The sequence below is a fragment of the Streptomyces spiralis genome (assembly GCF_014654675.1).
Classification (GTDB): domain Bacteria; phylum Actinomycetota; class Actinomycetes; order Streptomycetales; family Streptomycetaceae; genus Streptomyces; species Streptomyces spiralis.
Genome location: NZ_BNBC01000010.1, coordinates 57,672 through 171,681, shown reverse-complemented (window position 1 = coordinate 171,681; position 114,010 = coordinate 57,672). Strand labels below are relative to the sequence as shown.

The 114,010-nt window shown below is 71.2% G+C and carries 102 protein-coding genes and 5 pseudogenes (2 of these 107 only partly in view); 41 read left to right on the top strand and 66 right to left on the bottom strand.

What is annotated here, in order from left to right; genetic code table 11:
• The 3 genes from IE318_RS13570 to IE318_RS13560 form a co-directional block, all read left to right on the top strand.
• Positions 1-128: the 3' end of a bifunctional phosphatase PAP2/diacylglycerol kinase family protein gene (locus tag IE318_RS13570; protein ID WP_189900026.1), read on the top strand. The gene continues 1,366 nt to the left of window position 1, outside the view; only the last 128 of its 1,494 coding nucleotides appear in the window; its start codon lies beyond the left edge, outside the window; it ends in the stop codon at positions 126-128.
• Between the two features lie 132 nt (positions 129-260).
• Positions 261-1,088, top strand: coding sequence for a class I SAM-dependent methyltransferase (locus IE318_RS13565; protein WP_189900024.1), 828 nt, complete (start codon positions 261-263; stop codon positions 1,086-1,088).
• 59 nt (positions 1,089-1,147) lie between these two features.
• On the top strand, positions 1,148-1,318 hold the full coding sequence (locus tag IE318_RS13560; RefSeq protein WP_189900022.1) for a hydrophobic protein: 171 nt from the start codon (positions 1,148-1,150) through the stop codon (positions 1,316-1,318).
• Positions 1,319-1,370: 52 nt separating this feature from the next.
• Here the strand turns inward: IE318_RS13560 and IE318_RS13555 are convergent, their stop codons facing one another.
• Genes IE318_RS13555 through IE318_RS13495 form a run of 13 tightly spaced genes read right to left on the bottom strand, consistent with a single transcriptional unit; the run spans position 1,371 to position 11,427 of the window.
• Positions 1,371-1,652: a gas vesicle protein K gene (locus tag IE318_RS13555; protein WP_030170699.1), complete on the bottom strand. Its 282-nt coding sequence runs from the start codon at positions 1,650-1,652 to the stop codon at positions 1,371-1,373.
• Positions 1,649-1,846, bottom strand: a complete 198-nt coding sequence (locus IE318_RS13550) for a gas vesicle protein (RefSeq protein WP_030170696.1) — start codon at positions 1,844-1,846, stop codon at positions 1,649-1,651. The genes IE318_RS13555 and IE318_RS13550 overlap by 4 nt, the downstream gene beginning before the upstream one ends.
• Positions 1,843-2,619 carry a GvpL/GvpF family gas vesicle protein gene (locus tag IE318_RS13545; protein ID WP_189900020.1) on the bottom strand — a complete coding sequence of 259 codons (777 nt, stop codon included), beginning with the start codon at positions 2,617-2,619 and terminating at the stop codon, positions 1,843-1,845. Before IE318_RS13545 ends, IE318_RS13550 begins: the two co-directional genes overlap by 4 nt.
• Positions 2,616-2,972 (bottom strand): gas vesicle protein, encoded by a 357-nt coding sequence (locus IE318_RS13540; RefSeq protein ID WP_030170690.1) that lies wholly within the window; start codon positions 2,970-2,972, stop codon positions 2,616-2,618. Before IE318_RS13540 ends, IE318_RS13545 begins: the two co-directional genes overlap by 4 nt.
• On the bottom strand, positions 2,969-4,138 hold the full coding sequence (locus IE318_RS13535; RefSeq protein WP_189900018.1) for an SRPBCC family protein: 1,170 nt from the start codon (positions 4,136-4,138) through the stop codon (positions 2,969-2,971). The genes IE318_RS13540 and IE318_RS13535 overlap by 4 nt, the downstream gene beginning before the upstream one ends.
• Complete coding sequence (locus tag IE318_RS13530; protein WP_189900016.1) at positions 4,135-4,917, bottom strand: PE-PGRS family protein; 783 nt, start codon at positions 4,915-4,917, stop codon at positions 4,135-4,137. Before IE318_RS13530 ends, IE318_RS13535 begins: the two co-directional genes overlap by 4 nt.
• Positions 4,914-5,177 (bottom strand): gas vesicle protein GvpG, encoded by a 264-nt coding sequence (locus IE318_RS13525; protein ID WP_189900014.1) that lies wholly within the window; start codon positions 5,175-5,177, stop codon positions 4,914-4,916. The genes IE318_RS13530 and IE318_RS13525 overlap by 4 nt, the downstream gene beginning before the upstream one ends.
• A 4-nt stretch (positions 5,178-5,181) precedes the next feature.
• Entirely contained in the window at positions 5,182-5,952 is a 771-nt protein-coding gene (locus tag IE318_RS13520) for a GvpL/GvpF family gas vesicle protein (protein ID WP_189900012.1), read from the bottom strand.
• Positions 5,949-6,380, bottom strand: a complete 432-nt coding sequence (locus tag IE318_RS13515; protein WP_030170676.1) for a gas vesicle structural protein GvpA — start codon at positions 6,378-6,380, stop codon at positions 5,949-5,951. Before IE318_RS13515 ends, IE318_RS13520 begins: the two co-directional genes overlap by 4 nt.
• A gap of 59 nt (positions 6,381-6,439) precedes the next feature.
• Entirely contained in the window at positions 6,440-6,886 is a 447-nt protein-coding gene (locus tag IE318_RS13510) for a gas vesicle protein GvpO (RefSeq protein ID WP_189900010.1), read from the bottom strand.
• Positions 6,887-6,938: 52 nt separating this feature from the next.
• On the bottom strand, positions 6,939-7,910 hold the full coding sequence (gene ligD, locus IE318_RS13505) for a non-homologous end-joining DNA ligase (protein ID WP_189900007.1): 972 nt from the start codon (positions 7,908-7,910) through the stop codon (positions 6,939-6,941).
• The gene (locus IE318_RS13500) at positions 7,907-9,754 is read right to left on the bottom strand and encodes a transketolase (protein ID WP_189900005.1); all 1,848 of its coding nucleotides are present in this window, start codon (positions 9,752-9,754) and stop codon (positions 7,907-7,909) included. Before IE318_RS13500 ends, ligD begins: the two co-directional genes overlap by 4 nt.
• A complete protein-coding gene (locus IE318_RS13495; RefSeq protein WP_189900109.1) occupies positions 9,751-11,427 on the bottom strand; it encodes an NAD(P)/FAD-dependent oxidoreductase in 1,677 nt (558 codons plus the stop codon). The genes IE318_RS13500 and IE318_RS13495 overlap by 4 nt, the downstream gene beginning before the upstream one ends.
• Before the next feature lie 264 nt (positions 11,428-11,691).
• Here IE318_RS13495 and IE318_RS13490 point away from each other — a divergent pair, with 264 nt between their 5' ends.
• Together IE318_RS13490 and IE318_RS13485 are read left to right on the top strand one after the other, a co-directional pair.
• Entirely contained in the window at positions 11,692-12,648 is a 957-nt protein-coding gene (locus IE318_RS13490) for an LLM class F420-dependent oxidoreductase (RefSeq protein WP_189900003.1), read from the top strand.
• A gap of 25 nt (positions 12,649-12,673) precedes the next feature.
• Complete coding sequence (locus IE318_RS13485; RefSeq protein WP_189900001.1) at positions 12,674-13,021, top strand: VOC family protein; 348 nt, start codon at positions 12,674-12,676, stop codon at positions 13,019-13,021.
• A 22-nt stretch (positions 13,022-13,043) separates the two neighbouring features.
• Here the strand turns inward: IE318_RS13485 and IE318_RS13480 are convergent, their stop codons facing one another.
• Positions 13,044-15,008 carry a DUF5107 domain-containing protein gene (locus IE318_RS13480; protein ID WP_189899999.1) on the bottom strand — a complete coding sequence of 655 codons (1,965 nt, stop codon included), beginning with the start codon at positions 15,006-15,008 and terminating at the stop codon, positions 13,044-13,046.
• Positions 15,009-15,192: 184 nt separating this feature from the next.
• Here IE318_RS13480 and IE318_RS13475 point away from each other — a divergent pair, with 184 nt between their 5' ends.
• On the top strand, positions 15,193-15,540 hold the full coding sequence (locus IE318_RS13475; protein WP_030170653.1) for a DUF6204 family protein: 348 nt from the start codon (positions 15,193-15,195) through the stop codon (positions 15,538-15,540).
• On the opposite strand, the gene IE318_RS13470 is transcribed toward IE318_RS13475, so the two are convergent.
• The 16 genes from IE318_RS13470 to IE318_RS13395 form a co-directional block, all read right to left on the bottom strand.
• Entirely contained in the window at positions 15,512-16,063 is a 552-nt protein-coding gene (locus IE318_RS13470) for a GNAT family N-acetyltransferase (RefSeq protein WP_030170651.1), read from the bottom strand. The genes IE318_RS13475 and IE318_RS13470 overlap by 29 nt on opposite strands.
• Before the next feature lie 34 nt (positions 16,064-16,097).
• Positions 16,098-17,867: a CocE/NonD family hydrolase gene (locus IE318_RS13465; protein WP_229903501.1), complete on the bottom strand. Its 1,770-nt coding sequence runs from the start codon at positions 17,865-17,867 to the stop codon at positions 16,098-16,100.
• A gap of 215 nt (positions 17,868-18,082) precedes the next feature.
• The gene (locus tag IE318_RS13460) at positions 18,083-19,006 is read right to left on the bottom strand and encodes a S66 peptidase family protein (RefSeq protein WP_189899995.1); all 924 of its coding nucleotides are present in this window, start codon (positions 19,004-19,006) and stop codon (positions 18,083-18,085) included.
• Positions 19,003-21,036 (bottom strand): prolyl oligopeptidase family serine peptidase, encoded by a 2,034-nt coding sequence (locus tag IE318_RS13455; protein ID WP_189899993.1) that lies wholly within the window; start codon positions 21,034-21,036, stop codon positions 19,003-19,005. The genes IE318_RS13460 and IE318_RS13455 overlap by 4 nt, the downstream gene beginning before the upstream one ends.
• 4 nt (positions 21,037-21,040) lie before the next feature.
• Entirely contained in the window at positions 21,041-22,345 is a 1,305-nt protein-coding gene (locus IE318_RS13450; protein ID WP_189899991.1) for a M20/M25/M40 family metallo-hydrolase, read from the bottom strand.
• Positions 22,338-23,171, bottom strand: coding sequence for a M55 family metallopeptidase (locus IE318_RS13445; RefSeq protein ID WP_189899988.1), 834 nt, complete (start codon positions 23,169-23,171; stop codon positions 22,338-22,340). The genes IE318_RS13450 and IE318_RS13445 overlap by 8 nt, the downstream gene beginning before the upstream one ends.
• 164 nt (positions 23,172-23,335) lie before the next feature.
• Complete coding sequence (locus IE318_RS13440) at positions 23,336-23,518, bottom strand: hypothetical protein (RefSeq protein ID WP_189900111.1); 183 nt, start codon at positions 23,516-23,518, stop codon at positions 23,336-23,338.
• A gap of 82 nt (positions 23,519-23,600) precedes the next feature.
• Entirely contained in the window at positions 23,601-24,014 is a 414-nt protein-coding gene (locus tag IE318_RS13435) for a VOC family protein (RefSeq protein ID WP_189899986.1), read from the bottom strand.
• Between the two features lie 49 nt (positions 24,015-24,063).
• Positions 24,064-24,933 (bottom strand): class II glutamine amidotransferase, encoded by an 870-nt coding sequence (locus IE318_RS13430; RefSeq protein WP_189899984.1) that lies wholly within the window; start codon positions 24,931-24,933, stop codon positions 24,064-24,066.
• A gap of 15 nt (positions 24,934-24,948) precedes the next feature.
• On the bottom strand, positions 24,949-26,379 hold the full coding sequence (gad, locus tag IE318_RS13425; RefSeq protein WP_189899982.1) for a glutamate decarboxylase: 1,431 nt from the start codon (positions 26,377-26,379) through the stop codon (positions 24,949-24,951).
• An 82-nt stretch (positions 26,380-26,461) separates the two neighbouring features.
• Positions 26,462-27,592 (bottom strand): glycosyltransferase, encoded by a 1,131-nt coding sequence (locus IE318_RS13420; RefSeq protein WP_030170623.1) that lies wholly within the window; start codon positions 27,590-27,592, stop codon positions 26,462-26,464.
• Positions 27,589-30,465, bottom strand: a complete 2,877-nt coding sequence (locus tag IE318_RS13415; RefSeq protein ID WP_229903500.1) for a bifunctional glycosyltransferase/CDP-glycerol:glycerophosphate glycerophosphotransferase — start codon at positions 30,463-30,465, stop codon at positions 27,589-27,591. Before IE318_RS13415 ends, IE318_RS13420 begins: the two co-directional genes overlap by 4 nt.
• Before the next feature lie 149 nt (positions 30,466-30,614).
• A complete protein-coding gene (locus IE318_RS13410; RefSeq protein WP_189899978.1) occupies positions 30,615-31,340 on the bottom strand; it encodes a class I SAM-dependent methyltransferase in 726 nt (241 codons plus the stop codon).
• Positions 31,341-31,608: 268 nt separating this feature from the next.
• Positions 31,609-34,101 carry an ATP-binding SpoIIE family protein phosphatase gene (locus IE318_RS13405; RefSeq protein WP_189899976.1) on the bottom strand — a complete coding sequence of 831 codons (2,493 nt, stop codon included), beginning with the start codon at positions 34,099-34,101 and terminating at the stop codon, positions 31,609-31,611.
• A gap of 1,089 nt (positions 34,102-35,190) precedes the next feature.
• The gene (locus tag IE318_RS13400) at positions 35,191-37,650 is read right to left on the bottom strand and encodes an MFS transporter (protein ID WP_189899974.1); all 2,460 of its coding nucleotides are present in this window, start codon (positions 37,648-37,650) and stop codon (positions 35,191-35,193) included.
• A 160-nt stretch (positions 37,651-37,810) separates the two neighbouring features.
• Complete coding sequence (locus IE318_RS13395; protein WP_189899972.1) at positions 37,811-38,254, bottom strand: SRPBCC family protein; 444 nt, start codon at positions 38,252-38,254, stop codon at positions 37,811-37,813.
• A 198-nt stretch (positions 38,255-38,452) separates the two neighbouring features.
• Between IE318_RS13395 and IE318_RS13390 the strand changes: the two genes are divergently transcribed.
• From IE318_RS13390 to IE318_RS13380, 3 genes are all read left to right on the top strand, one after another.
• Complete coding sequence (locus tag IE318_RS13390) at positions 38,453-39,523, top strand: Rv2578c family radical SAM protein (RefSeq protein WP_189899970.1); 1,071 nt, start codon at positions 38,453-38,455, stop codon at positions 39,521-39,523.
• 135 nt (positions 39,524-39,658) lie between these two features.
• Positions 39,659-41,251 (top strand): alpha/beta hydrolase, encoded by a 1,593-nt coding sequence (locus IE318_RS13385; RefSeq protein ID WP_189899968.1) that lies wholly within the window; start codon positions 39,659-39,661, stop codon positions 41,249-41,251.
• A 61-nt stretch (positions 41,252-41,312) separates the two neighbouring features.
• The gene (locus IE318_RS13380; protein ID WP_189899965.1) at positions 41,313-41,711 is read left to right on the top strand and encodes a RidA family protein; all 399 of its coding nucleotides are present in this window, start codon (positions 41,313-41,315) and stop codon (positions 41,709-41,711) included.
• Between the two features lie 76 nt (positions 41,712-41,787).
• Here IE318_RS13380 and IE318_RS13375 read toward each other — a convergent pair whose 3' ends face one another.
• On the bottom strand, positions 41,788-42,363 hold the full coding sequence (locus IE318_RS13375; protein ID WP_030170606.1) for an adenylosuccinate lyase: 576 nt from the start codon (positions 42,361-42,363) through the stop codon (positions 41,788-41,790).
• 375 nt (positions 42,364-42,738) lie between these two features.
• On the opposite strand from IE318_RS13375, the gene IE318_RS13370 reads away from it, so the two are divergent.
• From IE318_RS13370 to pssA, 9 genes are all read left to right on the top strand, one after another.
• Complete coding sequence (locus IE318_RS13370; protein ID WP_189899963.1) at positions 42,739-44,544, top strand: 3-hydroxyacyl-CoA dehydrogenase family protein; 1,806 nt, start codon at positions 42,739-42,741, stop codon at positions 44,542-44,544.
• A 136-nt stretch (positions 44,545-44,680) separates the two neighbouring features.
• Positions 44,681-45,499, top strand: a complete 819-nt coding sequence (locus tag IE318_RS13365) for a TetR family transcriptional regulator (protein ID WP_030170603.1) — start codon at positions 44,681-44,683, stop codon at positions 45,497-45,499.
• Positions 45,500-45,895: 396 nt separating this feature from the next.
• Complete coding sequence (gene ccrA, locus IE318_RS13360) at positions 45,896-47,233, top strand: crotonyl-CoA carboxylase/reductase (protein WP_189900107.1); 1,338 nt, start codon at positions 45,896-45,898, stop codon at positions 47,231-47,233.
• Between the two features lie 18 nt (positions 47,234-47,251).
• Complete coding sequence (locus tag IE318_RS13355; protein WP_189899959.1) at positions 47,252-49,279, top strand: ethylmalonyl-CoA mutase; 2,028 nt, start codon at positions 47,252-47,254, stop codon at positions 49,277-49,279.
• Positions 49,276-50,241: an HpcH/HpaI aldolase/citrate lyase family protein gene (locus tag IE318_RS13350; RefSeq protein WP_189899957.1), complete on the top strand. Its 966-nt coding sequence runs from the start codon at positions 49,276-49,278 to the stop codon at positions 50,239-50,241. The genes IE318_RS13355 and IE318_RS13350 overlap by 4 nt, the downstream gene beginning before the upstream one ends.
• A 5-nt stretch (positions 50,242-50,246) precedes the next feature.
• On the top strand, positions 50,247-50,759 hold the full coding sequence (locus IE318_RS13345; protein WP_030170591.1) for a MaoC family dehydratase: 513 nt from the start codon (positions 50,247-50,249) through the stop codon (positions 50,757-50,759).
• A 4-nt stretch (positions 50,760-50,763) separates the two neighbouring features.
• Positions 50,764-51,969, top strand: a complete 1,206-nt coding sequence (locus IE318_RS13340) for an acyl-CoA dehydrogenase family protein (RefSeq protein ID WP_189899955.1) — start codon at positions 50,764-50,766, stop codon at positions 51,967-51,969.
• Positions 51,970-52,138: 169 nt separating this feature from the next.
• Positions 52,139-52,795, top strand: a complete 657-nt coding sequence (locus tag IE318_RS13335) for a phosphatidylserine decarboxylase (protein WP_030170583.1) — start codon at positions 52,139-52,141, stop codon at positions 52,793-52,795.
• A 22-nt stretch (positions 52,796-52,817) separates the two neighbouring features.
• The gene (gene pssA / locus IE318_RS13330) at positions 52,818-53,636 is read left to right on the top strand and encodes a CDP-diacylglycerol--serine O-phosphatidyltransferase (protein ID WP_030170580.1); all 819 of its coding nucleotides are present in this window, start codon (positions 52,818-52,820) and stop codon (positions 53,634-53,636) included.
• A gap of 40 nt (positions 53,637-53,676) precedes the next feature.
• Here pssA and IE318_RS13325 read toward each other — a convergent pair whose 3' ends face one another.
• A complete protein-coding gene (locus IE318_RS13325; protein WP_189899954.1) occupies positions 53,677-54,606 on the bottom strand; it encodes a helix-turn-helix domain-containing protein in 930 nt (309 codons plus the stop codon).
• A gap of 140 nt (positions 54,607-54,746) precedes the next feature.
• Here IE318_RS13325 and IE318_RS13320 point away from each other — a divergent pair, with 140 nt between their 5' ends.
• Positions 54,747-55,613, top strand: a complete 867-nt coding sequence (locus IE318_RS13320; RefSeq protein WP_189899952.1) for an oxidoreductase — start codon at positions 54,747-54,749, stop codon at positions 55,611-55,613.
• Positions 55,614-55,902: 289 nt separating this feature from the next.
• Here the strand turns inward: IE318_RS13320 and IE318_RS13315 are convergent, their stop codons facing one another.
• Complete coding sequence (locus IE318_RS13315; protein ID WP_189899949.1) at positions 55,903-57,054, bottom strand: glycerate kinase; 1,152 nt, start codon at positions 57,052-57,054, stop codon at positions 55,903-55,905.
• A gap of 170 nt (positions 57,055-57,224) precedes the next feature.
• Here IE318_RS13315 and IE318_RS13310 point away from each other — a divergent pair, with 170 nt between their 5' ends.
• Both IE318_RS13310 and IE318_RS13305 read left to right on the top strand, forming a co-directional pair.
• Positions 57,225-58,388, top strand: a complete 1,164-nt coding sequence (locus tag IE318_RS13310) for an ADP-ribosylglycohydrolase family protein (RefSeq protein ID WP_268256739.1) — start codon at positions 57,225-57,227, stop codon at positions 58,386-58,388.
• Positions 58,385-58,885 carry an NUDIX domain-containing protein gene (locus IE318_RS13305; protein ID WP_030170563.1) on the top strand — a complete coding sequence of 167 codons (501 nt, stop codon included), beginning with the start codon at positions 58,385-58,387 and terminating at the stop codon, positions 58,883-58,885. The genes IE318_RS13310 and IE318_RS13305 overlap by 4 nt, the downstream gene beginning before the upstream one ends.
• 18 nt (positions 58,886-58,903) lie before the next feature.
• Here IE318_RS13305 and IE318_RS13300 read toward each other — a convergent pair whose 3' ends face one another.
• Positions 58,904-59,104, bottom strand: a complete 201-nt coding sequence (locus IE318_RS13300) for a type II toxin-antitoxin system VapB family antitoxin (protein WP_189899947.1) — start codon at positions 59,102-59,104, stop codon at positions 58,904-58,906.
• 82 nt (positions 59,105-59,186) lie between these two features.
• On the opposite strand from IE318_RS13300, the gene IE318_RS13295 reads away from it, so the two are divergent.
• Complete coding sequence (locus IE318_RS13295; RefSeq protein ID WP_229903499.1) at positions 59,187-59,978, top strand: SIR2 family NAD-dependent protein deacylase; 792 nt, start codon at positions 59,187-59,189, stop codon at positions 59,976-59,978.
• Here the strand turns inward: IE318_RS13295 and IE318_RS13290 are convergent.
• Together IE318_RS13290 and IE318_RS13285 are read right to left on the bottom strand one after the other, a co-directional pair.
• Complete coding sequence (locus tag IE318_RS13290; RefSeq protein WP_189899945.1) at positions 59,963-61,342, bottom strand: FAD-binding oxidoreductase; 1,380 nt, start codon at positions 61,340-61,342, stop codon at positions 59,963-59,965. The genes IE318_RS13295 and IE318_RS13290 overlap by 16 nt on opposite strands.
• 39 nt (positions 61,343-61,381) lie before the next feature.
• Positions 61,382-62,302, bottom strand: coding sequence for an antibiotic biosynthesis monooxygenase (locus IE318_RS13285; protein ID WP_189899943.1), 921 nt, complete (start codon positions 62,300-62,302; stop codon positions 61,382-61,384).
• A gap of 110 nt (positions 62,303-62,412) precedes the next feature.
• Here IE318_RS13285 and IE318_RS13280 point away from each other — a divergent pair, with 110 nt between their 5' ends.
• Complete coding sequence (locus tag IE318_RS13280) at positions 62,413-62,979, top strand: nucleoside deaminase (RefSeq protein ID WP_189899941.1); 567 nt, start codon at positions 62,413-62,415, stop codon at positions 62,977-62,979.
• A gap of 147 nt (positions 62,980-63,126) precedes the next feature.
• On the opposite strand, the gene IE318_RS13275 is transcribed toward IE318_RS13280, so the two are convergent.
• Positions 63,127-63,618 (bottom strand): methylated-DNA--[protein]-cysteine S-methyltransferase, encoded by a 492-nt coding sequence (locus tag IE318_RS13275; RefSeq protein ID WP_189899939.1) that lies wholly within the window; start codon positions 63,616-63,618, stop codon positions 63,127-63,129.
• An 11-nt stretch (positions 63,619-63,629) separates the two neighbouring features.
• Entirely contained in the window at positions 63,630-65,150 is a 1,521-nt protein-coding gene (locus IE318_RS13270) for an AlkA N-terminal domain-containing protein (RefSeq protein WP_308438568.1), read from the bottom strand.
• A gap of 271 nt (positions 65,151-65,421) precedes the next feature.
• On the opposite strand from IE318_RS13270, the gene IE318_RS13265 reads away from it, so the two are divergent.
• The 6 genes and pseudogenes from IE318_RS13265 to IE318_RS13255 all read left to right on the top strand — a co-directional run.
• The gene (locus IE318_RS13265; RefSeq protein WP_030170533.1) at positions 65,422-66,486 is read left to right on the top strand and encodes an alpha/beta hydrolase; all 1,065 of its coding nucleotides are present in this window, start codon (positions 65,422-65,424) and stop codon (positions 66,484-66,486) included.
• A 26-nt stretch (positions 66,487-66,512) separates the two neighbouring features.
• Positions 66,513-66,788 carry an SDR family NAD(P)-dependent oxidoreductase gene (locus tag IE318_RS44860; RefSeq protein ID WP_229903498.1) on the top strand — a complete coding sequence of 92 codons (276 nt, stop codon included), beginning with the start codon at positions 66,513-66,515 and terminating at the stop codon, positions 66,786-66,788.
• A pseudogene (locus tag IE318_RS46510) lies at positions 66,776-66,823 on the top strand (hypothetical protein); the annotation flags it as partial. The gene IE318_RS44860 and the pseudogene IE318_RS46510, both read left to right, overlap by 13 nt.
• Positions 66,824-66,931: 108 nt before the next feature.
• Positions 66,932-67,153 (top strand): hypothetical protein, encoded by a 222-nt coding sequence (locus IE318_RS44855; protein WP_229903497.1) that lies wholly within the window; start codon positions 66,932-66,934, stop codon positions 67,151-67,153.
• A gap of 39 nt (positions 67,154-67,192) precedes the next feature.
• Positions 67,193-67,399, top strand: a pseudogene (locus IE318_RS46505) (TetR/AcrR family transcriptional regulator C-terminal domain-containing protein); the annotation flags it as partial.
• Positions 67,400-67,420: 21 nt separating this feature from the next.
• Positions 67,421-67,903 (top strand): annotated as a pseudogene (locus IE318_RS13255) (MBL fold metallo-hydrolase); the annotation flags it as partial.
• A gap of 171 nt (positions 67,904-68,074) precedes the next feature.
• Here IE318_RS13255 and IE318_RS46500 read toward each other — a convergent pair.
• The 3 genes and pseudogenes from IE318_RS46500 to IE318_RS13245 all read right to left on the bottom strand — a co-directional run.
• A pseudogene (locus IE318_RS46500) lies at positions 68,075-68,311 on the bottom strand (hypothetical protein); the annotation flags it as partial.
• Positions 68,312-68,417: 106 nt separating this feature from the next.
• Positions 68,418-69,218 (bottom strand): hypothetical protein, encoded by an 801-nt coding sequence (locus IE318_RS13250; RefSeq protein WP_189899935.1) that lies wholly within the window; start codon positions 69,216-69,218, stop codon positions 68,418-68,420.
• Positions 69,219-69,591: 373 nt separating this feature from the next.
• Entirely contained in the window at positions 69,592-70,137 is a 546-nt protein-coding gene (locus tag IE318_RS13245) for a TetR/AcrR family transcriptional regulator (RefSeq protein ID WP_189899933.1), read from the bottom strand.
• On the opposite strand from IE318_RS13245, the gene IE318_RS46120 reads away from it, so the two are divergent.
• Positions 70,056-70,388 (top strand): nuclear transport factor 2 family protein, encoded by a 333-nt coding sequence (locus IE318_RS46120; RefSeq protein WP_189899931.1) that lies wholly within the window; start codon positions 70,056-70,058, stop codon positions 70,386-70,388. The genes IE318_RS13245 and IE318_RS46120 overlap by 82 nt on opposite strands.
• Positions 70,389-70,608: 220 nt before the next feature.
• Entirely contained in the window at positions 70,609-71,403 is a 795-nt protein-coding gene (locus tag IE318_RS13235) for an SDR family oxidoreductase (protein WP_189899929.1), read from the top strand.
• 278 nt (positions 71,404-71,681) lie between these two features.
• Here the strand turns inward: IE318_RS13235 and IE318_RS13230 are convergent, their stop codons facing one another.
• The 9 genes from IE318_RS13230 to IE318_RS13190 all read right to left on the bottom strand — a co-directional run bounded on the left by IE318_RS13230 (position 71,682) and on the right by IE318_RS13190 (position 83,544).
• Complete coding sequence (locus tag IE318_RS13230) at positions 71,682-72,194, bottom strand: O-acetyl-ADP-ribose deacetylase (RefSeq protein ID WP_189899927.1); 513 nt, start codon at positions 72,192-72,194, stop codon at positions 71,682-71,684.
• On the bottom strand, positions 72,191-73,600 hold the full coding sequence (locus IE318_RS13225) for a phytoene desaturase family protein (RefSeq protein ID WP_189899925.1): 1,410 nt from the start codon (positions 73,598-73,600) through the stop codon (positions 72,191-72,193). Before IE318_RS13225 ends, IE318_RS13230 begins: the two co-directional genes overlap by 4 nt.
• A gap of 178 nt (positions 73,601-73,778) precedes the next feature.
• Complete coding sequence (locus tag IE318_RS13220; RefSeq protein WP_373311161.1) at positions 73,779-74,651, bottom strand: inositol monophosphatase family protein; 873 nt, start codon at positions 74,649-74,651, stop codon at positions 73,779-73,781.
• Positions 74,652-74,745: 94 nt separating this feature from the next.
• Entirely contained in the window at positions 74,746-76,575 is a 1,830-nt protein-coding gene (locus IE318_RS13215) for a gamma-glutamyltransferase family protein (RefSeq protein ID WP_189899923.1), read from the bottom strand.
• 71 nt (positions 76,576-76,646) lie between these two features.
• Complete coding sequence (locus IE318_RS13210; protein WP_189900093.1) at positions 76,647-79,103, bottom strand: CBM35 domain-containing protein; 2,457 nt, start codon at positions 79,101-79,103, stop codon at positions 76,647-76,649.
• 115 nt (positions 79,104-79,218) lie between these two features.
• Complete coding sequence (locus tag IE318_RS13205; RefSeq protein WP_189900091.1) at positions 79,219-80,064, bottom strand: carbohydrate ABC transporter permease; 846 nt, start codon at positions 80,062-80,064, stop codon at positions 79,219-79,221.
• A 14-nt stretch (positions 80,065-80,078) separates the two neighbouring features.
• Positions 80,079-81,008 carry a carbohydrate ABC transporter permease gene (locus IE318_RS13200; RefSeq protein ID WP_189899921.1) on the bottom strand — a complete coding sequence of 310 codons (930 nt, stop codon included), beginning with the start codon at positions 81,006-81,008 and terminating at the stop codon, positions 80,079-80,081.
• Positions 81,009-81,061: 53 nt separating this feature from the next.
• Positions 81,062-82,390, bottom strand: coding sequence for an ABC transporter substrate-binding protein (locus IE318_RS13195; RefSeq protein ID WP_189899919.1), 1,329 nt, complete (start codon positions 82,388-82,390; stop codon positions 81,062-81,064).
• 116 nt (positions 82,391-82,506) lie between these two features.
• The gene (locus tag IE318_RS13190; protein ID WP_189899917.1) at positions 82,507-83,544 is read right to left on the bottom strand and encodes a LacI family DNA-binding transcriptional regulator; all 1,038 of its coding nucleotides are present in this window, start codon (positions 83,542-83,544) and stop codon (positions 82,507-82,509) included.
• A gap of 79 nt (positions 83,545-83,623) precedes the next feature.
• Here IE318_RS13190 and IE318_RS13185 point away from each other — a divergent pair, with 79 nt between their 5' ends.
• Together IE318_RS13185 and IE318_RS13180 are read left to right on the top strand one after the other, a co-directional pair.
• Positions 83,624-85,756, top strand: coding sequence for a glycoside hydrolase family 36 protein (locus IE318_RS13185; RefSeq protein ID WP_189899914.1), 2,133 nt, complete (start codon positions 83,624-83,626; stop codon positions 85,754-85,756).
• Positions 85,757-85,776: 20 nt separating this feature from the next.
• Complete coding sequence (locus IE318_RS13180) at positions 85,777-86,079, top strand: DUF1264 domain-containing protein (RefSeq protein WP_229903493.1); 303 nt, start codon at positions 85,777-85,779, stop codon at positions 86,077-86,079.
• 68 nt (positions 86,080-86,147) lie between these two features.
• Here the strand turns inward: IE318_RS13180 and IE318_RS13175 are convergent, their stop codons facing one another.
• The 11 genes from IE318_RS13175 to IE318_RS13125 all read right to left on the bottom strand — a co-directional run bounded on the left by IE318_RS13175 (position 86,148) and on the right by IE318_RS13125 (position 101,709).
• Entirely contained in the window at positions 86,148-88,694 is a 2,547-nt protein-coding gene (locus IE318_RS13175) for an ATP-binding protein (protein WP_189899912.1), read from the bottom strand.
• 95 nt (positions 88,695-88,789) lie between these two features.
• Positions 88,790-89,422, bottom strand: coding sequence for a potassium-transporting ATPase subunit C (locus IE318_RS13170; RefSeq protein WP_189899910.1), 633 nt, complete (start codon positions 89,420-89,422; stop codon positions 88,790-88,792).
• A gap of 24 nt (positions 89,423-89,446) precedes the next feature.
• Positions 89,447-91,591, bottom strand: a complete 2,145-nt coding sequence (gene kdpB, locus IE318_RS13165; protein WP_189899908.1) for a potassium-transporting ATPase subunit KdpB — start codon at positions 91,589-91,591, stop codon at positions 89,447-89,449.
• The gene (kdpA, locus tag IE318_RS13160; protein WP_189899906.1) at positions 91,591-93,252 is read right to left on the bottom strand and encodes a potassium-transporting ATPase subunit KdpA; all 1,662 of its coding nucleotides are present in this window, start codon (positions 93,250-93,252) and stop codon (positions 91,591-91,593) included. Before kdpA ends, kdpB begins: the two co-directional genes overlap by 1 nt.
• Positions 93,253-93,260: 8 nt before the next feature.
• Positions 93,261-93,350 carry a K(+)-transporting ATPase subunit F gene (gene kdpF, locus IE318_RS13155; RefSeq protein WP_009326374.1) on the bottom strand — a complete coding sequence of 30 codons (90 nt, stop codon included), beginning with the start codon at positions 93,348-93,350 and terminating at the stop codon, positions 93,261-93,263.
• A 321-nt stretch (positions 93,351-93,671) separates the two neighbouring features.
• Positions 93,672-93,893 (bottom strand): ferredoxin, encoded by a 222-nt coding sequence (locus IE318_RS13150; protein WP_189899904.1) that lies wholly within the window; start codon positions 93,891-93,893, stop codon positions 93,672-93,674.
• Entirely contained in the window at positions 93,890-95,092 is a 1,203-nt protein-coding gene (locus IE318_RS13145) for a cytochrome P450 (protein WP_189899901.1), read from the bottom strand. Before IE318_RS13145 ends, IE318_RS13150 begins: the two co-directional genes overlap by 4 nt.
• 334 nt (positions 95,093-95,426) lie before the next feature.
• Complete coding sequence (locus tag IE318_RS13140; RefSeq protein WP_189899899.1) at positions 95,427-97,085, bottom strand: glycoside hydrolase family 183 protein; 1,659 nt, start codon at positions 97,083-97,085, stop codon at positions 95,427-95,429.
• Between the two features lie 57 nt (positions 97,086-97,142).
• A complete protein-coding gene (locus IE318_RS13135; protein ID WP_189899897.1) occupies positions 97,143-98,252 on the bottom strand; it encodes a DUF4185 domain-containing protein in 1,110 nt (369 codons plus the stop codon).
• A 197-nt stretch (positions 98,253-98,449) separates the two neighbouring features.
• Positions 98,450-100,090, bottom strand: coding sequence for a fucose isomerase (locus IE318_RS13130; protein WP_189899895.1), 1,641 nt, complete (start codon positions 100,088-100,090; stop codon positions 98,450-98,452).
• A 140-nt stretch (positions 100,091-100,230) separates the two neighbouring features.
• Positions 100,231-101,709 (bottom strand): FGGY-family carbohydrate kinase, encoded by a 1,479-nt coding sequence (locus tag IE318_RS13125; protein WP_189899893.1) that lies wholly within the window; start codon positions 101,707-101,709, stop codon positions 100,231-100,233.
• Between the two features lie 324 nt (positions 101,710-102,033).
• Here IE318_RS13125 and IE318_RS13120 point away from each other — a divergent pair, with 324 nt between their 5' ends.
• The 4 genes from IE318_RS13120 (at position 102,034) to IE318_RS13105 (ending at position 106,454) form a co-directional block, all read left to right on the top strand.
• On the top strand, positions 102,034-103,080 hold the full coding sequence (locus tag IE318_RS13120) for a glycoside hydrolase family 172 protein (RefSeq protein ID WP_229903492.1): 1,047 nt from the start codon (positions 102,034-102,036) through the stop codon (positions 103,078-103,080).
• A 131-nt stretch (positions 103,081-103,211) separates the two neighbouring features.
• Positions 103,212-104,621 (top strand): ABC transporter substrate-binding protein, encoded by a 1,410-nt coding sequence (locus tag IE318_RS13115; protein WP_189899888.1) that lies wholly within the window; start codon positions 103,212-103,214, stop codon positions 104,619-104,621.
• Positions 104,618-105,595: a carbohydrate ABC transporter permease gene (locus IE318_RS13110; RefSeq protein WP_189899886.1), complete on the top strand. Its 978-nt coding sequence runs from the start codon at positions 104,618-104,620 to the stop codon at positions 105,593-105,595. Before IE318_RS13115 ends, IE318_RS13110 begins: the two co-directional genes overlap by 4 nt.
• Positions 105,585-106,454 carry a carbohydrate ABC transporter permease gene (locus tag IE318_RS13105; RefSeq protein WP_189899884.1) on the top strand — a complete coding sequence of 290 codons (870 nt, stop codon included), beginning with the start codon at positions 105,585-105,587 and terminating at the stop codon, positions 106,452-106,454. Before IE318_RS13110 ends, IE318_RS13105 begins: the two co-directional genes overlap by 11 nt.
• Before the next feature lie 76 nt (positions 106,455-106,530).
• On the opposite strand, the gene IE318_RS13100 is transcribed toward IE318_RS13105, so the two are convergent.
• On the bottom strand, positions 106,531-107,541 hold the full coding sequence (locus IE318_RS13100) for a LacI family DNA-binding transcriptional regulator (RefSeq protein WP_229903491.1): 1,011 nt from the start codon (positions 107,539-107,541) through the stop codon (positions 106,531-106,533).
• Between the two features lie 193 nt (positions 107,542-107,734).
• On the opposite strand from IE318_RS13100, the gene IE318_RS13095 reads away from it, so the two are divergent.
• Complete coding sequence (locus tag IE318_RS13095) at positions 107,735-108,385, top strand: DedA family protein (protein ID WP_189899882.1); 651 nt, start codon at positions 107,735-107,737, stop codon at positions 108,383-108,385.
• 81 nt (positions 108,386-108,466) lie between these two features.
• Here IE318_RS13095 and IE318_RS13090 read toward each other — a convergent pair whose 3' ends face one another.
• Positions 108,467-108,745: a YciI family protein gene (locus tag IE318_RS13090; RefSeq protein WP_229903490.1), complete on the bottom strand. Its 279-nt coding sequence runs from the start codon at positions 108,743-108,745 to the stop codon at positions 108,467-108,469.
• A gap of 638 nt (positions 108,746-109,383) precedes the next feature.
• Here IE318_RS13090 and IE318_RS13085 point away from each other — a divergent pair.
• A complete protein-coding gene (locus tag IE318_RS13085) occupies positions 109,384-109,665 on the top strand; it encodes a hypothetical protein (RefSeq protein ID WP_189899877.1) in 282 nt (93 codons plus the stop codon).
• 33 nt (positions 109,666-109,698) lie between these two features.
• Here IE318_RS13085 and IE318_RS13080 read toward each other — a convergent pair.
• Positions 109,699-109,868 (bottom strand): annotated as a pseudogene (locus tag IE318_RS13080) (transposase); the annotation flags it as partial.
• A 308-nt stretch (positions 109,869-110,176) separates the two neighbouring features.
• Here IE318_RS13080 and lplAB point away from each other — a divergent pair.
• Together lplAB and IE318_RS13070 are read left to right on the top strand one after the other, a co-directional pair.
• A complete protein-coding gene (gene lplAB / locus IE318_RS13075) occupies positions 110,177-111,241 on the top strand; it encodes a lipoate-protein ligase LplAB (protein ID WP_189899875.1) in 1,065 nt (354 codons plus the stop codon).
• A gap of 158 nt (positions 111,242-111,399) precedes the next feature.
• Positions 111,400-112,113, top strand: a complete 714-nt coding sequence (locus IE318_RS13070; RefSeq protein WP_189899873.1) for a hypothetical protein — start codon at positions 111,400-111,402, stop codon at positions 112,111-112,113.
• A 57-nt stretch (positions 112,114-112,170) separates the two neighbouring features.
• Here IE318_RS13070 and IE318_RS13065 read toward each other — a convergent pair whose 3' ends face one another.
• Both IE318_RS13065 and IE318_RS13060 read right to left on the bottom strand, forming a co-directional pair.
• Entirely contained in the window at positions 112,171-113,703 is a 1,533-nt protein-coding gene (locus tag IE318_RS13065) for an NCS1 family nucleobase:cation symporter-1 (RefSeq protein ID WP_189899871.1), read from the bottom strand.
• Positions 113,704-113,729: 26 nt separating this feature from the next.
• A protein-coding gene (locus IE318_RS13060; protein ID WP_189899869.1) for a TIGR03842 family LLM class F420-dependent oxidoreductase crosses the window boundary here: on the bottom strand, positions 113,730-114,010 show its final stretch. 745 nt of this gene lie beyond the right edge of the window; the window shows 281 of its 1,026 coding nt (coding positions 746-1,026); its start codon lies beyond the right edge, outside the window; it ends in the stop codon at positions 113,730-113,732.

The window sequence follows — 114,010 nt, the reverse complement described above, 5'->3', positions numbered from 1 at the left end:
GACTGACCGGCCTGGCGCCCGGCACCCTCCTCGCCTACGACGGCGAGGTCACGGAGGTCGAGGGCGAGGTCCGGCTGGAGAAGCTGCCGGAGGCGCTGACGGTGTACCGGCCGCTGCGGGCCCGCTGATCGTCCGTGACCAACCGTCAGTCCACATTACGAAACGCGGGTCTCAACATTCGGCATACGCGCTTACCGTGATCCGTACCGCCCCGGGGCCGCGGGCCCGTGCGGGGCCAGGTGACGAGAAGGGGTACAGCCATGCCGAAACCGCGGGAGACGGCCGTCTACACGCACGGCCACCACGAGTCCGTGCTGCGCTCGCACACCTGGCGCACCGCCGCCAACTCGGCGGCCTACCTGCTCGGCTCGCTGAAGCCCCACATGAAGATCCTGGACATCGGCTGCGGGCCGGGCACCATCACCGCGGACCTGGCGGAACTGGTGCCCGACGGGCATGTCACGGGTGTCGACCGGGCGCCCGGCATCCTGGAGCAGGCCCGCGCCACGGCCGCCGGACGCGGGCTGGGCAACGTCGACTTCGCGGTCGCGGACGTGCACGCCCTGGACTACGCGGACGACACGTTCTGCGTGGTCCACGCCCACCAGGTGCTGCAGCACGTGGGCGACCCCGTGCAGGCGCTGCGCGAGATGCGGCGGGTGACGAAGCCGGGCGGGTTCGTCGCCGTACGGGACGCGGACTACGCGGCGATGACCTGGTATCCCGAGGCGCCGGGCCTGGACGCCTGGCTGGACCTGTACGAGCGGGTGGCCCGCGCCAACGGCGGCGAGCCCGACGCGGGGCGCCGGCTGCGCTCCTGGGCGCTGGCCGCCGGCTTCACGGAAGCCGCCGTCACGGCCACGTCCAGCACCTGGACGTACGCGACCCCGGCCGAGCGCGAGTGGTGGAGCGGCCTGTGGGCCGACCGCACCCTGGCGTCGGCCTACGCCGAGCGCGCCACCGGGGGCGGCCACGCGACCGAGGAGGAGCTGCGAGTCGTGTCACGGGCGTGGCGGGAGTGGGGCGAGCGGGAGGACGGCTGGTTCGCCGTACTGCATGGGGAAATTCTGTGCCGCAAGGACGGCTGACGTCCGGCCCACCGGAATGATGTGCCGCTTTCGGGACACCCGGAGAGCAGGAGGTCATCATGGTTCCCATCCTGCTCGTACTGCTTCTGGCACTGGTTCTCTTCGGGGCCGGATTCGCGGTGGAGGTGCTCTGGTGGATCGCGTTGGCGGTGCTCGTCGTCTGGCTGCTGGGCTTCCTGATCCATGGGACGGCCGCAGGCGGAGGCCGGGCTCGCTGGTACAGGTGGTAACCCGGCGGTAAGGGTGATGGCCCGGCGCACGTCATCTCCGGGGAGACACGCGTCACTCCCGGGGAAGCAGCGGTCCCAGCGGCCCGAGGTCCAGATTGAGGTCCTCGGGCCGCAGCCCGTAGCGGTCGCGCAGCTCGGCCATGCGGTCCTCCAGGAGCATCAACGTCAGCCCGATCCGCTCCTCCTGCTCCTCGGTCAGATCGCCCTCGTCGAAACGGCGCAGCGCCTGGCGCTCCATGAGCTGGCGCAGCAGTTCCACGACGGTCAGGACGAGCTTGACGAGGTCGCGCTCCACCGTGTCGGGTTCCAGGTCCAGACGCCTGCGAGGGGTCAAGACAGCACCTCCGGGATCTCGAAGGGGGACGGCACCTGCCGGTTCACCGAGCTGATCAAGGCGTTCAGGTCGATCCGCACCAGGTCCACGTCCGCGATGCGCAGGGTGATGTCCCCGGTGATGACGACCCCGCCGGCCAACAGCCGGTCGAGCAGGTCGACCAGGGCGATCTCCCGGCGTTCGACGACCGTCATGCCCCCTCCTGCGGCAGCTCCCCCGCGAAGGAGTACGCCGCCCAGGGCCCGGTGAGCTCCACGCGCAGCCCCGGCGCGTCGTCCTTCGTCCGGTCCACGACTTCCACGAACTCCTCGGAATGGGCGCGCGGCACGAGATAGGCGGCGTTGAGCACGTTCCGTCCGGCGGTGCCGGAAAGAGCGGCGTTCTGCGGTGCGTGCAACCGGGAGTCCTCGGCGAACGCGGAGAGCTTCTCGTGCAGCCGGGTCGCGAACGCCTCGGCCTTCTCCCACACGTCCTCGCGGGCCATCGTCTGCTGGCGCCGCCGGCGCAGATAGTCCCGGCCGGACGCGGCCCTCGGCTCGGGCTCCGCGACCGTCGCCTCCTGCGGCTGCTCGGCCTCCAGATAGATCTTGACCCCCCACTCCACACGTCCCTGGAGCCGCTCCAGGGTGGCACGGAAGTGCTCCTCACAGGACTCGATCATGGTGCGCACCCCGCTGTCGTCCCGGAAGACGGTGGCCATCCGCAACGGCAGCGGGGTGGTGACGACGGTGAGCGCGTCGACCACGCCCTGGTGGGCGCGGGCGGTGGCGGAGAGCCAGTCCAGGTCCTCCAGATGGGCGCGCAGCGGCTCCTCGGCGAAGTCCCGTTCCGGTACCTCGCTGACGACGGCGATGAGGCCGTGGTGGGGCAGCTGCTTGACCGGCGCGCCGACGACGCCGGTCAGCTGTGCCTGGAGGGGCGCGCCGAGGGGGCGGCAGACGGCGTAGACGTACCGCAGTCCGGTCATGATGCCTCCTTCGGATGGGTACGGCCGCGGGTACGGCCGGTGCCCTGCTCCAGTTCCTCGAGCCGGGCCAGGCGCTCGCGCAACTCGGCGTTCTCCCGGGCGAGTTCGTCACGACGGGCCCGGGAGGAGAGCGCCGGGTCGCTCTCCCACCAGTCGATGCCCATCTCCTTGGCCTTGTCGACCGAGGCGACGATGAGCCGGAGCTTGACGGTGAGCAGTTCGATGTCGAGCAGGTTGATCCGGATGTCGCCCGCGATGACGATTCCCTTGTCGAGCACCCGTTCGAGGATGTCGGCGAGGTTGGCGCCACTGCTCGGGCCGTACGGTTCGGGCAGCCGGCTCGGCGTCGTCATCGGCGGCTCCCGCCCTCGGCGTACTCCTCTTCCTCGTACTCCTCGTCGCCCTCGCCGTCGTCCTCGGGATACTCGTCGTCCGCGGACGTCCCGCGGCCCTTGGCCTCCTCCTGCTCGTCGTCCTCTTCGTCCTCTTCGTCCTCGTCGCCTTCGTCCTCTTCTTCCTCGTCCTCGTCGTCTTCCTCGTACTCGTCGTCTTCCCGGTCCTCTTCCCGGCCTTCTTCCCGGTCCTCTTCCCGGTCCTCTTCCCGGCCTTCTTCCTCGTTCTCCCGCTCCTCCTCGGCGACCGCGTCCTCGTGGCTGCGGACGACCTCGCCGTCGCGGATCTCCCCGCGCCAGCTGTCCTCCGCCTCTCCCTTGAGGGTGATGAAGCGGGCGAAGTGCTTCAGGTCGAGCCGGACCCGACGCCCCTGGGCGCGCCAGATGTTGCCGGTCTTCTCGAAGAAGCCGCTCGGGTAGTACTCCATGACCAGCAGGACGCGGGTGAGGTTCTCCTCCAGCCGGTGGAAGGAGACGACGCCCTTCGTGCTGCCCTTCGCACCCTCCGACGTCCACTGGATGCGGTAGTCCGGTATCTGCTCGGTGGTCGTGGCCTTCCAACTGCGGCTGGACCACCAGATCTTCGCCTGCCAGTCGGACGTGGTGTCGTCGGCGCGGCTCGCGCTCTTGACACCCTTGGCGAAGGTGCTGAAGTCCTGGAACTGGGTCCACTGGTCGTATGCGGTACGCAGCGGCACACCGACATCGATGTACTCCATGATGACGGTGGGCTTGTTGCCTCCGCGGCCCTTGCGCTTGCCCTTGCCGCCGCCGAGGCCTTTCAGCGCGCCCATGACGTTGTCCTTGGCACGCGAGGCGCCGAGCTCCAGCACGGAGCGCACCGGACCCTTGCCCTCGGCGAACTTGCGGCCGGCGTCGAGGGCGAGCTTGGCGAAGCCCGGGCTGTTGCCCTCGGCGATGTCGCTCAGTTTGCCGGTGGCATCGCCGAGCTTGTGGCCGAAGCCGGCCAGCAGCCGCTCGGCCTGGGCGGCGACGTACTCCTGCGCCTCCGCCTTGAGCCGGTCGGCGGCCTCGCTGTGGGCCAGGGCGGCCAGCGGGGTCTCCTTGGTCGCCGCGCCGGCCGCACGGCCGGTGGCGTTCTTCGCGGAACCGAGGATCTCGGTCATCGGTCACCGCCACCTTTCGGGTTCCGGGAGCGCGCGGAGCGGCTCGCGCCGCCGGCCGCGGCCGTCTCCTTCGCGGCCGGCTTCTTCCCGGCCGTCCCGCGGGCCGGGGCCTTCTTCGCCGCGTTCGCCGCCTTCTCGCCGGGGGCCTTCTTCGCCGGCTTCCTGCCCGGCGCGCGGGCCCGGGCCTTCTGGGCGGTCTCCTTCGCCGGCGCGTTCCGCGAGCGCTGCCGCCGCGGCCCGCCGGACTCGTCGTCCTCGCCGGACTCCCCGGACTCGCCGGTGGCCTCCGATTCCCCGTCGGCCTCGCGGCCCTCCCGGTCGTCGTAGTCGTCGTCGTACTCGTCGTCGTGCTCCGCCTCGTACCCTTCCTCGTGCTCGTCCTCGGGAGGCTCGTCCTCGCGCCCGCGGTCCCGGGTCGCCCGCTCACCGCCGCGCCGCTTCCCACCGCCGGTGTCGGGCACGGCGCCGGCCAGCTGGTCGCGGACCTGTGCGGTACGGCCGTGCAGCCGGTCGGCGAGCGTGGTCATCTGCCGTTCGACCATGGCGCCGGAGGCTGCCTTGCCGACGCCCCGCAGATCGTGCCGCAGCTGGTCGCCGATCTCCTTGAACTGCGGGTTGTCCTTGAGCTGCTGGTTCACCAGGTCCGCCACCGCGCGCGGGCCGAGGTTCAGCTTCTTGCCCGCCGCCAGGCTGCCCACGGCGACGGCCAGCTTCAGTTTCCTCGTACGTCCCAACAGGTATCCGGCCCCTACCGCGAGGCCGAGTCCCATCCTGTTCATAGTGCCGTCCCCTCGCCTGTCCCCGGTCCCCCGCGCATGCCGACCGCCAGCCGGTCCAGAAGCTCGTCCTCCTGACGGTCGAACTCCTCCTCGGTGATCTCGCCCGCTTCCAGCCGCTGTGCCAGCCGTCCGAGTTCGGCCTGGACGGTGGCCGGGTCGTAGTAGACGCGCTCCGCCTCGCGCAGCACCTGCTTGATCGCCCAGCCGCTGCAGCGTGCGGGGGCGAACGGCAGCAGCAGCACTTCCGTGATCAGTCCCATGGCGTCATCCCGTTCCCACGTCGGCCCCCGCCGTACTGGCCGCCGGCTCGGACGGGCCGGGCTCGACGAAGCTGTAGGGCGGCAGCGGACCGTTCACCCGCAGTTCCAAATGGGGCATGTCCCTGCGGACCTGTTCGGCGGCGTCCAGGAACCGCGCCGCCGCCTCCCGGTCCACCAGGAACGACGCGTTGACCAGCCATCCGGTGGACTCAGGACCCGCGCTGACCGCGGCGGCCTCGGGTGTCAGCGCGCGCACCACCGCGGCGCCGTCCTCGGCCTCGCGGGCCTTGACCGCGCCGGCGACCATCTCGCCGAGCCGGAGCCTGTCGTCGTAACTGCCGCCGCCCGCCCGCCGATTGGCCTCGGCCTGCGCCCTGATGTCCGGGTTCTCGGACATCACGCGATGCAGTACGGCCTCCTCGACATGGCCGGCCTTGATGTTGTACTCGACCTTGCCGTCCAGCGCCCGCAGGCGCTCGGTGTAGTGCTCGGCGCGTTCGGTCAGCACCCCGGTGACGGTGGCGTCGTCCGGGGCGACGCTGCCGAACCGCATGGGCAGCACACAGCCCGCGGCACCGGCCTCACTGAGCACGTTCTGGTGGGCGAGCAGGTCCCTGCGCTTGGGCCGCAGCTCCTCGGGGGCGTCACTGACGACGGCCGCCAGTTCGCCCGCCTTCAGTACGCGGACCGGCCGCGGCGGATCGCCGACACCGGCCATGCCCTCCGGCGGCGAAGGGTGCGAGGCTGCCATGATCCCGTAGACGTACGTGCTCACTCCTGCTCCTCCCTCCTGCGCGACGACGTGGCCTTACGGGGTCGCGGCCGCGCCTCGCCCTCCTCGGAGTGCTCCGACCGACCTTGTTTGAAGGCCTCGGAAATGGTCTCGGCGGCGCCGGAAAGCGCCCCCTTGGACTTGCCGCGCGCACCGGACTCGGTGACCTCGCCGACGATCTCGGGCAGGCCCGGGCTCTTGCGGGGGCCCGCCTCCAGGTCGAGCCGGTTGCACGCCTCCGCGAAGCGCAGATACGTGTCCACGCTGGCCACGACGACCCGTACGTCGATCTTCAGGATCTCGATGCCGACCAAGGACACCCTCACGAACGCGTCGATCACCAGTCCCCTGTCGAGGACGAGTTCCAGTACGTCGTAGAGGCCACTGGTGCCGCCTCCACCGCCGGAGGTCTCTGCCGGGACAACGGTCATGCCGACCGTGCCTCCTTCTCTGAGTGTGGGATGGGTGATGTCGTCGCGTGCGGGCGGGCCTAGCGGCCGCCGGACCGGTGCGCCTCGGACCGGCCGCGTTCGTAGCGGCGCGCGCGCCGGTAGCCGGTGAGCTGACCCTCGGTGTCGAGTTCGACCTGGTAGCTCGCCATCAGGCTCATGGTGTCGGGCACACGGGCGAGTTCCAGGACCTCGACCTCCAGCGACCAGCCGTCCTCGGTCTGCACGAAGGTCGTCACGGACTCGGCCGTCATGCCGGTCAGCTCCTCGAACTGGGCTCGTGCCTCGCGCAGCACCTCCATGGGCCGAGGCCGGTGCGGGGCCGCACCGTGGTCGTTCGCACGCGTGTCGTTCTCGGAATTGGTGCGTGGCTCCTGGGGTTCTTGTGATTCTTGTGGTTGTTGTGTTTTCTGCGAATGCTTCGGCTTTGCGGTGTCATGCGCTGACTCGTGCGCCGGGTCGTGCGCTGTGTCGTCCTTGTTCGCCATGGCCACCTCTCCCCCTCCGTGTGGCCGCAGCTTCCTCGGCCAAACCTGCCCATCAGCCGCGCAGTGCGTCGAGGCGCCGCCGTGCCGGACCCAGGGCACGGCCGCGGGCGGGCAGTCCGGCCCAGGGGCGGGTCCGGGCCTGGTCGACCGCGTCGGCGACGGTCCAGCGCCGCGGGCCGAGATCCGGGGCGTCGAGCTGGTCCCAGGAGAGAGGTACGGCGACGGGCGCGCCGGGCCGGGCGCGGACCGTGTAGGGGGCGACCGCGGTCTGGGCGTAGGCGTTGCGCTGCACGTCGAGGTAGAGGCGGTCGCCACGGTCCTTCTTGCGGGCGGCCGTGGTGAGCCGGCCGGGATGACCGGCGACCATCAGCTCGGCGACGTCCCGGGCGAACTCCCGCACCTCGTCGAAGCCGTGGCGGCCGTCGAGGGGCACGACCACGTGCAGTCCGCGCGAGCCGGTCGTCATCGGCGCCGAGGGCAGCTTCAGTGTGTCGAGCAGCTCGCCCAGCAGCCGGGCCGCCTCCCGCACCGGCTCGAAGTCGTCGTCGGAAGGGTCGAGGTCGAAGACCATCCGGTCCGGCCGGTCGGGGTGCCCCGCGCGGGACAGCCAGCGGTGCAGGGTCAGACAGGCCTGGTCCGCGAGGTACACGAGGGTGGCGGTGTCGTCGCAGACGGTGTGCGTGACCGTGCCGCCCTCCTTGGCGACCTCGGCCCGGGTGATCCAGTCGGGGTAGTGCTCCGGGGTGTTCTTCTGCATGAACACCGGCCCGTCCAGCCCGTCCGGGTGCCGCTCCAGCATCAGCGGGCGGCCGCGCAGGTGCGGCAGCAGATACGGCGCGACCGACCGGTAGTAGTCGACGAGGTCGCCCTTCGTGTACTCCTTCGCGTGCTCCCCCTCCTTGCCGTCTCCCTCGCCGTCCTCACCGCCGTCGCCGCCGTCACCGCCCGGGAAGAGGACCTTGTCCGGCCGGTGCACCTCCACGGTGCGCCGGCCGGCCCGTACCGTGCGGGCATCGCCGCTCACGGCACCACCGCCTCCTCCACCAGCAGCCGGGCGGAGGCCGCGATCGACTCGGCGTCGATGCCGGCCGCGTGCAGCTGCTCGCCCGGCGAGGCCGAGCCGGGCATCGTACGGACGGCGAGCCGGACCAGGCGCGGCACCGGGCGCCCGTCGAGGAATGCCTCGAGGACCGCGTCGCCGAGGCCGCCCGCCTCGCGGTGGTCCTCGACCGTGAGCAGGCAGCCGGTGTCCTGGGCGGCCTGCCGCAGGGTGGCCCGGTCGGCGGGCTTGACGGAGTACAGGTCGATCACGCGGACCGCGATGCCCTCCCCGTCCAGGGCGTCGGCGGCGGCCAGCGCCTCGTGCAGGGTGACACCGGCGGCGACGATCGTCAGCCGGTCGGCGTCGGAGGAGCGCAGCACCTTGCTGCCGCCGACGGGGAACTCCTCGTCCGGACCGTAGATCACCGGGCTCTGCCCGCGCGAGGTGCGCAGATAGCGGATGCCGTCCAGGCCGGCCATCTCGGCGACGAGTTTCGCGGCCTGGTTGGCGTCGCTCGGGTACAGCACGGTCGAGCCGTGCACGGCCCGCATCATCGCCAGGTCCTCCAGGCCCATCTGGCTGGGCCCGTCCTGCCCGATCGCCACGCCCGCGTGGGAGCCGTTGAGGTTGATGCCGGATCCGCTGACGGAGGCCATCCGTACGAAGTCGTAGGCCCGGGTGAGGAAGGCGGCGAAGGTGGAGGCGTACGGCACCCAGCCGCGCCGGGCGAAGCCGACCGCCGTCGCGATCATCTGCTGTTCGGCGATGTAGCACTCGAAGTAGCGGTCGGGGTGTTCCTTGTGGAAGAGCTCCGAGCGGGTGGAGTCGCCGACCTCGCCGTCGAGGGCCACCACGTCGCCGCGCGCGGTGCCGAGCGCGGCGAGCGCCTGGCCGTAGGCGTCCCGGGTGGCGACCTCGTCTCCCTTGTCCCAGCGGGGCAGTTCGAGGCTGCCGTTCCCGACGGCGTGCAGCGAGCGGACGGACGGCGGCTCGTGCACGCGGACCCGGATGTCGCGGACGCCGCCGAGTTCCTCGATCGCCTCGTCGGCGTGCTTGAGCGGCTTGCCGTGCAGCCCCTCGCGGTCCTCGGACTCCTTCACGCCCTTGCCCTTGAGCGTGCGGGCGATGATCGCGGTGGGCTGTCCCTTCGTGGAGATCGCCTCGCCGTAGGCGCGGTCGACGGCGTCCACGTCGTGGCCGTCGATCTCGGCGGTGTGCCAGTCGAAGGCGCGGAAGCGGCGGGCGTAGGCGTCCAGGTCGTGGCCGTGCCGGGTGGGGCCGCGCTGGCCGAGCCGGTTGACGTCGACGATCAGGATCAGGTTGTCCAGGTGCTCGTACCCGGCGGTCTCGGCGGCCTCCCAGATCGACCCCTCGGCCATCTCGCTGTCCCCGCACAGCACCCACACCCGGTAGTCGGCGTGGTCGAGCCGCTTGCCGGCGAGGGCGATGCCGACGCCGATCGGCAGGCCCTGCCCCAGGGATCCGGTGGCGGTCTCCACCCACGGCAGCCGCTGCGGTGTGGGGTGCCCCTCCAGGCGGCTGCCCAGCTTGCGGAAGCCGAGCAGTTCGTCGTCGTCGATCGCGCCGGCCGCCTTGTAGGCGGAGTACAGCAGGGGGGAGGCGTGGCCCTTGGACAGCACGAACCGGTCGTTGCCGGGATGCTCCGGCCGGTCGAAGTCGTAGCGGAGGTGGTTCGCCAGGAGCACGGCCATCAGATCGGCGGCGGACATGGAGGACGTCGGGTGCCCGGAGCCCGCCGCCGCCGAGGCCCGCACGCTGTCGACACGCAACTGCTGTCCGAGGTCGACGAGTTCGGCGGTGTTCATGAGTCTCCTTCCGCAGGGATGTCGTCACGCTTGACCGGGCCGGGGGCGGGATGGTGTTCGTGATGTCCGGGACCGGGTTGCTTCCTGGCGGGCTCCGGGCTCGGCCGGCTCTCGGCGGGCTCGGGACCCGGCTGCTTCTTCGCGGGCTCCCCGCCCGGCTGCTTCTTCGCGGGCTCCCCGCCCGGCTGGTTCCTCGCGGGCTCCCCGCCCGGCTGGTTCTTCGCGGGCTCGGCGCCCGCCGCCTGGGCCTTCTCGGTGTTCTCGATGATCTCGGTGGCCTCCGTCCCCTCGGGTGCGCCGGACCCCCGGGAGCCGGTGCCCGGGGCGTCCGTCGCCTCCGGACCCGTTCCGGCCCCCACCTGGGCTCCCGCCCGCGGCCGCTCCGGCCCGCCGGCCACCCGGGCCAGCTCCGGGGAGGCGGACTCCAGCGGCACCGACCAGGACCGTACGAGCCCCAACTGGACGGCCTGGCGCGGCAGTACGGCGTTGAGCAGCCAGTCCGCCGCCACTCGCACCCGGTTGCCCGGCATCGCCGCGAGGTGGTACCCGCGGGTGACGGCGCCGGCCACCGGACCGGAGAGCGGGACGCCGAGCGGGTTGGCGGCGGCCTGGGTGCCGCCGAGGTCCACGACGAAGCCCAGGTCGCGGTGGCGGTAGGGGCGCCGCGCGCAGGCGCCGAGCGAGGCGGCGACGTTGATGGCGGCGGTCCTGCCCTGCCGCCAGGCGTGCTGGGCGGTCATCGGGGTGCACGCGCCGGGCTTGTTCGCATCGGGTACGGCAGCGGCGTCGCCCGCCGCGAACACCTCGGGCCGCCCCGGCACCTGGAGATAGGGGTCCACGACGAGCCGCCCGCGCTCCAGCGGGTGCCCGGTGTTCTCCACGAGCGGGTCGGGCCGTACGCCGACGCACCACACCAGCGTGCGGGTCGGGACGAACTCGCCGTCCGTCAGGAGCACACCGTCGTGCGTGGCCTCCTTCACGGAGGTGCCCATCCGGACGTCGACGCCCCGTTCCCGCAGTACCCGGTCCGCGGTGCGCGAGAGCCGCTCGTCCAGTTCGGGCAGGACACGCTCGGCGATGTCCAGGAGCATCCAGCGCGGCCGCATACCCTGCCGCAGCGGGTGCCGGCGCACCTGGGAGTCGGTGTACGTCTTGCCGTGCGCGGCGACCTCCGTGCCGGTGTAGCCGGCCCCGACGACGACGAAGGTGCAGCGGGCGGCACAGCTGTCGCGGTCGGCGGCGGCAGCGGCGAGCTCCACCTGGCGGGTCACGTGGTCGCGCAGGTAGAGCGCCTCGGGCAGCCCGCGGAAGCCGTGCGCGTGCTCGGCGACCCCGGGGATCGGCAGCAGCTTGTTGACGCTGCCGACGGCCAGCACCAGCCGGTCGTAGTCCAGCGTCCCGCCGACGCCCTCGGGGTCGGTGTAGTGCACGGTGCGCGCGTCCATGTCGACGGCGTCGGCCTCGCCGAGGACCAGGCGTACGCCCGGCAGGGTGCCGGAGAGGGAGACGGCGACCCGGCGCGGCTCCAGGATGCCCGCGGCCACCTGGGGCAGCAGCGGCACGTACAGGAAGTAGTCGGTCGGGTTCAGCAGGGTGACGTCGGCCTTGCTCCGGGACATCCGGGACAGGGTCCGGGCCGCACGGTAACCGGCGAAACCGGCACCGACGATCACGATGCGGGGTCGAGTCACGGGTTCGCCTCCGGCACTGTCGCGTGCTCGTACGGAACTAGGGCCTCTCGTTCGGATCACGCCGGGCTCGCGGGCCCTGGCACCGCGCGATCCGGCCTGATCCGAACGAGAGGCCCTAACCGCGTCCCCCCGGCCGCCCCACCCAAACGTCACGGCCGCGGCCGGGGAGGCACGGCGCCGGTTTCCGTCGGTGGGGCCGGGTACTCGGGAGCGCGATGTGACCCGCCCCCGTCGTGGAGGAGCCTCATGCCCGAGTACGGCTACCACCTGTCGTGCGAGCAGTACGGCCCGGCGGAACTCGTCGAGCAGGCGCGGATGGCCGAGCAGGCCGGGTTCCAGGCGCTGTGGATCTCGGACCACTACCACCCCTGGAACGACGCGCAGGGCCAGAGCCCGTTCGTGTGGTCGGTGATCGGGGCGCTGTCCGAGGCGGTGTCCCTGCCCGTGGAGACCGCCGTGACCTGTCCGACCGTGCGGATCCACCCGGCCGTGGTGGCGCAGGCCGCCGCGACCAGCGCGGTGATGACCGAGGGCCGGTTCAGGCTCGGCGTCGGCACCGGCGAGGCGCTCAACGAGCACATCCTCGGCGACCGGTGGCCGCCCGCGCAGGTGCGGATGGAGATGCTGGAGGAGTCGGTGCAGGTGATGCGCCGGCTGCTGACCGGGGAGGAGGTCAGCCACCACGGCACGTACTACACGGTGGAGAACGCCCGTCTGTACACCGTTCCCAGCGAACCCGTGCCGATCGACATCTCCGGCTTCGGCCCGAAGGCGACCTCGCTCGCGGCGCGGGTGGCCGACGGCTACATCACGATGATGCCGGACGAGGAGATGGTCACCCGGTACCGCAAGGGCGGCGGGGGCACCAAGCTTGTCAGCGGCGGCACGAAGGTGTGCTTCGGCCACGACCGCGACGAGTGCGTCCGTACCGTGCACGACCTGTGGTACAACGAGCAACTCCCAGGCGAGATGGGCCAGGTGCTGCCGACTCCCCGTCACTTCGAGCAGCTCAAGCCGCTGGTCACCGAGGACACGGTCCGCGAGAACGTGGTGTGCGGCGACGACGTGGACCAGCACGTGGCCGCGCTGAAGGCCTTCGCCGACGCGGGCTTCGACCGGGTCTACGTCAACCAGATCGGCGCCGACCAGCGCGGCTTCTTCGACTTCTACCGCACGAAGGTGCTGCCGCAGCTCCCGCACTGACAGGGCCCCAACTAGGCTCGCCCGCATGGAGATTCTGGGAGCCAGCCTGCGCGTCTGCGTCGACGACCTGGAGACCGCCGTCCCCTTCTACGAACGCCTGGCGGGCGGCAGAGCCCTCCGTTTCGAACGCGGCGGCGTCCAGGTGGCGGCCGTGGGCTGCTTCCTGCTGATGAGCGGCCCCGAGTCGCAGCTGGAGGTGCTGCGCAAGGTGGCGGCGACGATCGCCGTCGAGGACGTCGACGAGGCCCACCGGGTCCTGACCGAACTCGGCGCCCGCATCGTGGCAGGCCCGGTCCCGAGCCCGGTGGGCCGCAATCTGATCGCCGTGCACCCGGACGGCGCGGTGTACGAGTACGTGGACCGCCGCGGATGAGCCGCGGCGGCCCCGTGACGCCTCACGACGAGGACGGGCGCATCCGGAAGTCGTAGGCGTGCGGCAGCTCCTCGCCGCCGATCCGGTCCCACACCCGGCCGAGCCGCTCGTCGCCCTCGCGCAGGTCGGCGACCTCGAAGCCCTCGTCGAAGACGGCCCGCGCCTCGGCCCGCCGCCCCTCGGCGAGCAGCAGCTCGGCCTCCAGCAGCCGGAACCGGCCGCGCTCCCGGGTCGCCGGATGCAGCCGCCCCCACACCGAGCGCGCGTCCGCGGGGCGGCCTACCCGTAGCAGCGCCTCGATCGCCTCCCGGCCGAGCGCGGCGGTGGCGGCGGTCCAGGTCTCGCCGGGGTCGCGCCGCTCGTGGCACAGGTCGTCGAAGGCCTCGGCGTAACGGTCGGCGGCCCGCTCGTGGTGGCCGGCCTCCTGGTCGGCGACGGCCAGGCAGCGCAGCAACGGCCAGACGGACGGCGCCAGTTCCAGCGCCCGTTCCCAGCTGCGCACCGCCTGCGCCCGGTCACCGGCGTGCCACTGGGCGACGCCGAGGTGGTACTCGGTGAGCGGTCCTGCCGGGGCCGTCTCCAGCAGGTCCCGCCAGTGCGGGGCGACCAGCGACTCGCCGGGCGGCCGGACCCGGCGCGGTTCCGGGAAGGAGCCGGAGTGCAGCAGTTCCCGCCAGGGCTCCTGTGCCTCGTCGAGGGTGGACTCGGGGAAGGGCGTGCCCGGCAGCTTCCAGCCGGAGCGCAGCACTTCGAGCGCGCCCCAGCCGGATCCGGTGCCGAGGATCTCGCCCGGTTCGGCGTCGGCGTACGGCTTCCAGGCGGCGTAGGCGGCCTCGACGTCGGCGCGGGGCAGGACGGCCTCGAGCCGTTCCTCGGTCCGGCGGACGGCGGTGTCCCACTCCCCCGCCGGCGGCGGCGCGTCCAGCGGGCCGTACGACTCCAGCCACGCCACCTCGCTCTCCGCCTCCAGCCGTACGTGTTCGAGCTGCGTGCGGGCGAGACCGGCCTGGATCTCGCAGTAGCCGCCGGTGCCGGGTTCGGTCAGCCACTGCTGCCAGCGGCGCCCGCCGGGGCCCGCGCCCCAGACGAACAGCTTGCGGCCGCGCAGCACGTCGGTGGAGGTCTGCACCAGTCCGCCGCCGGACTCGTCGAGGGCGGCGATCCAGCGGCGCCGTCCGTCGGGCACCTCGTAGAAGTAGTCGGCGGCGTAGGTGCTGTTGAGGGGGTACGTCCGGTCGACGCCGTCGTACGCCGGGACGGGGACCCGGCGCAGCCGGCGCTCGTAGCCGAAGTACCAGGCCTCCTCGGCGGGGGCGAGCACCCGGCGCTCCTCGGGGACGGCGATGTTGGACCACCAGTAGGTCGGCGCCGGCCGCTCGTGCGGGTTGCGGATGCGCACGCCGACGTGCAGGAAGTCGGAGCCGTCCGGCAGCCACAGGTCGACCTGGAAGGGCAGGTCGCGCAGTCGTTCCCACTCCCACAGGCGCAGCATCTGGCCGCCGTCGGGGGCGGCCACGCGGGCGGCGTGCAGCGGCGCGCAGGAGAGGGTGGTGTGGCCGGTGGCGCCGATGTTCCACTCGATGCCGCCGGAGTACCAGGCGCCGTTGAGGGCGAAGTTGGCGGGCTGCAACACCGGGTTGCGGTAGAGGAGTTCCCGGCCCGTGGGCTTGTGCACGAGCGAGGCGACGCGGCCGCCGAGGCCGGGGAGCACGGTGGCGCGCAGCCGGTCGTTCTCGAGGACGAGCGCGTCGATCCGGCGCGGCTCGCGCGCTCTGCCGTAGCCGTCACGGACCCGGACCGGCAGCAGGCTGTGCAGCGGGGCGTAGCCGACCTGCCGCGCCATGTCGTGCGGCAGTTCGTTCCGGTCGCGGTCCTCGATGTGGTGGACCTCGTCGAGCGGGCGCAGCGCGGGCAGCGGGTTGTCCGGCCCGAGCGGCGCGGCGGGCAGCGTCAGTACCTCACGTCGGATCGTCGTCACAACGACCATGGAACCCGGTCGCCGGTGACCTGACCAGGGGCGGGTCCGGTCAGGATTGCGCAAAGGCGCCGGGTCGAAAACCTGTGTGCGGGCCACCGCCGGGCGACGTACTGTCGGTCGTTCGGCACCGCGGTCGCGCGGGTGGCGAGGAGTGCGCCGCACGCCGCCGGACAGCGAGGAGTACGGAAGACCGATGAGCGAACGGCACACCTACCGGGTGATCGTCCGGGGTACCTGGGACGGGCTGACCGATCAGGCGCGGGAGCGGCTGCTCGCCGAGGCGGCCGACCACGGGATGACGAGCATGCGGTTCACGGAGGAGGGCTCACTGTCGTACGAGCCGTCGCCGCTCAAGCACTTCTCGATGCGGTATGTGGTGGTCAGCGACGCGGAGGACGGCGAGGAGATGGCCGCCGCCATCGCGGAGGACCGCGCCGAGACGGCTCTGCGCGGCCTCGGCTACAGCTTCCGCGGACTAAGGTCGACCGTCACGGACCTGGACACCATGAAGATCAACCACAAGCCCGCATCTCGGCGGTGATCGCCCACCGTTCGTGGTCCCGCCAGGCTCCGTCGATGTAGAGCATGTCCGGCGAGTAGCCCTCCAGGCGGAAGCCGCAGGAGCGGGCGAGGGCGATGGAGGCGGTGTTGCCCGGCTGGGCGTTGATCTCCAGCCGGTGCAGGCCCATGGGTCCGAAGGCGTGGTCGACGACGAGGTTCAAGGCCTCCTTCATCAGCCCGCGCCCGACGGCGTGCGCGAAGGCGCCGTAGCCGAGGGCGCCGGACTGGAAGGCGCCCTCGACGATGTTGTTGATGTTGATGTATCCGGCGATGCGGCCGGAGTCCTTCTCGCAGACCAGGAAGCCGGCCCGCGCCGGATCGTCGATCAGCCGTCCCGCGTACGCGGTGTAGGCGTCGGCCGTGGCCGGCGGGTAGAGCCATGGGCGGTGCAGTTCCTGGCTCTCCCTGACGCGGGCCGTGAACTCCTCGGCGTCGTCCTGCGTGAAGTGGCGGATGCCGACGCGGGGTCCCTCGGCGAGGTAGCGGGATGCGGTGTGCTGCATCCCGCCACTCTATTCGGGCCCGTGCGCCCGCGACTCAGCCGGCCACGACCGGCAGCCGGAGCACTCCGGTGCCCCCCGGGGAGGCGGCCACCGTGACCGGCTTGACGCCCCGGTTCCCGAAGTAGGCGTCGTCGCTCGCCGCGATCACGAACCGCAGCCGGTGGCCCTGCTCGTATCGGTGCACGATGCCCGGCAGGGTCACCGTGAAGGACCGGGTCACGTCGGGCACGCGGACCGGTGCGACCAGCCGGTGCACCAGCGTCCGGGTGCCGTCGGGTGCCACGTCGTACAGCTTGGCGAACAGGACGAGCTTGTCGGCGGCGTCGGACGAGCGCTGGGTGCGCTCCGCCGCCGGCGAGTTCACCTTGAGCGTGGCCTGCGGAGCGCCGACCACGTCGACGGCGTGCGTCAGCGGCTCGCTGGTCCAGGCGAGATAGGTGCCCGGGGTGTCGTAGGGCGCGGGGTCGGGCAGGCCCAGGGCCCCGGCGAGGGAGCTCTCCGAATGGCTCGTGGGGATCGGCCAGTTGGTATAGGTACGGCTGCCGCGCGCGACCTCGTCGCGGTTGCCGACGAGTTTTCCGTCGCCCGAGAGGTACAGCCGCCGGGAGAGGGCGGGGACGTGGCCGGCCGTGGCGTAGGTGTGGTCGGGGTCGGTGATCCAGTCCCGGTAGTAGGCGAAGTCGGGGCCGGTGTCGGTGTCCCGGTTCCGGTGCAGGTAGCGGTCGAACCAGGCGAGGACCCGCCGGCCCACGTAGCTGGTCTCCAGGTTCCCCTGGGTCAGGTTCAGTTCGCCGGCGGCCGGGTCGGTGAGGCCTCCGCTGTGGCCCCAGGACTGCCAGATCATCTTGGTCTCGGTGCCCCGGGCCTTGAGGGTCCGGTAGGTGGCGGTGGCCTCGTTGAGATTGAACAGGCTGTCGGCCTGGCCCTGGATCAGCAGGGTGGGCGCCTCGACCCGGTCGAGGTAGGACACCGGGGAGACGCTGCGGGCGTAGGAGAGCAGCTGTCGTGTGCGGTCGGCGGGGTAGCTGCCGGAGTTGAGGGTGCGGATGGTGTCGCAGGCCCGGGTGACGAAGTGCAGGCAGGTGAGGGAGTTGACGCGGGAGGGGTCCAGGGCGGGCTGGGTCAGCGGCTGGCTCTCGCCCATGAGGTAGAAGCCGTTGGTCCACTGCCACTTGAAGGCGCCGGGCACAGCGGTGGCGCCGGCGGCGTTGTTCGGGTCGAGGGAGTAGGCCAGGTCGTTCCAGGTGATCAGCGGGATCAGGGCGTCGACGCGATGGTCCACGGCCGCCGTGGCGAGCTGGATCGCGCCGCCGTAGGAGCCGCCGATCATGCCGACGCGCGGGTCGCCGGTGCCGTCGAGGGTGACGTAGTCGGCGCGGGTGCCGTCGTCGGCACTCCGGCTGCCGGCGAGGAAGTCGACCAGCCCGGAGGCGGCCCGGCCGTCGATGCCGGGGTCGTCGAGGGAGATCAGACAGCCGGATCTGCCGAAGCCGAGGCCGGAGTAGACGAGGGCGACGTATCCGCGCCGGGCGAAGGCCTTGCCGATGGCGTCCGTCGAGCCGTCGTCCTTGCTGCCGCCGAACCCGTTGGTGGCGAGGACGGCGGGCGCCGGGTGGGCGCGGTCCACGTCGGCGGGCCGGTACAGGTCGGCGTCGACGGTGCAGGTGCGCTCGCCGGCGCGGACGGTGAACTTCAGCGGGGTCACGCCGTACTGACCGTCGGCGGACGCGGGGGTGGTGAGCGTGAGGGGTGCGGTGAGCGCGGCCGAGAGAGCGAGGACGAGGGCGGCGCGGGATCTGGGCACACGACGGGACACAAGGCCTCCACACTGAGGGCAACCCGACTTACCGACCGGTAAGTACCGGCCGGAATCATGCTGTGACACGTGTCAGACCGCGTCAATCGCTCAAACGGAGGTTTCTTGACGGAGATTCAGTGGAGCTCGAACGGCCGGCGCGATGGCCCTCGGCCGGCGGTACGTCATCCGGACGCCCTGGAGACGCGCCGCTGCCCTCACGGTCAGCGCAGCGCGGGCGCGTCCAGCGTCAACGTGCCCGCGTCCGCGTCGAGTTCGGCCGCCACCCCGAAGGGGATCGTCGACGCCCCTTCGCAGTGGCCGAACCCGAACTCCTCCGCGACGGGCACCCCGAGCCCGCCGAGCCGGTCGGCGAACAGGGCCCGCACCCGGTCGGGGCCGTCGCAGTCCTTCCACGATCCGAGGAGCACCCCGCGCATCCCGTCCACCCATCCGGCGCGCAGCAGCTGGGTGAGATAGCGGTCCAGGCGGTAGGTCTCCTCGCCCACGTCCTCCAGGCACAGCAGGCCACCGGCCGCCGAGGGCCGCGCGGACGGGGTGCCGAGGTCGGCGGCGAGCAGCGCCAGGCAGCCGCCGAGGGTGACGCCCCGGGCCCGCCCGGGAACCAGGGCGGTTCCGTCGGAGGCGATGGTGCGGACCGTCTCGGGCTCGAACAGGGTCGCCTTCAGATGCTCCTGTGCCCGGGCGTTCTTGACGAAGTCGACGCCGGCCGCCATCGGCCCGTGCAGGGTGACCAGGCCCAGGCGGGTGGCGAAGGCCTCGTGCAGCGCGGTGATGTCGCTGAAACCGACGAACACCTTCGGTCCCGCCGCCCGCATCGCGTCCCAGTCGAGCAGGTCGACCATCCGCTGCACCCCGTAGCCGCCCCGGGCGCACAGCACCGCGTCCACCTCCGGATCGCACCACGCGCGCTGGAGGTCGGCGGCGCGGTCGGCGTCGGTGCCGGCCAGGTAGTCGAACGTGCCGTGCCGGTCCAGCACATGGGAGGCCACCACCGGCTCCAGGTCCCAGCCGCGCAGCACGTCGAGACCGGCCTGCAGCCGTTCCTCGGGCACCGGCCCGCTGGGCGCGACGACGGCCACCCGAGCGCCGGGGGCGAGCCGCGCGGGGCGCAGCAGTTCCTTCATGTGTCGAGCTCCAGGGTCGGGATGCCTGCCGGGGCCAGGCCGAACACCTGAGCGTACAGCGACAGCTCCGCCTCCAGCGCCCGCACCATGGTCCCGGCCCGCCGGAACCCGTGCCCCTCGCCCTCGAACGTGAGGTACGCGTGCGGCACTCCCCGTCCCTTGAGCCGGGAGAGGAACCGCTCGCACTGCACCGGCGGGCAGATCACGTCGTCCAGGCCCTGGAGCAGTAGGAAGGGGGCCGTGATCCGGTCTGCGTGCTCGGCGGGCGAGCGTTCGGCGTACCTTTCCGGCACCTCGGCCAGCGGTCCGACCAGGCTCTCCAGGTACTGCGACTCGAAGTCGTGCGTCTCCCCCGTGCCCCAGCCGGTCAGGTCGAGGATCGGGTAGATGATCGTGCCGCAGGCGTAGACGTCGGTGGCGGCCAGGGAGGCTGCGGCGGTCCAGCCGCCCGCGCTGCCGCCCCGGATCGCGAGCCGCGCGCGGTCGGCGGTGCCCTCCTCGGCGAGCGCGAGGGCGACGGCCGCGCAGTCCTCGACGTCGACGACACCCCACTGCTCGCGCAGCCGGTTGCGGTACTCCCGGCCGTGCCCGGTCGAGCCACCGTAGTTGACCTCGGCGACGCCGATGCCCCGCGAGGTGAAGTAGGCGATCTCCAGGTCGAGTACGAGCGGGGCCCGGCTGGTGGGTCCGCCGTGCGCCCACACGACGTAGGGCGGCAGCTCACCGTCGGGCGCCCGGCACCCGGGGTTGCGGGGCGGGTAGATATGGGCGTGGACGTCGCGGCCGCCTGGTCCGGAGAACGTGCGGATCAGCGGCTCGGGACAGTACGCGGGGTCGACCGCGTCCTCGTGGGCCGCGCCGATCACCCGGGTGCGCCCGGTGCGGGTGTCCAGCTCCACGACTTCGTAGGCGCTGCTCGGACCGGCCCCGACCGCCACCACCCGCTCGCCGTGCGCCGCGAGCGTGGCGTCGAACTCGCTCCAGGGTCCCACCGCATCGACGACCTCGCCGGTCTCCGGGTCGAGTATGCCGAGAGCGGCGGCGCCCCGCCCGTGGAGGACGGCGATCAGCCCACTGTCCAGCGGCGCGAACCAGCGCTGGCCGACCTTCCACAGCGGCCCGCCGAACTCCTCCTCGCGGGGGCACAACGGCCGCGAGCCGCGGTGGGGATCGGCCTGGTACAGGTTCCACCAGCCGCTGCGGTCGCTGACGTACAGCAGCGAACCGTCGGCGGCCCACTCGGCCTGGGGAATGGACTCCTCGGGACCGCCGCCGCAGGTCCAGCTCTCACCGAAGGTGCCGTCCCCGGCGACCTCGGCCATCACCAGCTCCGTGCCGTCCCACGGCATCCGGGGGTGGTCCCAGGCCAGCCACACCGCCCGACGCCCGTCGGGCGAGAGACGCGGGCCGGTCACGAACCGGTGCCGTTCGCCGGTGAGTTCGCGCACCGCGCCGCGGTCCTCGGCCGCCGAGCCGTCCAGGGGTACGGCGGCCAGGACGCGCCGTACGTCGCTGGGCCCGTCACCGGTGAACTCCTCCAGCACGCACCAGACTTCGCCCCGCTCCGGGACCAGCTGCGGGTCCGCCCAGCGCAGTCCGCCACCGAGGGTCGAGACCGGCGTGAGCGGGCGCGGCTCGCCGCCGGGCTCGTACCGGTAGAGCCGCTGGTCGGCGAAGTTCACGAACACCACCAGCGGCGCGCCGTCCTGGACCGTCCCGGCCCACGGCCGGCCGCCGTACTCGATGACCCGGCTGCGCACGTTCCACGGCGCGTCCAGGACCGACTCCTCCGTCCCGCCCGCCCGTCGCCCGCCACCGCCCTTCAAAGGAGGGGCTTCGCCCCGCACATCCTCATTGCGCCGCCGCACCAGCGTCCGCCGGCCGCCCTCGGTGGGCCGTGGCTCGGTCCACCACACCTCGTCGCCGACGAAGCCCACGAACTCCGGCCTGCCATCGTGCGCGGCGGCGAGGGCCGCGTCGATCGGCGACGGCCAGGAACCGTACGGCAGGGTCTGCACGTTCTCCCCCATGTGGTCAGGCGGTCCGCAGGAAGCGGTCCAGGACACGGACACCGAAGTGCAGCGCCTCGACGGGAACCCGTTCGTCGACGCCGTGGAAGAGGGCGTTGTAGTCGAAGCCCTCGGGCAGCTTCAGCGGCGAGAAGCCGTAGCCGGTGATGCCGAGCCGCGAGAACTGCTTGGCGTCGGTGCCGCCCGCCATGCAGTACGGCACCACGTGCCCCTCGGGCGCGAACTCCTCGACGGCGGCGCGCATCGCCCGATAGGTCGACGAGTCGACCGGTGCCTGGAGGGCCACCTCCCGGTGGTGGAACTCCCAGTCCACGTCCGGTCCGGTCAGCTGGTCGAGGGTGGCGCGGAACTCCTCCTCGCCGCCGGGCAGATAGCGCCCGTCGACATGGGCGACGGCCTCCCCCGGAATCACGTTGATCTTGTAACCGGCCTCGAACATGGTGGGGTTGGCGCTGTTGCGCAGGGTGGCCTCGACGAGCCGGGCGGCCGGGCCGAGCTTCTCCAGCAGCGCGTCCACGTTCCGCAGGTCGGCCTCCACGCCGTACAGGGCGGCGAGTTCGGCGAGGGCCGCGCGGACGGTCGGGGTGAGGCGCAGCGGCCACTCGTGGGCGCCGATCCGGGCGACGGCGGCGGCGAGCCGGGTCACCGCGTTCTCCTTGTTGACCTTGGAGCCGTGGCCCGCGCGACCGCGCGCGGTCAGCTTCAGCCAGGCGGTGCCGCGCTCTCCGGCCGCGATGGGATAGATCTGCCGTCCGGCGCCGTCGTGGAAGGTGTAGGCCCCGGACTCGCTGACGCCCTCGGTGCAGCCCTCGAACAACTCCGGGTGCTCGTCGGCCAGGAAGCCGGAGCCGTCCTCGGCGCTGGCCTCCTCGTCCGCCGTGAACGCGATCACCACGTCGCGGCGGGGCCGCACACCCAGCCGGGCCCAGGAGCGGACCACGGCGAGGATCATCGCGTCCATGTTCTTCATGTCCACCGCGCCCCGGCCCCACACGACGCCGTCGCGGATCTCACCGGAGAACGGGTGCACGCTCCAGTCCGCGGCCTGAGCGGGCACCACGTCCAGGTGGCCGTGGACGAGCAGCGCGGGCGCCGACGGGTCGGTGCCCTCTACCCGGGCGACGACGTTGGTCCGGCCCGGGGTGCGTTCCAGCAGCAGCGGCTCCAGGCCGGCACCGGAGAGCTGTTCGGCGGCGTACTCGGCGGCCGGGCGCTCCCGGCAGTCGCCGCCGCCCCGGTTGGTGGTGTCGATGCGGATCAGGTCGGACGTGAACCGGACGACCTCGTCCAGCGCCGGCGCGTCAGCCATACTGCTCCTCCACCGCGGACGAGGCGATCGTGGTGACCGCCTTGAAGGTCCGGATTCCCTCGAACATGGTGTCGCTGGTGTAGGCCACCTTGCGCTCGCCGACGCGGGCCACGCCGGGGACGACGGTGGCGGCCATGGCGAGGTGCTCGGCGTCGAACTCCAGCGCGATCGTGAACGGCCCGCCGGTCACCGGCTCGTGACGGACCGCCAGGGACGCCGCCTCCTTGGCCGCCGCGCGGATGTCGGCGGCGGTGCGGGCCGGCGTACGGCACACGGCCGCGTACCGCGACACATGGTCCTTCACCGCGACCTTCAGCGCCTCGGGGGCGTACCCGAGCGCGTCCTCGCAGGCCAGGTCGTCGCCGGTGACCAGGACGACCGGCACACCGTACTCGGCGACCACGTGCGCGTTGAGCAGGCCCTCGCTGGCCCGTACGTCGTTCAGCCACACCCCGGTGATGGAGTTGGCCAGGTAGGTGTGGGCGAGCACGCCCTCCATGCCGGCGCCCGCGTGGTAGCCGATGAAGGCGATCCCGTCCACGTCGCCGTGCTGCACGCCCTCCACCATGGACAGCGACTTGTGCCGCCCGGTGAGCATCTGGGCCCGCTCGTCCAGCCGTTCGAGCAGCAGATTGCGCATGGACCAGTGGGCCTCGTTGATGAGGACCTCGTCGGCGCCGCCGTCGAAGAAGCCCAGCACGGCTGCGTTGACATCGGAGGTGAACATCGACCGGCACCGCTCCCACTGCGGTGTCCCCGGCAGCACGTCGGCGGGCCAGGTCACCCCGGTGGCGCCTTCCATGTCGGCGCTGATGAGGATCTTCATGCGAATGACGCTACATGCCGCCGAACATGCTGGCCAGGAGCCACACAACTACCACAGGTCCATACCGCTGACGTCAGTCACCGAGGGAAAGTCCGGCCCCTTGACCGGCTTTCCGCGGATCACCGCCCCGCCTGCTCGCCGACCGCGCCGTGTCGAGCGACCCGCTACGCCTGTGCCCGCCCGCCCGGTGCGGTCGTCACCGTCGGGGACATGGCCGCAGGGGCGGTGAACAGCGCGCGGACGGCGGCGCGGAAGGCGCCGCCGACGAGGCCGCGGACGTATTCCGAGATGGCGGTGGTCGCGCTGACCCGTTCCTCGCTGTTCGGATCGCAGGGCTCCCGATCCATCGTTGGCGCACCCACCACCGCACGCAACCTGCACGCACGGGCCGCACGAACTGAGCGTCACGTCACGCGTCGGGCGGCACGGCTACTGGTCGCGCTTGGGCCAGATGGGGCCCTGGTCGGTCCAGATGACACCCTTGTTGCGGCAGAGGCAGAAGGGGTGGCCGACGGGATCGGCGTAGACGCGGAAACCGTAGCCGTCGGGGCCGGTGCAGTCCCGCTGCAGGGTCGCGCCGAGGGCCAGGACTCGGCGCTGTTCGGCCTCGATGTCGTCGACCTCGAAGTCGAGGTGGAACTGCTTGGGGTGCTCGCTGTCGGGCCACTGCGGGGCGCGGTAGTCCTCCACCTGGGTGAAGGCCAGTTCGATCTCGCCGAACCGGATACCGGCCCAGTTCTCGTCGCTGCCCTCCTTGACCGGGAGCCCCGTCACCTCGGAGTAGAAGGCTGCCAGCTTCATCGTGTCCGGGCAGTCGATGATGAAGTCGGTGAGTCGTAGCATCCCGCGATCTTGCCACAAGATCAAATGACCCGGACTTCGAGACAGGCCCTTAGGCGGCCTGCTGGGAGGCGGCCGCGGCGGGGCGCAGGTCGTCCAGGGTGAGCGGGTGCGCCGGCGGGCCGGGCAGGACGACACGGCGGGTGGTGTGCAGGTCGGCGCCCACCTGGAGCAGTTCGCCCGGCTCCATCAGGCGCCAGTCGGGGTTGTCGTCCATGCGTTCGCTGGCGACGACCACGGCGGGACGGTCGGCCAGCGGGGCGGCGTGGACCCGCATCCGACCGTGGCTGCCGCTGTGGTCCAGGTGCCGCGAGCCGTACGGGCCGCCCGCCGGGCGCTGAAGGACGTACAGCTCGTGCGTGGCGGGGTAGCGCAGCGCCCACAGCCGGTCGGGGGTGATGAGGACGAGGTTGAGGGCGAAGACGGGCAGGTTCCGGGCGATCCAGCGGGTGGCCTGCTCGATGCCGGCGGCGACGTCACCGCCGTGGCGCCGGGTCTCCCGGGTGATGAGGGCGAAGAACCGCTCGGAGTCGGTGTCCCCGCGGACCAGGGCCCGGTCCTCGCCCAGGTGGTCGTCGAGCCGGTCGAGTCCCTCGATGACCCCGTTGTGCGCGAAAAGCCGCCCGTCCTGCTCGAAGGGGTGGGTGTTGCGGGCGTCCAGGCTGCCGGTGGAGGCGTAGCGCACATGGGCGAGGAAGGTGGCGGACTCCACCTGCCGGGCGTCCTCGGCGAAGGCGCGGTCGGCGTAGGCCGCGATCGGCGCCTTGTCGACGTGCGGGGTGCCGTCGGCGGAGAAGTAGCCGAGACCGGTGCCGTCGGGGTCGCGGTGGCTCTGCAGGCTGAGGCTGTCCGGGGCGTCGAGGAGCCAGAACGTGGCGTGCGTGCGCCGCGGGGCGCTGCTGAGGCCGAACAGGCGGCACATCGGGTACCTCCTCGGTCAGTGGCGCCCGGGGCGGCGTACGTTCTTCGTCTCCGCGCCATGAGCGAAGTTGCTGGTGTCGTCGGCGCTGCGATGCGGCTCCGGCTGCTTCTCCAGCCGGGTCAGGACGCGGCGCAGGTCCTCCAGGAGCAGGTCGGCCAGGTCGTGGCTGAAGCCGTTGCGGACCACGATGCGCAGCACGGCGAGGTCGGTCCGGTCCTTCGGGAAGGTGTACGCGGGCACCAGCCAGCCGCGTTCCCGGAGTGCGGCGGAGACGTCGAAGACGCTGAAGTTGCCGATGTCCTCGCGCACCCGGAAGGCGAAGACGGGGATCTCGTCGCCGTGAGTGATCAGTTCGAACGGGCCGAGATCCGCGATCTCGGCGGCCAGCCGGGTGGCGACGTCACGGCAGGTCTGCTGCACCCTCCGGTAGCCGTCGAAGCCCAGCCGCAGGAACGTGTAGTACTGGGCGACGACCTGGGCGCCCGGCCGGGAGAAGTTCAGCGCGAAGGTCGGCATGTCGCCGCCGAGGTAGTTGACGTGGAAGACCAGGTCGTCGGGGAGGGCGTCCCGGTCGCGCCACAGGGCCCAGCCGACTCCGGGCATGACCAGGCCGTACTTGTGGCCGGAGGTGTTGATGGAGGCGACCCTCGGCAGCCGGAAGTCCCACACCAGGTCCGGGTCGAGGAAGGGGGCGATCATCCCTCCGGACGCGGCGTCGACGTGGACGGGGATGTCCAGGCCGGTACGGGACTGAAGATCGTCCAGGGCGGCCGCGATGCCGGCGACCGGTTCGTAGCTGCCGTCGAAGGTGGAGCCGAGCACGGCGACGACCCCGATGGTGTTCTCGTCGCAGAGCTCGACGGCCTTCTCGGGCGTGAGGTGGAACCGGTCCCCCTCCATCGGCACATAGCGCGGCTCGACCTCGAAGTAGTCGGCGAACTTGTCCCAGCAGATCTGCACGTTGATGCCCATGACGAGGTTGGGCCGCTCGGTGGACTTTCCCTCGGCGCGGCGCCGGTGCTGCCAGCGCCGCTTGAGGGCCAGTCCGCCGAGCATCGCCGCCTCGCTCGATCCGGTCGTCGAGCACCCGATCGCGTGCCGCGGGTCCTCGGCGTGCCACAGCCGGGCGAGCATGTGGACGCACCGCAGTTCGAGCTCCGCGGTCTGCGGATACTCGTCCTTGTCGATCATGTTCTTCTGGGCACACTCGGCCATCAGCCGCAGGGCCTGCGGTTCGGCCCAGGTGGAGACGAACGTCGCCAGGTTCTGCCGGGCGTTGCCGTCGAGCATCAGCTCGTCGTGCACCACCTGGTAGGCGGTGTCCGGATCCATCTGCCCCTGCGGCAGCGCGTAGCGCGGCACCCGCAGGGGCTCCCGGCTGAAGAGCGGATTGACCGCCAGGTCCCGGCTCTCACCGCGGTGGCCAGGGGAATGCCTCACCGTCATGCCCGCTCCGTCCTCCATGCGTCGTCGGTGTCGCCGATGGATCTTCGCGTGTGTGAGTGCCCGGACCGTCCAGGCGGTCGGTTCAGCGCTCCAGGAAGTCGAAGAGCTCTTCCCAGCGGTCGGTGATCGTCTCCGGGTCGAACCGTCGTGCGCTGCGCAGCGCCTGCTCACCCATGGAGTCGCGCAGCTGCTCGTCGGACATCAACCGGACCAGATGGCGGGCGAGTTCGAAGGTGTTGCCGGGCCGGGCCAGCAGCCCGTCCTCCTCGTGGCCGACGATCTCTCGCACCCCGGGCGCACAGTCGAACGCCACACACGGCACGCCGCACGCCATCGCCTCGAGCAGCACCAGCGGGAACCCCTCGCCGCGCGAGGACTGCACGAACACCGAGGAGGCGCGCAGCGCCCCGGGCACGTCGTCGGTCTGCCCGGCGAAGTCCACCGAGTCCTCCAGCCCGAGGTCGGCGCACCGCTGCCGCAGCTCCGCCTCGGCCTCTCCCTTGCCGTAGATGCGCAGGGTCCAGCCGGGCTGCCGCTGCGCGGCCTCGGCCCAGGCGTCCAGGAGCAGGTCGACGCCCTTCTCGTGGGAGAGCCGGCCGATGCTCGCGACCACCTTCTCGGTGCGCTGCGACGGGGTGTCGGGCACGATCGGCAGCGGGTTCGGCATGAAGCCGAGGTTGTTCAGTCCCTCGCCGACCCAGCGGTCCGCGTCCTCCTGGGTGAGGGCCAGCAGCCGGTCGACGTCCTTGAAGTACTTCTTCACCCGTGCGAACCGGGAACTCTTGCGGCAGGTCTCGAAGGACTCGTGGGTCATGCCGATGACGCGGTGTCCGGCGGTGTCCGCGAGCGCCACCCACTCCATCGCCCACACCTGCGCGACGATGATGACCGCGCCGGGCCGGGCGGCTCGGAACAGCGTCGTGAGCCGGGCGGCGGCGGTGCGCATATGGGCCTCGTGCCGACGGACGGCCGGGTCGGCGGGGCCCAGCAGGCGGCGTGCCCGGGGGCGGCCGGGCGGCCGGCGGGCGTACAGCGTCTCCGTCCGGAACGGGGGCTCGCCGAGGTCCATCGGATGGTGGGCGGGGGCGATGCCGACGACGGTGACCCGGTGGCCCCGGTCGGCCAGCAGCCGGGCCATCTGGGTCTGCCAGCGGCCCACGCCGCCGAGTTCGTTGACCTCGTTGGCCACGAAGAAGATGTCGCGCTGGGTCATCGGGCCTCTCCCGCGGGGCCGAAGAAACGGTCCACGATCTGCGCCGCGGCGTCCCCGCGGTCGTACTCACCGTACTTGTCCACGAACTCCTTCAGCCGCGCCTCGTGGACGGCGCCCACGGTGCCCAGGTCGCCGAGCACGTCGAAGAGTTCCTCGGCGGTGCGCGGTACGGGGCCCGGCGCCTCGGACAGCAGGTCGAAGTAGGTGCCCCGGGTGTCCTGGGCGTACTCCTCCCAGTCGTGGACGTAGAACACGATGGGCCGCTGGAGCAGGGCGTAGTCGAACATCACCGAGGAGTAGTCGGTGATCAGGGCGTCGGCGAGCAGCATCAGCGGGGTGATGTCCGGCTCGGCGCTGACGTCGATCACACTGCCGGCCACCGACGGGGGCAGGGTGAGACGGTTGAGGTAGTGCGCCCGCACCAGCAGGGTGCAGTCGTCGCCGAAGCGGGCGGCGAAGTCCTCCACGTCGAACGGGAACTCGAAGTCCTTCACACGGCCGTCGGAACCGGCGCGGAACGTGGGCGCGTACAGCAGCACCCGCCGGTCGGGGTCGATGCCGAGGCGTTCGGCCAGCCGCTGCGCCTCGGGGTTGGACGCGGCGCCCTGCCGGGCCCGCACCAGGGCGTCGTTGCGCGGGTAGCCGGTGCGCAGCAGCTTGTGCTCGGGGATGCGGTAGGCGCGGGCCAGGGTGCGTACGTCGTGCTCGCTGCGCACCACGAAGTGGTCGAAGCGGTCCAGGGCCTGCTGGTAGGAGCGCTGTTCCGGCTCGGACAGCATCCTCAGGCCCGGCTCGTCGAAGCCCATCCGCTTGAGCGCGGAACCGTGCCAGGTCTGGATGTACGTCGTCTCCGGGCGCTTGGTCAGGCGCAGCGGGAAGCCCTGGTTGTCGATCCAGTACTCGGCCTGGGCGAGCGCCTTGAGGTAGCCCCACGACCAGCGGCGCACCAGCTCCGCGTCCTTCGGGAAGCCCTCAGGGCGCTCACCGGCGTACGACCAGATCGGGGTGATCGGCGCGCCGCGGCGCCGCAGCTCCTCGTAGATCGCGCGCGGGCTGTCGCTGTACTGCTTGCCGAGGTGGCTCTCGAAGACGACGGTGCCCTTGCGGACGGGCAGCCTGGTCAGCATGCGCTCGTAGACCTGGAGCTTGCGGGTGCCGGAGTTCAGGTCCCGGCGCAGGGCCCGGAGCCTGCGGTAGGCGCCCTTGGCGGCGCGCGCGGGGCGGCCGTGCAGGTTGCGCTCCACGGCGGCGCGCCCGGTGCGGGCGAGCCGGCTGTGCTGGGTGAGCCGGAAGGCCAGGTGGCCCTTGGCGGACACCTGGGCCTCGAGGCGGTCCGCCATGAGCCGGGTGAGCCGCGGCCGGACGGGGACGTCGTCGGCGTGCTCCAGGTCGACGGCGCCGACGGTGAGCCGGCTGGTGGTCCGCTTGCCGTCCGCGGTGAGGTGCAGCCGGACGTCCCAGACGTCGTCGACGATGCCGAGCGGCCTCAGCCGCCGGGCCAGCGGCACCTCGGCCCGCCAGGCGATCACGTCGCCCTGGTGGCGCGGGGCGGGCACCGGGAAGGTGAAGGTCTGCAGGCTGCGGCGGCGGGCGCGGAACTCCAGCTCGGCGGTGAGCTTCGCCCCCGGGGCGATGGTGTGCAGCGGGTTGACGACCTCGCCGGCGAGCACCACGTCGCCGCCGCGCGCGGTGTACTCGGTGAGCCGGTTGCGCAGGTACATCTGGTTGAGCTGCTTGGCGTGGTAGCCGAGCGTGGTGACGTCCAGGACGGAGCGCATCTCGTCGTCGTCGAGGTAGCGGTCGGTCCAGTAGATCCGGCCGTCCCGCTCGGTCAGCGGCGCGGAGATCTTGTTGCGGTTCAGCAGCGTGTCGATGGCCGGCATCAGGTCGGTCCAGTCCTCGCGCAGCAGCAGCTGGGCGCAGATGGCGTGGACGCGGTCGAGCTCGGCGTAGGCGGCCTCGGGGAAGTCCTGGACGTAGTCGCGGGCCAGCTCGGCGAAGCGGTGCCGGTAGTCGTCGTCGAGGAACGGCAGTTCCCGCAGGTACAGCACCAGGTCGTGCTTGAGGAACTTGATGTCCTTGCGCAGCTTCAGCTCGTCCTGGCCCTGGCGGTCCAGGATGGCGTCGATACGGCGGTGGATCTCGACGCGGTCGGCGAAGTTGCTGATCTCGTTGCGCCGGTTGCTGATCGACTTCACGGACGTCTTCTGGACCACGTTCCAGAAGTAGACCGTGTTGGGGATGAGCGTGATCCGGCGCGCGGCCAGGTAGGCCTGGGCCGAGAAGAGCAGGTCCTCGTAGTGGATGCCGCGGGGGAAGGCGAGGTCGTTGCCGAGGAGGAAGTCGCGCCGGTAGCACTTGTTCGTCGACAGGGTGTCGAAGACGAACAGGTCCGGCAGCTCGGCGACGGAGTCCAGGGTGCGGGTCTCGCGGTACAGCCAGGGGTACCACTGGACCCGCTTGTCGTGCCGGCTGTCGGTGTGAACCCGGACACACAGGGCGGAGACGAGGTCGGCGTCGGTGCGGTCGGCGGCCTCGACCATGTTGCGGCACGCGTTGCGTTCCAGCGTGTCGTCGCTGTCCAGGAACATCACGTACCGGCCGCGGGCCACCTTCACGCCCTGGTTGCGCGGCTCTCCGCAGCCGCCGCTGTTCTCGGGCAGCCGGATGGCGCGGACCTTGTCGGGGTGGGCCGCGGCGAGCGCTTGCGCGACCTCGTAGGAGCCGTCCGTCGAGCAGTCGTCGGCGATGATCACCTCGACATTGCGCAAGGTTTGCTCAAGGACGGAACCAACGGCCGTCGGAAGTCGCTCTTCGTCGTTGTAGACGATGACGACAACACTGACGTCCGGCTCGGGCGCGACGGTCGACACGGCCACCTCTCGTCTCTGTTCCGTTCGGCGTGGGGTGGACGTAACCCTACAGGCTGTAGGGAGCACGCCGATCCCCGCCCCCTCCAAACTACGTCAATGCGACAATACGCCGTCCCACTGACACGCAGAGCGCCCGCCCCGGGCGCCCCTCACCGGGCGCGGCCCGCCACGAGCCACTTCGAGGGCAGGTCGATCCGGCGACCGTCGGGTGCGAACTCGGTCGTGGCCAGCGGGAGTTCGCCGTCGTCGAGCACGGTGAGGCCGGCCGCGCGCAGATACTCCGGCACGGCGGCGTCGGCCACCTCACCGGGGGCGATGCCGTGCCGGAAGACCGGGGCGAGCTTGGCCGGGGGCCCGGCGGGGTCCTGCGCCAGCCGGCCCAGGATCGGCCGGGCCGCCTCGGACAGCTCGACGAGGAAGACCCGGCCGTGCTCACCGGCGAGGACGGCGAGGCAGTCCACGAGCGACTGCCGGTCGTCCGGCTCGCACTGGTGCAGTACGCCGCGCATGTAGACGTTGACGTCACCGAGCTCGGCGTGCAGGCTCTCGGCCTCGGCCTTGTCGGCCGCGTCCAGCACCCGGTACGCGGCCCGTCCGCCGGGGTCGGCGTGCCGGGCGTGCTCGATGGCCGAAGCGGCGATGTCGGCGCCTACGACGCGCGGGAAGCGGCCGGCGAGGAAACGGGTCTGGGTGCCGTTGCCGCACCCGAGGTCGACGAGGGGCAGTTCCGGGTCGGTGAGGTGCGGTGCGAACAGCGGGAGCTGGAGGCCGGCGGCGAGCGCCGGCTCGGAGTCCCAGAACACCGCCCCCGGCTCGTCCGGCACCTCGGCCCAGAACCCCTCCCACGCCTGGCGGTACCGACTGGTCACGCTCATGCCCAACTCCCCTGCGTACGGCGATCATGTGTCCTGAGTGACGGGCCAGTACGGTCTATCGCGCGGAGATCCCGCTCACAAGCGCCCGACACATTCCTTCACCGCCACGCGCGACTCGTACACGCCGGTGCACCGGCTGCGCATGTCGGGTGGTGCGTGGGCGTACGTGGGGGCGCGCGGGTGCGACCGCGTGCGGGGGTCCGGTGTGTGCGGTGTGTGCGCGGGGCGTGACGGGTGCGCGGGGCGCGGGGTATGCGCCGGGCCGGGCTCAGCGGCGGGGCAGGGTCAGTTCGAACCAGACCGTCTTGCCGGCTGGGGTGCGGGTGGTGCCCCACTCGCGGGCCAGGGCACTGACCACGCGCAGGCCGCGGCCCGACTCGTCGGTGGGGCCGGCGCTCAGCAGGGTGGGCAGGTCGTGGTCGTCGTCCTCGACCTCGCACAGCAACGTGTCACTGCGGACCAGGCGCAGCTCGACGGGCCGGCCGTGGGAGTGCCGTACCGCGTTGGTGACGAGCTCGCTGACCATCAGCTCGGCGGGGTCGGCCAGCCGGGCCAGCCCCCATGCGTGAAGCTGCTCGCGGACCGCCGCGCGGGCGCGGCCCACCTCTGCCGGGCCCTGGCTCAGGCGCCACTCGGCCACGTCCTCCGGCTCGATGCCGCCCAGACGGACCAGCAGCAGGGCCACGTCGTCCTTGCGGCCCCCGCGTGTGGCCAGCGCGCGGATGATCGTGTCGCAGGCGTCGTCCATGGACGCGGCCGGGTGGGCGGCGGACTCGCAGAGTGTGGCGAGCCCCACACCGATGTCCTCGCCGCGCACCTCGACCAGCCCGTCGGTGCACATGACCAGGCGGTCGCCGGGCCGCACCCGCACCCGTACCGCCTCGAAGGGCACCCCGCCCACGCCGATGGGCGCCCCCGTGGGCAGCTCCAGCAGCTCGCTGCGGCCGTCATCGGCGCGCACCAGGACGGGCGGGATGTGGCCCGCGTTGGCGAGGTGCAGTTCGCTCGCGATGGGGTCGTAGACGGCGTAGAGGCAGGTCGCGAGGTAGGTGTCGCCGAGCCGCTGGGCGAGGTCGTCGAGGTTGCGCAGCAGCTGGGCGGGCGGCAGGTCGAGCGCCGCCATGGTCTGCACGGCCGTACGCAACTGCCCCATCATCGCGGCCGAGTTCAGCCCGTGGCCCATCACGTCGCCGACGACGAGCGCGGTGCGGGCGCCGGGCAGCTTCACCGAGTCGAACCAGTCGCCGCCGACCCGGCCGAGCAGCGTGCCCGGCAGATAGCGGGTGGCGATGTCGCAGCCCGCCATCCGCGGCGGAATGTGCGGCAGCATGCTGTCCTGGAGGGTCTCGGCGACGCTCTCCTGGTACGTGTACATGCGGGCGTTGTCGAGCACGAGGCCCGCGCGGGCGGCGAGCTCGGCGCCGGTGACCCGGTCCATGTCGTTGAACTCGGCCCGCTCGGGGTGGCGCAGCAGGATCATGAAGCCGAGGACGACGTTGCGCGCCTTCAACGGGACGACGAGCATCGAGCGGTGGGTGATCAGCGGCCGGATGTCGCGCTTCTCGAACTGCGAGGCGATGGCGTGGCCCATCTCCTCGCTGATGCGGGGCACGAGCACGGGCTCGCCGCTCGTCATGCACTGGAAGAACGGGGTGTGCGCGGGGAACGGCATGGCCTCGCCGACCGGCACCACGTCGTCCCAGCGGCCGGGCTCGTCGGTGTGCTCCAGGGCCACCCGGTGCCACATGGTGGTCGTGTCGGGCACGCCCTCGGGGAACCCCTCCCCGGCGACGACCTGCTCACGCAGATAGGTGCCGGCGACATCGGTGAAGCGCGGTACGACGGCCTTGCTGACCTCGACGATGGTCCGCGCGAGGTCGAGCGAGGTGCCGATCCGGCCGCTGACCTCGGTGAGGAACTCCAGGCGTTCGCGGACGGCCGCGTACTCCAGGTCGACGCCCTCGTCGTCGGTGGCCTCCTCCGGCGCGGGCAGGCCCTGGGCGGCGGCCCGGGCGGCCCGCTCGCGGCGGGCCCTGCGCTCGGCGCGGCGGGCCACGCCCCAGTCGGGGGTGACGGGCACCCGGTCGTTCTGGCTGAACTCCAGGACCGGATAGCCCAGTTCGAGGACCTGGGCGACGATCCGGGCGCTCTCGTCGACGCTCATGCTGGGCATGATCTCCGGCAGCCTGCGGGCCAGCTCCTCGGCGCCGGGGAAGTCGGTGTGCAGGGCGAAGGCCGGCGCGATCCGCTCGAACCCGAGGTCCGTGTCCGGCCCGCCGGGCTCGTCGGCCTCGCCGGGGCGCAGTCCGTCCGCGTCGGCGGCGAGCACCAGCAGCCGCTCCCGGCCCGGGCCGACCAGCGGATACGCCCACCACAGGACGTCGAGGCGGTCCCGGCCGGGCACGGTGAGGCGGGCGCGGCCCGCCGCGGGGTAGGACAGCCGCCCGTCGAGTGAGGTCTCCAGGCCGGGGCCCAGCCCGTCGTGAACGGCGGACGCGGGATGCCGGGCGTCGTCGGACTCGTCGCCCAGGGCGCCGGAGACCGGCAGCAGGTCCACGACCGGACGGCCGATGGCCTCCTCCTTGCCGGTGCCGAAGAGCCGCCCCGCGCCCCTGCTCCAGTGCGACACCAGGCCGTCGTGGTCGACCACGACCACGCCGAGCGGGACGCGGCCGGCCGCCGTGGCGTCCGCCGCCGGCGCACCGGTCCCGCCGCCAGGTCGGCGGCCGGGAGGTACGTCCCCTTCGGTGCCACGGTCCATGGCCCAGGCCCCTCTCCCCACGGCTCCGCAAGATCTCTTCCCCCGGCCACCACGGTACGGCGCCGACCGGTCGCGATGTGTGGCAACACCGGAATTGTTTTGACGCCACCCCACCGGGCAGACGCCCACGCCCAAGCCCACCCCTCCGCCCGAACCCAGGCCCCCGGGGCACACCCGCCGACCGGCACCCCAGCCCTCCCAGGCACGCCCCGTCGTCCCACGCCGCGCCCCGACCACACCCATCGTCCGACGCCGCGCCCCCGACCACACGCCACCGATCGACACCCCGGCCATGGGCACGTCCCGCCGATGGGCACCCCGGCCCCTGGACGCGCCACGTCGGTCGACACCCAGCCCCTGGACACGCCCCCTGGGCCGACACCCCAGCCCCTGGACACGCCCCGCCGACCGGCTTCCCGGCCCACGAACGCATGTCGCCGACCGACGCCCCGGCCCTCGGGCGCGCGTCGCCGACGGATACCCCAGACCCCCGGGCAAGCCTCGTCGGCCTACGCCCCGGCCTCCGAGCACGACCCCCAGAGCAGCGCCCCGCCCCCGGGCACACCCTGTCGGCCGACACTCCGGCCCCGGCCAGGCCCCGCTGACCGACGCCGGGGTCGCCAGACGCGCCCCATCGGCCGACGCCCCAGGCACGCCCGCCGGCCGACTCCCCCGCCCCCGGGTACATCTCGCCGACCGGCACGCTGGCTCCCGGACGCGCCCCCCCTGGCCCGCACCCCGGCTCCCCGGGCGTACGGCGCCGACCGGGCGCCCCAGACCTCCGGGCACGCCCCGTCGTCCGACGCCCCGGCCCCCCGACGACCGGAACCCCCGCCCCCGGGCACATCTCGCCGACGAGCACCCTGGCACCCGAACGCGCCCGCGCCCGCGCCCCCCGGCCGGCACCCCAGACCTCCCGGCACGCGCCCTCGGCCTACACCCCGGCGCCCAGGGACGCCCCATCGGCCGACGCCCCGGCGCCCAGGGACGCCCCATCGGCCGACGCCCCGGCCCCCGACCGCGCCCCACCGACCCACACACACCCCGGCCCCCGGGCACGCCCCGTCCAGCGGCCCCCCGGCGGCCGGATCAGTCCTCGTGACCGAGCTGGAGGTCCCGTTCCGTGCGGCCCCCGGCGGCCACCTGGAGCACCGTGGCGACCGGTGGGTAGCCGGCCGCGATCACGGTGTACTCGCCGGAGGACAGGTCCACGAAGCGGAACGTTCCGTCGGGGCCGGTGGTGAGGGTGTCGACGACGTTGCCGGCCGCGTCGAGCAGGGTGACGCGGGCGTCCTCCACGGGCCGCCCGCCACCGGCCCGTACCGTGCCGCGCAGTACGGCGCCGCCCGCCAGTTCCACGTCCTGGCGGGTCTCCCGCGAGGCCTGCACGCTGACGGGGAGCGCGGTCGGCCGGAAGGCGGGCGCGCTGGCGGCCAGGGTGTACTCCCCGGCGACCAGCTCGCTGATGACGTAGCCACCCTCGCGTCCGCTGCGGGTGCCGGCGACGACCTCGCCGTGCACGTTGGTCAGGGTCACGGCGGCGTCCCGCACCGGGGTGCCGTCGGCGGTGCACACGGTGCCCGCGAGACGTCCGGCGCCGCCGAGGACGACGTCGAGTTCGACGGGCCGCTCGCCGACGGTCACGGAGACCGCCTGCGGCTGGTGCCCTCCGGCGGCGGCGATCAGGACGTACGACCCGGAGCCCGGCGTGGACAGCGCGTACCGTCCGTCCTCACCGCTCGCGCCCCGCCCGATCTGCCGGCCGCCGACGTCGATGAGGGTGAGCGCCGCGCGGGGCACGACGGTGCCGTCCGCGTGCTGCACGGTGCCGCAGACGGGGATTCCGGCCGGGTACGGCGAACGCGCCTGCGGCACGCCCGGGGCCGAGACGCCGGTGGCCGGTGCGGCGGGCTCCGTCTCGTAGGCGGGCGCGGCCTCGTAGGCGGGTGCGGCGGGGGTGTTGTGGGACACCAGAGGTTTCTCCTTGAGGAAGAAGGCGATGATCAGGCCGAGCACCAGGACCGGCACGAGATACAGGAAGATCCGCGGCATGGCGTCGGCGTACGCCTGGACGTAGGCGTCGCGCAGGGCCGGCGGCAGCGTGCGCACCACCTGAGGGGTGATCGACTCGGGGTCGGGCAGGCCGGCGCCCGCGCGCGCGGGGATGCGGTCGTGCAGGGCGTCGGCGAGCCGGTCGGCGAACAGGGTGCCGAAGACGGCGGCGCCGACGCTGCCGCCGATCTGCCGGAAGTAGTTGTTGGCGCTGGTCGCCGTGCCGAGGTCGGCGGGTCGCACGGAGTTCTGCACGGCGAGCACCAGGACCGGCATGACCAGGCCGATACCGGCGCCGAGCACGGCCATCCAGACGCTGTACTCCAGCCGGGTGGTGCCGATCTCCAGGCGGGACAGCAGCCACATGCCGACGGCGGACAGGGCGCAGCCGAGGACCGGGTAGATCCGGTAGCGGCCGGTGTGGCTGATGAGCTGCCCGGAGAGGATCGACGCGCCCACGACGCCGCCCATCATGGGCAGCATCAGCAGTCCGGACTCGGTGGCCGAGGCACCGTCGACCATCTGCAGGAAGGTGGGCAGATAGCTGGCCGCGCCGAACAGCGCCACGCCGACGACCAGTCCGACCAGACCGCTGATGTTGAAGACGGAGTCCCGGAACAGCCGCAGCGGGATGAGGGGTTCGGCGACGTAGTGCTCGGCGACGACGAAGAGGACGGCGGCCGCGGCGGCTCCGGCGCCGAGGCCGATGATGACGTGCGAGCCCCAGGCGTACTCGGTGCCGCCCCAGCTGGTCAGCAGCACCAGGCAGGTGGAGGCGGTGGCGAGCAGCAGGGTGCCCGGCACGTCGAAGCGGGCCCTGACCCGGGTCCTGGGCAGTTTGAGCACGACGGTGACGACGGCGAAGGTGACCAGACCGAAGGGTACGTTGATGTAGAAGCACCAGCGCCAGGACAGATGGTCGGTGAAGTAGCCGCCGAGCAGCGGTCCCGCGACGGAGGCGAGGCCGAAGGCGGCGCCGATGAGTCCCATGAACCGGCCGCGCTCCCGCGGCGGCACGATGTCCGCGATGATGGCCTGCACGCCGATCATCAGCCCGCCCGCGCCGATGCCCTGCACGGCCCGGAAGGCGATCATCTGGTCCATGGTCTGGGCCCGGCCCGCGAGCGCCGAGCCGATGACGAAGACGCCGATGGCGAACTGGAACACGCCCTTGCGGCCGATGAGGTCGCCCAGTTTGCCGTAGACGGGCAGCCCGACGGTGGCCGTGAGCAGGTAGGCGGTGATCGCCCAGGACATCTTGTCCAGGCCGTGCAGCTCACCGACGATCTTGGGCAGCGCGGTGGCCACGATCATCTGGTCGAGCGCGGCGAGCAGCAGCGCGAGCATCAGCCCGAGGAAGACCAGCCGCACCCGGCGCGGGCTGAGCCGAGGGAGGGCGTCCGGCGGTGCGGCCGGCGTCCGCGCGGCCGCCCCCGCGGCGGTGTCCGGGGGCGGCGGCACGACCGGTTCGTCCTGCACCAGAGTGATCCCGCCCACGCGCCTCTCCCTCGTCGCTGGTACCGCGCCATGTCCACGCGTAACGCGACAACTACGTACAAGCGCGACGAGTTACGGCGTTGGGCAAGGCTGTGGGGAGATCACTCGAACCGGTGAGGGGTCAACAGGGCCCGCCGTGGGGTGAGTTGCGACCCCCGATCTACTTCTCGACCTCGGTGGCGAGCTTGGCGAGCAGGGCGTCGTAGATCCGGGCGAGGCCCTTGGGTGCGAACGTCTTCTCGAAAAAGCCGCCGATGCCGCCGGCGCCCTTCCAGGCGGTGGTGACGACGACCCGGGAGCGGTCCTCGCCGGCCGGGGTGACCCGCCAGGTGGTGACCATGGAGGAGTTGCGGTCCTTCTCGACGAGCTCGCCGTCGGTGGGCTCGCTCACCTCCATGAGGCAGTCACGGATCCGCTTGCTGGTGGCCTGGAGCTTCCAGTGGACGAGGGTGCCCTCGCCGTCCCCGCCCTCGCGCACCTCGTACTCGCTGAAGTGCTCGGGCAGCAGCCGCTCACGGGTGCCGCTGTAGTCGGCGAGGGCGTCGAACACCTTCTCCGCGTCCGCCGCGACGACCCGCTCCGTAGTGGCCTCGACCTGCGCCATGGGGTTCCTCCAGGACATCCGTTCTCGGGGTTGGGACACAGCCAACCACCCCGCTCCCGGGACCCCAAATCCGGGTCCGGCAACCGATCGAATCCGGCAACCCGGGCGATCAGGAACGGCGGCCGAGCGATCGCTCGCACGATCAAGGGAACACATGTTCTATTCTGCTGCCCAGTGCCACCGAACAAGGGAGGCGTGATGCGCTGGGACAACCTCACAGCGGACTCCGGGGGCTCCGGAGCCCTTGAACACAGCCGGGCCGACGCCGCGCTTTTCGGCGCGGACGCGGTGACCACCCGCACCTTCGACATGCCCGAGTTCCGCGGGATCACCTTCCACGAGATCCGGGCCCGCTCGATCATCAACCGCGTGCCGGGCGCCTCCCGCATGCCGTTCGAGTGGACCGTCAACCCCTACCGGGGCTGCACGCACGCGTGCGTGTACTGCTTCGCGCGGAAGACGCACAGCTATCTGGACCTGGACACCGGACTCGGCTTCGACACCCAGATCGTGGTCAAGGTGAACGCGCCGGAGCTGCTGCGCCGCCAGCTGGCCTCGCGCCGCTGGCAGGGCGAGCACATCGCGATGGGCACCAACGTCGACTGCTACCAGCGGGCCGAGGGCCGCTACCGCCTGATGCCGGGCATCCTGGCCGCCCTGCGCGACCGGGCGAACCCGTTCTCGATCCTGACCAAGGGCACGCTCATCCTGCGCGACCTGGACCTGCTGACGCAGGCGGCCGAGGTCACCGACGTGGGCATCTCCGTCTCCGTCGGCTTCACCGACCCCGAGCTGTGGCGCACCGTGGAGCCGGGCACGCCCGCGCCGGAACGCCGTCTGGACGTCGTCCGCACCCTCGCCGAGCACGGCATCGGCTGCGGGGTGCTGATGGCCCCGGTGATCCCGTTCCTCAGCGACCACCCGGACCGGCTGCGGGCGACGGTACGGGCGATCGCGGCGGCCGGGGCCACCTCCGTCACCCCGCTGACGCTGCATCTGCGGCCCGGCGCCCGCGAGTGGTTCATGGCCTGGCTCGGCCGGCACCACCCGCATCTGGTGCGCCGTTACGAGCGCCTGTACGCCGAGGGCGCCTACGCCCCCAAGTGGTACCAGCGCCGGATCACCCGTCAGGTGCACGACCTGGCCCAGGAGTACGGGATCGGGCCCGCGCGCGCGGGGATGCCGCGGCGCATCCGCCCGGCGGAGCCGGACACCGCCGCACCGCATCCGCCCTCGATGTCCGAGCCGGTCCAACTCACGCTCATCTGAAGTCGTTCGAGCGCATCGCACGGCCCAATCGGGTCAACAATCGTCGGAACTCGTTCTCACAACGGTGCTTTCCGGGACGATGCGGCGAGGACCGCCAGACCAGCGGTCCGCAGCCTCTCCGTCCTGGGAGGACGCATGAGAAAACGCGCCGCCGTGCTGTTCGGCGCCGCCGCCGTCGTCGCCGGTTCCGTCACGGCCGTCCCCGCCGACGCGAGCCCGTCGCACCCCACGGCCCCCGTCCGGGCCCCCGCGGTCAGCTGGAGGAAGTGCGGCACCACCGACCATCCGACCCTGCAGTGCGGATCCCTGAAGGTGCCGCTGGACCACCGGCATCCGTCCGGGCGGCAGATCACGCTGGCGCTGTCCCGCGTCCCGCACACCGCGAAGACCTACCAGGGGCCCCTGCTCGTCAACCCTGGCGGCCCCGGCGGCAGCGGGCTCTCGCTCGCCTCCTTCGTGGCCTCCTCGCTGCCCAAGGCGGTCGCGGCGCAGTACGACGTCATCGGCTTCGACCCCCGCGGGGTGGGCGCCAGCGAACCGGCGATGACGTGCGCGCCGGACTACTTCAAGCCGGTGCGCCCGGACTCGGTGCCGAGCACCCCCGCGCTGGAGAAGGCCAACCTCGCGCGCGTCCAGTCCTACGCCACCGCCTGCGGCCGGAAGTACGCGAGCCTGCTGCCGCACATCGACACCGTCGACGCGGCCACGGACATGGACTCGATCCGCCGGGCCCTCGGCGCGCAGAGAATCAACTACTACGGTTACTCCTACGGCACCTACCTCGGCGCCGTGTACGCCAAGCTCTTCCCCGAGCGGGTGCGCCGCCTGGTCCTGGACTCGATCGTGGACCCGACCGGAGTCTGGTACGACGACAACCTCCAGCAGGACTACGCCTTCAACGACCGCCACCGCGCCCTCATGGCCTGGATCGCCAAGTACGACGCGACGTACCGGCTCGGCACGGATCCGGCGAGGGTCGAGGCCAAGTGGTACGGGATGCGGGCGGCGCTCGCCCGGCACCCCGCGGACGGCAGGGTCGGCGCCTCCGAACTGGAGGACACCTTCATCCCGGGCGGCTACTACAACGGCTACTGGCCCGCCCTCGCCCGGGCGTTCGCGGCCTACGTCAACGAGGGGAAGACGGGGCCGCTGGTGCGGGCGTACGCCGACTACGGCGCCGTCGACGCCGCGGGCGCCAACGGCTACGGCGTCTACACCTCGGTGCAGTGCCGTGACACCGCCTGGCCGCAGGACTGGACGCGGTGGCGTGCGGACAACTGGGCTGTGTACGGCAAGGCGCCGTTCATGGCCTGGAACAACGCCTGGTACAACGCGCCGTGCGCCTTCTGGCCGGCCGCGCCGCAGCGCCCGGTGGACATCGCCAACGCCGAGCTGCCGCCGGTCCTGCTGTTCCAGGCGACCGACGACGCGGCGACGCCCTACGAGGGCGGGGTGAGGGTCCATCACCTCCTGGCCGGCTCCAGCCTGGTCGTCGAGCGGGGCGGTGGCAACCACGGCATCACGCTGAGCGGCAACGGCTGCCTGGACGGGTATCTGACGCGGTATCTGACGAACGGCACGGTGCCGCGCGGCCGGGCCGCCGCGGCGGACGCGGTGTGCGAGAGGCTGCCCGACCCGAAGCCCGAGCGCACGAAGGCGGCGGTCCCCGCCTCCTCCGGCGCGTCGCGGGGTGCGACGCTGCACGGGCTGGTGGGCTTCCGCGGCTGATCCGGCCGTCGGGGGCGAGGGCCGGGCCCCGGTTGTCAGACCCGTGGTCCACCATGGAGCCATGACCGAACCGACCCGGATCCCCGCCCCCGAGGGGGTCGCCCCCGCCGCGCAGTACACCCATGTCGTCATGGGCACCGGCCGCTTCGTCGCGGTCTCGGGCCAACTCCCCCTGGACGAGGACGGCAAGCTCGTCGGGGAGAACGACCCGGCGGCCCAGGCCCGCCAGGTCTTCGAGAACCTGCGCCGCTGCCTCGCCGCCGCCGGGGCGGGCTTCGACGACGTCGTCAAACTCACGTACTTCGTCACGGACATGAGCCACATGCCGGCCGTCCGCGAGGCCCGCGCCGCCCACATACCGGACGACCGCCTGCCCGCCTCCTCGGCGGTCCAGGTGGCCGCCCTGGTCCGCCCGGAGTTCCTGATGGAGATCGAGGCGTTCGCGGTGGTGGCCGAGTAAGGCGGGTCCGGCCCGCCAGGGGCCCGTGCCGCGGCCGGGCCGGCGGTCAGCGCGGCCTCGGGTGCCCGGCCGGCGGTCAGCGCTGCTTCGGGATCCGGGCCAGTGCCTGTACCGCGGCCTCGGCGAGGGCCGGGTGGGCCAGGGCCTCGCTGAGGACGGGGCGGGCCCGTGCGTCGCCGAGCGCGCCCAGGCCCTCGACGCAGGCGAGGGCCACCCGGCGGTAGGGGTCGTGCGGCCGCAGCCGGCGTTCCAGGGTGGTGATCAGCGCGGGGACGGACTCGGGGGCGCGCAGTTCCACCAGGAGGCGCACGGGGTGCAGCGCGTAGGCGACGCGCAGCTCGTTGGTGGCCAGGGCCGCCGCCGCCCGGGCGGTGCGGGGGTCGCCGAGGCGGGCCAGGGCGTGGGCGGCGTCGGCGCAGCGCTGCGGGTCACGGTGGTTCAGGAGCAGGACCAGGGACTCGAAGGCCCGCCGGTCGCGCGCGAGCCCCAGCCGGAAGGCCGCAAGCTCCCTGGCCCACAGCGGCTGCCCCGGCGCCGTGAGGACCTCGGCCAGTTCCTCCAGGTCGTCGGTCGCCTCCAGCCGCCGGTACGCCGCCGTGCCGCCCGACTCCTGCCGTAAGCGCTCCGTGAGCGATCGCAACTCTTCGTCCACGAAGCCCACCCTAGGCGCCGAGCCACCCGCACGGGACCTACATCACAAACTCGGGGGCTGGCGCGCTCGTTACCCACGGGTTAAGCTCAGACGAGCGAGCTACCCGCTCGCACCAACCTCGCAGCGGCCTGGTGACGCAGCCGCCGCGAGGGTTGTCGGTTCGGTACGTCAGGTACCGCAGTACGACTCGGCTTGGGGACAGAGCCGGTCGGCATTCCGCCACCGCCCGGGCGTGTGTACGCCCACGGCGATCGGCACCGGGCGTGTGCGCTCGCAGCCCGGCCACACCCGCATCCCTTTCCTCGCACCCGGTGCGCGTTCCTTCGCGCACCGGGCCGCGTTCCCAGTCGTCACCCTCATTCCTGGAGTCCCGCGATGGCCACTCCCCTCTCCGACACCTCTCTGTCCCCGCTGAAGACGATCGCCGTCGTCGGTCTCGGCACCATGGGCACCGGCATCACCGAAGTCCTCGCCCGGGCCGGCCGCGAGGTCGTCGGCATCGACATCAGCGAGGCGGCGGCGGCCCGGTCCGTCGCCGCCCTGGAGATCTCCACCGCCCATGCCGTCGAGCGCGGCCGGCTCACCGCGCAGGAGCGCGCCGACCTCCTCGCCCGGGTGCGCACCTCCACCGCGCTGACCGCGGCGGCCGACGCCGACCTCGTCATCGAGGTGGCACCGGAGTCCTACGAGATCAAGCACCAGATCTTCCGCGAGCTGGACGGCATCGTGCGGCCCGGGACGATCCTGGCGACCGGCACCAACGCGCTGTCCGTGACCCGCCTGGCCGCCGACTCGGCGCGCCCCGAGCGGGTGCTCGGCCTGCACTTCTTCAACCCCGCGCCGGCGATGAAGCTGGTCGAGGTGGTCTCCTCCGTGCTGACCGCGCCGCAGGCCGTCACCGCCGTCACCGACCTCGCCGTGGAACTGGGCAAGGAGCCCGTCGCGGTCGGCGACCGGCCCGGGTTCGTCGCGGACGGGCTGCTGTTCGGCTACCTCAACCAGGCCGCCGCGATGTACGAGGCGAAGTACGCCTCCCGTGAGGACATCGACGCCGCGATGCGGCTGGGCTGCGGGCTGCCGATGGGCCCGCTCGCCCTGCTCGACCTGATCGGCGTCGACACCGCGCGTACGGTCCTGGAGGCCATGTACGCCGAGTCGCGCGACCGGCTGCACGCGCCCGCGCCGATCCTCAAGCAGCTCAGCGAGGCGGGCCTGACCGGCCGCAAGGCGGGCCGCGGTTTCTACACCTACGAGGCTCCGGGCAGCGGCACCGTCGTGCGGGACGCGCTGACCCCGCTGGACGGCGACACCCTCACCGCAGGCCGCGCCGTCCGCTCCGTCGGCGTCGCCGGCTCGGGCACCATGGCCTCCGGCATCGCGGAGGTGTTCGCGAAGGCCGGGTTCGAGGTGGTGCTCGCCGCGCGCAGCGCCGAGAAGGCGCAGGCCGCGAAGGCCCGTATCGGCAAGTCTCTTTCCCGCTCGGTCGACAAGGGGCGGCTGACCGCCGAGGCGGCCGCGCAGACCCTGGACCGGATCACGGCGACGGGCAGCTACGACGACTTCGCGGACGTGGACCTGGCCCTGGAGGCCGTCGCCGAGGACCTGGCGGTCAAGCAGCAGCTCTTCGCGACGCTGGACAAGGTCTGCAAGCCGGGCGCGGTGCTCGCCACCACCACCTCCTCGCTGCCGGTGGTCGCCTGTGCGCGGGCCACTTCGCGCCCGCAGGACGTGATCGGCATGCACTTCTTCAACCCGGCGCCGGCGATGAAGCTGGTCGAGGTGGTGCGCACGGTGCTGACCGCGGACGACGTCCACGCGACGGTCCGCGAGGTGTGCGCGAGGATCAGGAAGCACCCCGTGGACTGCGGCGACCGCGCCGGCTTCATCGTCAACGCGCTGCTGTTCCCGTACCTCAACAACGCGATCAAGATGGTGCAGGAGCACTACGCGTCCCTGGACGACATCGACGCGGCCATGAGGCTCGGCGGCGGCTACCCGATGGGCCCCTTCGAGCTGCTGGACGTGGTCGGCCTGGACGTGTCGCTGGCCATCGAGAAGGTCCTTCACCGCGAGTTCCGCGACCCGGGACTGGCTCCGGCGCCGCTGCTGGAGCACCTGGTGGCCGCGGGCTGCCTCGGCCGCAAGACGGGCCGCGGTTTCCGCGAATATGCCCGCCGCTGACCGAGGAGCCGACCGGTTCCGGGCGGAGCGGGAGTGGGGCGGTCTGCTGGAGCCCGCCGCCCCGCCCTCGCCCCCCGGGCACGGGGGAGGCCGGGGACCTGCGCGCCGGGCTGCGCGTATGCAGTACGTTCAGGGCATGTCCCAGCCCGCCAAGTCCTCACGTACATCAGCCACGCCCGACGCGCCGGAGAGCGCCGCGGGCTCCCGTGCGGCCGCCCAGCGGCTCAAGATGCGCCGGGAACTGGCCGCCGCCGCGATGGAGCTGTTCGCGACCAAGGGGTACGAGGCGACCACGGTCGACGAGATCGCCGCGGCGGCCGGGGTCGCCCGCCGCACCTTCTTCCGTCACTTCCGCTCCAAGGAAGAGGCGATCTTCCCGGACCACGACGACACCCTGATCCGCGCCGAGGCGGTGCTCAACGCCGCCCCCGCGCACGAGCACCCGCTCGACACGGTGTGCCGGGGCATCAAGGAAGTCATGAAGATGTACGCGGCGCAGCCGGAGATCTCGGTCGCCCGCTACAAGCTGACCCGCGAGGTACCCACGCTGCGCGAGGCGGAGATCGCCTCGGTGGCCCGCTACGAGCGCCTGTTCACCCGCTATCTGCTGGGCCACTTCGACGAGCACGCGCACGCCGACGACGCCAACGACGACCCGCTGCTGGCCGAGGTCGCCGCCTCGGCCGTGGTCACCGCGCACAACCACGTGCTGCGGCGCTGGCTGCGGGCGGGCGGCCAGGGGGACGTGGAGGCGCAGCTGGACCATGCCTTCGCCATCGTCCGCAAGACGTTCGGCACCGGCATCGGCGCCGGGCGCGGCACGGCTGCCCCGCCGGCCGCCTCTGCGCCCGCGGCGGCGTCCGTCGAGGGCGAGGTGCTGGTGACCGTGGCACGCACCGACGCGCCCCTGGAAGAGATCATGCGCACCATCGAACAGGCCCTCAAGGAGCGCTGAACCGCCCTTTCCCGCTGTGACAACGGCCACCCTCCGGGTGGCCGTTTTTGCATGTCAGCGCCCTTTTTGACCCGCCGGGAGAGGCGCATTCGATCGATCATCGCTCATCTGTCAGGTAAAGATTTCATTTGAGAGGAAGTTCTGGCACTCAGTGCCTTGCGGGGTGACACGCGGTGTCATACGTTGATGGTGTCCGGGCTGTCCCCGCAGACCATCACCTGCGCGCCCGAACGCCTGCGTCACAGGCAACCTCCCGCGCCACCACGCGCTGCCGAAGCACCACCCGCCGAACCGACGGCACACCCTCGAAAACCCTCAGCAGCACTCATCGCAGCACCGACGAACCCTCAGCGCCCCTCCCTCAGGGCGCTCACCGCCGGAGGCAACACCGTGACCGTGAAGGACATCCTGGACGCGATCCAGTCGAAGGACGCCACGTCCGCCGACTTCGCCGCTCTGCCGCTCCCCGAGTCGTACCGCGCGATCACCGTGCACAAGGACGAGACGGAGATGTTCGCGGGCCTGCAGACCCGCGACAAGGACCCGCGCAAGTCGATCCACCTGGACGACGTGCCGCTGCCCGAGCTGGGCCCGGGCGAGGCCCTGGTGGCCGTCATGGCCTCTTCCGTCAACTACAACTCGGTGTGGACCTCGATCTTCGAGCCGCTGTCCACGTTCGGGTTCCTGGAGCGCTACGGCCGCACCAACGAGCTCGCCAAGCGCCACGACCTGCCGTACCACATCATCGGCTCCGACCTCGCGGGCGTCGTCCTGCGCACCGGCCCGGGCGTCAACGCCTGGAAGCCCGGTGACGAGGTCGTCGCTCACTGTCTCTCCGTCGAGCTGGAGTCCTCCGACGGCCACAACGACACGATGCTCGACCCCGAGCAGCGCATCTGGGGCTTCGAGACCAACTTCGGCGGCCTGGCGGAGATCGCGCTGGTGAAGTCCAACCAGCTCATGCCGAAGCCGGACCACCTGAGCTGGGAGGAGGCCGCGGCCCCGGGCCTGGTGAACTCCACCGCCTACCGCCAGCTGGTCTCCCGCAACGGCGCCGGCATGAAGCAGGGCGACAACGTCCTCATCTGGGGCGCGAGCGGCGGCCTCGGCAGCTACGCCACGCAGTTCGCCCTGGCCGGCGGCGCCAACCCGATCTGTGTCGTCTCCTCGTCTCAGAAGGCGGACATCTGCCGCTCGATGGGCGCCGAGGCGATCATCGACCGCAACGCCGAGGGCTACAAGTTCTGGAAGGACGAGCAGACCCAGGACCCGAAGGAGTGGAAGCGCTTCGGCAAGCGCATCCGCGAGCTGACCGGCGGCGAGGACATCGACATCGTCTTCGAGCACCCCGGCCGCGAGACCTTCGGCGCCTCGGTCTACGTCACCCGCAAGGGCGGCACCATCACCACCTGCGCCTCCACCTCGGGCTACATGCACGAGTACGACAACCGGTACCTGTGGATGTCGCTGAAGCGGATCATCGGCTCCCACTTCGCCAACTACCGCGAGGCCTGGGAGGCCAACCGCCTCATCGCCAAGGGCAAGATCCACCCGACGCTGTCGAAGGTGTACTCCCTCGAGGACACCGGCCAGGCGGCCTACGACGTCCACCGCAACCTGCACCAGGGCAAGGTCGGCGTGCTGTGCCTGGCCCCCGAGGAGGGCCTGGGCGTGCGCGACGAGGAGATGCGCGCCAAGCACATCGACGCCATCAACCGTTTCCGCAACGTCTGAGGACACCAGAGGTCATAGATGACTGAGCGTCAGAAGGACCGGCCGTGGCTCATGCGCACGTATGCCGGCCACTCCACGGCCGAGGCGTCCAACGAGCTGTACCGGCGCAACCTCGCCAAGGGCCAGACCGGTCTGTCGGTGGCGTTCGACCTGCCGACGCAGACCGGCTACGACTCCGACCACGTCCTCGCCCGCGGCGAGGTGGGCCGGGTGGGCGTGCCGATCGCCCACCTCGGTGACATGCGCCGCCTGTTCCAGGACATCCCCCTGGAGCAGATGAACACCTCGATGACGATCAACGCCACGGCCATGTGGCTGCTGGCGCTCTACCAGGTCGTCGCCGAGGAGCAGGGCGCGGACATCACCAAGCTCCAGGGCACGACCCAGAACGACATCGTCAAGGAGTACCTGTCCCGGGGAACCCATGTGTTCCCTCCGGGACCCTCGCTCCGGCTGACGACGGACATGATCGCGTACACGGTCTCCCACATGCCCAAGTGGAACCCGATCAACATCTGCAGCTACCACCTGCAGGAGGCGGGCGCCACGCCGGTGCAGGAGATCGCGTACGCGATGTCCACCGCGATCGCCGTCCTGGACGCGGTGCGCGACTCCGGCCAGGTGCCGCAGGAGCGCATGGGCGACGTGGTCGCCCGCATCTCCTTCTTCGTCAACGCGGGCGTCCGCTTCGTCGAGGAGATGTGCAAGATGCGCGCCTTCGGCCGGATCTGGGACAGGATCACGCGCGAGCGCTACGGCATCGAGGACCCCAGGCAGCGCCGGTTCCGCTACGGCGTCCAGGTCAACTCGCTCGGCCTGACCGAGGCCCAGCCGGAGAACAACGTCCAGCGGATCGTGCTGGAGATGCTGGCCGTCACCCTCTCCAAGGACGCACGGGCGCGTGCGGTGCAGCTGCCGGCCTGGAACGAGGCGCTCGGCCTGCCCCGCCCCTGGGACCAGCAGTGGTCGCTGCGCATCCAGCAGGTGCTCGCCTACGAGAGCGATCTGCTGGAGTACGACGACATCTTCGAGGGCTCGAAGGTGATCGAGGCAAAGGTGGACGAGCTGGTCGAGGCGGTGCTCGCCGAGATCGACCACATCCAGGACCTGGGCGGCGCGATGGCCGCCGTGGAGTCCGGCTATCTGAAGTCGCAGCTGGTCGCCTCGCACGCCGAGCGCCGGGCCCGTATCGAGTCCGGTCAAGAGAAGATCGTCGGCGTCAACATCTTCGAGGGGACGGAGCCGAACCCGCTCACGGCCGACCTGGACACCGCGATCCAGACGGTCGACCCGGCGGTCGAGGCCCGTGTCATCGCCTCGCTCCAGCGCTGGCGCGACACCCGCTACCAGCCGCCCTTCAACCACCCGCGCCCCTGCAAGGCGCTGGAGCGGCTGAAGGAGGCGGCCAAGGGCACGGACAACCTCATGGAGGCCACCCTGGAGTGCGCCCGCGCGGGTGTCACGACCGGGGAGTGGGCCGGGGCGCTGAGGGAGGTGTTCGGCGAGTTCCGGGCCCCCACCGGGGTCTCCTCCGCGCCCGTCGCGGTGGCCGCCGAACAGGGCTCGGCCCTGGCCGACGTCCGCCGGAAGGTGGATGCCACCGCACATGACCTCGGCGTCGGCAAGCTGCGCTTCCTGGTGGGCAAGCCCGGCCTGGACGGGCACTCCAACGGCGCCGAGCAGATCGCCGTCCGCGCCCGCGACGCCGGCTTCGAGGTGGTCTACCAGGGCATACGGCTCACGCCGGAGCAGATCGTGGACGCGGCCCTCGCCGAGGACGTGCACGCCGTCGGCCTGTCCATCCTCTCCGGCTCGCACGCCCAGCTGGTGCCGGACGTGCTGGAGCGACTCCGTGTGGCCGGTGCCACAGATATACCCGTGATCGCGGGTGGCATCATCCCGAACGGTGACGCCGAGCAGCTCAGGGCCGCCGGAGTGGCCGCCGTCTTCACCCCGAAGGACTTCGACATCACCGGGATCATCGGCCGCATCGTCGACGAGATCCGGAAAGCGAACAAGCTCGACCCTCTGGAGGTCCCCGCATGACCACCCCCGTCAACCGCCTTCGGCCGCGGCGCTCCTGCCTGGCCGTACCGGGCAGCAACCCGCGCTTCCTGGAGAAGGCGCAGGGCCTCCCGGCCGACCAGGTCTTCCTGGACCTGGAGGACGCGTGCGCGCCGCTCGCCAAGCCGGAGGCCCGCCACACCATCGTCAAGTTCCTCAACGAGGGTGACTGGACGGGCAAGACCAGGGTGGTGCGCGTCAACGACTGGACGACCGAGTGGACGTACCGGGACGTCGTGACGGTGGTCGAGGGAGCCGGCCCCAATCTTGACTGCATCATGCTGCCGAAGGTGCAGGACGCTCAGCAGGTCGTCGCTCTTGATCTGCTGCTGACGCAGATCGAGAAGACGATGGGCTTCGAGGTGGGGCGCATTGGCATCGAGGCCCAGATCGAGAACGCCCAGGGCCTCAACAACGTCAACGAGATCGCCCAGGCGTCCCCGCGCATCGAGACGATCATCTTCGGCCCGGCCGACTTCATGGCGTCGATCAACATGAAGTCCCTCGTCGTGGGCGAGCAGCCGCCCGGCTACCCGGCGGACGCCTACCACTACATCCTGATGAAGATCCTGATGGCCGCCCGCGCCAACAACCTCCAGGCGATCGACGGCCCCTACCTGCAGATCCGCAACGTCGACGGCTTCCGCGAGGTGGCCGGCCGTGCCGCCGCGCTCGGCTTCGACGGCAAGTGGGTGCTGCACCCCGGTCAGGTGGACGCCGCCAACGAGGTCTTCTCGCCCTCCCAGGAGGACTACGACCACGCCGAGCTGATCCTGGACGCGTACGAGTACTACACGTCCGAGGCGGGCGGCAAGAAGGGCTCCGCGATGCTCGGCGACGAGATGATCGACGAGGCCAGCCGCAAGATGGCGCTGGTCGTCGCGGGCAAGGGACGCGCCGCCGGCATGCAGCGCACCAGCACGTTCGAGATCCCGGAGGCGTGAGCGCGATGCAGTTCGGACGCACCTACGAGGAGTTCGAGGTCGGCGCGGTCTACAAGCACTGGCCGGGCAAGACGGTCACGGAGTACGACGACCACCTGTTCTGTCTCCTCACCATGAACCACCACCCGCTCCACATGGACGCGAACTACGCGGAGCGGACGACGGACTTCGGCAAGAACGTCGTCGTCGGCAACTACATCTACTCCCTGCTGCTCGGCATGTCGGTGCCGGACGTGTCGGGGAAGGCGATCGCCAACCTGGAGATCGAGTCGCTCCGGCACGTGGCGCCCACCTTCCACGGCGACACGATCTACGGCGAGACGACGGTGCTGGACAAGTGGCCGTCGAAGTCGAAGAACGACCGCGGCATCGTCCATGTCGAGACCAAGGGCTACAAGCAGGACGGCACCCTGGTGTGCGTGTTCCGCCGCAAGGTCATGGTGCCGACCGAGACGTACATCAAGGAGCGCGGCGGCGAGCAGCCGGGCCGCCCGGAGCTGAAGCAGCAGGAGAACTAGAGCCATGGCCCGTCTCGCCCAGACCGCCGGTCTGACCGACGTCCAGCAGGAGATCGTCTCCACCGTCCGTGACTTTGTCGACAAGGAGATCATCCCGGTCGCGACCGGCCTGGAGCACCGCGACGAGTACCCGCAGCAGATCGTGGACGGCCTGAAGGAGCTGGGCCTGTTCGGTCTGATGATCCCCGAGGAGTATGGGGGCCTGGGCGAGTCGCTGCTGACGTACGCGCTGTGCGTCGAGGAGATCGCGCGCGGCTGGATGTCGGTGTCCGGCATCATCAACACCCACTTCATCGTCGCGTACATGCTCAAGCAGCACGGCACGCAGGAGCAGAAGGACTACTTCCTGCCGAAGATGGCCCTCGGTGACATCCGGGGCGCGTTCTCGATGTCTGAGCCGGCGCTGGGCTCGGACGTGTCGGCGATCACGTCGAAGGCGGTCAAGGACGGCGACGAGTACGTCCTGACCGGCCAGAAGATGTGGCTGACCAACGGCGGCACCTCCTCGCTGGTCGCGGTCCTGGTCCGCAGTGACGAGGGTCACCCCGAGGGCACCGCGCCGCACAAGTCGATGACGACCTTCCTGGTGGAGAAGGAGCCCGGTTTCGGCGAGGTCCGTCCCGGCCTCACCATCCCGGGCAAGATCGACAAGATGGGCTACAAGGGTGTCGACACCACCGAGCTGATCATGGACGGCCTGCGGATTCCGGCCGACCGGGTGCTCGGCGGCACCACCGGCCGGGGTTTTTACCAGATGATGGACGGCGTCGAGGTCGGCCGTGTCAATGTGGCGGCGCGTGGCTGCGGCGTGGCCCAGCGCGCCTTCGAGCTGGGCGTCCAGTACGCCCAGCAGCGGCACACCTTCGGCAAGCCGATCGCCCAGCATCAGGCCATTCAGTTCAAACTCGCCGAGATGGCCACCAAGGTCGAGGCCGCGCATGCCATGATGGTCAACGCGGCCCGGAAGAAGGACTCGGGCCAGCGCAACGACCTCGAGGCCGGGATGGCGAAGTACCTGGCCTCCGAGTACTGCAAGGAGGTCGTCGAGGACGCCTTCCGCATCCACGGCGGCTACGGTTTCTCGAAGGAGTACGAGATCGAGCGCCTCTACCGCGAGGCCCCCATGCTGCTCATCGGTGAAGGTACCGCCGAGATCCAGAAAATGATCATCGGCCGCAGACTGCTCGAAGAGTATCGGTTCCAGGGCTGATTGTCCGCATACGGGGTGTTTTCGTCGAGAAGAAGATCACACCCCGTCAACGGTTCTCGGCCGCCGACTCGGCTTCCCGGCTTACCCAGTTGTGGCCCTTAACCGCTACGATCGCGGAAAGCCGCCGTCCCCCGTCGAAGCGCGGCATCATCCGCTACGAAGGTCATCCATGCCCCACAGCCAAACCTCTGCACCTCGCGACAGCCTCGCCGGCGTACGCCTCGCGCGCGGAGCATCGCCGTGGCTTCTGCCGACCGTCGCCACCGCGGCCGTCAGCCTGGTCCGCGCCCGCCGCTCCGGTGCGGCCAGGGCCGTAGCCGTCCCCGCCACCGCGCTGGCGGCGGGGATGCTGTGGTTCTTCCGCGACCCGGAGCGCGAGATCGCCCAGGGCCGGGTCATCTCGCCCGCCGACGGCGTGGTGCAGAGCATCATGCCCTGGAAGGACGGCCGCACCCGCGTCGCGATCTTCATGAGCCCGCTGAACGTCCACGTCAACCGTGCCCCGCTCTCCGGCACGGTCACGTCGGTCGAGCACATCCCCGGCGGGTTCGTTCCTGCGTTCAACAAGGAGAGCGAGAACAACGAGCGGGTCGTCTGGCACTTCGACACCGAGCTCGGCGACATCGAGATGATCCAGATCGCCGGCGCGGTGGCCCGCCGTATCGTCCCCTACATCCCGTCGGGCACCAAGGTCGAGCAGGGCGACCGGATCGGTCTGATCCGCTTCGGCTCGCGCGTCGACCTCTACCTGCCCGAGGGCGTGGAGGTCGCGGTCGAGGTCGGCCAGAAGACCGTGGCTGGGGTGACTCGCATTGACCGTGATTGATCCCGACACCCAGGCCGGCTGGGTGCCCGAGGCCGACGACGTGGACGACGAGGAGGAGATGCCCCTCTCGCTGCGCCTGTCGATAGCGGACACCCTCACCCTGGGCAACGCCACGTGCGGCTTCATGGCGGTGTACTTCACCACCACCGGCATCCTGATCCCGCACCTCACCGGCAGCAGCGAGTCGGGCATGGCCCGGCACAGCGCCGCCACGGCCGTCATCCTGATGCTGTGCGCCGCGGTCTTCGACCTGTTCGACGGCCTGGTCGCCCGCAAGCTGCGCTCCTCCCCCATGGGCGCGGAGCTGGACAACCTCTCGGACCTGATCAGCTTCGGCCTGGCCCCGGCGTACTTCGTCCTCGTCTACGGCATGGTCGCGGACGACGCCCACCAGAGGGTGGCCGCGCTGGGCGCCATCGTGGTGCTGCTGGCGGTGGTGCTGCGGCTGGCGAGATTCTCCTGCGTGACCATGAAGGACGGCATGTTCCAGGGCATGCCCTCGCCCTTCGGCGCGCTGACCGTGGTGTCCATCGTGCTGCTGGAGCTGCCCTTCGTGGCGACGCTGCTGGCGATCCTGGGCACGGCGTGGCTGATGGTGAGCCGCGTGGAGTACCCCAAGCCGCGGGGGCGCCTGGCGGTGGCGATGCTCTCCTGGATCGTGCTGTCGATGGGCCTGCTCGCCGCCTGGGCGTTCGACGCCCCGAGCGGCCAGCTGCTCCTCCAGACCGGCTGCGCGCTGCAGCTGGTCATGGGCGCGGTGATCCCGCTGTTCGCCACGGCGCGCCGGGTGAACAACTTCCGGGACAACCGTCGCGAGGCACGGGCGGCGCAGCTGCCGTAGCGGTCGCGTACGGCGTACGACGGGCAAGGGCCTCCGAACCTCACGGTTCGGGGGCCCTTCCGCTGTCCGGGGCGTGGTCGTCCCGCTGGTCGTGCTCCGGCGCGGCGAGGCTGCCGAGGATCCTCAGCAGTTCGGCACTGCGGCTGCCGGGCTCGGCGTGGAAGACCACCAGGGTCAGTCCGTCGGTGCCGTCGATGGTCAGTTTGTCCGAATGCAGTTCGATGTCGCCGACCCGTGGATGGCGCAGCCGTCTGACCAGCCCGCGCCGCGGCAGTACGTCGTGGCGGCCCCACAGCCGGCGGAACCGGTCGCTGCGCACCGACAAGTCACCGACCAGCTCCCGCAGCGCCGGATCGTCGACGTCCGGCCCCACCCGGGCCCGCAGGGTGGCCACGGCCTCCTCGGTGGCCTCCTCCCAGTCGCGCCTCAGCTCCCGCTCGGCGGGGTCGAGGAAGACGGCCCGCAGAAGGTTGACGCCGGGGGCGTAGTTCGGCGACAGGGCGGCGCACAGGCGGTTCACCGCGAGGACGTCGGTAAGCCTGCTCTGCACGTAGGCCGGGTTGTCGGTCCAGCCGTCGATGAGCTGGAGGATGCTCACCGGTACGGCCGCCGCCCGCGCGGCCGCGCCGCGCCCGGCGCCCCGGGACCGGCCGCCGCCCGTACCCCGCGCGCCGGACGGACGGGCGCCGGACGGGCGCGGCTGCGCCAGGGTGAGCAGGTGCGCGGTGGCGTCGGCGTCCAGTCCCAGGACCCGGGCGATCGCCTCCAGGACCTGCACCGACGGGTTGCGGTCCCGGCCCTGCTCCAGGCGCAGGTAGTAGTCCGAGCTGATCCCGGCGAGCATCGCCACTTCCTCACGACGAAGCCCCGGCACCCGCCTCAGGCCACTGCTGCGCAGGCCGACGTCCTCCGGCCGTACCAGCCCCCGGCGGGCGCGCAGGAACTCGCCGAGCGCGTTCGTACCGTCCATGCCCTCACCGTACGGCCGCGCTCCGGGACGTTCCTGTCCCTGCCACTCCCAGGAACGGCAGGGCACTGCCGCCGCTCCCGGTATCGGCCCACGCTGGACGGCAGACGAGACCACACAGCACGTCACGGAAGGCACGACGCATGCCCGCGAACCTCGGCGGAACCCTCACCCCGGCCCAGGACCTGACCCTCACCCGCATCGGCTACGGCGCCATGCAGCTGGCCGGACCGAACGTCTTCGGCCCGCCCAAGGACCGCGACCGGGCCGTCGCGGTGCTGCGCGCCGCGGTGGAGGCCGGGATCACCCACATCGACACCGCGGACTTCTACGGCCCGGCGGTCGTCAACGAACTGATCAAGGAGGCGCTGCACCCCTACCGGGCGGACCTGCGCATCGTCACGAAGGTCGGCGCCCGCAGGGGCCCCGACGGAAGCTGGCGCCAGATCCTGGACCCGGCCGACCTGAAGGCCCAGGTGCACGACAACCTCGCCCACCTGGGCGTGGACACGCTGGACGTGGTCAACCTCCGGCTCGGCTCCCACGACACGCCGACCGAGGACTCCCTGGCGGAGCAGTTCGGCGCCCTCGCCGAGCTGCGGCAGCAGGGGCTGATCCGTCACCTCGGTCTGAGTGCCGTCTCCGCCCGGCAGCTCGCCGAGGCCCAGGCGATCGCGCCCGTCGTGACGGTCCAGAACCTCTACAACCTCGCCCACCGCCAGGACGACGACCTGCTCGACCTGTGCGCCGCGCAGAACATCGCCTTCGTCCCGTACTTCCCGCTGGGCGGCTTCACACCGCTCCAGTCGGAGACCCTCACGAAGGTCGCCGCCCGCCTGGACGCCTCCCCGCAGCAGGTCGCCCTGGCCTGGCTCCTCCAGCGCTCCCCCGCCATCGCCCTCATCCCCGGCACCTCGTCGGTGACCCACCTGCACGAGAACATCGCATCAGCGGAGCTCACCCTGCCCGCCGACGCGACCGAGGAGCTGAACGGGATCGGGGGGAGGTGAGCGGAGGCGGGGTCCGGGGGGACCGCACGGACACCGACGAGCCGCCTGGGGCTCCAGCAACCGAGCGCAGCAGGCCCGAGCAGGCACGGGGCGCCAGGAGCCACTCGTGGGCCGAGCGAGTCCCCACCCGGCCCGAGGAGTCCCGCGGGCCGGGGAGAGGCATGAGGAGCGAGGAGGAACCCCCAGGCCGAGGGAGCGCCGGGCCGGCGGTCCCAGCCTCATTCGGGGCCTACCCCTCCGGCCGACGGGCGGCCGGTTCGCTCGGCCGGGGGTCGACAGCCGGGGGTCGTCAGAGGAGGAAGTCCCGGGCGATGTGTTCCGCCACGCGTTCGAGGATCGGGCCTGCGTCGGCGATGCACTTCGACACGTCGGGCTCCACGTCGGTCAGGGCGTATGCCCGGCGGATGCCGGCCCTGCCGAGGACCTGCGGTGCCAGTGCCAGGCGCCCGCAGACGGCGACGACCTCCCTGTCCGCGGCGCGGGCTGCCGCGGCGACCCCCGCCGGGGCCTTGCCGTGCAGGGTCTGCTCGTCCAGCGAGCCCTCACCGGTGATCACCAGGGACGCCCGCGCCAGTGCCGGTGCGAACCCGAGCACGTCCAGCATCACCTCGATGCCGGCCCGGAACCGGGCGCCGAGGATCAGTGCGCCGTACCCGATGCCGCCCGCGGCCCCGGCCCCGGGCGACACCGCGTACTCGGCCGCCCTGGCCCCGATCGCCTCCTCCAGGACCTTCGCGTAGTGCGCGAGCGCCGCGTCCAGCGTCTCCACGTCCTCCGGGGACGCGCCCTTCTGCGGACCGTAGACCGCGGGCGCCCCCTTCGGTCCGGTCAGCGGGTTGTCGACGTCGCTGGCGAGCACGAATTCGACGGAGGCGAGCCGGGGGTCGAGGCCGGACAGGTCGGCGTGGGCGAGTTCCGCCAGTCCGCCGCCGCCCGGCGGGATCGGCTCACCGGCCGCGGTGGAGAACCGGGCCCCGAGCGCGGACAGCATCCCCGCGCCCCCGTCCGTGGTCGCGCTGCCGCCGACGCCGAACACGATCGTCCGCGCCCCCGCGTCCAGCGCGGCCCGCAGCAGTTCGCCGGAGCCGTACGTGGACGCCGTGAGCGGCGCGAGGACACCGGCCGGCAGCCGCTGCAGCCCGCTGGCCTCCGCCATCTCCACCACCGCGGTGTCGCCGCGCAGCGCGAACGCGGCCGTCACCTCGTCGCCGAGGGGACCGGCGACCCGTACCTCATGGCGCTCGAACCCGGCCGCGACCGCCGCGTCCACGGTCCCGTCGCCGCCGTCGGCCACGGGCAGCGCCTCGACCCGGAGGTCCGGCACGACCCGGCGCAGCCCGGCCGTCACCCGCTCGGCGACCTGTACGGCCGTGAGCGAGCCCTTGAACTTGTCCGCGGCAACCAGCACCCCGCGGGTGCCGTGCACTGCAGCGTCCGCCACCTTGCAATCCCCTTGCTCTCCGGGCCCCGCACGTCAGGGGGCCAGTCGCGCCGCTGCGACCATAACCGGCGACCGTCCCCCGCGCCATGCCCCGCCCGCTCCCTGAGAAGCACCGGAGACGGTCGAGGACGGCCGGGGACGTCGCGGAGGAAAGCGGGTACACCGGTCCTATGACCCCTGTGGGCACCGATCCAGGCCGCGCCGACCGCCCGGCATCCGCCGACCACCCGACGCTCACCGATCGCCCGACCCTCGGCGACCGTCCGGCCCCCGCCGACCGCGCGGAACTGGCCGACCGCGTCCTCGGCGGCTGGCTGGGCCGGATCGCGGGCAACATGCTGGGCAAGCCGGTCGAGCAGGGCGACGTGTGGACCCGCGACCGCATCGACCGCTACCTGCGCCGGGCCGCCGCGCTGCCGCTCACCGACTACCTCCCCGAACCCGTCGGAGCCGACGACCTCCCGGAGCTGCGACCGGAGTGGCGCGGCTGTGTGCGCGGCCGCATCCGCGGCAGCTGCCGCGACGACGACATCGACTACGCGATCCTCGGCCTCGACCTGCTGGAGACCCACGGCTTCGGCTTCAGCACCGAGCAGGTCGGCGACCTGTGGCTGCTGCGGCTGCCGTACCTGCAGACGTTCACCGCCGAGCGCGCCGCGTACCGCAACCTCGCGAACGGTCTCAAACCGCCCCTGACCGCGACGTACGACAACCCCTACCAGGAGTGGATCGGCGCCCTGATCCGCGCCGACATCCACGGCTGGACCAGCCCGGGAGACCCGCGCCGCGCCGCCTCGCTGGCCCGCCGCGACGCGGTGCTGTCGCACACCGGCAACGGTGTGTACGGCGCCATGTGGGCGGCCGCGCTGATCGCGGCGGCGTTCACCGCGCCGAGCGTCCGTGCCGCGGTCGACACCGCGCTCACGGTGATCCCGGCGAGCAGCCGTCTGGCCCGCACCGTACGCCGCGCCGTCTCCCTGCACGAGACGCGGCTGCCCTGGGAGGACACCCTCACCACGCTCGCGGAGGAGACCGCGGGACTCGGCTGGATCCACACCGTCCCGAACGCCGCCGTCCTCACGACCGGCCTGCTCTACGGCGACGGCGACTTCACCCGCACCATCGCGCTGACCGTCCGCGGCGGCCTGGACACCGACTCCAACGGCGCGACGGCCGGTTCGGTGGCCGGCGTGCTGACCGGAGCGCGGGGCATCCCGGCCCAGTGGAGGGACCCCCTGGAGGACACCGTGCGCAGCGCGGTCTTCGGTTTCGACGGCGTACGGATCAGCGAGCTGGCGGAGCGGACGCTGCGACTGGCTACCCTTCCAGGATGACCACTCCCAACATCCCGGACTACGCCACCTACATCGCCGGGCTGCCCCGTGTCCTCGCCGGTGCCGCCGTGCTCTTCCGCGACGCCGAGGGGCGGGTGCTGCTCGTCGAGCCCAACTACCGGGAGGGATGGGCGCTGCCGGGCGGCACGGTCGAGTCGGACGACGGTGAGACACCGCGCCAGGGCGCGCGCCGCGAGACGCTGGAGGAGATCGGCCTCGACCGGGAGCCGGGGCGGCTGCTCGCGGTCGACTGGGTGCCCGGCACGGGACGCCCGCCGCTGGTGGCGTACATCTACGACGGCGGAGTCCTCGCCCAGGAGGACCTCAAGGCGATCCGCCTCCAGGAGGAGGAGCTGCTGTCCTGGCGTCTCGTCCCGCGCGGCGAACTCGCCGCCCACCTGCCGGGCGCCCTGGGCCGCCGCGTCCTGGCCGCCCTCGACGTGCTCGCCGAGAACGCGGGCACGGCGGAACTGGAGAACGGCCGGCGCGTCGGCTGACCGGCCTCGCCCGGGGCGTCAGCGCTCCACGTCCCGGGGCTTGGCGTCGACCTCGCGCAGAGCCTCGTCACGCGCGGCGACCCTGGCCTCCGTACGGTGGCCGCGTTCGATGTAGTCGCGGACGACCAGCTCGACGGCGTCCTGCGGGTTGCCCACCCCGGCGAGCACCATGACTTCCACGACGAGTTCGGCGTCGAGCGAGACGGTCACCTTGGCCATGCGCGGACCGTAGCACCGCGCGGGCCCCGTGCGGACGAATATCCGTTCGCCCGCCCGATTCCCCGCCCCTACCCTCTGTCCCATGACCAAGCCCCTCGTCGCCGTCCTCAGCGGCGCCGGTGTCTCCACCGACTCCGGTATCCCCGACTACCGCGGCCCGAACGGGCTGTGGCGGCGGGATCCGGAGGCCGAGAAGCTCGTGACGTACGACTACTACATGAGCGACCCGGAGATCCGCCGCCGCTCCTGGCAGATGCGGCGGAGGAACCACACTCTGCAGGCCGAGCCGAACGCCGCGCACCGCGCGGTCGCCGAACTGGAACGCTCCGGGGTGCCGGTCCGGGTCATCACCCAGAACGTGGACGGCCTGCACCAGCTCGCCGGGATGCCCGCCCGCAAGGTGCTGGAACTGCACGGCAGCGCGCGCAGCGTGGTGTGTACGAAGTGCCATGCTCGCGGGTCCATGGAGGACGCCCTCGCCCGGGTCGAGGCCGGCGAGGAGGATCCGCACTGCCGGGACTGCGGCGGCATCCTGAAGTCGGCCACCGTCATGTTCGGCGAGCGCCTCGACCCGCAGGTGCTCGGCGAGGCCGTCGCCATCACCAAGGCCTGCACCGTATTCATCGCGGTCGGCACCAGCCTCCAGGTCCAGCCCGCCGCCGGCCTCGCCGCAGTGGCCGCCGACCACGGCGCACGCCTGATCATCGTCAACGCCGAACCGACACCGTACGACGACCGCGCCGACGAGGTCGTACGGGAACCGATCGGCACCGCACTGCCCGCACTGCTTCGCCGACTGAGCGCCGGGGACGATCCCTCAGCGCCTCGTCGAGTACCAGGTGCGAGCGCCGGGCCGTCTCAGGCGGACAGGTAGGGGAAGAACAGACCCTGCGGGTCGTACTCCGCCCTCAAGGATTGCAGGCGATCCCAATCGGCGGCTGTGAACGATCGCCTGGCACGGGAGGGGTCGGCGGTCAGGTCCGCTTCGGCGATGTAGTGACCGGCTCCGAACGGCTCCACCGCGTGCATGGCGTCGCGTAGCCAGCGCACGTTGACGTCGTCCTGCGCGGGATCGGCCCAGACGGCGTAGGGCACGACGTAGCTCTCTCCGAGCACGGAGAACGCCATGTGCCGCAGCAGCTCATCCTGCTGCGAGACCGGTGAGACGGGCGCCAGCACGATGGACTTCCCGGAAGGGGCCTTGGCGAACGCGTCGCCCAGCTCTGCCAGGAGCAGAGCGTAGTCCTCGTGCGACCACAGCGTGTCGGCCGCGTAGCGGTGCTTTTCGGGCCACAGGTCCATCGAGGCGTCGTAGAGAACGGCAAGAGATGTCGGCTCGTCGAGTCGCCGGGACAGCGGTCGTTCGGAGAGTGGGCAGCTCCGCAGCGGATGCAGGGCGCCAACGGCTTCGGTGCGCGAGTTCGCGAACGCGGTGGCGGTGACGACGACCACCTTGGGCCCCGGCCCATCCGTCGCGCCTGATGCGTCCTCCGTGGCCAGCAGGAGGGACAGTTCCACGTTCGCGGGCAGTTCACGCGCCGTCTCGGTGGCCCAGTCGGCTACGGGGCCGACTGCCGCCAAGGGAAAGACGTAGGAGGTCGTGGCGAGTGCGGTCGGGCGCGGCTGGAGACGGAGACGGAAGCGGGTGACGACGGCGAAGAACCCGGGCCCGGCTCCGCGTGCCGCCCAGAACAGGCCGGGATTCTCTTCTTCGGTGCACCTGAGCACTTCACCGTCGGCCGTGACAGCGGTGATCTCCAGTACGCTCGCGCAGCCCACCCCCCACAGACCGGAGTTCCAGCCCAGGCCACCGCTGAGAAGGTAACCGCCCAGCGCGACGGTAGGGCAGTGCCCTGCCGGAAAGGCGAGTTCGTGCCGGGCCAGCTCCATCGCGAATCTGCTGCCGATGACACCTGGTTGCACGGTCGCCGTCGCCGATTCGACATCGATCTCCCACTGATCGAGCCCGGAGAGGTCGAGGAGTATGCCTCCGTCCCGTAGTGGTGAACCGCACCAGCTGTGTCCGCCTGCGCGTACGGCGAGTTGCAGTCCGCGGGACACGGCCAGCCTCAGGACCTCCTGAACGTCCCGTTCGCAGGCGGCTCGGACGATCACATCGGGGTGCCGGTCCGGCTTGAGTTCGTTCCACAGTGCGCGCGCACGGGCGGTCTCATAGTCCGCGTCGCCCCTGCGGAGGAACGGGCCCTCGGTCCCTGAGCGCCGACTGTGTTCGCTCATGACGACCTCCTCGTCGTGAGCATCTCCCGGGGCCGGCCGTCAGCCGGTGGTCAGGCCGAAGATCACGATGAACGCCAGCCAGCAGATCGCCACCACTGCGACACCTGCCACGTCGATGCGGAGGGAGCGCGCCTGACTGGGCATCAGCCAGAAGGCGAGGGCTCTGTTCACCAACGGCATCAGCAGCCACGTCAGGATGCACACGCTCAACACGTTCGAGATGAACAAGGCGAGATATCCGGGCAGGCCGAGAGCGGCAAGCCGGGGACTCACCACGAGGTTGAGGACCTCGACGGTGGGATAGAGGGCCAGTACCACGGACATGGCCTGCTTCCAGTTGGGCGGAGCACCCTCTTCCGTACCCTGCCCGAAGCGGAACCAGCTGCCGAACGCGGATCCGACCTTGCGCACGTCGTAGGACACGAAGGCGCCTCGTCCTTCGTCGAGGAGCTTTCGACGAGTGGTGGATTCGAGCCACTTGTCCAGATGTTGACGGGTGTCGAAGCGGAAGACGGCGACCCACTTGTCCTGGACCCCCTTCACGGGCCGGAACAACTCCGAACCCATGAAGCCCGGGAACTTCCGTTGAGCCGACAGGATCTTCTCCTGCCAGCTCACGAATGCCCGCTCCTGGTCAGGGCGCACGTCGTGCGAGACCACCGCGGTGACGGCGTCATGCACCGGCATGCCACCTGCGAGAACTTCCTGCCTGGGGGCCTCCTCGAACAGGTCGCGTCCCTGCTCCAGGAGTTCGCGGCGCGTGTCGGAGCCCATCCACGCGGTCAGCTGATCCAGATGGGAGAAACGGAAGACGACGACCCACTCGTTTCCCTCGACGGAGGCCGGAGGGTACTGCTCCGTGCCCTCGAACCCGTCGAACTCGCCTGCGACCTCGTTGGTTCGATCCTGCCAGCGCCGGTACTCGTCCTCACATCCCGGACGGACCTTCTGTGAGATCACGACGGTCGCGCTGTCATCGTGGGAGCCAGGAGTTGCACGAGGACTCACGCCTCCTAGGCTAGATAAAACCCGTATATGCCGCAAAAGCAAGTGGGATCGGAGGCGCCGAGATGGGACACAGGGAGTACCTGGCCGAAGCGGCGCAGTTGGCCACCGAATCGGTGGAGAACGGCTGGGGAGGCCCTTTCGGCGCGGTGATCACCCACGACGGTGAGGTGATCGCTCGCGGCCAGAACCGGGTGCTGCTCACGGCCGACCCCACCGCGCATGGCGAGGTGGAAGCCATACGCAAGGCCATTCAGTACCTGAACCCCGATGCTCCCACGGTCTCGGAAGAGCACCAGAACGAGTACACACTGGAGCTGGTGCCCCGTCCCGAGGGGTCCCCGGACGTCTTGCCGGAGCGTGCCCGCATGCTCCAGGGATGCTCGATCTACACCAGCGGCGCACCCTGCCCCATGTGCATGAGCGCCATCTACTGGGCGCGCATCGAGGCCGTCTACTACAGCTGTGACTGGAAAGCCACCGAGGAGATCGGGTTCAGCGACGACTTCCAGTACGAGGACTTCCAGCGACCTCCGGACCAGCGGAGCATCAGTCTCCAGCAGATGTACCCCGAGCTGGGCGCCCAGGCCTACCAGGCATGGCAGGACAAGCCGAACCACCATCCGTACTGACGGGCGTTCACCTGTTCAGTTGAGGGTCAGGCGCAGGCCCGGAGTGATCAGGTTCGGTGGCGCATCTCGTCCCGCATCCCGCAGGCGGCGAGGGTCGAGGGTGCACCAACCACCACCGCGTTGCGGCGACGGAGTGAGCGGATCGGCCTAGAACAGGGCCGCTCCGCCCTCGAAGTCCAACAGGCGCTGCTTGCGGTCCAGGCCGCCGCCGTAGCCGGTGAGGCTGCCGTCGGCGCCGACGACGCGGTGGCAGGGGACGATGATGCCGATGGGGTTCTTGCCGTTGGCGAGGCCGACGGCGCGGGAGGCGCCCGGGGAGCCGAGTGCGTCGGCCAGTTCGCCGTACGTGCGGGTCTCGCCGTAGGGGATCGTGCGCAGCTGGTCCCAGACGCGGCGCTGGAACGGTGTTCCGTTCAGGCGCAGTTCCAGCGTGAACTCCTTCAACTCGCCCGCGAAGTAGGCCTCCAGTTGCTCCTCGGCCGCGTCGAAGGCTGCTGTGGCGGCGCATGCGCCGAACGTCTCCTCCGGTGGGCGGTGGCGCTGGTCGGTCATGTACAGGCCGCACAGGAGACCGTCCTCGGCGACGAGGGTGAGGGGGCCGTACGGGCTGTCGACGACGGCGTGCTGCTTCGTGTTCATCGTGAACGTCCTCAGACGGGAAGGAAGTTGATCGGGTGACTGTCGGTGGCCCACAGGTACTGCACGGCGTACGCCCGCCACGGGCGCCAGACCGCCGCACGGGCCGTGAGTGCCGCCGGTGTCGAGGGCAGGCCCAGCTCCTTGGCCGCGCGGCGGATGCCGAGGTCGGTGGGGAGGAAGGCGTCGGGGTCGCCCAGGGCGCGCATGGCGACGACGTCGACCGTCCAGGGGCCGAAGCCGGGGAGGGACAGCAGGCGGGCGCGGGTCTCCTGCCAGTCGCTCTCGGCACCGAGGTGGAGTGTGCCGTCGGCGAGGTGGCGGACCAGTGTGGTGAAGGTCGTGCGCCGGGTGCGGGGCATCGCCAGCGACTCCGGGGAGAGGGCGGCCAGTGCCTCCGGTGCGGGGAAGAGATGGGTGAGGCCGCCCTCGGGGTCGTCGACCGGCTCGCCGTGGGCGATGACCAGGCGGCCCGCGTGGGTGCGGGCGGCGGCCGTGGAGACCTGCTGGCCGAGTACGGCCCGGACGGCGAACTCGGCCTCGTCCACGGTGCGCGGCACCCGTCGGCCGGGGGCCTTGTCGACCAGGGGCGCGAGGACCGGGTCGGTGCGCAGCTGGTCGTCCACGGCGACCGGGTCGGCGTCCAGGTCGAGCATGCGCCGGCAGCGGCTGATGGCCACGGGCAGGTCGCGCAGGTCGCTGAGGGTGAGGCGGCAGGCGATGTGGTCGGGCTCGGGTGTCAGGGCGACGATCCCGTGCCCGTACGGCAGCCGCAGCGTGCGCCGGTAGGCCCCGTCCCGCCACTCCTCCACGCCCGGGACCGCGGTCGCCGCCAGGTGACCGAAGAGGTTGTCCGGGTTGAGGGGCGTGCGGAAGGGGAGGCGGAGGGAGATGGCGCCCGGGGCGGGGGAGGTCTCCGGGTTTCCTGGGGTCGCCCCCGTTCGCGGAGTCGCGGACTGCTTGGGGAGGCGGCTGCGCAGCTCGCTCGGGGAGAGCGCGTAGACCTCGCGGACGGTGTCGTTGAAGGTGCGGATCGAGGAGAATCCGGCGGCGAAGGCGATCTCCGCCATCGGCAGGGCGGTGGTCTCGATGAGCAGCCGGGCGGTCTGGGCGCGCTGTGCGCGGGCGAGCGCGAGCGGGCCGGCACCGAGTTCCGCGAGGAGCTGGCGTTCGACCTGGCGGCTGCTGTAGCCGAGGCGGGCGGCGAGGCCGGGCACGCCGTCGCGGTCGACGACGCCGTCGGCGATCAGTCGCATGGCGCGGGCCACGAGGTCGGCGCGCTGGTTCCACTCCGGTGAGCCGGGGCTGGTGTCGGGCCGGCAGCGTTTGCAGGCCCGGAACCCGGCCTGCTGGCAGGCGGCGGCGCTCGGGTGGAATGTCATGTTCTCCGGCTTGGGCGGCACCACCGGACAGCTGGGCCGGCAGTAGATCCCGGTCGTCAGGACGGCCGTGAAGAACCATCCGTCGAACCGTGCGTCCTTCGACTGGACGGCGCGTACGCAGCGTTCCCGATCCGTGTGCATCCCGTTCTGCATGCCTCCAGCATCGGACAGCCCGGCGGCCGGGTCTGGCAGAAATCCGACATCGACCTGGGGTGCGCTGGAGTCTGCCGGATCACCGTGTCGGCCGTTTCACAGTATTTCGGGGTCCTCGGCAGGCAACCCGCGCCTCGATCCGTGCATCAACCAGGACGCTGGGGGTGCTTGCCGGTGGTCCGGCCGCCGGAGCGCCCCGCGTGTTGACTCGAATTCATGTTCGAAAAGCGGCTGCCGCCGGCGCGGTCCGCTGCTGTGGGAAGGTGGCCACGTGGCGCTGACTGGTGCGGCGTTCTTCACGGTTCTCGCCGTCGCGACGGTCCTGACGATGATCGGCACGGTCGCGCTCTGGTCCCGGGTCCGCGGACCGGGTCCGCTGCGCTGGCTGGTGCACGGACTGATGATCGTCGTGTGCCAGCTCACCGCCATCTCCGTCGTGGCGACGTGGATCAACAACAGCTACGGCCTGTACGCCTCATGGGCGGACCTGCTGGGCACGACGAGCACCAGCGGCAACGCGGACGCGATGCCCGGCCCTCCGGTCAGCCGCGCGCAGTTCAACCACGGCACCCGGGACGGCGTGCTCGACACGTACTTCCGCGGCGCGCGCTCCAGGCTGTCCGGCCAGGTGCTGGTGTGGACCCCGCCCCAGTACGACGAGCCCGCCTACCGCACCAAGCGGTTCCCGGTGCTGCTGCTGATGCACGGGGTTCCCGGCTCGCCGCAGTCCTGGCTGGAGCACGGCGGCATGCCCGGGACCTTCGTGGACCTGATGAACGAGCGCAAGGTGCACCCCTTCATCCTGGTGATGCCGGTGATCGACCCGGGCAGCGTGGACACCGACTGCAGCGACCTGCCCGACCGCAAGGTCGCCACCTGGCTGGCGTACGACGTGCCCGACCTGGTGCGGCACAAGTTCCGCACCCTGCGGGGGCACTCCGGGTGGGGAGTCATGGGCTACTCGACCGGCGGATACTGCGCCGCGAAGCTGCCCCTGCAGTATCCGAAGGTGTTCGGCGCCGGCGCGGCGCTCGATCCCGACCCGCTGACCGGCGATCCGTCCGTCCTGCCCGACCCCGCGCAGCGCCGGGCCAACACCCCGACCGAGCTCGTGGCCCACTCCAGGGCACGGGTCGGTCTGTTCCTGTCCACCTCCCGCCAGGACCGTTTCAGCCCGCCCGACGCCATCGAGCGGTTCCTGACGGCCTCGGCGACCTCCTCCGTCCAGGTGCGCACGCAACTGCTGCCCACCGGCGGGCACAACTACCACACGTTCGCCGCGGGATACCCGATGGCCTTCCACTGGCTCGGCGCCTGGCTGTCCGCGCCGCGGTGAGACTCGGTGCGGTCCGGCGGGAGCAGGTGTTCACATCCGGCCGTGGTCACACCTCGAGCCTGACCAGGCAGCTGCTGGAGCGCGGTGACAGTGTCGCGGCGACGACCAGGTGCCCCGAGCGGCTGACCGCCGCGCTCGGGGATGGTGCCGACACCTCCCGTCTTCTCCCGCTCGCCGTCGACCTGCGCGACGAGGAGCAGGTCAAGCAGGCCGTGAACAAGACCGTCGAGCACTTCGGCGGCCTGGACGTGGTCGTCAACAACGCCGCTACTGCGCGGGCAAGTTCGCTCTGGAAGGCCTGAGCGAGGTTCTGGCCGCCGAGGTCGCCGACTTCGGGATCGACGTCACCATCGTCGAGCCCGGCTACTTCCGCACCGCCTTCCTCGCACCCGACTCCCTTGCCCTGCCCGCCGCCACCACCGACCACTACCCCGGCGTCCGCGAGATGGTCGACAACCACCTCGAGCTCCAGGGCAGTCAGCTCGGTGATCCGCGCAAGGGTGCCGAAGCCATCGTCAGCCGGGTCGTCGCCGGCGGAGGACCCCTGCGCCAGCTCCTGGGCTCCGATTCCCACGCCTACGCCGCCGCGAAGGTCCAGGCCCTCCAGGCCAATCTCGACGCCACGGCCGCCACCGCACCCACCACCGACTTCCCCGCCTCCGCCTGACGTCGATGTCCGCACCGGCCGCGCCCGTACCCGGTCACCATGCGCGCGGCCGGTGCTCCCCCGAGTCGGGCTTGCCCGGACTCCTCGAAGCTGGAGCACCTGGTCCGTCGCGGCCGGCTGCGCTGCCAGGACACCTACCTCGCGGCCCGCCAGTTCATGGGCCTCGTCCAGGAGTTCCTCGTCTGGCCACGGGTCATGGCCTTCGGGGAGGAGACCGCCGTCCAGCCCGCCGCAGAAGTGGTGATCGAAGAGGCCGTACTCAGCAGCCTGTACTTCGACCCGGAAGGTCCCGGCCCCGGCCGCGGCCGGGCGCCACGCGACGAGCACGAACGGATCCGCTGGGAGGGCAGCAAGCTCGTTTTCGACGACAGCATCGCCCCCGTCCACCGGGCCGGACAGGCGGTGCTGTGGGAGGACACCCACCGCATCGACGGCAACCTGCCGCTGGAGGCGGCACCGGGCCACACCCCCGGCTCCTCCGTCCTCACCCTGCGCTCCGGCACCGACCGCGCCGTCTTCGTGGGTGACATGCTGCACAGCCCCGTGCAGGTCCTCGAACCCGCCTGGAACAGCTGCTTCTGCGACGACTCCCGGCTCGCGGCCAGGACCCGCGCGTCCTACCTCTCCCGGGCCGCCGAGCAGCGCGAGCTCGTCATCCCGGCCCACTGGCCGGGACACGGAGCCGCCGAGGTCCGGCGGGACGGTGACGGGTTCGCCATCGCCGACTGGGCCGCGTTCCCACGGGGTTGACACGGAATGACCGCAGTCACCGGGCCTCCGGCCCCATTCACCCGCCTCGACCCGGATCTTGGGCTTCCTGGAGACCGGAGCCCCGGTCCGGGAGAGCGGATGTCCCGTGCCCCGGGGCGGGCCCGGCGCCCGGGGGGGTCCTCCCGTCCGGCGGTGCGGGCCAGGACCCGGTCATTCCTCGTCGGCGGCGTCCGGGTCGCGCAGCGGACGCCGGCCGCCGGGCAGGTCGGGAAGCGGGAAGGAGTACCGGCCGAGCACGTTGAATGGGGTGCCGTGCGAACGGTGACGTCCTCGTCGTGGGCATCGAACCGTCCGCGCGCAGCTGGTCGAGGACGGCGTCCATGCAGCAGGTGGTGAACAGCACGAGAGGGTGTGCAGCACCGGCCCCGGGGCGCCGATCCCGTCCTCCGTGCAAACCGCCGGCCCGGCCCCGGGACGCGCGCCCCCGAACGCGAAGGCGGGTCCAGCACGTGCTCGTGCGTAGTGGTTCGAAGCGAATCGGGTCGCAGGCTGCTCAGTTGTGTTCCTCATCGATCGTGACGGCGGTGCCGTTGTCGAGATCGACGACGACGCGCACGCCGCCCTTCTTGGCTGCGGCTTCGAGCTCATCCTCGGTGCAGTGCTTGGTTTTGCCCCCGGCCACGCCGCAGATCCAGCCGTTGCCGTTGATGGTCGTGTCCGTGGCCGTGAAGAAAGCGATGGTGGAACCGTTGTCGTCCAGAGAGTACTTGCCCGGGGCCAGGTAGCCGAGCTCTCCGGAGTGAATGTCGGCCGGCCTGTCAGTGCCCGAGTCGCTGCCGCCTTCGCTGCTCGAGTGGTCCTCGACGATGCTGATCGCGATGCCCTTCTCAAGCTTCACCGTGGCGGAGACGCCCTTCTTCGCGGCGGCCTGCAACTCCGCCTCGCTGCAGGGAGTCGCGGCCTGCCCCCCAGCATCGCCGCAGATCTCGCCGGCACCTTCGATGTCGGTGTCGTCCGAGGTGAAGAACGCCTGCTCGGTACCCTTCGTGTCACTGACGGTGTACTTGCCGGGCGCCAGGTAGGAGACGTTGCCGAACCAGGTGCCGCTCACCTCCTTGCCGCCACCCGAGCCGCCGCCGGTCAGCGACTTCGTGCTGTCGGCGCCGCCCGTACCGCTGTCGGACTTGCCCTTCGCGTCGGACGTGCCCTTCGCGTTCGAGGCCGCGGCCGACGACCCGGCACCGCCCGACTCCGTGCTCCCATCGGCGTTCCCCTGACAGGCCGTCAGCAGAGCGGTCGTCGCCATCAGAGCAGCGGCGGCGAGAACGGTCTTGCGACGGTGGCTGCGAATCATGGTGTGGCTCCCCCGTGGCTGTGCGCATATGCGGCCCAACTGCTGGGCCGTGCCGTGTTGTTCGAACTTGATCCTGCCTGGTCCGGCTTGCTCGGGACGAGTCCGGTTACGAAGTGATGACCTGCCCGGCGCGGCTCTGAGACGGTCGGCCCGAGGCGCCTACTGGTCCGTGAAATTCCTGATGTCAGGTTTGCAACCCTGGCGCAAGGAGAATCACGCAGGCCCTGGCAGGTCACCGGACGCATGCGGGCGAACGCGTCTCCCCTCGAGCCGCTCATCGGGGGCGGCGGCCGAACCCGCCGGCCGGTGCGTGACGATGTCAGCTGCGCTCCGAGGGCGGTGTTCCCCTTGCTGTCGTCGATCTCCGCGCTCGTCAGCTCGCCAGAATCGCACTCGCGACAACATCGAGAAGGTGGTCGGCACGTGGCGCGAACGAGGGTTGGTCGCCGAGCCATGCGAGCGCCGCTACCAGCGCGAACAGATCGGTGCCGTCGATGTCGGAGCGTGCTTTGCTCGCGGCCTGAGCGCGAGCGAGGAGTCCCGTGCCGGCCGCGCGCATGGTGACGCACGAGGCATGGAGTGCGGATTCGGAGTCCTCGATGGCCGCTGCCATCAATTCCGTCACCCCTCGGTACTCGTGTGCGACCGTGACGCAGTCGCGCAGCCACGACACGAGGGCGTCCCCGGGTGAGCTCGATGTCTCGAGCTCACCCGCCCTTGCCGTCAGCCCGTCGAAGCTCGTGCGGAGCAAAGCGTCGAGCAGCGCCTCGCGCGTGGGGAAGTGACGCAGCAGCGTGGCGAGTCCCATGTCGGCCCTGCGTGCGATGTCGCGCAGCGATGCCTCGGCACCTTGCTCGGAGACGACGGTGCCCGCGACTGCGAGCAGGTGGTCGCGGTTCTTCCTGGCGTCTGCCCGCATCTGCCCTCCTGTCTTTCCGGATCAGCGATCCGGAAGCGCAGACCGATCAGCGGCGGCATCACCTGACCAACATGGTCTTCCGCCGCGCGGACGCCGACACGGCCGTGGTGTGGTCCTACCTGATGCTGACGACGAACGCAGGGGGGAGCCCGGCCCTGGTCTCCACCGGCTTCTACACGTTCACGCTGCGGCACACAGAAGGCGAGTGGCGTATCGCGAGGCTGCTCGTCGGTCTGGACAGCGCCGTATGAAGCGCAGCGACCACCGGGACACCGAGGACGACACGTCGTGTGCGCCCGCGCTGACGCCGGAGGTGTAGTCGCCCACAGCCGTGCACTCCGCCTGCGTGTCCGTCCGGGCGGGGCGGCGAACGACGGCACGGCACTGGCGACGGCCGACGTCACCCTGCAGGGCGGCATCGCCGCCAGCAGCAAAACAACCAGACGATTCATTTGAGTGAGAGGTTCGCCCATGAGCCCTGCGACTCCCATCCCCGTCCGTCCGCCGCTGACGAGCGCCCTGTCCGGAACGACCGCCGTCCTCGTCGGCGGTACCTCGGGCATCGGGCTGGCGGCGGCCGTGCTGCTGCGCTCGGTCGGTGCCCGCGTCCTCCTGGTCGGGCGCGACCCCGGTCGGCTGAAGGCCGCCGTCGCCCGGGTGCGCGACGTGGAACAGGCCGAGGGCCTCGACGATGCCGTACAGGGTGTCGCGGGCGACGGCGCCGACGAGAAGATCCTCGCCGAAGCCTTCGACAGGGCCGGCTCTGTCGACCATGTGCTCGTCACCGCGGGCGGCATCAGCGGCAGCGGCCCGGTGACCGGCCTGACGGCCGACGAGATCCGGACGACCGTCGACTCCCGACTCCAGGCCGCCTTCAGCGCCGCACGTGTGGCGGCCGACCGGCTCCCCGCGGGCGGATCGCTCACGCTCACTTCGGGAAGTCTCGTGGTCCGTCCCCTTCCGGGAATGGCCGCCCTGGTGTCGGCAGTGGGCGCGGTGGAGACGCTCACCAAGGCCCTCGCCGTGGAACTGGCGCCCGCGCGTCTGCGTGTCAACACCGTCCGTTTCGGCCGGGTCGACACCCCGCTCATGCGCTCGATGCCCGGGCTCGACTCGGACGAAGCGATCGCCGCGGCGGGATCGACCGCTCCCCTGGGGCGCTTCGCCACCGCCGAGGAAGCCGCCGCCGCGGCCCTCTTCCTCATGGCCAACAACTACATGACAGGCCAGGTCATCACCATCGACGGTGGTGAGAGCCTCGTCTGACCGCCCCGGCCGGGCAGGCCCGGCCCGAGGCACGTCGCATTCCCCAGCGGTACGCATCTGCCGCCGTAACCCCGTGCCGTATCGCTGTTCCGCAGTCCCGCGGCGCCGTGCCGGGGGTGCCGGCCGCCGGCACGGCCGTTCCGCCCCTCGACGCCCGGCTCGTCAGTGGCAGCCGGCGGACAAGCGCCCGCCGTCGCCGAACACGAGCCGGGCGTCGTTGTCGGCGACCCGGCGGTGGGGGACTCAGGCCAAGCAGACACTTCACCACCGGTCAGCGGTCAGCCGACCTGCGCTGCGAACGCCTCATAGGCTCCAGCGTCGAAGAGCACGAACCTGACCTCTTCGACAGCGGTGTCCGCCTCTCGCACCGCCTCGACGGCGACACGGGCAGCGTCATCCATCGGCCATCCGTACGCACCGGCCGAGATCGCCGGGAAGGCGACCGTCCGTGCCCCGAGCTCGTCGGCGACGCGCAAGGACTCGGTGTAGCAGGACGCCAGGAGCGACGGGTCGCTGCCTGAAACCCCATACACCGGGCCGACCGTGTGGATCACCCAGCGGGCGTCCAGTTCGCCCGCCGTCGTGGCGACGGCCTGGCCGGTGGGCAGGCCTCGGCCGTACCGGGAGGCGCGCAGGGCGCGGCATTCCTCGAGGATCGCGGGGCCGCCGCGGCGGTGGATCGCGCCGTCGACGCCTCCGCCGCCGAGCAGTGAGGAGTTCGCGGCGTTGACGATGGCGTCGGCGCTCTGCCGGGTGATGTCGCCCCGGACGAGGGTGATGGTGGTGGTCATGGCTGCCGCAGCCTCCTCCAGACGGCCTTCGCCGCGTTGTGCCCCGACATGCCGTGCACGCCGGGTCCCGGCGGGGTGGCCGACGAGCAGATGAAAACGGCCGGGTGGGGGGTGTGGTACGGGAACAGGGACAGCTTGGGCCGCAGCATGATCTGGAGTCCGGAGACCGCGCCGGTGGCGATGTCACCGCCGACGTAGTTGGCGTTGCGGGCGGCCACCTCGGCCGGGCCGGCGGTGGCGCGGGCCAGGACGAGGTCGCGGAATCCGGGGGCGAACCGCTCCAGCTGGCGTTCTATGGCGTCCGTGAGGTCGCCGTCCCAGCCGTTGGGCACATGGCCGTACGCCCAGAAGACGTGCTTGCCCTCCGGGGCGCGGGTGGGGTCGGCCACGCCGGGCTGAACGGTGATCATGAACGGTCTGTCGGGTGCGCGGCCCTCGCGGGACGCGGCGCGCAGCGCGGTACCGATCTCGGCCCGGCTCGCGCCGATCTGCACCGTGCCCGCCAGGCGGGCCTCGGGGGCGGTCCACGGGACCGGGCCGTCCAGCGCGTAGTCGATCTTGAAGACGCTGGGGCCGTAGCGGTAGGCGTCGTAGTAGCGGCCGAGGCCGGCGATGCGGGCGAGTGCGGTCGGTGAGGTGTCGAAGACGTACGCGCGCGCGGGCGGCAGGTCGTCCAGGCGCTTGACCTCGTAGTCGGTGTGCACGGCGCCGCCGAGATCCTCGAGGTAGGCCGCGAGGGCGTCGGAGATCGCCTGCGAGCCGCCGCGGGCCACGGGCCAGCCGCGGGCGTGCGCGGCCAGGGCGAAGACCAGGCCGATGGCACCGGTGGCGAACCCGCCGAGCGGGGCCATGACGTGGGCGACGAGTCCGGCGAAGAGGGTCTTGGCCCGCTCGTCGCGGAAGCGGCGCATGAGCCAGGTCGAGGGCGGCAGCCCGGTCAGGCCGAAACGGGCGAGGGTGACGGGGTCGCGCGGCAGCGCGGTGAGCGGCAGGGACATGAAGTCCCGCGCGAGCGTGTCCCACTTGGGCAGGAACGGCGCGACCAGCCTGCGGTACGTGCCCGCGTCGCGCGGTCCGAAGGAGGCGGCCGTCTCGGCGACGGAGCGGGCCAGGACCGCCGCGGTGCCGTCGGGGAAGGGGTGGGCCATGGGCAGCGGAGCGTGCAGCCACTGAAGGCCGTAGCGGTCCAGGGGCAGGGCGCGGAACGCCGGCGAGTTGATGGCGAGGGGGTGCGCGGCCGAGCACGGGTCGTGCCGGAAGCCGGGCAGGGTGAGCTCCTCGGTGCGGGCGCCGCCGCCGACGGTGGACCTCGCCTCGAACAGGGCCACGGAGAAGCCCCGGCGTGCCAGCTCCACGGCAGCGGTCAGTCCGTTCGGTCCCGCACCCACCACGACCGCATCGAGCATCGACGGCACCTTGGGACCCCTTCGTCAGCCGATGGTCACTCGTGGTCAGGATATGCCGCTGGACTGACACCCATGGGAACCGGGCCGCGGAGCCCGAGGTTCCGCCACAAAGGCACCCGGCCGGGGCGACACGGCGGCCCGACGCGGGCCTCCTCAGTGCGAGGGCGCGCGGGCCTCCTCAGTGCGAGGGCGTCAGCAGACCGGCCACCCGGCGGGCCGTCGCCGCGTCCCGGGCCGCCGTGAACGGGAGGGCGTTGCCGCCGGTGACACGGAACGGCTCACCTGCCGTCGTCAGGTGGGCGCCGCCCGCCTCCTCGACCAGCAGCAGCCCCGCCGCGTGGTCCCAGGCCGCCTCCCAGGAGAACGCCGTGGCGTCCAGTTCGCCGCGGGCGATGGCGAGGTACTCCAGCCCGGCCGAGCCGCAGGCCCGGGGTTCGACACCGTCCGTCCACAGGCCGAGCAGGGCGCGCTTCTGCTCGTCCGTCGTGTAGTCCGGATGGGAGGTGGCCACCCGCAGGGCGCGGTGCGGGTCGGGCGTGCCGGAACGCAGCGGCTCGCCGTCGAGGAAGGCGCCGCGGCCGCGAACGGCGGTGGCGAGCCGGTCGTGCGCCGGCGCGTACGTCCAGGAGGCCAGCACGACCCCGCCGCGGGCCAGGGCCACCAGGGTGCAGAAACCGGGGTCGCCGTGGACGAACTGCCGTGTGCCGTCCACGGGATCGACGATCCAGACCGGGGCCTCGCCGCGAATCGCCTCGTACACGGCGGGGTCGGCGTGCACCGCTTCCTCGCCGACCACGACGGAGCCGGGCAGCAGGGCGCCGAGGGTGTCGGTGAGGTACCGCTCGGTCAGCCGGTCGGCGTCCGTCACCAGGTCGTGCGGGCCGGACTTCTGGTCGACCTCGTGGTCCGCGAGCCGGCGGAAGCGGGGCATGATCTCGGCCGCGGCCGCCTTGCGGACCGCCTCCTCCACGTCGGCCGAGTGACGCTCGACGAACTCTCCCACATGGACCTCGTCCAGGGGGGACCTCCAGGTTTCCATCTGTTCGATCATGCCTCCATGAGACCACGCGCCGCTGACAATCCCCGCCCGCCCGGTGCACTCCGGGTGGAATCGGGATGAACAAGGAGTGCCGCGCACGGCCGCCTCAGCGCCCGACCGCGTACCCCTGCATCCCGCGCGGGTTCGCGGCGGCCGACAGGATGCCGGTCCCGGGGTCCCGGGCGACCGCGCACAGCCGTCCCTCGGACCAGGGGTCGCCGACCGTCACCCGGTGGCCGCGGCGGCTCAGCTCCGCCACGACCTCGGGGGCCGTGCGGGACTCCACGGTGACGCTGCCGGGGCGCATCCCGCGCGGGTAGAACGACCCTGGGAAGGAGTCGTTGTGCCAGTTCGGGGCGTCGACCGCGCCCTGGAGGTCGAGGCTGCCGCGGACGGCGGTGCGCAGGGCGACCGCGAGGAAGAAGTGCAGCTGCCACTGGTCCTGCTGGTCGCCGCCGGGCGTGCCGAAGGCCATGACGGGCACGCCGTCGCGCAGGGCGATCGACGGGGTGAGCGTGGTGCGCGGACGGCGGCCCGGCGTCAGCGAGTTGGGCAGGCCCTCCTCCAGCCAGGTCATCTGCAGCCGGGTGCCGAGCGGGAAGCCCAATTCGGGCACGACGGGGTTGGACTGGAGCCAGCCGCCGCTCGGCGTGGCGGAGACCATGTTGCCCCAGCGGTCGACGACGTCGATGTGACAGGTGTCACCGCGCGTGCCGCCGTCGGGGGCGACCTCCGGTTCGCCCGGCACGGGGGAGGTCGGCGGCTTGGCGACCGTCGGCTCCCCGACGCCCAGGGCGTCGAACTCCCCCGTCTCCGCGGCGATCCGGTGGGCGTGCGTGCTCAGCCGCGGGGCGTGCCCGCCGGGGCTGCCGGGCCGTAGCTCGTGGGAGGCCGTGTCGCCGATCAGCTTGCGCCGTTCGGCGTTGTACTCCGCCGACAGCATCTCGGCCAGCGGTACCTCGGCGGCGTCCCCGTACCAGGCCTCCCGGTCGGCCATGGCGAGCTTGCAGCCCTCGATCAGCAGATGGACGTAGTCGGCGGACCCGTACGGGGGCAGCTCGGGCGGGAGCAGGGCGAGTTGCTGGAGGAGGACGGGGCCCTGGCTCCAGGGGCCCGCCTTGCACAGGGTCCAGCCGTTCCAGTCGTACGTCGCCGGGGTTTCGTAGGTCGCGGACCAGGCGGCGAGGTCGGCGGCCGCGAGGGTGCCGGTGTGGCGCTCGCCGCTGGTGTCCATGGTGGGCCGCCGGGCCTGCCGGACCAGCGCCTCGGCGACGAAGCCGGAGCGCCACACCTCCCGCGCGGCCTCGATCCGGGCCTCCCGGTCGCCGGCACCCGCGGTCTCGGCGAGCAGCCTGTTCCAGGTGACGGCGAGCGCGGGGTTGCGCAGCAGCTCCCCGGGCCGCGGCGGGCGCCCGCCGGGCAGATAGACCGCGGCGGAGGAGGTCCACTCGGTCTCGAACAGGCGCCGTACGGTCGCGACGGTCTCCCCGACGCGCTCCACGGGAGCGTGCCCGTGCTCCGCGTACCCGATGGCGTACTTCAGGACGTCGGCGAGGTCCTTGGTGCCGTGGTCGCGCAGCAGCAGCATCCAGGCGTCGAAGGCGCCGGGGACGGCGGCGGCGAGCGGTCCGGTGCCGGGTACGAGATCCAGCCCGAGCCCCCGGTAGTGGGCGACCGTCGCCCCGGCCGGCGCCACACCCTGCCCGCACAGCACCCGCACCTCGCCGCCCGCCGGCGCGAGCAGGATCGGCACCTCACCGGCGGGCCCGTTGAGATGAGGCTCCACGACGTGCAGCACGAACGCCCCGGCCACGGCGGCGTCGTAGGCGTTGCTGCCGTCCTCCAGCACGGCCATCGCCGACTGCGAGGCCAGCCAGTGCGTGGAGGACACCATGCCGAAGGTGCCCTGGAGGGTGGGTCGGGTCGTGAACTGCATCTCTCACCTCGGTGTTCGAGCATCGGTCGGCCCGTCCACCATCACAACGGTCCGTGAGGAGATTCAACGGGTCAGCCGCGCACCGCCGCCACCTGGATGCGGTCGATGTTCGGCGCCCAGGCCGAGGCGTTGCCGAAGGTGACGGTGTTCGCGCCCTCCTTCAGCGCGACGGGGACGCCCAGGGTCCAGTAGTCGTCCCAGCTCCAGGTGTTCTTGAAGGTCACCGTCTGCGTGTGGCCGCCGACCGTGACGTCCGCGGTGCGGGACAGGATGTCGGTGTTGTACGCATGGCCGTTGTCGCGCCGGTCGTTGTGGCTGTACTGGACCACCAGCACGTACGTGCCCGAGCGCGGCGCGTCGACGGTGAATGCGGCGGTGCTGGAGGCGCTGTTGCCGAGCCATCCGATGTACGTCCCGGAGGACGCGTAGGCGCTCTCGACAAGTCGTGCCCCACCGGCCAGTGTCGCCTGCGCACCCTCGTAGGTGAGCGCCCCGCGCGTCGAGCCCGAGCCCGTCACGTCGAGGGAGCGCAGGGCCGCGTGCCCGGTGGCGGTGATTCGATTGTTGCCCGCGACCAGGTAGAGCCTCAGGGCCTTGTTCGGGGCTGCCGCCACCGTCTCGCCGTGCAGTGACAGCTGCACCGCCGCCGACGCGCGCGAGGTCACGGTGAAGTAGCCGTCGCGCGGTGCGTAGACGTCGAACACGGCCTTGCCGCCGGAGCCGAGGACCAGCGCGCCCGTGCCGGTCCCGGACGAGTCGCCGTAGTCGTACGACACGTTGCCGGAGATGTCCGCGAGCGTGGCCTCGTAGGAGGCGGACGGCACCGTGTGGGCGGTGAGGTCGATGCGGTCGAGGGTGACCTCGTTGCTGCCATGGGCCAGGGTGAGCGTGTGCGTCCCGGCCGTGAGGTCGACGGTCAGGTCCGTCTTCCCCCGGTAGGCCCAGTTCTCCGTGGACGGATACGAGACCGTCGTCGCCGTACCTCCGTCGACGGACAGCTTCTGCGTGGACGGCGCGCCGGACTGGTTCCCGTAGAGGACCGACAGGTCGTAGGTGCCAGTCCTGGGCACGGACACGGTGAAGTCCACCTTGCTGTCCGCGGTGTTCAGCGAGCCGACGTCCTTGGTGCCGGAGGTGGCGTAGCCGTTGGCGTTGGACACCGTGCCCTGGGTGTAGACCTGGCCTCCCGTGATCGTCGCGTCTTCCGCCTCGTAGGAGGCGGACCAGGGGACGGTGGCGGCGGCCGGGGTGCCGGAGCCTGCCGGAGTGAGCACGATCCGGTACGCGGACATCTGCTTCATGCCCTTGAGGGGGACGCTCACGCTGCCGTCCGGGCCCACGCTCAGCTTCGCGCGCGACAGGACGCGGGGTGCGGCGTGCTGACCCTCGTATCCGGACCAGTCGGCCTCGGCGACGGTGGCCGTCACCGATGTGCCGAAGACCTTCGGATCGACGTGCTGCACGGCGACGTCCGCGTCACCCGACGCCCCGCCGACCAGCACCTGCGCCTGCCTGCGTGAGGTGTCGAGCGAGGCCAGGCCCTGGAGCGTGTCGATGGTGTTCGGCGACGGCGGGGTCACCTTCACCGTCTCGCCGGTCATCCCCGTGTACCAGCGGAAGAACCACCAGCCGCCATTGGGGATATTGGTGCGTACGACATTGCCGCTGAGGTTGCCCGCGGCGTCCCAGTACGCCTGGTCGGCGAAGACCTTGTTCCGTTCGAACATCGAGACCCACTGCACCAGCTGGCCCGGCACGGACAGGTCACGGCGGTTGGCGTACTCGTTGATACTGACGGGGCGCGGGGAGATGCCGAGGGACTTCTCCAGGGCGCGGTAGTGGTCGTAGTTGGACTGGAAGTACGTGAGCGAGTCCGGGGACAGCTCGTGCCAGGTCATCACGTCGGGCAGGACGTCGTTGGCCTTGGCGTAGGCGAGGAAGTCGGGCAGCAGCCGCTGGTCGTAGTACGCCTCGTTGGGGCCCGCGATCCGGGCGTCCGGGTCCTGGGAGCGGATGCGCTGGTAGACGGTCTTCCAGTCGGCGAGGAAGCGGTCGCGGTTCTTCTCGTAGGCCGCCGGGTCCTTGGTGTTGAGGCCGTACCAGATCCAGTCGGGCTCGTTGAAGGGGACGTAGACGAACCGGTCGCTGTGGTCGGCCGCGTTGACCTTGGCGACCATCGAGTCGACCTTGGTGAGGTAGTCGTCGAGACCCAGGTCCTCGTACGGCCAGTGCTGGTAGATGTCCTGCATCATCACGTTGACGTCGCCGCCGCCGTTGCGGAAGAAGGACTTCGAGACCGCGACGGCGTCGCCGTTCGGGTGCTGCAGTCCGCCGTCCGGCTTCTGCGAGACGGACGTGATCTTCAGCGGGGCGAGAGCCGCGTCGCTCGGGACGCCGTCGTCGCCGAGTCCGTACAGGGCACCGTTGGCGCCGTGCATGACCTTGCCCTCGGGGGCGCCCAGATCGACGGTGATGCTCTGGGCGGCTGCCGCCCGGGCCGGCTGGGCGGCGGGCAGGGTGCCGGCCATTGCTGCTGCTCCGATCGCTGCGGTCAGTACGGCGTTTGCCGTCCGTCGTCGTCTCTTGCCCGGTGTGCGTGGCGTGCGGGTCGTGCTGCTCACGGGGACCTCCTGGTTCCTTGACTCACTTGACGGCTCCACTGGTGATTCCGGAGACGATCTTTCGCTGGGCCACCAGGAAAACGGCGACCATCGGCAGGCTCATCACCACCACGTACGCGAAGATGAGGTGCCAGTTGTTGAGGTAGAGCTGGGCGCCGGCGACCTGGTAGAGGTTGATCGGCAGGGTTGCCGCGTCTCCACCGCCGAGGACGAAGAAGGCGTAGAAGACGTCGCTCCAGGCGTAGAGCATCACCATGATCGTCGCGGTGGCGATCACCGGCCGGAGCAGGGGCAGGATGATCCGCAGGAAGATCCGCAGCGGCTTGGCCCCGTCCACCCGGGCGGCCTCTTCCAGCTCCGCCGGGATGGAGCGGATGAATCCCGTCATGAAGAAGATCGACGTGGACAGGTACATCCCGGTGTAGACCGCGATCATGCCGGGCCTGGTGTTCGCCAGGCCGAACTGGCGCAGCTCCATGACGATGGTGATCACCGCGGGCGGCAGCAGCAGCCCGCTGATGGTGAGGGCGTACGCCGCGGAGACCAGCTTCGACGTGCGGCGGGCGAAGACCCAGGCCGCGCCCGCGCCGAGGATCAGTACGAGCACCACCGAAGGCACCACCACGGCGAGGGAGTTGAACAGGCCCCGCAGCATCTCGCCCTGGCTCATGGCATCCGCGTAGTTCTGGGCGGGCTGCCAGCGGTGCGGCAGGGCGAGGTTGGGCTTGACCGCCTCGCCCTGCGGCTTGGCCGAGGTGACCAGGACCAGCCACAGCGGCACACCGACGGCCAGGCCGGCCAGCAGCAGGACGAGAGCCGGGCGCCCGAAGCGCCAGAGGCGGGGTCCTGAAGACCCGGTTCCGGACACCGCCGAGACCGCGCTCACAGCATCTGCTCCCTTCGGCGCAACCCGATGACCAGCGGGATCGCGATCGCGACCACAATCAGGAAGAGGACGAGGCTCATCGTGGACGCCTGCGCGTACAGGCCTTGTCCGAAGACCCGGAACATGTAGATGTTGAACACCTCGGTGGATGAGGCCGGGCCACCGCCCGTCGTGGCCTGCACGATGTCGAAGGTGTTCATCGAACCGATCAGGGCGGTGGTCACGTTGAAGGTGACCGCGGGCGCGAGCATCGGCCAGCGCACGGACCGGAAGGTGCGCCACGGCCCCGCGCCGTCCATCCTCGCCGCCTCGAGCATGTCGCCCGGGATGCCCTTGAGCCCGGCGAGATAGATGAGCATCGACAGGCCCATCCACTTCCAGCCGTGGATGGCGGAGACCAGGACGAGCGTCCAGGTCGTCGAACCCAGCCAGGGCACGTCCGTGCCGAGCACCGAGTTGACTGCGCCGTCCTGGTCGAGGAGCGCCTGGAACACGTATCCGACGGCGAGTGCCGAGATCAGGACGGGCAGGAAGAAGACGGCGCGGAAGAAGCGGTTGAAGCGGGTGTCCTCCTCCAGGAGCATCGCCAGGCCGAGCCCGAAGCCGTTCTGAAAGAGGGCGGCCAGGGCCGCGTACAGCAGCGTCGTCCTGATGGCCCTCAGCAGCGAGCCGTCGTTCACGACCGTCTTGAAGTTGTCGAGGCCGGTGAAGGCGACGTCCGCGTGGTACGAGGACCAGTTGGTGAACGGGTAGTAGAAGTTGAGCAGGTTGGGCACCAGGAAGAAGGCCACGAAGACCGCGACCGCGGGCAGCGCGAACCACCATGGGTGGTGGACGGCCGCGCGTGGCAGCCGTCCCACGTTCTTCTGCTGCTTCCTCCGGGCGGACGGCGCCGCCTTGTCCATACGTATGGCTGTGTCCGCCACGGCTGGAATCCCTCGTTCTGGGCGGTGAACGGCTCGAAGATGGAGACCGGCGGTCAGAATCCGGGCGCGCCCTGGGCCTTGGCCACCTGCGCGAACTGGTCCTGGATCGCCTGGGCGACCTGCTTCGGGGTCTTCTTGCCGTAGAGCATGTCGGCGAGGTACAGGTGCGTGTCCGGGGCGACGATGGCCTTGGCCTGGAAGACGCCGTTCGCGGTGGGCAGCGCCTTCATCTGGGCCGTCGAGGTGTCCGGGAGCCCGTCGGGGCTGGGCACTCCGGGCTGCACCGAGGGGATCTTCATCGCCTTGATGTACGAGGCGTAGTCCGTGTCGAGCCAGAAGTCCAGGAACTGGCGCGCGGCGTTCTCCCGCTTCGTGTCACCGGTCTTGAAGGCGACGACGCCGTTCGTCTGGTCCGGCGAGTACATGCCGGTGTTGTCGGAGTTGGAGATCGGGAACCAGCCCAGCTTCTTGTTGATCTCCTCGGTGCTGTGCTTGGCCTGGATCTGCGTCTGGAAGGAGGTGACGTTGAGGACCATGCCGACGTCGCCGTTCCAAAGTGCGTCGGCGGAACCGGTGAAGGTGCCGGTCTTGTAGTTCTTCTGCGCGAGCCCGGCGCCGAGGAGCTTGTCCTTGTACTTGGTGATGGCGTCGACGACGACCGGGTCCGTCCACTTCTTCTTGTTCTGGTTGAGGTCGGCCCACCACTGCTTGTCGAGGTCGGTGAGCTGTACTTGCATCTGCCACTGCAGGGGCCACTTGTCGCCGCCGGACTCGTAGAAGGCGGCTGCGTCCGTCTTGTCCTTGATCTTGTGGCCGAGGGCGAGCAGCTGGTCGTAGCTCTTGGGGAACTGGTCCTCGGTGATGCCGGCCTTCTTGAAGACGTCCTTGTTGTAGTAGACGCCGAGCATGGCGGGGACGGTGACGATCGCGGCATAGCGCTTGCCGTCGATGACGCCGAGGGACTTCTCGGTGTCGCCGAGCTTGTCCACCCAGGGCTCGTCGTCGAGGGTGAGCAGGTTCTGCTTGGGCTGGATGAACGGCAGCGTGGAGATGGAGGGCTGCCAGAACATCAGGTCCGGCTTGTCGCCCGAGGCGAGCTTCGTCGGCACGTTCTGCTCGTACAGGTCGGGGATCGCCTGGGTGTCGACCTTGGCGCCCGTGGCCTTCTCGAAGGCGTCGATGACCTGCTTCGGGGCGTTGACGGTGTTCTGCGCCGTCCACATGGTCAGCTTCACGCCGTCGAGTTCGGCCGTGGGATCGACCTTCGTCCGGGGCGTGGAGTCGGCGTCGTCGCTGCCGTTGCCCGCTGTTGGGTCGCTGCAGGCCGTGGCGGTCAGGGCGGTGGCACATATCAGCACGAGGGCTGGGAGAACTCGCTTCATCGAGGTTCTGCCTTTGCTGCGTGGACGGAGAGGACGGGGGCTTCCGGACGGGCTTGGGCCGGGGTGGAGTGTCTCCGGCGGTGGATCGGGTCGCCGAGTGTTCTCCTGACGAGTGATCAGGCGGTGCTCGGCGGCGGACCCGAGCTCTCCCTGACCACCAGTTCCGGTACGGAGACGGGGTGCGGGGCCACGGGAGCCGACTGTTCGACGAGCCCGTGCAGCAGCCCGAAGGCCGCCCGCCCGAGACCGGTGAAGTCCTGTCGTACGGAGGTGAGGGACGGGGTGAGGTACGCGGCATGCGGGGCGTCGTCGAAACCGACCACGCTCACCTCGCCGGGGATGGGGCGGCCCGCCTCGTGCAGCGCCCGCATCACCCCGAGCGCGAGGTCGTCGTTGCCGCACAGGATCGCCGTGACGGCCGCGTCGGCGGCCAGCTTGCGGCCCGCGGTGTAGCCGCCTGCCGGCCCCCAGGTGCCCTGCACGGGACGGGGTTCGGCAGCGCCCGCCTCGCGCAGCGCGGCGCGCCAGCCCGCCGTACGCGCCGCGGTGCGCCGGGTGCTCGAGGGGATGGCGACGTAGTGCACGGTCTCGTGGCCGAGCGACAGCAGATGACGGGTGGCCTCATAGGCCGCCTCGCGGTCGTCGGTCCACACCCAGGGGCGGTCACCGCCGGGTGTCCGCGCGGGGGTCTCGACCACGCCCACGACGGGGATCCCTGCGGGCACGTCCGCCAGGGCCCGCACCCCGGCCGGATCGTATGCGATGACGATCAGGCCGCCGCCGGCGTCGGCGGCACGCTGCACCTCGGCGCGCACCGCGGTCTCGTCGGCCGACTCCAGCACACCGATGGCCATGGTGTACGAAGCCGCACGGGCCGCCTCCTCGATGCCCTGCAGGATGCTCGCGTAGCCGTGGTGGGTGATGTTGGCGGTGAGCACGGTGACCGACCGGACACGGCCGCTGGCCAGCGCGTGCGCGGTGGCGCTGCGCCGGAACCCCAGCTCCTCGATGGCGGCGAGCACGCGCTCCCGGGTCGACGGCTTCACGCTGGGGTGGCCGTTGATCACGCGGGAGACGGTCTGGTAGGAGACATCGGCCGCGGCGGCGACGTCCCTGATACTCGCCGTCCTGCTTGTGTGACCGGTCACATTCATGCCAGGATTGTGACCGGTCACACTGACCCCGTCAAGAGACCGTAACGACGGCTTCACCCGTAGACAACACAGACGACGCATGCCGTCGGCAGCGGCGGACACGAAGAACTCAGGAGGGTCCACGTTGACCGGTGAAGAACCCACCAGCCCTGCCACTGGCGTCCAGGAGAAGTTCACCTGGGGCCACGCGGGACTCGAGGCCGAGTTCGCCACCGGCTCCGACGGGGCGCTGAGGATCACCCGCCTCACGAGGCCCGGCGCGGCCGCCCTGCCGCCCGTCGGCGCCGAGTCGGCACCGCCCCTGGTGGAGATCACCGCGCTGGGGTACAGCGCCGGCTGGTCGGGCCCGCGGTTCATCGAATCCGCGCTCGGCGGGCGGCTGCGGCACCGCGCCCACCGCTGCGAGCGGGACGGCGTCTGGCACCGGCTGCACATCGACCTCGCCGACGGGACGACCGGACTGGCGGCAGAGGTGGTGTTCTCCTCGCCGGACGGCATCCCGGTCGTACGCTCCGAGGTCCGGCTGCGCAACGAGGGAACCGAGCCACTCGTCCTGCGGTCCGTCTCCAGCCTGCTGATCGGCGCGCTGCCCTCCCCCGACGTCCTGGACGTGCACCGCGCCCGCAACGACTGGCTGGCCGAGTGCCGCTGGTTCACCGAGCCGCTGCGCGCCCATGTCGCCGACGTCGGCCGGGAGTTCCACGAACACGACAGCCGCGCCTGTCTTGCGCTGAGCAGCCGGGGCAGCTGGCCCACCGACGGTCATCTGGCGATGGGAGCGCTCTCCGACCGCACGGACGGCCGCACCTGGCTGTGGCAGATCGAGTCGGCTGCGGCCTGGCGCTGGGACACGGGCGAGTACGGGGGCGGCACGTACGTGGCGCTCGGCGGACCTACGGACGCCGAGCACCAGTGGCGTGAACGCCTGGACCCGGGGGCGGAGTTCACGACCGAACCGGCGGCGCTCGCCCTCGGCTCCTCCTTCGAGGACGCGCTGGCCGCGCTCACCGCGTACCGCCGTGCCGTCCGCCGGCCGCACCCCGACCACACCACCCTGCCCGTCGTCTTCAACGACTACATGAACACGCTGATGGGCGACCCGACGACGGAGAAGCTGCTGCCGCTGATCGACGCGGCGGCCTCGGTCGGCGCCGAGTACTTCTGCATCGATTCGGGCTGGTACGACGACGCGCAGGGCTGGTGGGACAGCGTCGGCGAGTGGCTCCCCTCTGAGCGGCGCTTCCCGGGGGGCGGCATCAAGGCCGTGCTCGACCACATCCGGGACCGCGGCATGGTGCCAGGACTGTGGCTGGAGCCGGAGGTGGTGGGCGTGCGCAGCCCGGTCGCCCGGTCCCTGCCCAACGAGGCCTTCGTACGCCAGGACGGCATCCGCGTCACCGAGCACGGCCGCCACCAGCTGGACCTGCGCCACCCGGCCGCCCGCGCCCACCTCGACACGGCGGTCGACCGGATCGTCGGCGAGTGGGGCGTGGGATACCTCAAACTGGACTACAACATCACCGTCTCCCCCGGCGGCCCCCTGCTCGGCCACTCCCGCGCCTGGCTGGACTGGCTGTCGTCCCTCCTCGACCGCCACCCCGGCCTGGTGATCGAGAACTGCGCCTCCGGCGGCATGCGCATGGACGGCGCCTCGCTCGCCGTCACCCAGCTCCAGTCCACCAGCGACCAGATGCAACCCGTCCGCTACCCGCCGATCGCGGCCGCTGCGCCCACCGCGGTACCGCCCGAGCAGGGCGCGGTGTGGGCGTATCCGCAGCCCGAGTTCACGGACGGGGAGATCGCGTTCGCGCTCGGGGGTGCGCTGCTGGGCCGGATCCATCTGTCCGGCTATCTGAACCACATGTCGTCGGAACAACTCGCCCTGGTGAAGGGGGCGTTGGACACGTACAAGTCGCTGCGCCACGATCTGCCGCATGCCGTTCCGTTCTGGCCGCTCGGGCTGCCGGGCTGGGACGACGAGTGGGTGGCGCTGGGCATGCGCGCGGAGGAGGCGACGTATGTGTCGGTGTGGCGCCGGGGTGGCACCAAGGACCGGACACTGCCCGTGCCGCACCTGGCGGACCGCGCGGTGTGCGCCGAGATCCTGCACACGTCATGGCCCGACGCGACCGCGATCTGGCATGCCGACCGGTCCGAACTGGCAGTGGCTCTGGCACCGGAACCGGCCGGCCTGCTCGTCCGGCTGACGTAGCGGCACCCGGTGTCCCCGACATGGCCGAACCCGCCTGCTCCGGGCACCTCGTGACCACCTATGGGAAGACGTTCCACACGTGGCAGTACGACCGCGAGGACTTCCCGTACGGGATTCCGCAGCTGATGATGGGCCTCACCGGGGACGGGCAGGCCGTGGACGAGATGATCCGCGCCCGGGACGACAGGCTCGGCGTCTCGACGTCCCGCAAGCGGCAGAACCGGGCGGACATTCCCATGCCGGAGGTGGCGCCGGGCGCCAACGCGTGGGAAAGCGGCCGGACGGTGCAGACACGCGTCGAGGAGATGGACTTCAAGCGCTGACCGCCGCTCCCTCCGCCCCCGCTCACGCCGCCTCCGTTCGTGGAAGCCCGCGCACCGCCGAACAGGCCTCAGGGTGTGGCCGGCGCCGGCAGTACCGGGCGGTCCGGGCGTGTGCGCTGTGGGGCCGTCGGCACGGCGAGCACCATGGTGAGTCCGCCGCCCGGCGTGTCCTCGGCGTGCAGGGTGCCGCCGACGGCCTCGGTGAAGCCCCGGGCGACCGCCAGGCCGAGGCCGACACCGACGCCTCTCGGCGAGTCGCCGTGCCGCTGGAAGGGTTCGAAGATGTGGTCCTTGGCCTCGTCCGGGACGCCGGGGCCGCGGTCGACGACCCGCAGCTCGACGCGGTCGGCGAGGGCGCTCGCGGAGACCAGGACCTTCTGCCCGGGCGGGCTGTGCTTGACGGCGTTCTCGACGACGTTGGCGACCGCCCGCTCCAGCAGGCCCCGGTCGACGTGCACCATGGGCAGCGTCTCGGGGATGTCCAGGTCCACGCTGTCCTCGGGCACCCCGCCGAGCGCCATGGGCACGACCTCGTCCAGGTCGGTCTCGCGGATGATGGGGGTCACCGTGCCGGTCTGGAGCCGGGACATGTCCAGGAGGTTGCCGACCAGGTGGTCCAGGCGGTCGGCGCCCTCCTCGATGGCCTCCAGCAGCTCGGCCCGGTCCTGTTCGGACCACTCGACGTCGTCGGAGCGCAGCGACGACACGGCCGCCTTGATACCGGCGAGCGGGGTGCGCAGGTCGTGGCTGACGGCGGCGAGCAGCGCGGTCCGTATGCGGTTGCCCTCCGCAAGCTGCTTGGCCCGGTCGGCCTCGCGGCGCAGGCGCTGGCGGTCCAGGACGACGGCGGCCTGCGCGGCGAACGCGGCCAGCACCCGCCGGTCGGCGGCGGGCAGCACCCGGCCCCGCAGGGACAGGGCCATGTGGTCCCCGACCGGTACGTCGACGTCCGCCTCCTCCGGCATCCCGGCGGGGCGCGGTCCCACACTGCCGGCGCAGGTCCAGGGAGCCGTCTCGCCGGTCCGCTCCAGCAGTGCGGCCGACTCCATGCCGAAGGTCTCCCGGACCCGGTCGAGGAGCGCCTCCAGCGTGGTCTCGCCGCGCAGGACGTTCCCGGCCAGGAAGGAGAGGATCTCCGACTCGGCGCGCAGCCGGGCGGCCTGGTGGGTGCGCCGGGACGCGAGGCCCACCACCGAGGCGACCGACGCCGCGACCGAGACGAAGATAGCTATCGCCACGATGTTCACCGGGTCGGCGATCGTCAGGGTGTGGACGGGCGGCGTGAAGTACCAGTTGAGCAGGACAGAGCCCACCACCGCGGAGGCCAGCGCCGGGAACAGGCCGCCCAGCAGGGCCGCCGCCACCGTCAGGGTGAGGAACAGCAGCATGTCGTTGGCGAGGCCGACGTCCGGGGCGGCGCCGGTCAGCAGCCAGGTGAGCAGGACGGGGCCGAGCACGCCGGCCAGCCAGCCCGAGACGACCCGGGACCGCCCGAGGCGGGCCCGGCGCGCCACCGGCAGTCCGCGGCCCTTGCCCGCCTCGGCGTGCGTGATGAGGTGCACGTCGAGGTCGGGACCCGACTCCCGCGCCACGGTCGCCCCCACGCCCGGTCCGAGGACGTACTGCCAGCTGCTGCGGCGGGAGACGCCCAGCACGATCTGGGTGGCGTTCACGCCTCGGGCGAAGTCCAGCAGGGCGGCCGGAATGTCGTCGCCGACGACGTGATGGAAGGTGCCGCCCAGGTCCTCCACCAGGGTGCGCTGGACGGCCAGTTCCTTCGGGGAGGCGGCGGTCAGTCCGTCGCTGCGGGAGATGTAGACGGCGAGGACCTCGCCGCCCGCGCCCTTCTCGGCCAGGCGCGCGGCCCGGCGGATCAGGGTGCGGCCCTCGGGGCCGCCGGTCAGGCCGACGACGATCCGCTCGCGCGAGCCCCAGATGGCCGAGACCCGGTGCTCGCTGCGGTACCGGTTCAGATACGCGTCGACCCGGTCCGCCACCCACAGCAGCGCCAGCTCCCGCAGGGCGGTGAGGTTGCCGGGGCGGAAGTAGTTGGACAGGGCCGCGTCGACCTTGTCGGGCTGGTAGATGTTGCCGTGCGCCATGCGGCGGCGCAGCGCCTCCGGTGACATGTCGACCAGCTCGATCTGGTCGGCGCGCCGTACCACCTCGTCGGGAACGGTCTCCTGCTGCCGTATCCCGGTGATCGACTCCACCACGTCGCCCAGCGACTCCAGGTGCTGGATGTTGACGGTCGAGACCACGTCGATCCCGGCCGCGAGCAGCTCCTCGACGTCCTGCCAGCGCCTGGCGTGGCGCGAGCCGGGGATGTTGGTGTGGGCGAGCTCGTCCACCAGGGCCACCTGCGGGCGCCGGGCGAGCACCGCGTCCACGTCCATCTCGGTGAACGTGCCTCCCCGGTACCCGATCTCCTTGCGCGGCACCTGCTCCAGGCCGTGCAGCATCACCTCGGTGCGCGGCCGGTGGTGGTGTTCGACGAAGGCGACCACGCAGTCGGTGCCGCGCTCCACACGGCGGTGCGCCTCGGACAGCATCGCGTACGTCTTGCCGACGCCGGGTGCCGCGCCGAGGTAGATCCGGAGCTTGCCGCGTGTCATGTCGTTCCTCGAAGCGGTGGCCCATGCCGGGCTCGGTGATCGGACAGCGGGGATGGGAGGGATGGGTTTCCAGTCTGCGACCGAGCCGGCCCGGGTCACTTGTCGGCCGTGAGGTCCTTGAGCGCGATGTTGAGTTCGAGGACGTTGACCCGGGGCTCCCCGATGAAGCCGAGTGTGCGACCCGTGGTGTGGTCGTCGACCAGCTTCTCGACCCGCGTGACGGACAGGCCGTTCCTCGCGGCGACCCTGTGCACCTGGAGGTCGGCGTACTGCGGGGAGATGTCCGGGTCCAGGCCGGAGCCGGAGGAGGTCACCGCGTCCGCGGGGACGTCCGAGGGCCTGACCGTGTAGCCGGGCACCGAGTTGTCCTTGACGATCTTGGCCTTCGCCTCGTCGACCGACTGCACGAGCTTCTCGCTGTCGCCGGCCAGGTTGGTGGCGCCGGAAAGGATCAGCCTGTAATGCGTGTTGAGGCTGTTCGCGCCGAGGCCGTTCGCCGGGCGGGGCTGGAAGTACTCGGATCCGTAGCCCTGTTGCCCGATCAGGGACGAGCCGACGACCCTGCCGTCCGCCTTGACCTCGGAGCCGTTCGCCCTGCCGGGGAAGAGACCCTGGGCGATGCCGGTGACGACCAGCGGGTAGACGACGCCGGTCACCAGGGTCAGCACGAGCAGGGCTCGTAGGCCCGCCCCGAGCAGCCGGGCGGTGTTCGTCACGGAGTTGTTCATGGCTATCAGCACGCTTTCGAGTGGTTACAGCCCGGGGACGAGGGAGATGAGCAGGTCGATGAGCTTGATGCCGAGGAAGGGGGCGATCAGCCCGCCGAGGCCGTAGATCCCCAGGTTGCGGCGCAGCATCCTGTCCGCGCTCATCGGCCGGTAGCGGACGCCCTTCAGGGACAGCGGCACCAGCGCGACGATGATCAGCGCGTTGAAGACGACGGCCGACAGGATCGCGGAGTCGGGCGAGGACAGGTGCATGATGTTCAGCTTGTCCAGGCCCGGGTAGACCGCCGCGAACAGCGCCGGGATGATCGCGAAGTACTTCGCCACGTCGTTGGCTATGGAGAAGGTCGTCAACGCACCCCGGGTGATGAGGAGTTGCTTCCCGATCTCCACGATCTCGATGAGCTTGGTCGGGTTGGAGTCGAGGTCGACCATGTTGCCGGCCTCCTTGGCGGCCGACGTACCGGTGTTCATCGCCACGCCGACGTCCGCCTGCGCGAGGGCCGGTGCGTCGTTGGTGCCGTCACCGGTCATCGCGACCAGCTTGCCGCCCGCCTGCTCCCGCTTGATCAGGGCCATCTTGTCCTCGGGGGTGGCCTCGGCGAGGAAGTCGTCGACGCCCGCCTCCTCGGCGATCGCCTTCGCGGTGAGCGGGTTGTCACCGGTGATCATGACGGTCTTGATGCCCATGCGGCGCAGCTCATCGAACCGCTCCCGCATACCCTGCTTGACGACGTCCTTCAGATGGACGACACCCAGGATCCGGGCACCCCTGCCGTCCTGGACGGCCACCAGCAACGGCGTGCCGCCCGCTTCCGAGATGCGGCCGGCGATCCGGTCCGCGTCCTCGGCGATCCTGCCGCCCTGCTCCTCGACCCAGGCGATGACCGAACCCGCGGCGCCCTTGCGGATCTTCCTGCCGTCGACGTCCACGCCCGACATGCGGGTCTGGGCGGTGAAGGCGATCCATTCGGCGCCGACCAGTTCGCCCTGGTACCGCTCGCGCAGCCCGTACCGGTCCTTGGCCAGGACGACGACGGAACGGCCCTCGGGGGTCTCGTCCGCGAGCGAGGACAGCTGGGCGGCGTCGGCCACCTCGGCCTCGGTGGCGCCGCGCACCGGCACGAACTCGGCGGCCTGCCGGTTGCCGAGGGTGATGGTGCCGGTCTTGTCCAGCAGCAGGGTGGAGACGTCGCCGGCGGCCTCCACCGCACGTCCCGACATGGCCAGTACGTTGCGCTGGACCAGCCGGTCCATGCCGGCGATGCCGATCGCGGAGAGCAGCGCGCCGATGGTGGTCGGGATCAGGCAGACCAGCAGGGCCACCAGTACGACCATCGTCAGGTGCGTGCCCGCGTAGTTCGCGAACGGCGGCAGCGTGGCGCAGGCCAGCAGGAAGACGATCGTCAGGGACGCCAGCAGGATGTTCAGCGCGATCTCGTTCGGCGTCTTCTGGCGGGCCGCGCCCTCGACCAGGCTGATCATCCGGTCGATGAACGTCTCACCGGGCCTTGTCGTGATCTTGATGACGATCCGGTCGGAGAGCACCTTCGTGCCGCCGGTCACGGCGGAGCGGTCGCCGCCGGACTCGCGGATGACCGGGGCGGACTCGCCGGTGATCGCCGACTCGTCGACGCTCGCGACGCCCTCGACGACGTCGCCGTCACCGGGGATGACGTCACCGGCCTCGCAGACCACCAGGTCTCCGACGGTCAGCTCGGTGCCCGGCACCCGCTCCTCGGACGTGCCGCCCGCGAGCAGCCGGCGGGCGACGGTGTCGGTCTTCGCCTTGCGCAGGGTGTCCGCCTGGGCCTTGCCGCGGCCCTCGGCGACCGCCTCCGCCAGGTTGGCGAAGACCACGGTCAGCCACAGCCAGGCGCTGATCGTCCAGCCGAACCAGTCGCCCGGGTCCTTGAGGGAGAACACCGTGGTCAGCACCGAGCCGATCCACACCACGAACATCACGGGCGACTTGACCATCACCCGCGGGTCGAGCTTGCGGAAGGCGTCCGGCAGCGACCTGACGAGCTGCTTCGGATCGAAGAGGCCCGCACCGACCCGGCCCTCGGGAGCCGTGTGACCCGTCGGTGCGTCCTGGTGGGGCGCAAGGGTGGGAGTGGACATCGCGTCCTCGTGCTTCTGTGTCTCGTGTTTCTGGATGTCGGTGGTCATCAGGCCAGCCCCTCGGCGAGCGGGCCCAGCGCCAGCGCCGGGAAGTAGGTCAGACCGGTGATGATCAGGATCGCGCCCACCAGCAGGCCGGTGAACAGCGGCTTCTCGGTGCGCAGCGTGCCCGCGCTCACCGGCACCGGCCTCTGCCCGGCCAGCGAACCGGCCAGCGCGAGGACGAACACCATGGGCAGGAAACGGCCGAGCAGCATCGCCAGTCCGGTCATGGTGTTGAACCAGTCGGTGTTCGCGTTCAGACCGGCGAAGGCCGAACCGTTGTTGTTCGACGCCGAGGTGAAGGCGTACAGCACCTCGGAGAACCCGTGCGCGCCGGAGTTCAGCATCGAGTGCGGCGGGGTCGGCAGCGCCATGGAGGCGGCGGTGAAGACCAGTGCCAGCGCCGGGGTGATCAGGATGTAGGCGGCGGCGAGCTTCATCTCCCGGGCGCCGATCTTCTTGCCCAGGTACTCGGGCGTACGGCCGACCATCAGGCCCGCGAGGAACACCGCGATGACCGCCATGATCAGCATGCCGTACAGGCCCGAGCCGACACCGCCGGGCGCGATCTCTCCCAGCATCATGCCGAGCAGTGTGATCCCGCCGCCCAGGCCGGTGAAGGAGGAGTGGAAGGAGTCCACCGCGCCCGTCGACGTCAACGTCGTCGACACGGCGAAGATGGAGGAGCCGCCGACCCCGAAGCGGACCTCCTTGCCCTCCATCGCCCCGCCCGCAGCCTGGAACGCCGGGCCGTGGTGGGCGAACTCCGTCCACATCATCAGCGAGACGAAGGCCAGCCAGATGGTGAACATGGTGGCGAGGATCGCGTAGCCCTGCTTCACCGAGCCGACCATCACGCCGAAGGTACGGGTCAGCGAGAACGGGATCACCAGGATCAGGAAGATCTCGAGGATGTTGGTGAGGGGGGTGGGGTTCTCGAAGGGGTGGGCGGAGTTGGCGTTGAAGTAGCCGCCGCCGTTGGTGCCCAGCTCCTTGATGGCCTCCTGGGAGGCGACCGCGCCGCCGTTCCACTGCTGCGAGCCGCCCATGAACTGCCCGACCTCGTGGATGCCGGAGAAGTTCTGGATCGCGCCGCACGCGACCAGGATCACCGCGGCGACGGCGGCGATCGGCACCAGGATCCTGAGGGTGCCGCGCACCAGGTCGGACCAGAAGTTGCCCAGCTCACCGGTGCGCGAACGCGCGAAGCCCCGCACGAGCGCGACGGCGACGGCGATGCCCACGGACGCCGAGACGAAGTTCTGCACGGCCAGCCCGGCGGTCTGCACGACGTGACCCATGGTCTGCTCGCCGTAGTACGACTGCCAGTTGGTGTTCGTCACGAAGGAGACGGCCGTATTGAACGACTGCGCCGGGTTCACCGAGGAGAAGCCCATCGAGCCGGGCAGGATGCCCTGGAGCCGCTGGAGCAGGTAGAGGAAGAGGACGCCCACGACCGAGAAGGCGAGGACACCGCGCAGGTACGCGGGCCAGGTCATCTCCGCATCGGGGTCGGCGCCGATGGCCTTGTAGATCCACTTCTCCACCCGCAGGTGCTTCTTCGAGGAGTAGACCCGGGCCATGTAGGTGCCGAGCGGAATGTGGACGAGTGCCAGCGCGCCGATCAGGGCGAGCAACTGGAGCACGCCCGCGAGGACGGGACTCATGTCTGCGCTCAGAACCTCTCCGGGAAGATCAGGGCGAGGACGAGATAGCCCAGCAGGGCGACGGCCACGACCAGGCCGACGACGTTCTCGGCGGTCACAGCTTCGTCACCCCCCGGGCGACGAGAGCCACCAGCGCGAAACCGGCGAGCACGGTGACGACGAAGGCCAGATCGGCCATCGCGAACTCCTGGAATGAGGTTCGGTGGAAACGGACGTGTAAGAGGAAAGCTCCTCTCTGGCCGGTTCTGATCGCCGTTGACGGGCCTCTTACGGCGGCGCCGACGGCTTTGACGGGTCCCTTACGTCTTCGCCCGACGGGTGCCGGCCGCCCCGGACACGCCGGACGCGCGAGAACCCCGCACCGGCGCGCGGTGCGGGGTTCTCGGCCCGGATGTGGTGCGGGTGTGGTCGCCGCGGTGTCAGGAGCCGCCGGGTTCCGGCTCGTGGAGGGTGATCGCCCCGGAGGGGCAGACGCCGGCGGCCATCCGTGCGGCCGCGCGATGGGCGCTGGGCGGCTCGGCGTGCAACAGGAGCACAAGGCCGTCGTCGGGATCCTGGTCGAAGACCTCGGGGGCGGTCAGGGCGCACATCCCGGCGCCGATGCAGCGCTCCCGGTCGACGTGCAGGCGCGTCGTCGTCATGACTCCCCCTTGTCCCAGGCGACCGGCAGGCTCTTGACCCCGTAGATGTCCGCGCTCTCCGGGCGCAGGACGACCTCTTCGGCCGGTACGGCCAGGCGCAGCGTGGGGAAGCGGTCGACCAGTGCGCGGAACGCGACCCGCATCTCGACGCGGGCCAGCTGCTGCCCCAGGCACTGGTGGATGCCGTGGCTGAAGGCCAGGTGCCCGGCCGCGTCCTGCCGGTGGAGGTCGAGCACATGGGGGTCGGTGAAGCGCTCGGGGTCGCGGTTGGCGGTGTTGTACGACAGGACGACCGTGGTGCCGGCCTCGATGGTCCGGCCGCCGATCTCGACGTCCTCGAGGGCCGTCCGCATGAATGTCTTGGCGACGCTCAGATACCGCAGCAGCTCCTCGACGGCCCTGTCGGTGAGCGCGGGGTCGGCGCGCAGCGCGGCCAGTTGCTCCGGGTTCCGCAGCAGCGCGAAGGTGCCGAGGGACAGCATGTTCGCGGTGGTGTCGAATCCGGCGGCCAGCAGGATCAGGCTGATGCCCTTGAGCTCCTCGTCGGTCAGATCGCTGTCGGTGAGTTCGCTGAGCACGTCGTCGGTGGGGTTGGCGCGCTTGGCGGCCACCAGTCGCGCGAGGTACTCCTGGGTCGCGGTGTAGGCCGCGATCAGCTCCTCGTCGCTCACCTCCCCGCCCATGAACGTGTCGATCTGCTGCTGGAAGGAGCCCCGGTCCTCGTAGGGCACCCCGAGGATCTCGCAGATCACCATGGTGGGGATGGGCTTGGCGAACGCGGTCACCAGGTCCACCGGCGGCCCGGCCATCTCCATGGCGTCCAGGCAGTCCGCGGTGATCTGCTCGATGCGTTCGGTGAGGAGCCGCATCCGCCGTACCGTGAACTTGCCCACCAGCGGCTTGCGATAGCGTCCGTGCTGCGGCTCATCCATGAGGAGGAACTCGCCGGGCGGCGCCGGAGGCACCTCGAAGTCGCCCACGTTCAGCAGTTCCTTGCGCGAGCTGAACCGCGGGTCGGCCAGGACCGACCTGACCAGGTCGTATCCGGTGATCAGCCATCCGGGTCTGCCGCCGGGATGGGTGTAGCGGCTGATGGGGCCGTGCCCGCGGGCGTCGAGCAGCTCTGCCGGCGGGTCGAAGGGGCAGCCGGTCCGACGCGCGGTCGGCAGCGTCGTGACGGTGTGGAGGGACTCACTCATGGCCATTCCTCGTCTCGCGATATGACGTGTTTGACGCTTCCGGAAAGCTACGTTGCGTTCACAACCGTGTCAATCGCTCTACCCACGAATCCCCAGCTAAACGGCGCCAAATTGATGCAATGACCGTGATTTGAACGCAACGATGCGTTGCAATGAAAAATGACGAAGGCAATGCCGGCGCACCGGGCAACGGGCTGGTACCCACCCCGCGACAGCGGTCGCGGCCGGGAACCCGCCTCGCACCGGTCCTGACTGCCGTACCCTCGCGGGTTCGGGCAGTGGTGCGACGGCGGGGTTCCCGGCCGCGATCGAAGCCGTGTCCCCGTGGCAGGCTTCAGCGGTAGTAGGCCTCCAGTTCGGCGATCGAGGTGAAGGTCTGGGTGCCGCCGCTGCCGCCGATGACACGTACGCCGTCACCGGTCGTGGTGTCGAAGTCGAAGACGTACGTCCTGTTCGTGCCGGCGGCCGAGGACGTGGGGTAGGACGGTGTCACGCGCAGGCCGGTGACATCGGTCCAGACGCCGTCGCGGCGCACCTGGATCCCGGGGGCGCTGCTGAACCAGCCGCCGTCGCCGAACATCGTGCCGGTCGTGTAGGCCACCTGGTCGAGGCGGTAGGTACGCGGCCAGGTGTAGCCCCACCAACTGGTCGGCTTGCGCTCGTCGTTCCAGTCGTCCTCGTTCTGCGCCTTGTTGCCGTCGTTGTAGATCGCGGTGCCGAAGTGCGTGGCGCGTTCGATCGGTACGGTGCCGGGTTCGCGGGCGAGGTTGCGGGCGGCGTCCGGCCCGTTGTCCGGGGTGGTGGGGACCGACGGGGTGAGGGACATCCTGCGCAGCGAGAAGGTGTACGCCCAGAAGTCGCCGGCCGGGTAACCGCCCCCGCAGGGGCAGACGTTGGACTGGAGCCACATCGACTTGCCGTCCGCGCTGATGTACTTCGACGGGATGGTGGTGGCGTAGCCGCCGTGCTTGGTGTGCGTCCACGGGTAGCCGCCGAAGTCCTTCGGCGTGAAGTGCTTCCACGGGCCCCACGGGGTGGGCGCCTCGTAGAACTCGTAGGTGTACTCCGTCCAGGAGGTGTAGATGTAGCGGTTCAGCGGCTTGTCGTAGACGACACCGCCCTGACTGATCACGCTCAGGTCCCTGGCGCGGCCCGCGGTTCCGACGTTCTGGTAGATGCGGTGGTCGTCGTGGAGGACGGAGACCCGCTGGTCGATGTCCGACGTCCACTGCGGGGTGCCCGCGCTGTCACCGGCGTAGAACCGCCATGCGGACCGGTCCTGGACGGAGGTGGCGGGCACCCGGGCCAGGTAGAGGTCGGCGGGGTCCGGGTCGGGGTCGAAGGTGTCGCGCCAGTTGTAGTCCAGGCCGTAGGCGTAGACGTAGCCGTCCGGGCTGCCCGCGTTGTCCTTGCCGTAGTCCAGGAACATGACCGTGGTGAACTTCTGGTCGGAGAACATCGGCTTGGTCTTGTCCGACGTCCACGTCGCGCCCTTGTCGGTGGACTTGACGATCGTCGCGCTGGGCGCGTTGTCCAGGGTGCCCTGCTTGAGGTCCTGGACGGCCAGGTAGAGCGCGCCGTTGACGCAGACCATGCCGGTGGGCTTGCGGTAGTACTGGCTGGGGTCGCCCCAGATCCGGCCGATCTGGTCGCCGGCCGCGCGCTGAGTGCCCGTCAGGTTGCCGGGCATGCCGCTGATCCGGGCCACGCCGATGTCGTTCCAGGTGTTGCCGTAGCCCACGCCGTCGCCGTAGGCGGCGTACACGTCGTCGTCGTCGGACCAGCACGACGGCCACAGGTCGCCGTGCTCCTTGTTGTCGCCGATCGCGGGGGCGCCGACGGTGGCGCCCGGGTCGACGCTCACGGTGGAGAAGTAGGTGCTCTCGGGGGCGTTGGCGAGTGCGGTGGTGTCGGCGTGGACGGCGGGGGTGGTCAGCGTCCCCAGGGCGGCCAGCGCGGCCGCCAGGGTGATCAGGGCTCTGAGTTTGCGCACAGACGTGCTCCTCGCGGGTCGGTCCGAGCACTGAGGAACGTGCCCGGGGGAACGTGCTCAGACGGCCAGGCCGTTGATCCGGTACTGCATGACCCGGTAGTTCTGGGCGTCGTACCACTGGCTCACGGTGATGTTGAAGTCGCCGAAGGTGGACCCGGGGACGATGAAACCGCCGTACGGGCTGGCGACCGCGTTGCCCGACTCGTTGCCCGGAGTGGTCGGGACGATGATGGTCTGCTCCGGGGTGGTGAACAGATTGCTCGTCGGGAGCGCGAAGATCTGGGCGCGCATCGACAGAGGTTCCATGTTCAGCCAGGTCAGGGCGTACTTGCCGCCCATCGCCCGGAAGCAGATCTCGCCCCAGCGGCGGCGGCCGGTGATGGTGGTGGGGTAGTTGCCCCAGGCCCAGGCGCCGTTCGCGTAGCCCCACGGCTGGTACGCCGCCGGGTTGCCGACCTGGTCCTGGCGGACGCGGTGCAGCAGGAGGTCGGAGGCGACGTCCCGGTTGAACACGGTCGACAGGACGTAGCAGTAGCCGTCGTCCGCGACCGCGTACGTCTTCTGCTGGAACTGGCCGCCGTACTGGTCGCCGGGCCACTGGCACAGGTACTGCCAGGTCTCGCCGTTGTCCGTCGAGCGCCAGAAGTCGGAGTGATGGGTCTGGTAGAGCACGCCCCGCATCAGATGCATGTACATCGTGCCGCCGATCGTGAAGACGTCCGACGGGATGGCGGTGGTGTTGTTCTCGTGGCCCTCCGGGACCAGGCCGACGGCGTGCGCGCCGCCCACGCTGTCGTCGATGACCAGGTGGTCGACGTCGGGGTGGCGTGCGCGCAGGCCCACCGGGGCCCGCCAGTCCCGGTCGCCCACCCCGGCTCCGTCGAAGGTGTCGCCGCAGACGAACAGCATGGTGCCGTCGGGGCAGCGGGCGGGGATGCCGAGGTCGGTCCAGGGTGCGGCGAAGGCTCCCGTCTCGGCCGGGCCGGTGAGGTTGCGGATCTTGGTACCGGTGATGGCGGCGGTGCTCGCCGCGGCCCGGCCGGCGGTGATCCCGGTCGCGGCCACGCCGAGGCCCGCGGCGAGGACCGTGCGCCGGGCCGGGCCGAGGGGCGCTGCCGAAGGGCCGGAGCCCGGGTGTGGCACCCCCGAGTGTTGTGAACCTGTCATGCGAAGCTCCTCGGAGTCGTGGGGGTTCCTGGTGCGCTCGGTCAGTGGTTCACGTGCTGGTGCCCGGTGTCCGGCCCGCGCGCGGGACGCGGACCGGACACCGGGAGTTCTGCGGGCGGCGGGGGCGAACGGGTGCCCGCCCGCTCGCCCCCGCCGCCGTGGGCCGCTACGACCGCGGCGCCGGGGGCCGTGGGTCCCTACGACTGCGGCGCCACGTCCCCGCACAGGTGCACCTCGACACCCAGCTCGGCGAAGAGCGCCGCCTTGGCGCGCAGCGCCTTGTCGGCGGTGGCCGCGTCGGGGGCGTAGGCGACGTTGAGGTGGTTGGCGCGGTGGCGGGCCATGAACTGGTCGCGGGTGACGCCGTGCAGGACCGCGTGCATGATCGGCCACTGGTGGTTGGTGGCGTCGAGGCGGCGCTGCGTCTCCTCCTCCGGCAGCTCGACGGCGCTCGCGCGGCCGAGGTCGACGTGCAGCCGGCCGTCCATCAGGAACACCCGCGACCAGACGATCTCGCCGGGCTTGGAGACACCGCTGAGGGTGCCGCCGCCGAGCGGGAAGAACATCGGGGGCTGGCGCATGCTGTACGACTTGTCGTAGCCGCCGTTGTGGGAGGCGGGCACCGAGCCGGAGATCTCGAAGACCCAGACGAACCGGCCGTCGTACTCCTCGCCCCAGCGGATGTCGTGCAGCGTGGTGGCCGGGTCCAGACCCATCGCGGTCCACAGGCGGTTGGTGACGAGGGAGTCGACGGCGACGCCTTCGTCCACCTCGTTGAAGTGCGGCAGCGGCGCGCCCGCGTAGAGCTCGCGGGAGCCGTCGCGGCTGAGCACCGGCGGGCGCTGGACGTTGTTGAGCAGGCCCTCGGCGAGGTCGCTCGCCGGGACGGTGTCCTTCAGGCCCTGCTGGTACTGGATGCCGACCGCGTCGAGCCCGAAGTCGTCGGAGATGCGCAGCGCGGCGATGTACATCTTGAACTGGCTGAGCAGCTGCGCGTCGGTGAGTTCGGTGGCCTCGTCGGTGCCGGTGTGGAAGGTCATGCCGGCGTCGTCGAGCCAGGCGCGGACCGCCTGGGCCTCCTCGTCGGAGACCTTCTTCATCTCGGCGACCAGGGCGCTCTGCGACAGGCGCTCCTTGTAGATGCCGAGCGGGTTGAGGAACTCGTCGTCGATGATGGCGTTGTACATGCCCATGCAGCCCTCGTCGAAGACGCCGATGATCGCCTTCTCCTCGCGCAGCTGGCGGGCGAGGGCCACGCCGAGCTCGGTCTCGGCGTCCTCGGACAGGGGCGGCAGGGGCCGGACGTGGCTGGTGTCGTGGGTGAGGGTGCCGGTCTCCAGCCAGGTGCGCAGTCCGTCGCGCGCCCAGTCGTCGGTGAAGTCGGTGCTCCACAGGACGGAGTAGTCGCGCCCGGCCTTGGTGAGGCTGCCGGCGAGGTTCAGCAGGCCGACCAGGCCCGGGAACTCCCCGCTCCAGTTGGCCACGACCAGGATCGGGCCCTCGTGGCTGCGCAGGCCCGCGAGGACGTGGTGGCTGTACTGCCAGACGGCCTCGACGACGATCAGCGGGGCGTCCTTGGGCAGGGTCTTGAAGACCTCGATGCCGGCGCGCTGGCTGTCGATGAAGCCGTGGCCCTTGACCTCGTCGACCGCGTGACCGCGGCGCACCTTCCAGCCGAGGTCGGTCAGGGCCGCGGCCAGGTCGTTCTCCAGCTTCTCCTGGGTGGGCCAGCAGGTGACGTTGGCGGCGGGGCGCAGGTCGCCGCTGGCCACGGTGTAGACGGTGTGCGGCTCGGTGGCCGGCCGCCGGTTGAGCTCGGGCAGGGCGTACGTGGTCATGCGGTCTCCGTTGGGGGTTCGGGTGTGCGCAGAGGCACGGCCGGCCGCGCGTCCTGGCCGGTCGTGAGGGCTGCTGCGGGTGTGTCGCGCCCGTGACGTGCACGGGCACATGTCTGTGTCTGCGTGGGCCGGGGCCGCCGTCAGCGCTCCTGGAGCGCCGCCAGCGTGTGGACGGCGTCCGCGGTGTCCGGGTACAGCCGCCGGTAGAGGGCGTACAGCGCGTCGTAGCGCGCGGTGTTCTCGGCGCGTGGCGTCACCGTCTCGCGCACCGGGTTCCAGTCGTCGACGGAGGCGTCCCCGACGAGCTGGGCGGCCAGCAGCGCACCGCCGTAGCTCGCGCCGATCGTGATGGTGCGCAGTTCCTGCGGGCGGCCGGTGATGTCGGAGACGATCTGTGTCCACAGGGAGCCCTGGGTGCCGCCGCCGACGGCGACCACACGGCGGATGTCGCCGCCGGCCTCCTCGATGACCTCGACGTTGTGGCGCACGCCGAACCCGGTCGCCTCCAGGGCGGCCCGGTACAGGTCGCCGCGGGTGTGGGAGAGGGTCAGCCCGGCGATGACCCCGCGGGCGTGCGGGTCCATGACCGGAGTGCGCTCGCCGGAGAAGTACGGCAGCATCAGCAGGCCGCCCGCGCCGGGGCCGGACTCGGCGGCCAGCCGGGTGAGCTCGGTGTGGTCGGCGCCGTCGAACAGGTCGCGCAGCCAGTTGGTGACGGCTCCGGAGGTGGCCATGCCGCCCGCCAGGTTGCGGGTGCCGGGCAGGGCGCCGACCGTGCCCCACAGGGACGGGCTGGTGAGCGGCTTGGGGACGGTGTGCACGAGGAACATGGTGGTGCCGTACATCAGCATCAGATCGCCGGTGTTCTGCGCAGCCACGCTCAGTGCCTCGGCCCAGGCGTCGATGGTGCCGGTGGTGACGGGGATGCCGGCGGGCAGGCCGGTCTCCCGGGCGGCCTCGGCAGTGACGGTGCCGGCCGCCTCGCCGGACCAGGCGAGCGGCGGCAGCTCGATGCCGGGGGCCACCTCGGCGGCCCAGGGGGCGTACCACTCGCAGGCGTGCGTGTCGTAGAGCGGGGTGCACTGGCTGGCCGAGTGGTGGTCGAGGACGTAGGCGCCGGTGAGCTGCCGGACCAGCCAGGAGCTGGGCATGTAGAGGCGGCGGGCCCGGGCGTAGAGCTCGGGCTCCTCCTCGGCGATCCAGGCGATCTTCGGCCCGGCGGCCTGGGTGCTCAGAGCCGAGCCCGAGCGCCGGATGATCTCCCCGGCGCCGAGCCGCTCCTCGATCCGTTCGATCTGGCGGACCGAGCGGGTGTCCACGCCGTAGAGGATCGCGGGGCGCAGCGGGGTGTCGTTCTCGTCGGTCAGCAGGACGCAGGGTCCCATGCCGCTGACGCCGACGGCGACCACGGTGGTGTCGCCGGGGCCGGTCAGCTCGCGGGCGAGCTCGGTGAACTCGCGCCACCACACGGAGGCGTCCATTTCGAAGTGGCCGGGTCCCGGCCGTGCGGGTCTGTGCTCCCGTACGGCCGAGCGGATCAGGGCGCCGTCGAGGCCGACGAGGACGCCCTTGCTGCTCGACGTGCCGATGTCCACGCCGATGACTGCGTTGCGAGGCATGTCCAGGACCATCGCAGAAATCGATTTCAGGGTCAAGGGTCCGCACGGCAGGCGCGGTTTCGCCAGGTGAGAGGCCTTGGCCTAGACAAGGTCCGCGCCCCGAAACGCCCGGGAGTCTCACCTCTTGACACCCCTGGGGACCCCCTCTACGTTTCGGTGAAATGGATTTCAGAGGTGTTCCACCGCGGTGTCGGTGCCGCCTCGCTCCTTCCGCGCCCCACGGTGCCCCAGCCGGCCCGCGGCGCGCGCCCCCGTACTCCACCATGAGGGCAAGACACGATGACGACCTTTGGACTCGACGGCATCTCGCGCAGGACGCGTGCCGTGAGCCGTTCCATCAGCGCCGAGAACTTCACCGGGGCCAAGTCCGGCGGCGGCCGCGCCACGGAGGGCACCGGTGCGGTGGCGGCGAGCCGGCTGGGGCCGGGCTGGAAGATCTCCCCCAGCATCGACATCGCCGCCGGTGAGACGGCGGTGCTCGCGGACATCGAGGGCCCCGGCACCATCCGCCACCTGTGGTGCACCACCGACCCGCACACGGCGTGGCGCGGCACCCTGCTGCGGATGTACTGGGAGGGCGAGGAGGACCCGGCCGTCGAGGTGCCGCTGGGCGACTTCTTCTGCAACGGCTGGAACACCTTCAGCCAGGTCTCGTCCGTGCCGGTCGCGGCCAACCCCAACGGCGGCTTCAACGCCTACTGGCCGATGCCGTTCCGTCGCGCTGCTCGCATCACCCTGGAGAACCTGACCGCCGAGAAGGTCACGCTCTACTACCAGGTGGACTACGAGCTGGACGAGGTCGGCGACGACGCCTCCTACTTCCACGCCCAGTGGCGCCGCAGCCACCCGGTACCCTTCGGCGAGGTGCACACCCTCCTCGACGGCGTCACCGGCGCCGGCAGCTACGTCGGCACCTACCTGGCCTGGGGCGTCAACAGCCCGGGCTGGTGGGGCGAGGGCGAGCTGAAGTTCTACCTCGACGGCGACGACGAGTTCCCGACGATCTGCGGCACCGGCACCGAGGACTACTTCGGCGGCGCCTGGAACTTCGACGTCCCCGGCCAGGGCTACACCGCCTACACCACCCCCTACCTGGGCCTGAACCAGATCCTGCGCCCGGACGGGCTGTACCGCAGCCAGCAGCGGTTCGGGATGTACCGCTGGCACGTCCTGGACCCGATCCGCTTCTCCGAGGACCTCCGCGTCACCGTGCAGAGCCTCGGCATCGGCCCCGGCCAGGGCAACGGCCTGCCGCACCGCTACCGCCACACCAGCGACGACATCGCCTCCACCTCGCTGTTCTACCTGGACGCCCCGTCCTCCGCGTCCCGTCCGGCCACGCCGGACCTGCTCACACTGGAAGTCGACTGACCGCCGTACGGCGAGTCGCTTCCGGGCGACCGGCCCCGCCCGCGGGGCCGGTTCCCAGGATCCGCCCCCGGGCCCGCCCCCCAGGATCCGCCCGTCCCCAAGGCCCATCACACCTCGACAGGAGCGCACGCATGCTCCAGCACGGCAAAGAAGCCGAGCCCGCGGCCCCGACCGCCCAGACGGCGGTTCGAACCGACCGCCCGGCCCCGCACGCCTCCCGCCGCCGCTTCCTCACCGGTCTCGCCGGCGCCGGGGCGGCCTTCGCCGCCCCGGCCCTGCTCACCGGCTGCGGCACGGCCCAGGCCAAGGGCGCCACCATGAAGTTCTGGAACTTCTACGCGCCGCAGAACTCGCCGGATCCGGCGATCCGGGCCCAGGCGAAGTGGTTCACCGACTTGATCGACCTGTGGAACTCCACCCACTCACCCAAGATCGAACTGGTGTACATACCCGTCGGCGACTACACCAACGGCGCCAAACTCCCCACCGCGTTCGCCACCGGGTCGGGCCCGGACATCTTCCTGCTCAGCCCCGGCGACTTCCTGCGGTACTACAACGGCGGCGTGCTGGCCGACCTCACGCCGCACCTGGACCACGGGGTCGTGGAGGACTACGGGACGGCGCTGACCAGCCGGATGGTCGACGGCAAGGTGTACGCCCTGCCGATGGAGATCGAGCCGCTGGCGATGTTCTACTCGATCGACACCTGGGAGAAGGCGGGGCTGTCGGAGGGCGACATCCCCACCACCTGGGACCAGATGCTCGGTCTGGGCGACAAGCTGCGCACCAGGACGAGGGCCGGCCTCGTCTTCGAGACCAACCCGGGCTACTACCAGAACTTCACCTGGTACCCGTGGATGTGGCAGGGCGGCGGCGACGTCCTGGACGCGCACGGCAACGTCTCCTTCGACTCGAAGGCCACCCGCCAGGCGCTGTCCTTCTGGCAGGACGCCGTGCGCCACGGCATCGCCCCGCGCACCCTTCCCGCGGCCGGCGACGTGATCGGCGGTTTCAAGGGCGACAACGTCGCGATGTGGCAGACGGGCATCTGGAACGTCGCCAGCTTCAAGGCGTTCGCCCCCGAGTACCGTTACGGCGTCTTCAAGCTGCCGGCCCCGGACGGCGGCAAGTACGTCACCACGCTGGGCGGCTGGTCGTTCTGTGCCAACGCGCAGAGCGGCAACAGCGACGCCGCGGCCGAGTTCTGCGCCTGGGCGATCGGCTCGATGAAGGACGACGCCATCGACCGGATGGTGGACTGGTGCATCCGCGCCAAGTCGGACGTGGCGCCCCGCACCACCGCGCTGGAGCGCGGCGCGGCCAAGGGCGGCTACGACTCGACGATCATGAAGAAGTTCAAGGATGAGGTCTTCCCCGGGGGCCGTGCCGAGCCGCGCTATCCCCCGGTCGTCTACAAGGCGATCTCCGACGCCATCCAGTCGACCATGCTCACCGGCGCGGACGTGGCCGCCGAGACCCAGCGGGCCGCCGAGTCGATGAAGGCCTACACCAAGAGCTACCAGGGGGCGAGTCTGGTATGAGCAGCGTGACCGCACACGACACGGCCGGGGCGAAGCCCCGCACCACGGGCGGGCCCACGGCCCAGGCACCCGCTTCCGCACATCCGCGGCTCAGCCGCCGGCACCGCGAGTGGGTGGCGGCCGGCCTGTTCCTCGCCCCGGACGCCCTCGGCCTGCTGGTGTTCGTCGCCATCCCGATGGTGCTCTCCGTCGTGCTGAGCCTGTTCCAGGTCAGCGGCTTCGGCAGCTACCAGTGGGTCGGGCTCGGCAACTACGACCGGATGTTCCACGACCCGCTGTTCTGGCAGTCCATGAAGATCACCGGAATCTATGTGGTGGTCCTGGTGCCCGTGCTGTTCTGCCTGAGCCTCGCCCTCGGGCTGCTGGTCAAGCAGAAGCTGCCCGGCGTGGGCGCCTACCGCACCGCGCTGTTCCTGCCGTACGTGATCAGCCTCGTGGTGGTGGGCGTGCTCTGGAAGTTCATGCTCGACGACCAGGTCGGGGTGGTGAACAAGGCCATGCGGGCGGCCGGCTTCGGCGGCGCGTCCTGGCTGGGGTCCCCGGGTCTGGCGCTCGCCTCGGTCATCGCCGTGATGACGTGGGTGATGATGGGCTACTACATGATCATCTTTCTGGCCGGGCTCCAGGAGATCCCGCAGGAGTACTACGAGGCCGCCCGGATCGACGGCGCGAGCGCCTGGCGGTCGTTCCGCTCGATCACCTGGCCGCTCCTCCGGCCGACCAGCTTCTTCGTGCTGCTGATGTCGACGGTCGCGGCCATCACCGGTGGTCTCGACCTGCTCTTCGTGCTGACCAAGGGCGGCCCGGCCAACGGCACCTCGCTGGCGATCTTCTACATCTACCAGCAGGCCTTCACCTTCGGGGAGTACGGATACGCGTCGGCCATGGGCACCTTCCTGGTGTTGATCATGGTCGTCTTCGCCGGGGTGATCTTCAAGGTGACGAAGGGCGGGAGGTTCGACGATGGCGAGTGACGTGGCGACGGGCGGAGTGAAGGTGCGAGGCGCCGGAAACTCCGGGAGTATCGGCAGGACCAGCCGCATCTGGCTGACGGTGCTGGCCATCGTGGTGTCCCTGGTGAGCGTGTTCCCGGTGCTGTGGATGGTCGACTCCGCGTTCAAGACACGGAGCACGGTCACCGACGGCCGGCTCATACCGAAGGACTTCACCTTCCAGAACTTCGTCGACGTCTTCACCCAGGTGCCGTTCGCGCGCTTCCTGTGGAACAGCTTCTTCGTGTCCGCGGTGATCACGGTCGTGTCGCTGTTCTTCCACTCGATGGCCGCTTACGCGCTGGCCCGGCTGCGCTTCCCGGGCCGTGAGAAGATCTTCGGGTTGATCTTCTCGACGCTTCTGGTCACCCCGCCGGTGGTGCTGATCCCGCTGTTCGTCGTGGCTCGTGAGCTGCACCTGCTCAACAGCTACGCCGGCCTGATCATCCCGGCGATCTTCAACGCGTTCGGCATCTTCCTGCTGCGCCAGTTCTACCTGGGCCTGCCCAAGGAGCTGGAGGAGGCGGCGATCGTCGACGGCTGTGGCCACCGGCGGGTCTACTGGAACATCGTGCTGCCGATGTCCCGCCCGATCCTGTCGGCCCTCGCGGTCTTCTTCTTCCTCGCCAACTGGAACGCCTTCGTCTGGCCGCTGGTCTCCACCAACGACCAGAGCCTCACGGTGATCCAGCTCGGCATCGCCTCGTTCGCGACCCAGGCCGCCTCGAACTGGAACTACATCCTGGCCGCGGCCACGGTGGCCGCACTGCCCATGCTGGTGCTGTTCTTCGTCTTCCAGCGGCAGATCGTGGAGTCGATCAAGACGTCCGGTCTGAAGTAGCGGCACGGCACGCGAGAGGGGCGCCGCACCGGTCATCCGACCGGTGCGGCGCCCCTCTCGGCGTCCCGCGGGTCCGTCAGTCCGAGGCGACCGGCCCGGCGGTGCTCTCCCGGATCTGGAGCCTGGTGCGCAGCACCACGGTCTGCAGCGGTGCCGCGCTGCCCTCCATGCGCTGCAGCAGCAGATCGGCGGCGGCGCGCCCGAGCTCGTACGACGGCAGCTCCACCGCCGTCAGCGACGGCCGCACCAGCGACGCCCAGGGGACGTCGCCGAAGGAGAGCACGCCGACGCCGGGCGGGGTGCGGCCGGCCTCGGCCAGGGCGTCGAGGGCGCCGATGGTCATGAGGTTGTTGGTGACGAACACCGCGTCGGGCGGCTCGGGCAGGGCCAGCAGCTCGCGCATCGCCGCCCGGCCGCCCTCGACGCGGAAGTCGGCGTGCCGTACGTAGGCGTCGTCGGCCGCGATTCCCTCGCTCCGGGCCGCGTGCAGCGCCGCGCGGTAGCCGGCCAGGCGCTCCTCGGAGGTGGAGGCACCCTCGGGTCCGGTGATACAGGCGATCCTGCGGTAGCCGGCCTGGAGCAGATGGCGGGTGGCCACCTCGCCGCCGTGCTGGTCGTCGGCCCTGACCGCGTCCACCTCGGCGTCGTGCGGCCGCCGGTCGACGGCGACCACGGGCACGCCCCGGGCGATGAGCGGCCCCAGGTCCGTGTCGTCCTGAGAGGCCGCCGCCACGATCACACCCGCCATCTGCTCACCGAGCGCGACCTCGAGGTAGCGCCGCTCCTTGTCGGTGTCCTCGTCGGAGTTGCACAGCACCACCGAGAGACTGGTGCGCTGCGCGGCGTCCTCGACACCGCGGGCGAGCGAGGTGAAGAACGGGTTCTCGATGTCCGGGATGATCAGGGCGATCACACTGGAGCGCTGCTTGCGCAGGCTTCGCGCCAGCCGGTTGGGCGCGAAACCGAGTTCCGCGGCGGCCTGTTGCACGGACTGGGCGCGTTCCGGTGTGACCCTGCCGCCGTTGAACACACGCGAGACGGTCGCCGGGGATACTCCGGCGGCTCGCGCCACGTCATGGATCGTCACCACCTGTGTCCGCATCCTTTCACCGGGTCCGGCTTCCCACCCTACCCTGCTGGTGAAAAGGATTTCACCCCCATATTGAGCGGGCCCGGCCTGAAACAGGCGGCCGTGCCGCCGCCACGGGATGCTGGAGGGAGGCGGGCCGCGCCGAGAGGGGCCGGGACGCGATGGGGCGGACGTCAGGGAGGCGAGGGAGGTGATCGCCGTCGATCCGACGGACAGCGCCTCGGTACTGGCCGCCTTCGGGGCCCTCGGGGTGCTCGTGGTGATCTTCGCGGAGTCGGGTCTGCTGGTGGTCGGCTTCTTCCTGCCCGGCGACACACTGCTGTTCCCGGCCGGTGTGCTGTGCGCGGGCAGCGCCCAGCAGGCGCCCCGGCTCCAGCTGTGGCAGGTCCTGCTGTGTGCCGCCGTCGGCGCCGTGGCGGGAGGGCAGGTCGGGTTCCTCATCGGGCGGCACGGCGGGCGGGCGCTGCTGGCCCGTTCCTCCAGCCGACGACTGCGACAGGCGGCGGCACGGGCGGAGCGGCTCCTGGCCCGCTACGGCCACGGAAAGGCCCTGGTCATCGGCCGTTTCGTGCCGATGCTGCGCACGGTGCTGCACCCGGCGGCCGGCGCCCTCGGCGTGCCCACGCGCACCTTCACCGTGTGGCAGGTGGTCGGCGGCCTGCTCTGGTCCCAGAGCCTGGTCCTGGCCGGATACACCCTCGGCTCCTCCGTGCCCCATGTCGAGGACTACCTGCTGCCGCTGGTCGCCCTGGTCGTCGTCCTCTCCCTGCTCCCCCTGCTGGCCGAGGCGCGCCGCGCGCGCCGCGGCCGGCGGGCACAGTCGCGTTCGGCCTCACAGTGAGCGGACAGCGTCGGTCGTGGCTGCGGCGGGCCGTCGCCCTGTGACGTCTTCGCCACGAGGAATTCCCCGAACCGGTTCGGGTCACTCGTAGTGGTCCTCGGGTAGCAGGCCGAAGGCAACACCGGGAACGAACGGGCGCACCGTTCGTCGGGCCACAACGCCTTCGAGGATGTACGGATCATTGTCCATCAAGGTCTGTAGTTCCTGCTCCGTGCCCGGTCCGTACAGGAAAACGCCGCCGCTGTCGTCGTCGAACCGGCCCGCGAAGCCCAGCTTTCCCTCCCGTGTGAGCCCGACGAGGTAGTTGCGGTGATCGGGACGCACGGGGGCGAACTTATCGGGAATGTACTCGAGTTCCACGAGGTACCACATTGCGCTCTCCTGTTTTGCGCCTGGGTCTGCGTCCGCAACGCGTGTTTCGCGGGCGCGCTGTCGTTTGACGGGGGACGCTGCCACGCTGGTGGACGGTGTGGGGGATCCTCGGGTTGATCAAGTGGATGCCTGCCGAATCCGACGATGTCGGCCGCCGGCACGAGGCAGCAGGTCGGGCATGCGGGGTGAACCCTGCCCGGCATGCAGAGGAAGGGGCCTGTCTCGGCGATGCCGAGCATGGGCTGATGGACGCCGTCGCCTCTCGGTCGGCAGTCGGGACGCAGGACCTCTGGGCAAACTCGGGTACCCGATACCGCCGGGCACCACTCGTCCGCATACCGGATCGACCGGTGGTTGGGCAGACCAGTCCGGCGACGCTTGGCCTGCTGAAATTGCTCGACACGAGGTCCGCCCGGCGCCTGGGCGATGTACTCGTCCAGCACGGACAGGGCCACGTTTCTCAGCAACGGCGAGAGCCTTGCGAGCACCGGCACAGGTCGACCTCGAGACCTTTGTCCTCGCCGAGGATGCCCGCCTTGGGGAACACCTTCACCAGGGCCAGAACGCATTTGTCTCCCACCTTGCCGTGGTGCAACGACCCTGGACGGTGGACGGAGAGGAAAACGATGTACGCAGTAATTGGCAGGGATCACTTCGACGTGAGCCGCGTGAAGGACATCCGGAAGATTGTGGAGGACAAAGTCCTCCCGGGCGTCAGGGCCCTCGATGGCTTCGTCAGCGCTACGTTCCTCCATGCCGTGGACGAGCGTGACACCGGGACTGCCGTGCTGATCTTTGAATCAGAGGATGCCGCTCGCGCCGCACTCGCCAGGCTGGCAGCCGTCGATGCGGGAGGTCTTGTGGCCAGCCACACCTTGGAGATCAACGAGGTTGTCGGTCAGTCGTAATCCGCGCGACGCGGAGAGCAGCTCGCGAAGTCAGGGCAGACAGAGCCGGCGGTCGATCAACGCGTCCCCGGTTGTGGCCAGGCGAGGAACACGCCGGCCTGGGAGCTCTCGATGCGGCCTGCGGTGCCGGTGTACTGCCGTTGCAAGCCCACCGAGGCCCGTCCCTTCGTCACAGAGCCCGTCTCGTCGACGACGAGAACGGCACCGTCGGCGTGAGGTGGAGCCGCGGAGGCTGTACGGAAGAGCATCGCCCCGTTCCGGGTGGGACGGCGGCCCGACGACGGTGTGACCGGCGTGCCACCATGTAGTCGAGCGGGCAGCGCGCGAAGCGGAACCGTGGTCGCCCACGTCGATCCTGCCGCCGTCTCTCCGCACCGGGACAGCCATCAGGGCGCGCTCGGCGGGGCCGAGTTGGAAGCCGCAGTTCCGGTCACAGTCACGTCACAGGGATCGGGAACACCCCGACCGCCCCCGGCGTTGATCTCGTGCGGCGGGAACGGAGGGCCGGACAGTGCACGGTGAGTACAAGGTGCCGGGCGGGAAGCTCGTCGTCGTGGACGTGGAGGCCGACGACGGCGTGCTGCGGCAGGTGCGGGTGGCGGGTGACTTCTTCCTGGAGCCGGACGAGGCGCTGGACGCCGTGAACGGCGCGCTGGAGGGCGCCCCCGTAGAGACGGACGCGGCGGGCCTGGCCGCCCGGATCGACGCCGCGCTGCCGTCGGGCACGGTGATGTACGGGCTGACCTCGGAAGGCGTCGGCGTCGCGGTGCGGCGCGCGCTGGCGCACGCCACCGACTGGACGGACTACGACTGGCAGCTGATCCACGACGGCCCCCAGTCCCCCGCGCTGCACATGGCGCTGGACGAGGTGCTGACGGCCGAGGTCGCCGCGGGCAGGCGTCCTCCGACGCTGCGCGTGTGGGAGTGGGCCGCCCCCGCCGTGATTATCGGCAGCTTCCAGTCGCTGCGCAACGAGGTGGACGCCGAGGGCGCCGCCCGGCACGGCGTCGAGGTGGTGCGCCGGATCTCCGGCGGCGGCGCGATGTTCGTCGAGCCGGGCAACACGATCACGTACTCGCTGTCGGTGCCCGAGGCGCTGGTGCAGGGGCTGTCCTTCCAGGACAGCTACGCCTACCTCGACGACTGGGTGCTCGGCGCGCTCGGCGACATGGGGATCCGCGCCTGGTACGAGCCGCTGAACGACATCGCCACCGACCAGGGCAAGATCGCCGGCGCCGCGCAGAAGCGGATCGTGGGTCCCGGCGGCGGCCCCGGCGCGGTGCTGCACCACGTGACCATGTCCTACGACATCGACGCCGACAAGATGGTCCAGGTGCTGAGGATCGGCCGGGAGAAGCTGTCCGACAAGGGCACGAAGAGCGCGAAGAAGCGGGTGGACCCGCTGCGCCGGCAGACCGGGCTCGCGCGCGAGGCCGTCATCGAGCGGATGATCGAGTCCTTCGACGGCCGCTACGGACTGTCGGAGGGCAAGGTCACCGACGAGGAGCTGGCCCGCGCCGAGCAGTTGGCCCGGACGAAGTTCGGCACACCGGAATGGACGGCACGGGTGCCCTGACGCACGGACACCCCCACGCGTGCCCGGATGTCCTGGCTCCGTCACCGCCCGAGCACGCAGCGAGTTCGCACTTTCGTCCCACAGGGACTCGTGTGACACTGTCGTACCGTCCATGCTGTGGACGGCCTCCGCATCGTCCCCCACACGAGAAGTGCGCCGTGCGTGATCTTCCCCTGCCGCTCGCGCTCACCGCGCGGCTGACCCCGGTCGTCGTACTGGCCTGTGCGGGCTGGGCGCTGACGTCCGGGCCGTTCGCGGCGTCGTCCGCCGACGGGCACCGGGCCGCCGGGCAGGACACCCACGCCTCCGACGCCGGGTCCTCCTCGTCGTCCACGTCCTCCTCGTCCGGCTCGGACACGGGGCCCTCGTCGACCGCCGTGTCCAAGGCGTACGCGGCCGCTCCGGCGCCGTGCACGGCCATCGCCACCAAGACGATCGGCTCGCTGGTGCCGGGTGCGAAGACGGCGGGCAAGGAGATCCCGTCGACGGACACCAAGGTCCGCCGCACCTGCTCCTGGAACGCACTGAAGGGGTACGACTACCGCTGGCTCGACGTGTCCTTCGAGATCACGCAGTCGGACGCGGCGGCACGGAAGTCGTACGAGCAGCGCACCGCGGAGAAGAGCGGCGGCGGCCAGGTGCCCGACCTCGGTGACGCCGCCTACTCCGTCGTCAACCTCACCACGGAGGACAAGCAGCAGACCCGCGAGGGCGTGGTGATGGTGCGGGCCTCCAACGCGCTGGTGACCGTCACGTACAACGGCAGCGACTTCGAGACGAAGAAGGCGCCGGGCACGGACGAGATCAACAAGGGGGCCATCAAGGCCGCCCGGGAAGCCGTGGCCGCGCTGAAGGGCGGCCAGGAGAACTGACCGCCCTTCGGGCCGCCCTCCCGTCCGCCCTTCCCGCCTCGGGTCTCGGGCCGCCCGTCAGGCGACGGCTCCCACCCGGGTGGGCGGGCGCATCAGCATGAGCAGCAGGTACAGCACCATCGACGTGCCGAGGCCCACCGCCCAGCCGTAGTCGGCGAGCGGCTTCAGGGCCGGGATCGGGCGGCCGTCGATGAGGGGATGGAAGTCCGCGCCGCCGATGGCGAGCACGCCGCCCGCCACGAACGCCACGACCGCCCGCCAGTTCCAGCCGGCCGAGTACCAGTAGCGCCCACCAGTGCGGTACAGGTCGACGAGGTCGAGCCGGCTGCGGCGCAGCACCCAGTAGTCGGCGACGAGGATGCCCGCGACCGTGCCGAGCAGCCCGCCGACCAGGCCCAGCCAGGTGAAGATGTAGCCCTGCGGGTCGGCGTAGAGCTTCCACGGGCATATCACCACGGCGAGCACGGCGGTGACGAGGGCGCCGGTGCGGAAACTGATCTTGCGGGGCGCGATGTTGGAGAAGTCGAACGCCGGGGAGACCAGGTTGGCGGCGATGTTCACCGACAGGGTGGCCACCAGCACGGTGACCAGGGCGTAGAGCAGGCCGACCACGTTGTCCGTCTTGGCCGCCAACTGCACCGGGTCCCAGACCGGTTCGCCGTAGACGGCCTGCGAGCCGGAGGTGACCAGCACCGACAGGAAGGCGAACAGGGTCATGGTGGTGGGAAGGCCCAGCGCCTGGCCCCGGGTCTGCGCCTTCTGGCTCTTTCCGTAGCGGGTGAAGTCGGGGATGTTCAGCGACAGCGTCGACCAGAAGCCGATCATGCCCATCAGGGAGGGCGCGAACAGCTTCCAGAAGTCCGCTCCCCAGCCCAGTTTCGACGGCTGGTCCAACAGCGGGCCGAAGCCGCCGGCCTTGCTGCTCATCCACCACAGCATCACGAACGCGCCGACGAGCACGAACGGCGCCGCCCAGTTCTCGAACCGGCGGATCGTCTCCATGCCCCGGTAGATGACGGCGACCTGGATCACCCAGAAGATCGCGAAGGACAGCCACATGGTCCAGGCGTGGCCGCCGAACTCGCCGGCCTTCGACCAGCTGTCGCCGATGAGCTTCCCGGCCAGGAAGAAGATCGCCTCGCCGCCGATCCAGGTCTGGATGCCGAACCAGCCGCAGGCCACCAACGCCCGTACCACGGCGGGCAGGTTGGCGCCGCGCACCCCGAAGGAGGCGCGGGCGAAGACCGGGAAGGGAATGCCGTACTTGGGTCCCGCGTGCCCGGTGAGCAGCATCGGGACGAGCACGATCAGATTGGCCAGGGCGATGGTGAACACCGCCTGCTTCCAGTCCATGCCGACGGCGATCAGGCCGGAGGCCAGGGTCCAGGAGGCCGTGTTGTGGGCCATGCCGACCCACAGCGCGGAGAAGTTGTACGTGGTCCAGGTGCGCCCGGCCACGGGGACCGGCAGCAGGTCCGCGTTGGCGTAGGGGCCGCTGGGCGGTGGAGTGCCGGGGGCGATCTCCACCCGCCCGTCGGCGAGGGTCACCTGGGCGGACGGCGATATGCCCCAGGGAGCGGTGTCGGTCATGGGCAGCCCAATCGGATGGCGACCGGTTATCTGGAGTTGACGACGGGAATGACCTCGCGGCCGTACGCGTCGATCACGGCTTCCTGCGCGTCGTGCATGTCGTACACGGCGAACTGGTCGACGCCCAGTTCGCGCAGCGCGTTCAGCTTCTCGATGTGCTTCTCGACCGGTCCGATCAGGCAGAACCGGTCGACGATCTCGTCGGGCACGAAGGCGGTGTCCGGGTTGCCGCTGCGCCCGTGGTGGGCGTAGTCGTAGCCCTGGCGGGACTTGATGTAGTCGGTGAGTTCCTCGGGTACGGCGGCGG

Bases quoted from the DNA above. Each gene is read 5' to 3' on its own strand.
- IE318_RS13565 (WP_189900024.1), top strand. From the start codon at position 261: ATGCCGAAACCGCGGGAGACGGCCGTCTACACGCACGGCCACCACGAG.
- IE318_RS13560 (WP_189900022.1), top strand. From the start codon at position 1,148: ATGGTTCCCATCCTGCTCGTACTGCTTCTGGCACTGGTTCTCTTCGGG.
- IE318_RS13550 (WP_030170696.1), bottom strand. From the start codon at position 1,846: ATGACGGTCGTCGAACGCCGGGAGATCGCCCTGGTCGACCTGCTCGAC.
- IE318_RS13545 (WP_189900020.1), bottom strand. From the start codon at position 2,619: ATGACCGGACTGCGGTACGTCTACGCCGTCTGCCGCCCCCTCGGCGCG.
- IE318_RS13540 (WP_030170690.1), bottom strand. From the start codon at position 2,972: ATGACGACGCCGAGCCGGCTGCCCGAACCGTACGGCCCGAGCAGTGGC.
- IE318_RS13535 (WP_189900018.1), bottom strand. From the start codon at position 4,138: ATGACCGAGATCCTCGGTTCCGCGAAGAACGCCACCGGCCGTGCGGCC.
- IE318_RS13530 (WP_189900016.1), bottom strand. From the start codon at position 4,917: ATGAACAGGATGGGACTCGGCCTCGCGGTAGGGGCCGGATACCTGTTG.
- IE318_RS13525 (WP_189900014.1), bottom strand. From the start codon at position 5,177: ATGGGACTGATCACGGAAGTGCTGCTGCTGCCGTTCGCCCCCGCACGC.
- IE318_RS13515 (WP_030170676.1), bottom strand. From the start codon at position 6,380: ATGACCGTTGTCCCGGCAGAGACCTCCGGCGGTGGAGGCGGCACCAGT.
- IE318_RS13510 (WP_189900010.1), bottom strand. From the start codon at position 6,886: ATGGCGAACAAGGACGACACAGCGCACGACCCGGCGCACGAGTCAGCG.
- IE318_RS13500 (WP_189900005.1), bottom strand. From the start codon at position 9,754: ATGAACACCGCCGAACTCGTCGACCTCGGACAGCAGTTGCGTGTCGAC.
- IE318_RS13490 (WP_189900003.1), top strand. From the start codon at position 11,692: ATGCCCGAGTACGGCTACCACCTGTCGTGCGAGCAGTACGGCCCGGCG.
- IE318_RS13485 (WP_189900001.1), top strand. From the start codon at position 12,674: ATGGAGATTCTGGGAGCCAGCCTGCGCGTCTGCGTCGACGACCTGGAG.
- IE318_RS13480 (WP_189899999.1), bottom strand. From the start codon at position 15,008: ATGGTCGTTGTGACGACGATCCGACGTGAGGTACTGACGCTGCCCGCC.
- IE318_RS13475 (WP_030170653.1), top strand. From the start codon at position 15,193: ATGAGCGAACGGCACACCTACCGGGTGATCGTCCGGGGTACCTGGGAC.
- IE318_RS13470 (WP_030170651.1), bottom strand. From the start codon at position 16,063: ATGCAGCACACCGCATCCCGCTACCTCGCCGAGGGACCCCGCGTCGGC.
- IE318_RS13460 (WP_189899995.1), bottom strand. From the start codon at position 19,006: ATGAAGGAACTGCTGCGCCCCGCGCGGCTCGCCCCCGGCGCTCGGGTG.
- IE318_RS13455 (WP_189899993.1), bottom strand. From the start codon at position 21,036: ATGGGGGAGAACGTGCAGACCCTGCCGTACGGTTCCTGGCCGTCGCCG.
- IE318_RS13450 (WP_189899991.1), bottom strand. From the start codon at position 22,345: ATGGCTGACGCGCCGGCGCTGGACGAGGTCGTCCGGTTCACGTCCGAC.
- IE318_RS13445 (WP_189899988.1), bottom strand. From the start codon at position 23,171: ATGAAGATCCTCATCAGCGCCGACATGGAAGGCGCCACCGGGGTGACC.
- IE318_RS13440 (WP_189900111.1), bottom strand. From the start codon at position 23,518: ATGGATCGGGAGCCCTGCGATCCGAACAGCGAGGAACGGGTCAGCGCG.
- IE318_RS13435 (WP_189899986.1), bottom strand. From the start codon at position 24,014: ATGCTACGACTCACCGACTTCATCATCGACTGCCCGGACACGATGAAG.
- IE318_RS13430 (WP_189899984.1), bottom strand. From the start codon at position 24,933: ATGTGCCGCCTGTTCGGCCTCAGCAGCGCCCCGCGGCGCACGCACGCC.
- gad (WP_189899982.1), bottom strand. From the start codon at position 26,379: ATGACGGTGAGGCATTCCCCTGGCCACCGCGGTGAGAGCCGGGACCTG.
- IE318_RS13420 (WP_030170623.1), bottom strand. From the start codon at position 27,592: ATGACCCAGCGCGACATCTTCTTCGTGGCCAACGAGGTCAACGAACTC.
- IE318_RS13410 (WP_189899978.1), bottom strand. From the start codon at position 31,340: ATGAGCGTGACCAGTCGGTACCGCCAGGCGTGGGAGGGGTTCTGGGCC.
- IE318_RS13405 (WP_189899976.1), bottom strand. From the start codon at position 34,101: ATGGACCGTGGCACCGAAGGGGACGTACCTCCCGGCCGCCGACCTGGC.
- IE318_RS13395 (WP_189899972.1), bottom strand. From the start codon at position 38,254: ATGGCGCAGGTCGAGGCCACTACGGAGCGGGTCGTCGCGGCGGACGCG.
- IE318_RS13390 (WP_189899970.1), top strand. From the start codon at position 38,453: ATGCGCTGGGACAACCTCACAGCGGACTCCGGGGGCTCCGGAGCCCTT.
- IE318_RS13385 (WP_189899968.1), top strand. From the start codon at position 39,659: ATGAGAAAACGCGCCGCCGTGCTGTTCGGCGCCGCCGCCGTCGTCGCC.
- IE318_RS13380 (WP_189899965.1), top strand. From the start codon at position 41,313: ATGACCGAACCGACCCGGATCCCCGCCCCCGAGGGGGTCGCCCCCGCC.
- IE318_RS13370 (WP_189899963.1), top strand. From the start codon at position 42,739: ATGGCCACTCCCCTCTCCGACACCTCTCTGTCCCCGCTGAAGACGATC.
- IE318_RS13365 (WP_030170603.1), top strand. From the start codon at position 44,681: ATGTCCCAGCCCGCCAAGTCCTCACGTACATCAGCCACGCCCGACGCG.
- IE318_RS13355 (WP_189899959.1), top strand. From the start codon at position 47,252: ATGACTGAGCGTCAGAAGGACCGGCCGTGGCTCATGCGCACGTATGCC.
- IE318_RS13350 (WP_189899957.1), top strand. From the start codon at position 49,276: ATGACCACCCCCGTCAACCGCCTTCGGCCGCGGCGCTCCTGCCTGGCC.
- IE318_RS13345 (WP_030170591.1), top strand. From the start codon at position 50,247: ATGCAGTTCGGACGCACCTACGAGGAGTTCGAGGTCGGCGCGGTCTAC.
- IE318_RS13340 (WP_189899955.1), top strand. From the start codon at position 50,764: ATGGCCCGTCTCGCCCAGACCGCCGGTCTGACCGACGTCCAGCAGGAG.
- IE318_RS13335 (WP_030170583.1), top strand. From the start codon at position 52,139: ATGCCCCACAGCCAAACCTCTGCACCTCGCGACAGCCTCGCCGGCGTA.
- IE318_RS13325 (WP_189899954.1), bottom strand. From the start codon at position 54,606: ATGGACGGTACGAACGCGCTCGGCGAGTTCCTGCGCGCCCGCCGGGGG.
- IE318_RS13320 (WP_189899952.1), top strand. From the start codon at position 54,747: ATGCCCGCGAACCTCGGCGGAACCCTCACCCCGGCCCAGGACCTGACC.
- IE318_RS13310 (WP_268256739.1), top strand. From the start codon at position 57,225: ATGACCCCTGTGGGCACCGATCCAGGCCGCGCCGACCGCCCGGCATCC.
- IE318_RS13305 (WP_030170563.1), top strand. From the start codon at position 58,385: ATGACCACTCCCAACATCCCGGACTACGCCACCTACATCGCCGGGCTG.
- IE318_RS13300 (WP_189899947.1), bottom strand. From the start codon at position 59,104: ATGGCCAAGGTGACCGTCTCGCTCGACGCCGAACTCGTCGTGGAAGTC.
- IE318_RS13295 (WP_229903499.1), top strand. From the start codon at position 59,187: ATGACCAAGCCCCTCGTCGCCGTCCTCAGCGGCGCCGGTGTCTCCACC.
- IE318_RS13290 (WP_189899945.1), bottom strand. From the start codon at position 61,342: ATGAGCGAACACAGTCGGCGCTCAGGGACCGAGGGCCCGTTCCTCCGC.
- IE318_RS13280 (WP_189899941.1), top strand. From the start codon at position 62,413: ATGGGACACAGGGAGTACCTGGCCGAAGCGGCGCAGTTGGCCACCGAA.
- IE318_RS13275 (WP_189899939.1), bottom strand. From the start codon at position 63,618: ATGAACACGAAGCAGCACGCCGTCGTCGACAGCCCGTACGGCCCCCTC.
- IE318_RS13270 (WP_308438568.1), bottom strand. From the start codon at position 65,150: ATGCAGAACGGGATGCACACGGATCGGGAACGCTGCGTACGCGCCGTC.
- IE318_RS44855 (WP_229903497.1), top strand. From the start codon at position 66,932: ATGGTCGACAACCACCTCGAGCTCCAGGGCAGTCAGCTCGGTGATCCG.
- IE318_RS13250 (WP_189899935.1), bottom strand. From the start codon at position 69,218: ATGATTCGCAGCCACCGTCGCAAGACCGTTCTCGCCGCCGCTGCTCTG.
- IE318_RS46120 (WP_189899931.1), top strand. From the start codon at position 70,056: ATGCCTCGGCACCTTGCTCGGAGACGACGGTGCCCGCGACTGCGAGCA.
- IE318_RS13245 (WP_189899933.1), bottom strand. From the start codon at position 70,137: ATGCGGGCAGACGCCAGGAAGAACCGCGACCACCTGCTCGCAGTCGCG.
- IE318_RS13235 (WP_189899929.1), top strand. From the start codon at position 70,609: ATGAGCCCTGCGACTCCCATCCCCGTCCGTCCGCCGCTGACGAGCGCC.
- IE318_RS13230 (WP_189899927.1), bottom strand. From the start codon at position 72,194: ATGACCACCACCATCACCCTCGTCCGGGGCGACATCACCCGGCAGAGC.
- IE318_RS13225 (WP_189899925.1), bottom strand. From the start codon at position 73,600: ATGCTCGATGCGGTCGTGGTGGGTGCGGGACCGAACGGACTGACCGCT.
- IE318_RS13220 (WP_373311161.1), bottom strand. From the start codon at position 74,651: ATGATCGAACAGATGGAAACCTGGAGGTCCCCCCTGGACGAGGTCCAT.
- IE318_RS13215 (WP_189899923.1), bottom strand. From the start codon at position 76,575: ATGCAGTTCACGACCCGACCCACCCTCCAGGGCACCTTCGGCATGGTG.
- IE318_RS13210 (WP_189900093.1), bottom strand. From the start codon at position 79,103: ATGGCCGGCACCCTGCCCGCCGCCCAGCCGGCCCGGGCGGCAGCCGCC.
- IE318_RS13195 (WP_189899919.1), bottom strand. From the start codon at position 82,390: ATGAAGCGAGTTCTCCCAGCCCTCGTGCTGATATGTGCCACCGCCCTG.
- IE318_RS13190 (WP_189899917.1), bottom strand. From the start codon at position 83,544: ATGAATGTGACCGGTCACACAAGCAGGACGGCGAGTATCAGGGACGTC.
- IE318_RS13185 (WP_189899914.1), top strand. From the start codon at position 83,624: ATGCCGTCGGCAGCGGCGGACACGAAGAACTCAGGAGGGTCCACGTTG.
- IE318_RS13180 (WP_229903493.1), top strand. From the start codon at position 85,777: ATGGCCGAACCCGCCTGCTCCGGGCACCTCGTGACCACCTATGGGAAG.
- IE318_RS13175 (WP_189899912.1), bottom strand. From the start codon at position 88,694: ATGACACGCGGCAAGCTCCGGATCTACCTCGGCGCGGCACCCGGCGTC.
- IE318_RS13170 (WP_189899910.1), bottom strand. From the start codon at position 89,422: ATGAACAACTCCGTGACGAACACCGCCCGGCTGCTCGGGGCGGGCCTA.
- kdpB (WP_189899908.1), bottom strand. From the start codon at position 91,591: ATGACCACCGACATCCAGAAACACGAGACACAGAAGCACGAGGACGCG.
- kdpA (WP_189899906.1), bottom strand. From the start codon at position 93,252: ATGAGTCCCGTCCTCGCGGGCGTGCTCCAGTTGCTCGCCCTGATCGGC.
- IE318_RS13150 (WP_189899904.1), bottom strand. From the start codon at position 93,893: ATGACGACGACGCGCCTGCACGTCGACCGGGAGCGCTGCATCGGCGCC.
- IE318_RS13145 (WP_189899901.1), bottom strand. From the start codon at position 95,092: ATGAGTGAGTCCCTCCACACCGTCACGACGCTGCCGACCGCGCGTCGG.
- IE318_RS13135 (WP_189899897.1), bottom strand. From the start codon at position 98,252: ATGACAGGTTCACAACACTCGGGGGTGCCACACCCGGGCTCCGGCCCT.
- IE318_RS13130 (WP_189899895.1), bottom strand. From the start codon at position 100,090: ATGACCACGTACGCCCTGCCCGAGCTCAACCGGCGGCCGGCCACCGAG.
- IE318_RS13125 (WP_189899893.1), bottom strand. From the start codon at position 101,709: ATGCCTCGCAACGCAGTCATCGGCGTGGACATCGGCACGTCGAGCAGC.
- IE318_RS13115 (WP_189899888.1), top strand. From the start codon at position 103,212: ATGCTCCAGCACGGCAAAGAAGCCGAGCCCGCGGCCCCGACCGCCCAG.
- IE318_RS13110 (WP_189899886.1), top strand. From the start codon at position 104,618: ATGAGCAGCGTGACCGCACACGACACGGCCGGGGCGAAGCCCCGCACC.
- IE318_RS13105 (WP_189899884.1), top strand. From the start codon at position 105,585: ATGGCGAGTGACGTGGCGACGGGCGGAGTGAAGGTGCGAGGCGCCGGA.
- IE318_RS13085 (WP_189899877.1), top strand. From the start codon at position 109,384: ATGTACGCAGTAATTGGCAGGGATCACTTCGACGTGAGCCGCGTGAAG.
- IE318_RS13065 (WP_189899871.1), bottom strand. From the start codon at position 113,703: ATGACCGACACCGCTCCCTGGGGCATATCGCCGTCCGCCCAGGTGACC.